The 94146-nt window shown below is 37.1% G+C and carries 94 protein-coding genes, 1 tRNA gene and 1 riboswitch; of the genes, 13 read left to right on the top strand and 82 right to left on the bottom strand.

The window, feature by feature from the left end:
- Positions 1–166: 166 nt before the first annotated feature.
- The 4 genes from zupT to secG all read right to left on the bottom strand — a co-directional run bounded on the left by zupT (position 167) and on the right by secG (position 4608).
- Positions 167–976, bottom strand: a complete 810-nt coding sequence (gene zupT, locus BMX40_RS07840) for a zinc transporter ZupT (RefSeq protein WP_090868550.1) — start codon at positions 974–976, stop codon at positions 167–169.
- Between the two features lie 291 nt (positions 977–1267).
- Complete coding sequence (gene rnr, locus BMX40_RS07835; RefSeq protein ID WP_425287846.1) at positions 1268–3454, bottom strand: ribonuclease R; 2187 nt, start codon at positions 3452–3454, stop codon at positions 1268–1270.
- A 63-nt stretch (positions 3455–3517) separates the two neighbouring features.
- Entirely contained in the window at positions 3518–4264 is a 747-nt protein-coding gene (locus BMX40_RS07830) for an alpha/beta hydrolase (protein ID WP_090868546.1), read from the bottom strand.
- A gap of 110 nt (positions 4265–4374) precedes the next feature.
- Positions 4375–4608, bottom strand: coding sequence for a preprotein translocase subunit SecG (secG, locus tag BMX40_RS07825; protein ID WP_090868544.1), 234 nt, complete (start codon positions 4606–4608; stop codon positions 4375–4377).
- Positions 4609–4835: 227 nt separating this feature from the next.
- Here secG and BMX40_RS07820 point away from each other — a divergent pair, with 227 nt between their 5' ends.
- Together BMX40_RS07820 and ptsP are read left to right on the top strand one after the other, a co-directional pair.
- On the top strand, positions 4836–5741 hold the full coding sequence (locus BMX40_RS07820; protein WP_090868542.1) for an alpha/beta hydrolase: 906 nt from the start codon (positions 4836–4838) through the stop codon (positions 5739–5741).
- A 141-nt stretch (positions 5742–5882) separates the two neighbouring features.
- Positions 5883–7595: a phosphoenolpyruvate--protein phosphotransferase gene (gene ptsP, locus BMX40_RS07815; protein ID WP_090868540.1), complete on the top strand. Its 1713-nt coding sequence runs from the start codon at positions 5883–5885 to the stop codon at positions 7593–7595.
- Between the two features lie 209 nt (positions 7596–7804).
- Here ptsP and BMX40_RS07810 read toward each other — a convergent pair whose 3' ends face one another.
- Complete coding sequence (locus BMX40_RS07810; RefSeq protein WP_244513427.1) at positions 7805–8392, bottom strand: nitroreductase family protein; 588 nt, start codon at positions 8390–8392, stop codon at positions 7805–7807.
- Positions 8393–8579: 187 nt separating this feature from the next.
- Positions 8580–9545 carry a nucleoside hydrolase gene (locus tag BMX40_RS07805; RefSeq protein WP_090868538.1) on the bottom strand — a complete coding sequence of 322 codons (966 nt, stop codon included), beginning with the start codon at positions 9543–9545 and terminating at the stop codon, positions 8580–8582.
- A 393-nt stretch (positions 9546–9938) separates the two neighbouring features.
- On the opposite strand from BMX40_RS07805, the gene BMX40_RS07800 reads away from it, so the two are divergent.
- From BMX40_RS07800 to BMX40_RS07790, 3 genes are all read left to right on the top strand, one after another.
- Positions 9939–10472: a hypothetical protein gene (locus BMX40_RS07800; RefSeq protein WP_090868536.1), complete on the top strand. Its 534-nt coding sequence runs from the start codon at positions 9939–9941 to the stop codon at positions 10470–10472.
- 609 nt (positions 10473–11081) lie between these two features.
- Entirely contained in the window at positions 11082–11354 is a 273-nt protein-coding gene (locus BMX40_RS07795; RefSeq protein ID WP_090868534.1) for a hypothetical protein, read from the top strand.
- A gap of 181 nt (positions 11355–11535) precedes the next feature.
- Positions 11536–12300 carry a hypothetical protein gene (locus BMX40_RS07790; RefSeq protein ID WP_090868532.1) on the top strand — a complete coding sequence of 255 codons (765 nt, stop codon included), beginning with the start codon at positions 11536–11538 and terminating at the stop codon, positions 12298–12300.
- A 344-nt stretch (positions 12301–12644) separates the two neighbouring features.
- Here the strand turns inward: BMX40_RS07790 and eno are convergent, their stop codons facing one another.
- The 8 genes from eno to rpoN all read right to left on the bottom strand — a co-directional run bounded on the left by eno (position 12645) and on the right by rpoN (position 21338).
- Complete coding sequence (gene eno / locus BMX40_RS07785; RefSeq protein WP_090868530.1) at positions 12645–13931, bottom strand: phosphopyruvate hydratase; 1287 nt, start codon at positions 13929–13931, stop codon at positions 12645–12647.
- 30 nt (positions 13932–13961) lie between these two features.
- Complete coding sequence (gene gpmI, locus BMX40_RS07780; protein ID WP_090868529.1) at positions 13962–15500, bottom strand: 2,3-bisphosphoglycerate-independent phosphoglycerate mutase; 1539 nt, start codon at positions 15498–15500, stop codon at positions 13962–13964.
- Positions 15497–16255, bottom strand: coding sequence for a triose-phosphate isomerase (gene tpiA / locus BMX40_RS07775; RefSeq protein WP_090868527.1), 759 nt, complete (start codon positions 16253–16255; stop codon positions 15497–15499). Before tpiA ends, gpmI begins: the two co-directional genes overlap by 4 nt.
- A gap of 16 nt (positions 16256–16271) precedes the next feature.
- The gene (locus BMX40_RS07770; RefSeq protein ID WP_090868525.1) at positions 16272–17453 is read right to left on the bottom strand and encodes a phosphoglycerate kinase; all 1182 of its coding nucleotides are present in this window, start codon (positions 17451–17453) and stop codon (positions 16272–16274) included.
- Between the two features lie 111 nt (positions 17454–17564).
- Positions 17565–18572 carry a type I glyceraldehyde-3-phosphate dehydrogenase gene (gene gap / locus BMX40_RS07765; RefSeq protein ID WP_090868523.1) on the bottom strand — a complete coding sequence of 336 codons (1008 nt, stop codon included), beginning with the start codon at positions 18570–18572 and terminating at the stop codon, positions 17565–17567.
- A gap of 37 nt (positions 18573–18609) precedes the next feature.
- A complete protein-coding gene (locus tag BMX40_RS07760) occupies positions 18610–19638 on the bottom strand; it encodes a sugar-binding transcriptional regulator (protein WP_090868521.1) in 1029 nt (342 codons plus the stop codon).
- A 163-nt stretch (positions 19639–19801) separates the two neighbouring features.
- A complete protein-coding gene (locus BMX40_RS07755) occupies positions 19802–20044 on the bottom strand; it encodes a glutaredoxin family protein (protein WP_090868519.1) in 243 nt (80 codons plus the stop codon).
- A 1-nt stretch (position 20045) separates the two neighbouring features.
- Positions 20046–21338 carry an RNA polymerase factor sigma-54 gene (gene rpoN / locus BMX40_RS07750; RefSeq protein WP_090868517.1) on the bottom strand — a complete coding sequence of 431 codons (1293 nt, stop codon included), beginning with the start codon at positions 21336–21338 and terminating at the stop codon, positions 20046–20048.
- Positions 21339–21476: 138 nt separating this feature from the next.
- Here rpoN and BMX40_RS07745 point away from each other — a divergent pair, with 138 nt between their 5' ends.
- A complete protein-coding gene (locus BMX40_RS07745) occupies positions 21477–21701 on the top strand; it encodes a hypothetical protein (RefSeq protein WP_090868515.1) in 225 nt (74 codons plus the stop codon).
- 234 nt (positions 21702–21935) lie between these two features.
- On the opposite strand, the gene clpP is transcribed toward BMX40_RS07745, so the two are convergent.
- Positions 21936–22526: an ATP-dependent Clp endopeptidase proteolytic subunit ClpP gene (gene clpP / locus BMX40_RS07740; RefSeq protein ID WP_090868513.1), complete on the bottom strand. Its 591-nt coding sequence runs from the start codon at positions 22524–22526 to the stop codon at positions 21936–21938.
- 248 nt (positions 22527–22774) lie between these two features.
- On the opposite strand from clpP, the gene BMX40_RS07735 reads away from it, so the two are divergent.
- Positions 22775–22850, top strand: a tRNA-Arg gene (locus tag BMX40_RS07735).
- Between the two features lie 208 nt (positions 22851–23058).
- On the opposite strand, the gene BMX40_RS07730 is transcribed toward BMX40_RS07735, so the two are convergent.
- The 22 genes from BMX40_RS07730 to BMX40_RS07625 all read right to left on the bottom strand — a co-directional run bounded on the left by BMX40_RS07730 (position 23059) and on the right by BMX40_RS07625 (position 47861).
- Positions 23059–23313, bottom strand: a complete 255-nt coding sequence (locus BMX40_RS07730) for an HPr family phosphocarrier protein (protein WP_090868511.1) — start codon at positions 23311–23313, stop codon at positions 23059–23061.
- Between the two features lie 220 nt (positions 23314–23533).
- A complete protein-coding gene (whiA, locus tag BMX40_RS07725; protein ID WP_090868509.1) occupies positions 23534–24484 on the bottom strand; it encodes a DNA-binding protein WhiA in 951 nt (316 codons plus the stop codon).
- 30 nt (positions 24485–24514) lie between these two features.
- Positions 24515–25468 carry a gluconeogenesis factor YvcK family protein gene (locus BMX40_RS07720; RefSeq protein WP_090868507.1) on the bottom strand — a complete coding sequence of 318 codons (954 nt, stop codon included), beginning with the start codon at positions 25466–25468 and terminating at the stop codon, positions 24515–24517.
- Between the two features lie 2 nt (positions 25469–25470).
- Positions 25471–26358 carry an RNase adapter RapZ gene (gene rapZ / locus BMX40_RS07715; RefSeq protein WP_090868505.1) on the bottom strand — a complete coding sequence of 296 codons (888 nt, stop codon included), beginning with the start codon at positions 26356–26358 and terminating at the stop codon, positions 25471–25473.
- A gap of 27 nt (positions 26359–26385) precedes the next feature.
- A complete protein-coding gene (locus BMX40_RS07710; RefSeq protein WP_090868503.1) occupies positions 26386–26847 on the bottom strand; it encodes an 8-oxo-dGTP diphosphatase in 462 nt (153 codons plus the stop codon).
- 369 nt (positions 26848–27216) lie between these two features.
- The gene (trxB, locus tag BMX40_RS07705) at positions 27217–28170 is read right to left on the bottom strand and encodes a thioredoxin-disulfide reductase (RefSeq protein ID WP_090868501.1); all 954 of its coding nucleotides are present in this window, start codon (positions 28168–28170) and stop codon (positions 27217–27219) included.
- 76 nt (positions 28171–28246) lie between these two features.
- Complete coding sequence (locus BMX40_RS07700) at positions 28247–29260, bottom strand: tetratricopeptide repeat protein (protein ID WP_170840704.1); 1014 nt, start codon at positions 29258–29260, stop codon at positions 28247–28249.
- 201 nt (positions 29261–29461) lie between these two features.
- Positions 29462–31123 carry a glycerol-3-phosphate dehydrogenase/oxidase gene (locus BMX40_RS07695; protein ID WP_090868499.1) on the bottom strand — a complete coding sequence of 554 codons (1662 nt, stop codon included), beginning with the start codon at positions 31121–31123 and terminating at the stop codon, positions 29462–29464.
- A 212-nt stretch (positions 31124–31335) separates the two neighbouring features.
- Positions 31336–32829 (bottom strand): glycerol kinase GlpK, encoded by a 1494-nt coding sequence (gene glpK / locus BMX40_RS07690; RefSeq protein WP_090868498.1) that lies wholly within the window; start codon positions 32827–32829, stop codon positions 31336–31338.
- A gap of 1014 nt (positions 32830–33843) precedes the next feature.
- Positions 33844–34380: a glycerol-3-phosphate responsive antiterminator gene (locus BMX40_RS07685; RefSeq protein ID WP_139177920.1), complete on the bottom strand. Its 537-nt coding sequence runs from the start codon at positions 34378–34380 to the stop codon at positions 33844–33846.
- A gap of 16 nt (positions 34381–34396) precedes the next feature.
- On the bottom strand, positions 34397–34915 hold the full coding sequence (locus BMX40_RS07680) for an acyltransferase (RefSeq protein WP_090868494.1): 519 nt from the start codon (positions 34913–34915) through the stop codon (positions 34397–34399).
- 45 nt (positions 34916–34960) lie between these two features.
- Entirely contained in the window at positions 34961–35593 is a 633-nt protein-coding gene (ppaX, locus tag BMX40_RS07675) for a pyrophosphatase PpaX (RefSeq protein ID WP_090868492.1), read from the bottom strand.
- On the bottom strand, positions 35568–36527 hold the full coding sequence (locus BMX40_RS07670; RefSeq protein WP_090868490.1) for a nucleoside recognition domain-containing protein: 960 nt from the start codon (positions 36525–36527) through the stop codon (positions 35568–35570). The genes ppaX and BMX40_RS07670 overlap by 26 nt, the downstream gene beginning before the upstream one ends.
- A gap of 31 nt (positions 36528–36558) precedes the next feature.
- A complete protein-coding gene (gene lgt, locus BMX40_RS07665) occupies positions 36559–37422 on the bottom strand; it encodes a prolipoprotein diacylglyceryl transferase (protein ID WP_090868488.1) in 864 nt (287 codons plus the stop codon).
- A gap of 17 nt (positions 37423–37439) precedes the next feature.
- On the bottom strand, positions 37440–38378 hold the full coding sequence (gene hprK / locus BMX40_RS07660) for an HPr(Ser) kinase/phosphatase (protein ID WP_090868486.1): 939 nt from the start codon (positions 38376–38378) through the stop codon (positions 37440–37442).
- Positions 38379–38654: 276 nt separating this feature from the next.
- Entirely contained in the window at positions 38655–39014 is a 360-nt protein-coding gene (locus BMX40_RS07655; RefSeq protein WP_090868484.1) for a phage holin family protein, read from the bottom strand.
- Positions 39015–39209 carry a PspC domain-containing protein gene (locus BMX40_RS07650; protein ID WP_090868482.1) on the bottom strand — a complete coding sequence of 65 codons (195 nt, stop codon included), beginning with the start codon at positions 39207–39209 and terminating at the stop codon, positions 39015–39017. It abuts the gene before it with no gap.
- 33 nt (positions 39210–39242) lie between these two features.
- The gene (bshB2, locus tag BMX40_RS07645; RefSeq protein ID WP_090868480.1) at positions 39243–39911 is read right to left on the bottom strand and encodes a bacillithiol biosynthesis deacetylase BshB2; all 669 of its coding nucleotides are present in this window, start codon (positions 39909–39911) and stop codon (positions 39243–39245) included.
- A 40-nt stretch (positions 39912–39951) separates the two neighbouring features.
- The gene (locus BMX40_RS07640) at positions 39952–40305 is read right to left on the bottom strand and encodes a YojF family protein (protein ID WP_090868478.1); all 354 of its coding nucleotides are present in this window, start codon (positions 40303–40305) and stop codon (positions 39952–39954) included.
- A 638-nt stretch (positions 40306–40943) separates the two neighbouring features.
- Entirely contained in the window at positions 40944–43820 is a 2877-nt protein-coding gene (gene uvrA / locus BMX40_RS07635) for an excinuclease ABC subunit UvrA (RefSeq protein ID WP_090868476.1), read from the bottom strand.
- Positions 43821–43827: 7 nt separating this feature from the next.
- The gene (gene uvrB, locus BMX40_RS07630) at positions 43828–45810 is read right to left on the bottom strand and encodes an excinuclease ABC subunit UvrB (RefSeq protein ID WP_090868475.1); all 1983 of its coding nucleotides are present in this window, start codon (positions 45808–45810) and stop codon (positions 43828–43830) included.
- 923 nt (positions 45811–46733) lie between these two features.
- Entirely contained in the window at positions 46734–47861 is a 1128-nt protein-coding gene (locus BMX40_RS07625) for an MGDG synthase family glycosyltransferase (protein ID WP_244513425.1), read from the bottom strand.
- A gap of 90 nt (positions 47862–47951) precedes the next feature.
- Here BMX40_RS07625 and BMX40_RS07620 point away from each other — a divergent pair, with 90 nt between their 5' ends.
- Positions 47952–48785, top strand: a complete 834-nt coding sequence (locus tag BMX40_RS07620; RefSeq protein WP_090868472.1) for a metallophosphoesterase — start codon at positions 47952–47954, stop codon at positions 48783–48785.
- On the opposite strand, the gene BMX40_RS07615 is transcribed toward BMX40_RS07620, so the two are convergent.
- From BMX40_RS07615 to BMX40_RS07490, 26 genes are all read right to left on the bottom strand, one after another.
- Entirely contained in the window at positions 48782–49327 is a 546-nt protein-coding gene (locus BMX40_RS07615) for a YkoP family protein (RefSeq protein ID WP_090868470.1), read from the bottom strand. The genes BMX40_RS07620 and BMX40_RS07615 overlap by 4 nt on opposite strands.
- 119 nt (positions 49328–49446) lie before the next feature.
- Positions 49447–50526, bottom strand: a complete 1080-nt coding sequence (locus tag BMX40_RS07610; RefSeq protein WP_244513423.1) for a multicopper oxidase domain-containing protein — start codon at positions 50524–50526, stop codon at positions 49447–49449.
- A 983-nt stretch (positions 50527–51509) separates the two neighbouring features.
- Positions 51510–52670 carry a PDZ domain-containing protein gene (locus BMX40_RS07605; RefSeq protein ID WP_244513421.1) on the bottom strand — a complete coding sequence of 387 codons (1161 nt, stop codon included), beginning with the start codon at positions 52668–52670 and terminating at the stop codon, positions 51510–51512.
- A 163-nt stretch (positions 52671–52833) separates the two neighbouring features.
- On the bottom strand, positions 52834–54303 hold the full coding sequence (locus BMX40_RS07600) for a S41 family peptidase (protein ID WP_090868465.1): 1470 nt from the start codon (positions 54301–54303) through the stop codon (positions 52834–52836).
- A gap of 151 nt (positions 54304–54454) precedes the next feature.
- The gene (locus BMX40_RS07595; RefSeq protein ID WP_090868463.1) at positions 54455–55771 is read right to left on the bottom strand and encodes a murein hydrolase activator EnvC family protein; all 1317 of its coding nucleotides are present in this window, start codon (positions 55769–55771) and stop codon (positions 54455–54457) included.
- Positions 55772–55822: 51 nt separating this feature from the next.
- Entirely contained in the window at positions 55823–56716 is an 894-nt protein-coding gene (ftsX, locus tag BMX40_RS07590) for a permease-like cell division protein FtsX (protein WP_090868461.1), read from the bottom strand.
- Positions 56706–57392: a cell division ATP-binding protein FtsE gene (gene ftsE / locus BMX40_RS07585; protein WP_090868460.1), complete on the bottom strand. Its 687-nt coding sequence runs from the start codon at positions 57390–57392 to the stop codon at positions 56706–56708. The genes ftsX and ftsE overlap by 11 nt, the downstream gene beginning before the upstream one ends.
- Before the next feature lie 293 nt (positions 57393–57685).
- Complete coding sequence (gene cccB / locus BMX40_RS07580; RefSeq protein WP_090868458.1) at positions 57686–58021, bottom strand: cytochrome c551; 336 nt, start codon at positions 58019–58021, stop codon at positions 57686–57688.
- A 234-nt stretch (positions 58022–58255) separates the two neighbouring features.
- Positions 58256–59354, bottom strand: a protein-coding gene (gene prfB / locus BMX40_RS07575; protein WP_139177919.1) for a peptide chain release factor 2 whose coding sequence is annotated in 2 segments (ribosomal slippage) — positions 58256–59281 and positions 59283–59354 — 1098 coding nt in all. Because the reading frame shifts where the segments join, the coding sequence is not laid out codon by codon here.
- Positions 59355–59512: 158 nt separating this feature from the next.
- Entirely contained in the window at positions 59513–62035 is a 2523-nt protein-coding gene (gene secA / locus BMX40_RS07570; protein ID WP_090868457.1) for a preprotein translocase subunit SecA, read from the bottom strand.
- A 218-nt stretch (positions 62036–62253) separates the two neighbouring features.
- Entirely contained in the window at positions 62254–62811 is a 558-nt protein-coding gene (gene hpf, locus BMX40_RS07565; protein WP_090868454.1) for a ribosome hibernation-promoting factor, HPF/YfiA family, read from the bottom strand.
- A gap of 196 nt (positions 62812–63007) precedes the next feature.
- Positions 63008–63361, bottom strand: coding sequence for a flagellar protein FliT (fliT, locus tag BMX40_RS07560; protein ID WP_090868452.1), 354 nt, complete (start codon positions 63359–63361; stop codon positions 63008–63010).
- Positions 63361–63762 (bottom strand): flagellar export chaperone FliS, encoded by a 402-nt coding sequence (fliS, locus tag BMX40_RS07555; RefSeq protein WP_090868449.1) that lies wholly within the window; start codon positions 63760–63762, stop codon positions 63361–63363. Before fliS ends, fliT begins: the two co-directional genes overlap by 1 nt.
- Positions 63763–63799: 37 nt before the next feature.
- Positions 63800–65296, bottom strand: coding sequence for a flagellar hook-associated protein 2 (locus BMX40_RS07550; protein WP_090868447.1), 1497 nt, complete (start codon positions 65294–65296; stop codon positions 63800–63802).
- A gap of 12 nt (positions 65297–65308) precedes the next feature.
- Positions 65309–65671 carry a flagellar protein FlaG gene (flaG, locus tag BMX40_RS07545; RefSeq protein WP_090868445.1) on the bottom strand — a complete coding sequence of 121 codons (363 nt, stop codon included), beginning with the start codon at positions 65669–65671 and terminating at the stop codon, positions 65309–65311.
- Positions 65672–65742: 71 nt separating this feature from the next.
- Positions 65743–65964 (bottom strand): carbon storage regulator CsrA, encoded by a 222-nt coding sequence (gene csrA, locus BMX40_RS07540; protein ID WP_090868443.1) that lies wholly within the window; start codon positions 65962–65964, stop codon positions 65743–65745.
- A 2-nt stretch (positions 65965–65966) separates the two neighbouring features.
- Complete coding sequence (fliW, locus tag BMX40_RS07535; RefSeq protein WP_090868441.1) at positions 65967–66416, bottom strand: flagellar assembly protein FliW; 450 nt, start codon at positions 66414–66416, stop codon at positions 65967–65969.
- A 24-nt stretch (positions 66417–66440) separates the two neighbouring features.
- Positions 66441–67013 carry a DUF6470 family protein gene (locus BMX40_RS07530; protein ID WP_090868438.1) on the bottom strand — a complete coding sequence of 191 codons (573 nt, stop codon included), beginning with the start codon at positions 67011–67013 and terminating at the stop codon, positions 66441–66443.
- Between the two features lie 253 nt (positions 67014–67266).
- Positions 67267–68157, bottom strand: a complete 891-nt coding sequence (flgL, locus tag BMX40_RS07525; RefSeq protein ID WP_090868436.1) for a flagellar hook-associated protein FlgL — start codon at positions 68155–68157, stop codon at positions 67267–67269.
- Between the two features lie 9 nt (positions 68158–68166).
- Positions 68167–69693: a flagellar hook-associated protein FlgK gene (flgK, locus tag BMX40_RS07520; RefSeq protein WP_090868434.1), complete on the bottom strand. Its 1527-nt coding sequence runs from the start codon at positions 69691–69693 to the stop codon at positions 68167–68169.
- 41 nt (positions 69694–69734) lie between these two features.
- On the bottom strand, positions 69735–70223 hold the full coding sequence (locus BMX40_RS07515; RefSeq protein ID WP_090868432.1) for a flagellar protein FlgN: 489 nt from the start codon (positions 70221–70223) through the stop codon (positions 69735–69737).
- 18 nt (positions 70224–70241) lie between these two features.
- Entirely contained in the window at positions 70242–70502 is a 261-nt protein-coding gene (flgM, locus tag BMX40_RS07510; RefSeq protein WP_090868430.1) for a flagellar biosynthesis anti-sigma factor FlgM, read from the bottom strand.
- A gap of 79 nt (positions 70503–70581) precedes the next feature.
- Positions 70582–71001: a TIGR03826 family flagellar region protein gene (locus tag BMX40_RS07505; RefSeq protein WP_090868428.1), complete on the bottom strand. Its 420-nt coding sequence runs from the start codon at positions 70999–71001 to the stop codon at positions 70582–70584.
- Positions 71002–71031: 30 nt separating this feature from the next.
- Complete coding sequence (locus tag BMX40_RS07500) at positions 71032–71709, bottom strand: ComF family protein (RefSeq protein WP_090868426.1); 678 nt, start codon at positions 71707–71709, stop codon at positions 71032–71034.
- 3 nt (positions 71710–71712) lie between these two features.
- Complete coding sequence (locus BMX40_RS07495) at positions 71713–72855, bottom strand: ATP-dependent helicase ComFA (RefSeq protein ID WP_244513418.1); 1143 nt, start codon at positions 72853–72855, stop codon at positions 71713–71715.
- Between the two features lie 342 nt (positions 72856–73197).
- Complete coding sequence (locus BMX40_RS07490; protein ID WP_090868422.1) at positions 73198–74037, bottom strand: DegV family protein; 840 nt, start codon at positions 74035–74037, stop codon at positions 73198–73200.
- A gap of 62 nt (positions 74038–74099) precedes the next feature.
- On the opposite strand from BMX40_RS07490, the gene BMX40_RS20170 reads away from it, so the two are divergent.
- Positions 74100–74669: a hypothetical protein gene (locus BMX40_RS20170; protein WP_170840703.1), complete on the top strand. Its 570-nt coding sequence runs from the start codon at positions 74100–74102 to the stop codon at positions 74667–74669.
- A 114-nt stretch (positions 74670–74783) separates the two neighbouring features.
- Here the strand turns inward: BMX40_RS20170 and BMX40_RS07485 are convergent, their stop codons facing one another.
- Entirely contained in the window at positions 74784–75476 is a 693-nt protein-coding gene (locus BMX40_RS07485) for a response regulator (protein ID WP_090868419.1), read from the bottom strand.
- 96 nt (positions 75477–75572) lie between these two features.
- Positions 75573–76712, bottom strand: coding sequence for a sensor histidine kinase (locus BMX40_RS07480; protein ID WP_090868417.1), 1140 nt, complete (start codon positions 76710–76712; stop codon positions 75573–75575).
- A 177-nt stretch (positions 76713–76889) separates the two neighbouring features.
- Between BMX40_RS07480 and BMX40_RS07475 the strand changes: the two genes are divergently transcribed.
- Positions 76890–77531, top strand: a complete 642-nt coding sequence (locus tag BMX40_RS07475; protein ID WP_090868415.1) for a YigZ family protein — start codon at positions 76890–76892, stop codon at positions 77529–77531.
- Positions 77532–77579: 48 nt separating this feature from the next.
- Here the strand turns inward: BMX40_RS07475 and nagB are convergent, their stop codons facing one another.
- From nagB to BMX40_RS07430, 10 genes are all read right to left on the bottom strand, one after another.
- Positions 77580–78305: a glucosamine-6-phosphate deaminase gene (nagB, locus tag BMX40_RS07470; RefSeq protein WP_090868413.1), complete on the bottom strand. Its 726-nt coding sequence runs from the start codon at positions 78303–78305 to the stop codon at positions 77580–77582.
- On the bottom strand, positions 78292–79491 hold the full coding sequence (gene nagA / locus BMX40_RS07465; protein ID WP_090868411.1) for an N-acetylglucosamine-6-phosphate deacetylase: 1200 nt from the start codon (positions 79489–79491) through the stop codon (positions 78292–78294). The genes nagB and nagA overlap by 14 nt, the downstream gene beginning before the upstream one ends.
- A gap of 36 nt (positions 79492–79527) precedes the next feature.
- Entirely contained in the window at positions 79528–80445 is a 918-nt protein-coding gene (locus tag BMX40_RS07460) for a DUF7916 family protein (RefSeq protein WP_090868410.1), read from the bottom strand.
- A gap of 132 nt (positions 80446–80577) precedes the next feature.
- A complete protein-coding gene (locus BMX40_RS20165; protein WP_170840702.1) occupies positions 80578–80724 on the bottom strand; it encodes a hypothetical protein in 147 nt (48 codons plus the stop codon).
- Positions 80725–80911: 187 nt separating this feature from the next.
- Complete coding sequence (locus BMX40_RS07455; protein WP_090868408.1) at positions 80912–81238, bottom strand: helix-turn-helix domain-containing protein; 327 nt, start codon at positions 81236–81238, stop codon at positions 80912–80914.
- Positions 81239–81319: 81 nt separating this feature from the next.
- Positions 81320–81448, bottom strand: a complete 129-nt coding sequence (locus BMX40_RS07450; protein ID WP_090868406.1) for an anti-repressor SinI family protein — start codon at positions 81446–81448, stop codon at positions 81320–81322.
- 22 nt (positions 81449–81470) lie between these two features.
- A riboswitch (cyclic di-GMP riboswitch) is annotated at positions 81471–81554 on the bottom strand.
- Positions 81555–81642: 88 nt separating this feature from the next.
- Complete coding sequence (locus BMX40_RS07445) at positions 81643–82323, bottom strand: TasA family protein (protein WP_244513417.1); 681 nt, start codon at positions 82321–82323, stop codon at positions 81643–81645.
- Positions 82324–82360: 37 nt separating this feature from the next.
- The gene (gene sipW / locus BMX40_RS07440; RefSeq protein ID WP_090868404.1) at positions 82361–82948 is read right to left on the bottom strand and encodes a signal peptidase I SipW; all 588 of its coding nucleotides are present in this window, start codon (positions 82946–82948) and stop codon (positions 82361–82363) included.
- Positions 82932–83762 carry an amyloid fiber anchoring/assembly protein TapA gene (gene tapA, locus BMX40_RS07435; RefSeq protein WP_090868402.1) on the bottom strand — a complete coding sequence of 277 codons (831 nt, stop codon included), beginning with the start codon at positions 83760–83762 and terminating at the stop codon, positions 82932–82934. The genes sipW and tapA overlap by 17 nt, the downstream gene beginning before the upstream one ends.
- A gap of 150 nt (positions 83763–83912) precedes the next feature.
- Positions 83913–84548 (bottom strand): TasA family protein, encoded by a 636-nt coding sequence (locus BMX40_RS07430; RefSeq protein WP_090868400.1) that lies wholly within the window; start codon positions 84546–84548, stop codon positions 83913–83915.
- Positions 84549–85056: 508 nt separating this feature from the next.
- Between BMX40_RS07430 and BMX40_RS07425 the strand changes: the two genes are divergently transcribed.
- Positions 85057–85674: a class D sortase gene (locus tag BMX40_RS07425; protein ID WP_425287845.1), complete on the top strand. Its 618-nt coding sequence runs from the start codon at positions 85057–85059 to the stop codon at positions 85672–85674.
- A gap of 112 nt (positions 85675–85786) precedes the next feature.
- Positions 85787–86728: an LCP family glycopolymer transferase gene (locus BMX40_RS07420; protein WP_090868396.1), complete on the top strand. Its 942-nt coding sequence runs from the start codon at positions 85787–85789 to the stop codon at positions 86726–86728.
- Between the two features lie 37 nt (positions 86729–86765).
- Here the strand turns inward: BMX40_RS07420 and lepB are convergent, their stop codons facing one another.
- From lepB to BMX40_RS07400, 4 genes are all read right to left on the bottom strand, one after another.
- Positions 86766–87314 (bottom strand): signal peptidase I, encoded by a 549-nt coding sequence (gene lepB / locus BMX40_RS07415; RefSeq protein ID WP_090868394.1) that lies wholly within the window; start codon positions 87312–87314, stop codon positions 86766–86768.
- Positions 87315–87330: 16 nt separating this feature from the next.
- A complete protein-coding gene (locus tag BMX40_RS07410; protein ID WP_090868392.1) occupies positions 87331–88032 on the bottom strand; it encodes a hypothetical protein in 702 nt (233 codons plus the stop codon).
- A gap of 63 nt (positions 88033–88095) precedes the next feature.
- Positions 88096–88878 carry a hypothetical protein gene (locus tag BMX40_RS07405; RefSeq protein WP_090868390.1) on the bottom strand — a complete coding sequence of 261 codons (783 nt, stop codon included), beginning with the start codon at positions 88876–88878 and terminating at the stop codon, positions 88096–88098.
- A 27-nt stretch (positions 88879–88905) separates the two neighbouring features.
- Positions 88906–89337: a hypothetical protein gene (locus tag BMX40_RS07400; RefSeq protein WP_090868388.1), complete on the bottom strand. Its 432-nt coding sequence runs from the start codon at positions 89335–89337 to the stop codon at positions 88906–88908.
- 337 nt (positions 89338–89674) lie between these two features.
- On the opposite strand from BMX40_RS07400, the gene BMX40_RS07395 reads away from it, so the two are divergent.
- Positions 89675–91696, top strand: coding sequence for a penicillin-binding transpeptidase domain-containing protein (locus tag BMX40_RS07395; RefSeq protein WP_090868386.1), 2022 nt, complete (start codon positions 89675–89677; stop codon positions 91694–91696).
- Positions 91697–91752: 56 nt separating this feature from the next.
- On the opposite strand, the gene BMX40_RS07390 is transcribed toward BMX40_RS07395, so the two are convergent.
- The 3 genes from BMX40_RS07390 to BMX40_RS07380 all read right to left on the bottom strand — a co-directional run bounded on the left by BMX40_RS07390 (position 91753) and on the right by BMX40_RS07380 (position 93958).
- A complete protein-coding gene (locus BMX40_RS07390) occupies positions 91753–92196 on the bottom strand; it encodes an IDEAL domain-containing protein (protein ID WP_090868384.1) in 444 nt (147 codons plus the stop codon).
- Between the two features lie 146 nt (positions 92197–92342).
- Positions 92343–92783 carry an IDEAL domain-containing protein gene (locus tag BMX40_RS07385; RefSeq protein ID WP_090868383.1) on the bottom strand — a complete coding sequence of 147 codons (441 nt, stop codon included), beginning with the start codon at positions 92781–92783 and terminating at the stop codon, positions 92343–92345.
- A 119-nt stretch (positions 92784–92902) separates the two neighbouring features.
- On the bottom strand, positions 92903–93958 hold the full coding sequence (locus BMX40_RS07380; RefSeq protein ID WP_244513415.1) for a hypothetical protein: 1056 nt from the start codon (positions 93956–93958) through the stop codon (positions 92903–92905).
- Positions 93959–94146 lie beyond the last annotated feature (188 nt).

Here is a 94146-nt window from a genome sequence, read left to right as displayed (position 1 = left end):
AACGTTGATTCTGCCTAACGAATTGTTGATTTCTCGGACTGAACGTTGATTCTGGCTAAATTAATGGTTGATTTCTCCGATTGAACGTTGATTCTCTCGGACCACCCAACCCTTAAAAAAACTGCGGTCCACATAAAGTAGACCACAGATCTATCCGCTCTCTCTATTACATTAACATCAATAAACTTATTGCCATCACAGCCATACCACTGATTAGGCCGTAAATGGATAGATGGGCTTCATCGTATTTTTTGGCTGCAGGTAGCAATTCGTCTAGTGAAATAAACACCATGATTCCAGCTACAGCTGCGAAAATTACACCAAACATGATTTCTGATAAGAATGGCATGAGAATTAAAAATGCCACAATTGCTCCGATTGGCTCAGCCAATCCAGACAAGAAGGAGAGCTTAAAGGCTTTCTTTTTACTTCCAGTTGCATAATAAACTGGAACAGAAACAGCTATTCCTTCTGGGATATTATGAATTGCAATAGCGATAGCAATGGCAAAACCAACTGTTGGGTCCTGGATGGTAGATACAAAGGTTGCAATCCCTTCTGGAAAGTTATGAATCCCAATTGCTAGTGCTGTAAATACACCCATTTTTAATAAATCTGGATCATTTGCTAATGTCCCATTTTTCTTCATATCTTCTACTTTTTTAGGTTCGTGAGGATTGGAGCTTTTCGGTACAAAGCGATCTATTAACGCAATTAATAGCATCCCAGCAAAAAAAGATCCAACGGTTAGCCAATTTCCGCCTGGCTCTCCTAATTCACTCACTAGAGATTCTTGTGCTTTAAAGAATATTTCAACCATGGAAACGTAAATCATAACTCCTGCGGAAAAGCCTAATGCAAAAGATAGGAATCGTGTATTTGTTGTTTTAGCAAAAAATGCCAACAAACTTCCAATACCAGTAGCTAAACCAGCAAATAACGTAAACAGAAACGCTAATAGTATTTCATGTGACATTTTACGATACTCCTTTTTGTTGTACATGTTAATTAGTTTTTACCTAAGGAAACTTTTTAAGTTAGATCCATTTTATTCTATTCATCTAAAAAATGCAACAAAAATAATTAGAAAATAATTAATTTATTGGTTCTTTCCGATTTACTAATGGTAATCTTGTTGTTTTTTCATTTTGACCTGATTGGTTACTACTTCTTCTCTGTGCCATACTCTCAAACAAGCCATAAAAAAAGACTAATTCTGCTTTAAAAAACACAGAATTAGTCTATGCAAGATCTAGATGACGTGCGCCTATCTTTTCTTCTTTGCTTTTATTTTTTTACCTGGTTTCTTCTTCCCTTTTCTCTCACTGGGGACTCCACCACTAACCATCTCAAAATCGATGGCGTGTTCATCCATATTTACTGCTGTAACCTTTACCTTAACCTCTTGGCCAATCTTGTAAACCTTTCCTGTCCGCTCTCCAATCATTGCATAATGCTGTTCATCAAAATGATAGTAATCATCCGTTAGATAGCTGACATGGACAAGACCCTCAATCGTATTTTCTAATTCTACAAAAAGTCCAAAGCTTGTTACAGAACTGATGACACCCGTATATTCCTCACCGATGCGTTCAGCCATGTATTCCGCTTTTTTCAAGTCATCTGTATCTCGTTCCGCGTCCACAGCAGTACGTTCACGTCCTGAAGTATGGCGTGCAATTTCAGGCAATTTATCCTTCCAGCTTCCAATCGTCTTCTTATCCATCGTTTTTTCGATTAAATACGTACGGATCAACCGGTGTACGATTAAATCTGGATAACGACGTATTGGAGATGTGAAATGTGTGTAAAACTCTGTTGCTAAACCAAAATGCCCGATACCTTGTGGATCATATTTGGCTTGTTTCATCGAACGAAGCATTAGCTTAGATATAATCATCTCTTCTGGTTTCCCGGCAGCTTCTTCTAGCACTTTTTGTAATGCCTGTGGATGAATTTCATTTGCCGTTCCTTTCACACGATAACCTAGCCCACCTAAGAACTCAAAGAAATGCTGAAGTTTTCCATCGTCTGGATCCTCATGGATACGATGGATAAATGGTACATCCATCCAATGGAAATGTTCGGCTACCGTCTCGTTTGCAGCAAGCATAAACTCTTCAATTAAGCGTTCAGCTACAGAACGTTCTCGGATCACAACATCCTCCGCTTTCCCCTCATCATCAACAAGTACTTGTGCTTCCTTAAAGTCAAAGTCGATCGCTCCACGTCCGAACCGTTTATTACGCAGGATCTCTGCTAGTTTTTCCATATCCTCAAACATTGGAACGAGTGCTTCATATCGTGCACGTACTTCTTCGTCTTTATCCACTAATATTCGGTTAACGTCCTTATACGTCATACGCTCCGTTGTTTTAATTACACTTTGAAAAATTTCGTGATTAACAACTTTTCCTGAGGTATCTATTTCCATTTCACATCCTAGTGTTAACCGATCTACTTGTGGATTTAAAGAACAAATTCCGTTGGATAATCGATGCGGAATCATCGGAATAACACGGTCCACTAAATAAACACTTGTTCCGCGTTCAAATGCTTCCTTATCGATCGGAGAGCCTTCCTTCACGTAATAACTTACATCGGCAATATAGACACCTAATTTATAATTTCCATTCTCTAATTTTTTCACCGTTACGGCATCATCCAAGTCTTTCGCATCTGCACCATCAATCGTCACGATCGTTTCATCTCGTAGATCTCTGCGGTTGGATATTTCATCTTCACGAATGGTTTCTGGAGTTTGTGCCGCTTGATCCAACACTTCGTCAGGAAAATCAATCTTGATACCATGTTTATAAATGATGGAAAGTATATCAATTCCAGGATCATTTTTATGGCCAAGGATTTCTGTAACTTCTCCTTCTGCACTCATGCGTCCTTCCGGATATTTGGTAATTCTCGCTAACACTTTATGGCCACTTACTGCACCATTGTTTTGATTTTTGGGGATAAATATATCATTCGGAATTCGTTTATCATCCGCAATTACAAATCCAAAAGCTTTATTATCCTCATACGTACCAACTACTTCTGTTACTGCACGTTCTAAAATGCGAATAACGGTACCCTCTGGCCGGCTTCCAGATCCATCGCCCTTTTCAATTCGGACGAGAACAAGATCATTATTCATCGCAGATGCTAAGTCATTTGGATGAATATACACATCGGTTTGATTTTCATCATCAGGTATCAAAAAGGCAAATCCTTTGGCATGCATCTGAATCTTTCCACGTACTAGATTCATCTTTTCTGGAAGGCCAAAACGATTTTTACGAGTCCGTACTAATTCCCCTTGGTGTTCCAGTTCATTTAATGCTTTCACCAATTCTTTAAAATCAACTGCATCTTCAATTTCTAGTTCTTCCTCTAACTCATGAACTGCTAATGGCTTTGTTCCATTCTCTTTAAAATAATCTTTAATTTTGGTCATCATTTCATTCATCGTTTACACCTTCTTTCTTCTACTATATATTGTTAACATTTTTTGCTAAGATAATCATTCTTTCCAATCCAACGACTCTAGGAAAGCATACATATCCTCATGGAGTTTGTCCTTTTCTTTATCCAAGGTGATCACATGTCCAGATTCTTCATACCATTTTATTTCTTTTTCGTCCGCCTCGACATTTTCATAAATATATGTAGCGCTCTCTGTGTTAATCATTTTGTCTTGGCGAGCTTGTACAACCATTGTCGGTGTATAGATTGTGTCAACATTACGTTTTACATTCGTTATAAAGTTCCCAAGTTCCGTAAACATTGGTTTGGAATGATCCATAAGCGTTTCTAATTCTTGATTGATTGTCGTTTCATCTTTTCCTTCCAGTTGCTTATATTCTTTTGAAAAAGCTTTGAAACCAATCGTTAATTGTGTTTCATTATCAAAAAACATCGGAGAACACATCGTAATAATTGCTTTTATATTTTCCGAATATGCCAGTTTTAAACCCAATACCCCACCTAAAGATAATCCAGCAACTGCAATTTCTTCGTAACCAAGGTCTTTTAAGTGTTGAAAGGCTTGTTGTACATCTTCCCACCATTGGTCAGGGTTAGACTTAATCAATTCTTCTGGCGGTTGGCCATGTCCACGATAAATTGGCGCATGACTAGTATACCCTTTTTTCTCTAAGAACCTTCCCAACATACGCACATCTGCAGAATGTCCCGTAAAACCATGTAATAACAACACCGCTCTTGGACCAGCTTCAAAAGTAAACGGTTTTGGTTGTTTAATTTTCATAACATAAATCTCCTTCATTTTCCCCTAGTATCTACTCTTCCTTTTATACAATATACTAGTAGTTTTTAACAGTAAAAAACCCTTACCACCTGATGGTAAGGGTTTGAATCCTATTGTAAAACGTATGCACTTAAAAATGCTAGCACAAAAAATAGCACACCGGTAATTATTGTTCCGCGATGTAATACGAGATCAATGCCTCGAGCTTTTTGCTTCCCGAATAATTGTTCAGCTCCACCAGAAATTGCTCCAGATAGACCTGCACTTGCTCCACTTTGCAATAATACTAAAACAATCATAATAATTGCATCAATCACTAATAATACATTTACTAAACCAGCCATGTTACCATGACACCTCCTGCGCAGACAAATAGCTACTACTAACTTTAGCATAGATAGAGATAAAATATCAAGCTAATTTTTTGAAAATAAGAAAGCATTCTATCAATACAATGTATTTACTGTCCAAGTTGTCGGAACTTATTTATAATAGAAACTATAATTCAATCTTTCCATAGATAAATTCAAATATACGATATGATAATCTTGTTGATCGGGGGTAAAAATAAATGAAAGCTAATTTTTGGTTAACGATGTCAGACGAAACAGAAGTATATGTTCAAAAATGGTATGATGCTAAAAATTCTCCCAAAGCCATTGTTCAGCTCGCTCATGGAATGGTCGAACATATTGAACGGTACGATGAATTCGCAAATTTTTTACAAGAGCAAGGGATATTTGTTTATGGGAACGATCACCGGGGACATGGAAAAACAGGCAATAAACAGGGGATAATGGGTTTTTTTGCTGAGGAAGATGGTTTTTCAAAGACGATGAATGACCTCGTTGAAATAACAAATCATATCAAACAAGAATATCCTTCTACACCACTCTATTTATTCGGTCATAGTATGGGATCGTTTTTGGCTCGCATGTATATTCAACAATACAGTGATAAACTTGACGGATTAATCTTATCTGGAACAGGGTATTACAATAAAGCAAGCACACTAGCCGGAAAAAATATAGCCCTGAAATTAGCTCCTAAAGAGAAATCACCCTTCATGAATAAACTTGCCTTTGGTGGCTTTAATCGAAAAATAAACAATCCTAAAACAAATTTTGATTGGCTAACCCGAGATCAAGATAAAGTGAAGGAATACATGCAGGATGAATATAACGGCTTCATTCCAACTGGTCGATTTTTTTATGATTTAATGACTGGGCTTGATACGATCCATAACCAAAAGAACAACAAAACGATTCGCGCCGACCTACCTGTATTCATTATTAGTGGAGATGCAGACCCTGTAGGTAATTACGGAAAAGGAGTATGGAAGGTAGCTCATTTATTAACAGATGCTGGTTTAACAAATGTTACCACCATGTTGTTTGATGGGGCACGACATGAGGTATTGAACGAAGTAAATCGTAAAGAAGTTTATGATACAATTTTGGAGTGGATAGGCCATTAGTCACAAAATGTTCACATTCAAACGTTTACATATTTGCCACTTCGATTAACACCTCATCTATTACTTGAATCAACAGAAACAAACGGTTTAAAATAAAAAATAGGTCGAAATTTGAACTTTGATAGAAGGGTTGGTCGAAAGATGACGAATATCCAAGGAATTGCAGCATCATCTGGTATTGCAATCGCAAAAGCCTACCAGCTTGTAACACCAGATTTATCATATGAGAAAAAAGCAATTGAAAGTCCCGAGCAAGAGATTGAACGCTTAGAAAGTGCACTAGCAATTTCCAAACAAGAATTAGAAAAAATTAAAGCTCATACACAAAAGGAAATTGGTGATGAGCATGCGGAGATTTTCTCAGCTCACTTGCTTGTATTAGGTGACCCAGAGTTAATTAACCCCATTAAAGACAAAATTACTAACGAAAATACCATGGCAGAGGTTGCTTTAGAAGAAACAGCTAATATGTTTATTAGCATGTTTGAAGGCATGGACAATGAGTACATGCGTGAACGTGCTGCTGATATTAAAGACGTAACGAAACGCGTCATGGCTCATTTGTTAGGAGTAAGTTTTCCTAACCCAGCATTAATCGATGAAGAGGTTGTTGTCATCGCAAATGATTTAACCCCTTCCGACACAGCACAATTAAACCGTCAATTTGTAAAAGGTTTTGCTACAGATATTGGTGGACGTACTTCACACTCAGCAATCATGGCACGTTCTCTAGAAATCCCTGCGATTGTTGGTACAAAAGAAGTAACCAAAACCATTTCACAAGGAGATCTCGTTATTGTCGATGGAATCGATGGTAATGTGGTTGTTAATCCAAGTGAAGATGAAGTAGCAACCTATCGCAAAAAACAAGAAGAATTCGCCAAACAAAAAGAAATTTGGGCTGAACTAAAAGATGAACCTACGTTCACTTCAGAGGGAGAACAGGTTGAATTAGTTGCTAACATCGGTACACCGGATGATGTAGCAGGTGTGATTAATAATGGTGGTGAAGGTGTTGGCCTATATCGTACCGAATTCTTGTACATGGGTAAAAATGAACTTCCAACCGAAGAGGAGCAATATGAAGCATATAAATCGGTTCTAGAACAAATGGAAGACAAACCAGTTGTCGTACGCACATTAGATATCGGTGGAGATAAAGAATTACCATACTTAGATCTACCAGAAGAACTGAATCCATTTTTAGGCTTCCGTGCGATTCGTTTCTGTTTGGAAAATGAACATGTATTCCGTCCGCAATTACGTGCATTATTACGAGCAAGTGTGTACGGTAACTTAAAGATCATGTTCCCAATGATCGCTACAGTTGAAGAATTCCGACAAGCAAAAGCCATCTTACTTGATGAAAAAGAAAATCTAACAAACGAAGGAATTAATGTATCGGATTCCATTGAAGTAGGGATTATGGTTGAAATTCCATCAACGGCCGTCATCGCAAAACAATTTGCTAAAGAAGTTGACTTCTTCAGTATCGGTACAAATGATTTAATTCAATATACAATGGCTGCTGACCGTATGAATGAACAAGTTTCTTACTTATATCAACCATACCATCCAGCTATTCTGAATTTAGTAAATAATGTAATTGAAGCTGCTCACAGTGAAGGCAAGTGGGCTGGAATGTGCGGAGAAATGGCTGGTGATTCCATTGCCATCCCAATTCTACTGGGACTTGGATTAGATGAGTTTAGCATGAGCGCAACATCCATCCTACCAGCACGTACACAAATTAAGGGACTTTCTAAAAAAGAATTGGCTTCCTATAAAGATAAGCTATTATCCATGGCAACAGCAGATGAAGTTGTCGCGTTTATTAAAGAAAAAACCGAATAGATATTGTAAACACGTTAGGTATTTGGCCTAACGTGTTTTTTCGTTTGGGGATTGAACGGGCTTGTGTGTGTGATTAGGGTGGTCGGGCATTACGGGAAATCTGGCTTTCGGGATTTACATTATTAATTCAGGACCACACTAATTCGGGACTTGTGCAATTATTTCACTACTTCCTTTCTCCCCCTAATCTAATCTAGCTTCTTCATAACTTATGTACGAATTACTTCAAGCTTTTCCTCAATTGGTGTTCTGCCTTTATTTCGTGGAATAGATTTTGGATAACCAATTTGCAAAACTGCTGCTATTTTATCCTTTTCTGGGTCTAGCCCTATTGCCCGACTAAATTCTGGATCATGCATATATGGTGTTATTGTCCAAAGCATCCCTACTCCTTGCTCCCATGCAGCTAATTGCGAGTTTTGGATAAATGCGCACACTGCAGCATACTCTTCTTCATAACGAACTAAATCTTGCTCTTTCGGAAAGTAGATCAGGGCATGGTGAGGTATCGCTAAGAGAAATTCCTTCATTGAATTGATCATTTTTATTGTTTTAGGATCCTCATTCTTATTCAGCATTCCTATCCGCTGATAACTTTCAATGATAGAATTTACAAAGTTAACTTTTCCATTTTCCTGGTATAATTTTATATTCCATGGTTCCTTCATGTAATGTGATGGCGCATAGGTACCATAAGTGAAAATTTCATTCAACGTTTCTAAATCTACTTCCTTTTGCTCAAACGCGTGCACTGACCGTCGTTCTTTAATTGTATGTAAAATAGAAATTTCATTCACCTCTCTCTTTTTATCTATTGGTCGTAATCAATCCTCTGAAATTGCAGGGATCTGATAAAGTGACACTCCATTCAGTGGGCATTTCTTTTCTTCGCCTCTATGAATGTTAGTTAACTTAAAAGGAACTTAAGTAATTACACTATACTATTATACGTTCCTAAACATTGTTTGGAAAAGAAAAACCATATCATACCATTTGGGTCATCGTTGCCATGAAGTCTTGGTAAAACTTCTGATAATCAAAGTTAAATGCAATCCGATGTCGTTTTATTTCTTTTTCCGTTTCCTCTTCCAAATCTCCGAACGGTCTGATATCCGCAATGCTTTGCCCCCGTTCTGTACCTTCTGTTGCTTGCACAATCGTAATCGGTAGGTCTTGAAAACCAAACATATCCGGTCTGTTGACAGCCATTAATGTAAGGACGTCATGTAATGGACTACCTTGTATTTGTGGATTTCTCTGCTTGTAATAATTATAATAGTAATCTAATAATGGCTTTACAAGATCGATTTGTCCTACATGATCTATATAATCGACCATTTGTGGTGTAGCAATCGCATACTCTGTCACATTCAAAGGAATAATTGTTACATTTTCAGCGTAGGTCATAACTAATTGAGCCGCTACGGGATCTCCATGAAAATTTGCCTCGGAAACTGCGGTAACATTGCCTGGCACCCAAAAAGCTCCCCCCATAATGTAATAGGCTTTGATATTTTGCATCGTCTCTCGATATAGCAAAAACATTGTAGCAAGAGAGGTTAAGCGCCCAATATTCACTATGATTAGCTCATCACTATATGCTTCGATAAGGCTGACAATTTCAAAAAAGTTTTCAAACGTAAGATCAATTCCTGCAGTATCCGGTGTAATAGGACCAAGCCCATATTCTCCATGTATTTCTGGAACAAATTCAGGAATTTCCGAAGTCATTGGTATTTCTGCTCCTGCAATAACTTTGGTATCTTTCACCTTTTCCGAATCAAATAAGCTACGGACATATTCAATATTTGCCAGTGCATTCTCTCGTGAAATATTTCCATAATCTGCAACAATACCAACAATATCAATTGAGTTATTTAAATATCCATACAATAAAGCGATCGTATCATCTATTCCAACATCGGCAAAAATTAAAACCTTTTGTGCCATCAGATTACCTCCAATATTATCTATTGCTTTATTTTATTAGTTCCAGTCTTCGTCCTATGAATTTTAATATGCATGCAACCTCTTCATTCCTGCAATCAATATATAAAGTAAAACTTCATTCAGTGGGGGGGCTTTCTTCCACCAATGAATGTTAGTTGAACAGAATCGAACATTTACAGGCAGTTGTACAACAGGGGGATGACCGATCCTTCCCAACTTATTCTCTTTATCTTCCCCCAATAGTATCGAAATGGGGTATTACTGCCCGTGACATCCGGGATTAAATAGAAAGTGGCATTATGCCCTAATAAGTATACCCGAGTATACTAGTCACCTTCCTTGTCCAACAAATATAATAACAGGCGTTAGAAAAAAGGTTTGGAGGATAAGTTAATGACAAAAAACAGTGTATTTACGTTTATGGGATTCGTAATGTTCATCCTAGTATTAAGTGGTTGCTTTGGAAACGATGGGATTACAATTCCCGTTGGAGAGAATGGAGAAAGTATTACAATTGGTGGGGATGAGGAAGAAGGGATAAGTATTGAGGCAGAAGATGAAGCTGGAGATCGTTTTACACTAAGTTCTTCTACAGAGTTACCCGAGGATTTTCCTGAAAATATTCCATTCCCAAGCGACTATCAAATTGTAAGTACGATGAAGGTATCAGAAAATGGGGAGGAAGGAATTAATGTATCTTATATAACGGAATCTGCTCGAGTGGAAGAGGTATGGAATATGTACAAAACGTTTATGGACGATAATGGGTATGAAAATAGTTACGAAATGACTACCGATGGCTTTCATTCATTGAATATGCAAAAAGGACAGGAATCTATCAATTTAACAATTACGACGGATGGTGAAGAAAATACCGTGACCGCAAATATATCTTATTTTAAATCTCAAGAAGCAGCTGAAGAATAGAATAAAAATAGGGAAAGTAATATTAGAGCCTAAACGAAATTCGTCTTTGGAAGTAACTTTCTAAACAGGTTTTACAGGAGAGGATAATTCAACCAGATAGTTCCAGAGTATGTGAGTGATACACGTAAGGTGTATGCGAACGCGAAAATATGCTTCTAATTATGTTTTCAGTAACTAACGAAAAGAGAATTTACTTCGTTTTTCGGAGTGGATTCTCTTTTCTCTATACACCGATCATATATAGTTCTCCTTTCTTTTAATTTTTCATTTCTACCCTTCTTTTTAGTTAACACACCTTAATTGCTAAAATCAAGACTATTACTCATTACTAATACTTACGAAAAATCCACATATTATGAAGTATACATTTAGATAGAAAAATAAGGGAATCTACAATCAGTTAACGTATTACTGCCAGTTATACGCGAGATAAAACGGTACTAAAGTCACGATTTTTCTATGTTAGAATGGATATATAATTTGATTTGGAGGGTGGATACACTGAATATAAAAAAAGGGATATTTTTATGCATCGTTCTCTCTGTAATTTTACTTTCTTGTTCAGATCAAAAGAGAATTTCTTTTTATGGGGAATAAGACAATTGGAAGGTGGAATACATTGTCTATATAAATAGTAGTACCAGTGAGGAAGGCGAGCTAAGTATTAAATACACAGGTGAAGAACAAGTGCCGAATACCATTAATTATAAAGTAGGAGCCTATTCAGGCGAAGGTCGTCCTTTAGGTGATGATAATTCTCCAACATCTATTACGCGTAGTACTGGTTGCTCCGGTTGTTCTGTGACAGAAGAAAATGATGAAATTGATGTTGAAATAGAATGGAACGGAAATTCTGAGACATTTACACTTACCTCAGAGTAATTAATTGTTGGGACCATTCAAAAAGGGAGTTATAAGAACTTTCTTTTTGAAATTATGATTACTTCTACAATAAAAACTGTTGGCCATCATTGAAACGTTCCCTCCCCAAAGAGGGATAAATTCTGATAAAAAACTTTATGTTACATAAAAGAAACTACCAAATTTTTAGGGGAGTGAAGACTTGAAGCTACTAGAAAATCACAATGCATTCGACTGGATCCATGAGGAAACGAAAAGGGTTAACTTTAAAGAATGGGATAGCTATGGGTGTAGGGTATTAAATTTGCTCCCTAACCGATTTACACATTATTGTAAAATAATGCACCCTTTTTATCGTGACTTAACAGTTAAAGATGAAACGTTGCTGTGGAGGGATTGTGATCCAGATGAATTAGTAGATCTGGCCAATAGTGAGAGCGTAACGTTTAAAGAAATTGCTAAAAAGTACAATATTCCATGTACAAAAGAGATAAACAGTTCAACGATTAGTCACCAACTAGGTGGATATCCACGATATTTAATTCTGCCCGATGAAGGAACAATCGACCGAGAAACGCTACATGAACTGCTTCCCGTTCTTACGACTTTTACGAGAGAACTTCCATGTTATTTCCATTATGATTTCTTAAAACTTATTCACGTCCTTCCTTTCGAAGATGATGTTACGGACAATCACTTATATTATGGGAACCTAGAAGACGTTTTCTCGCTGTATGAAAAAGGGAAAGACAAACTTGAGTTAGGTTCACCAACCTACTGGTGGCCCAAAGATAGAAGTTGGTGCATCCATACAGATTATGATCTTGATTTTTCCTTGTTCGGAGGCACGAAAGAAATGGTCAATCAACTTTTATCGAAGCCTAATCTCGAATGCATTGAAGTAGACAGAAACACAAGAATTGATCCCGACGCAGACAAAGAACAAAAGCGCAAGCGCCCTGTTTAGAGACGTACGGACTGGACTGAGCCGTAGGAGATAAAGGAAACACGGCGACCGAAGGAAGCCGATGTTGACTTATCGTACGAAGGCGAGGGAAGTCTTGTGCCTGCGTTACCTCGGCACAAAGGCGGTGAAGTTTACTCGTTGAAGTTCCTTCGCTAGTCTCTGGGCGCTGGTCGATGAAAACGCCACGTCCTGTGGCGTCATCGACACTAGGACGTCCTGTCCGTCGAAGCTAGACGTAGCTGTTGCTGTAAGTAAGCTTAACATAGCCAAATTGTTATACTTTCTTACCTAATAATCGAAAAGAGCTTGGAAAGTCATTTTTCCAAGCTCTTCTACATCAATCATTATTTTTTCAAGTTATAGAATGATTCTAAACCACCATACACACCCATGCCAGCTAATTCATCTTCAATACGTAATAATTGATTGTATTTAGCTACACGGTCCGTACGTGATGGTGCACCTGTTTTAATTTGTCCAGCATTTGTTGCAACAGCGATATCAGCGATGGTTGCATCCTCTGTTTCACCAGAACGGTGAGAAATTACTGCTGTATAACCAGCACGTTTTGCCATTTCAATAGCTTCAAATGTTTCGGTAAGGGTACCAATTTGGTTTACTTTAATTAAGATTGAGTTACCTACACCTTGATCAATACCTTGAGAAAGTTTTGCTGTGTTTGTTACGAATAAATCGTCCCCAACAAGCTGTACACGATCACCGATACGTTCTGTTAATAGTTTGAAGCCTTCCCAGTCATTTTCATCAAGCCCATCCTCAATAGAAATGATTGGATATTTATTAATCATTTCTTCATACCAGTTAACCATTTCTTCGGATGTGCGTACAACACCTTCACCTTTTAGGTTGTACTTGCCATCTTCATAAATTTCAGAAGCTGCAACATCCATTGCTAATTTAATTTCTTCGCCTGGCTTATATCCTGCTGCTTCAATAGCCTCCACGATGGTTTGTAGTGCTTCTTCGTTAGATCCTAGGTTTGGTGCAAATCCTCCTTCATCACCAACACCAGTATTGTATCCTTTAGACTTCAATACGCTCTTCAGTGAGTGGAAAATCTCTGCACCTGTACGTAGAGCTTCTTTGAACGTAGGAGCTGCTACAGGCATGATCATGAATTCTTGAATATCTACATTATTATCCGCATGCTCTCCACCGTTTAGAATGTTCATCATTGGAGTTGGTAGCGTTTTTGCATTGAATCCACCTAAATAATTATATAAAGGAAGTTCTAGGAAGCTAGATGCTGCATGAGCAACCGCCATTGATACACCAAGAATTGCATTTGCACCTAATTTCCCTTTATTATCTGTACCGTCTAGGTCAATCATTAATGCATCAATGATATTTTGACGTGTAACATCGATACCAATTAGTTCTGGAGCAATAACTTCATTTACATTGTTAACTGCTTTTTCTACCCCTTTACCTAAGTAACGGCCTTTGTCTCCGTCACGTAACTCAACCGCTTCATATTCACCAGTTGATGCACCACTTGGAACTAGCGCAGAACCAAATGCACCTGACTCTGTAAATACTTCAACCTCAACAGTTGGGTTCCCACGGGAATCTAATACTTCACGAGCATAAACATCTGTAATATATGGCATGTAAATTCTCTCCTTTAATTATAATTAAATTTATTTTTTAAGTAATGATTTTCCTGTCATCTCTTCCGGTTGTTCGACACCTAGTAGATCCAATAGTGTCGGTGATAGATCCGCTAAAATACCGCCATCTCTCAATTCTGTATCCTCTTTCGTGACGATGACTGGAACTGGGTTTGTGGTGTGTGCTGTCATTGGATTTCCGTCCGTTGTTATAACCTCATCGGAATTTCCATGGTCAGCAGTAATGATTGCATTTCCGCCCAATTCTAAAATCTTATCTACTACTTTTCCAAGACATTCATCAACAGCTTCAATTGCATCAATTGTTGGCTGTAACATTCCAGAATGTCCAACCATATCCGGGTTTGCAAAATTTAAGATAATGGCATTATGTTCTCCAGAATCAAGTTCTTGAAGTAAAGCATCTGTAACTTCATACGCACTCATTTCTGGTTTTAAATCATACGTTGCAACTTTTGGTGAATCAATTAGCACACGTTTTTCACCAGGAAACTCCGCTTCACGACCACCACTCATAAAGAATGTAACATGTGGATATTTTTCAGTCTCAGCAATTCGAAGTTGTTTTAAATTGTTCTGTGAAAGAACTTCTCCAATAGTGTTATCCAGATTTACTGGCTCATACGCAACATATCCATCAACTGACTCACTAAAATTAGTAAGCATAACAAAGTCTAGGTTCTTTGGTGGATTTTGACCACGATCAAAGTCACGAAAATCTTCATTTGCAAACGTACGAGAAATTTGAATCGCTCGGTCAGGACGGAAGTTATAAAAGATTACCGAATCCTCATCTTCCACTTTTCCTACAGGATTCCCATTCTCATCCGTAACAACAGATGGAATAACGAACTCATCATAGATTTCATTTTCATAGGATTCATCAACAACTTCCATTGCACTAAGATAAGCTGGGCCTTCTCCATAAACCATGGCGTCGTAGGATTTCTTCACACGATCCCAACGTTTGTCACGGTCCATGGAATAATACCGTCCAGAAACTGTGGCTATCTTTCCTACACCAAGTTCTTTCATCTTTTCTTCTGTTTGTTCAATATAAGTCTTCGCTGTTTTAGGACCAACGTCTCTACCATCTAAGAAAGCATGCACATAAACTTCCTCTAAGTTTTGTTCTTTTGCGAGCTTTAGTAAAGCAAACAGATGATTAATATGGCTATGAACGCCGCCATCCGATAGTAATCCAAATATGTGTAATGCTTTTCCTTTTTCTTTAGCTTTATTGATGGATTTTAGAAAGGCTTCTTTTTCAAAGAATTTCCCTTCTTCAATCGATAAATTAACACGTGTTAAACTTTGGTATACAATTCGACCTGCACCAATATTTAAGTGTCCTACTTCAGAATTCCCCATTTGTCCTTCAGGAAGTCCAACAGCATTTCCACTTGCACGTAATTGATTGGTTGCGAATTTTTCCCAATACCGATCAAAATTCGGCTTTTTTGCTTGTTTTACAGCATTCCCAATCGTTTCATCACGAATTGCAAAACCATCAAGAATGATTAATGCAGCTAATTTATTGTTACTCATTTTGCTCCTGCCTCCACAAGCTGTATAAAGGAATCTGCTTCTAGACTTGCTCCTCCAACTAACGCACCATCAATATCGGATTGTGATAATAACTCATCCACATTCGCAGGTTTTACACTACCACCATATTGAATGACTACTTTTTCAGCTACAGCATCAGATGCAACATCTTTAACTACGTTACGAATATGGGCACACACTTCATTCGCATCTTCACTTGATGCAGTTTTTCCAGTTCCAATCGCCCATACTGGTTCATAAGCAATAATGGTTTTTGTGATTTGTTCATCTGAAAGACCATCTAATGCTTTTTTTACCTGCATTTCAACTAAACCTTTTGTTTCGTTTGCTTCACGCTGTTCAAGTGTCTCACCTACACAAACGATCGGAGTTAGTCCATGGTTAAAAGCTGCTTTTGTTTTTTTATTGACGGTTTCATCCGTTTCTGCAAAATACTCACGGCGCTCGGAATGACCTAAAACGACATGGGTTACCCCTAAGTCCTTAAGCATAACCGGGCTTACCTCTCCAGTAAATGCACCATTATCTTCAAAATGCATGTTTTGGGCACTTACTTTCAGGTTTGTACCCTTTGTTTTTTCAACAAGTGACGTTAGAAATGGAAATGGCGCACAAACAATTGCTTCGACATTGTCATTAGCAGGAACTTTGTTTACAACATCATCTACAAACTGATTCGCTTCAGTAAGTACTTTATTCATCTTCCAATTTCCTGCAATTACTTTTTTTCGCATCGTTTCACCTCAAATTTTATTTATCGTTTAAAGCTTCTACACCAGGAAGAGCTTTCCCTTCCATGAATTCTAGCGATGCTCCACCGCCTGTTGAAACATGATCCATATCTTCAGCAAAGCCAAACTTCTCAACAGCTGCTGCAGAATCTCCTCCACCAATTACCGTATAGCCTTCAGTATTTGCTAATGCTTCTGCAACCTCTCTCGTTCCACCTGCGAAAGCATTAAGTTCAAACACTCCCATTGGTCCATTCCAAATGACTAATTTAGAATCTGCAACGATTTGGCCATATTTTTCACGGGTCTTCGGTCCAATATCCAATGCTTCCCAATCAGCAGGGATTTGATCAATATCAACTACCTTTGTATTAGCATCTTCTGAGAAATCATCTGCAACGACAACATCTACAGGTAATACGAAATGAACACCTTTTTCTTCAGCCTTTTTCATGAAGTCTTTGGCTAAATCTATTTTATCTTCTTCTAACAAGGATTTTCCAATTTCATGACCTTGTGACTTAACAAAAGTATATGCCAATCCACCACCAACGATTAAGTTATCAACTTTATCTAATAGGTTATCGATGACATTAATTTTATCCTTTACCTTTGCTCCACCAATAATCGCAGTAAACGGGCGGTCAGGGTTTTCAAGTGCTTTGCCTAATACGGCAATCTCTTTCTCCATTAAATATCCCGCAGCTGCTGGTAATTTCTCCGCAACACCAGTTGTTGAAGCATGTGCACGGTGTGCTGCACCAAAGGCATCATTTACATAGAAGTCTGCCATATCTGCGAATGCTTGAGCTAATTCTGGATCATTTTTTGTTTCTCCTGCTTCAAAACGTACATTTTCGATAAGAAGAATGTCTCCATCCGAAAGCTGAGATACTGCTTCGTTCACTTCACTTCCATAAACTACGTCCGTTTTTACAACATCCTTACCAATTAAATCACTTAAACGTTTCGCAACTGGATCTAGACGTAGTTCTTCCACTACTTCACCTTTCGGACGTCCTAAATGACTTGCTAAAATAACGATTGCACCTTGCTCTGTCAAATAGTTAATGGTAGGCAATGCAGCTTTAATTCTTGTGTCATCGGTTACTTCGCCATTTTTCATTGGAACATTAAAATCAACACGGCAAAAAACTTTCTTTCCTTTGACATTCAGGTCTTTCAATGTTTTCTTATTCATCCTGATTCCTCCCAAATAATATGTAAAATATGTCATTTAGGCTTCCCAAAAACTTTCTCATTAAACAAGAGAAGGAGGAGGAATACCCCTCCTCCTTCAACTGACTACGACTTATAGTCCTTGTTTTGCCATGTATGCAGCTAGGTCAACACAACGAGTGGAGTAACCCATTTCGTTGTCGTACCAAGAAACAACTTTAACCATATTACCTTCTAAAAGCATAGTAGAAAGACCATCTAAAATAGAAGAATGTGGATTTCCAACAATATCTCTAGATACTAATGGTGCTTCACTGTATTCAAGAACACCTTTTAAATCGCCTTCTGCAGCAGTTTTGAATGCTTGGTTTACTTCTTCAACAGATACATCTTTATCAAGCTCTGCAACTAAGTCAACTAGTGAACCGTCTGGAACTGGTACACGAGCAGCCATTCCGTTTAATTTACCTTCAAGTTCAGGTAATACAAGAGAAACTGCTTTTGCAGCACCAGTAGTTGTCGGAATGATGTTCTCTGCAGCTGCACGAGCACGACGATAATCTTTATGTGGTAAATCAAGAATTTGCTGATCGTTTGTGTATGCATGGATCGTTGTCATTAACCCACGCTTAATACCAAAGTTATCGTTAAGTACTTTCGCAAATGGTGCTAAGCAGTTTGTTGTACAAGAAGCATTTGAAACGATATCGTGTTTGCTTGCATCGTAATCCTCATGGTTAACACCCATTACAACGGTAATATCTTCGTTCTTAGCAGGAGCTGAAATAATAACTTTTTTCGCACCAGCATCGATGTGTTTTTGAGAAGAATCACGATCTACAAAACGTCCAGTAGACTCGATTACAACTTCTACTCCTAGATCGCCCCATCCAAGATTAGCTGGGTCACGCTCTGCCATTACTTTAATTTCTTTTCCTCCAACAACTAGGTTAGAACCATTTACAGTTACTTCTTCTTCCAATACACCATGTACGGAATCATATTTTAATAAGTGTGCTAGCATGTTCGCATCTGTTAAATCATTAACAGCTACAACTTCTACCTCATTATTTTTAAGCGCTTGACGAAATACATTACGTCCAATACGGCCAAATCCATTAATACCTACTTTTACTGCCATGTTATATTCCTCCTAAAATTTATTGAAAATATCTATATTAAAGGGAATATTCCCTTAATAGCTGCTTTGCCGCTGCTTCATCTGTGACTAATACATTTGTTTTCCCTTGCTTAAAGTAAGAAGCAATCGCCTGTCCTTTGGATGTCCCACCAGCAATCGTGACTACATGGTTAATATTTACCAAATCTTCTAATTGAATACCAACTGTTCGCACCTTATGAACAATATTCCCATCTCCATCAAAATAATAACCGAATGCTTCACTAACCGCATTTTGTGAGGTTAATTCACTCAAAATTTTGTCAGACGTTTTTCTTCTTTCCGCCATTTTTAATGCATCTCCAATTCCATGCATGACGATATTTGCACCCTTTATTTGTTGCAAAATTTCATTGATGGACGGTTCATTTATGATCGTTTGATAAGTGGATTCACTTAGTGGATCTGGTACATATAATAAACGGTATTCTCCGTTTGTTTTACGTGCCATCTCGGAAACAATCGTGTTGGCTTGATTTTCCACTTTCTCCCCAATTCCACCGCGGGCGGGTACAAATAGATAACTGCCATCCTTTTCTAATGGCTTCATTACTTCTGCTACAGCAGCCATTGTTGTACCACCAGTAACAGCAATTGTGAAATCAGATTGAACAACGTTCTTTAGGTATGCTACACAAGCCTTTCCCATTTCCTGTTTGACCCAATCCTGTTGATCACTATCTCCAGGAACAATAATTACATTGTCTATATGTAATTTTTCCCGAATTTGTTTCTCTAAAACACTTAATCCCATCACTTCACTCATAAAACTAGCTAATTGATCAAGGAGTATTTTACCCTCTTTTGTACTATGCATTCCTTTAGAAGTGATATGGATGAGTCCCTGCTTATGTAAAAAGTCAATCTCACTACGGACAATTCGCTCCGTTAAATTCGTATGTTCCGCAAGTCCTCTTCTTCCGATCGGTTGAAAGAGGTCTACGCTGTGCAGAACGGAATAACGTTGTTGCATAACATCCAACAAATCTGGGTATAGTTTTTTTTGTAAGTCTATTAGGCTTCTCATGAAAGATACTCCATTTCATCCAGTTGGTCTTTTATAGTCCCGTGTGGTGTTATTATGTCCCGCATATGAGAAAAAAATACGTAATAAAAATCGACGAATTTTTTATTACACGTTCATTATAGCATAACGTGAAAAATAAACAATAAAAAAGAACGAATTTATATTACGATTTTTCCTTGATTGCTTGCTCCAATACTTCCATATCCATATGCTCACAATCAATACCTATATCTTTAATTTGGACATAAGGGATTAGAAGTTGATATTCCTCCAACCACTTATCATTTGTATAAATATCTCGCTCCTCAATTTCAAATTCATAATCATTCTGCAGCATATGCAATAAAGCCATGGCATCATCACATAATGAACAAATTTCTTTTGTATAGAAAATTACCTTTAACATTTTAATTCCCTCCAACTTTTCGTTTCATCGATGATGGAATTCCTAATTGCTCCCGATATTTCATGACAGTTCTACGAGCAATTTTAATCCCAAATTCATTATCTATCTTCATTCGGATTACTTCATCTGATAAAGGATTATGTTTGTCTTCGAATTCAACCAACTCGGTGATGACTTTTTTTATCGTGAATGCTGCAACAAACTTCCCATCGCGTTGTTTGATGCCTGGTTGTAAAAAGAATTTCAACGGTAGAACGCCATAGTTTGTTTGAACGTATTTGCCTCGTATTGCACGACTGACAGTAGAGACATGGACACCGAGCTCATCTGCTATTTTTTGTAGGGTAAATGGTTGTAACATAAAGTACCCATGCTCAAAAAAACTTGCTTGTTTTTCTACTATTTTATATATGACTCGTTCCAATGTATTTTTTCGATAGGTTAAAACATATTGCAACCAATCCACCTGATTATACTTTTCTTTTAAATACGATTCGGCTTCTTGACCTACGTCATGCACATCTTTATATGTCTCATCCATTGTTATGGTTGGATTACTCCATGAATAGAAAGAAATCCTCCATTCCCCGGCTTCCTTTCGAACAACCGCTTCTGGTATGATAAATTCGGATTTTTTCTCCACTAACAGAGTACCTGGCTTGGGGTGACAGCCCTGTATCGCTTGAATTGCTTTTCGAGCATCGGCTCTCGTAATTTGATACTCATTAGCGATCGCATCCAAATTTTCCTCTGCAACCCATGCTAATTTATTATCTAATAAATCCTCCATATAAAACTGAAAAAGATTCATCTGTTTCAATTGTAATATAATACATTCCCTTAATGAGCGAGCACCAATACCTGTAGGGTCTAATGATTGAATATACGTTAGCGCTTGTTCAACCTTATCTAGGCTTGTTTCACACTGAGTTGCCCATTCATCTAAAGTTATATCTAGATACCCAGAGTCATCAAGCGAATCGATCCCAAAGTTAACAATCGGTTTATATTCTGGGTTTATGTTGATCGTATATAATTGTTCTTTTAATTGATCTGACATGGATAACGTTCGCTCATTCAAGTCCTCAAAAGGCGTACTGGCAGAATTATTGCTTCTATACTCTGCTAACTCATAATCATAGCTTACTTCTTCTATTAATGGATTATCCTTTGTAACTTGTTGAATATATTCCAGCAATTCTGTGCTAGAAAATTGCAGTACATTAATAGCCTGAATAAGAGATTTATTCATTTTTTGCTGTAATAATTGTTCGTGCACAATTTTCTGCTTCATTTCAACACCTCAGGTAAAAAGTCCCTAGTTTAATTATACGAAAAAGGATACTCTTCGTAAATACAAGGAGAATAGTTCTTAACACGATGAAGTAAAATAGATGATTAGAGAACGATATAATAAGAAGGAGACGAATAAATGGATAATCTAGATCAGGAACAAGTAATAAATATGCTAAACACGTTGTTAGGAGAAGATATACGTGAAGAATTTGAAACGCAATTAAAAGAAGCTGGAGAGCATGGCAATCCTAGCTTTATCGTAGCTAATAGCGGAGGTTCAACTGCGGAAGTGTTTGTAGAATGGAATAAGGAAGGGGATTATTTATCGTATTCAATTAATGAGGATTATCAGGCTGAATAAGTGATCGATTTACGGGTATAAGCTATGTAATGCCTCAATTAAATAAGAAGGTTTAGAGCAATGAAAATAGGAGTTAAAGTGGTATATTAACGAGAAAAGTAACTTTATACTTCAATGAAAAGATGAGACCTAAAAAAGTAGTTTAAGCATCCACTAACAAACTTATAATTGAGCAAAATAAAATTCGTCGGTATAGTATATATACCGACGAATCTTTAGCCTAACAAGTAATATTTATTTATCAGCTTTACGTTCTAAAATACGGTCGATCAAGCCATAGTCTACAGCTTTATCTGCAGTCATGAAATTATCACGCTCTGTATCAGCTTCGATTACTTCAATAGGTTGGCCTGTACGTTGAGAAAGAATCTCGTTCATTTTACGCTTCATCTCAACAATACGTTTCGCATGAATTTCAATATCTGTAGCTTGACCTTGAGTACCACCTAATGGTTGGTGAATCATCACTTCACTATTTGGTAGTGCGAAACGTTTGCCTTTTTCACCTGCTGCTAATAGGAATGCACCCATAGATGCCGCCATACCTGTACAGATTGTAGATACATCTGCTTTAATAAACTGCATGGTATCATAAATAGCCATTCCAGCTGTGATGGATCCACCCGGTGAATTGATGTATAGTGAAATATCTTTCTCTGGATCTTCAGCTTCTAGGAAAAGTAATTGTGCAACAATAGAGTTTGCTACATTATCATCTATTGCACTTCCTAGCATAATAATTCGGTCTTTTAATAATCTTGAGTAAATATCATAGGCACGTTCTCCGCGGTTTGTCTGTTCAATAACTGTAGGTATTAAATTCATTATTACTTCCTCCTTAATCATACGTTCATCCATTTATTTTTGGATCTATTTTTATCATAACTAAAAGGTCAATGAAGGTCAAACAAAAACGTTTGACAAATTTCTATATGTATAATGCCTCGCCATTTCGCATTACACTCCCCATCATACCCGTACCAATTGGAAAATAAACCTAGTCATAAGAAAATACTTGTTTATAGAGTTCGAAAACGTTATAATAGCGTATGTGTCCATTTTATTCATAACATGCGCCCATAGCTCAGCTGGATAGAGCACTGGTTTCCGGTACCAGGTTTGTCGGGGGTTCGAATCCCTCTGGGCGCGTACCTAATAGAATCAAGCGTCAGTTCTTAACTTGACGCTTGATTCTTTTGTTTTATTTAGGAAATATAGGAAATTTCAGATATACAAAACACCAACAAAAAACATGTAAAATCATTAAGACTTCACATGCTTGAGTTAATTTTTATCCTTTCATCCGTCCATACACATTTTGATCCTATTGTTATTTCTTTCACAAAATCATATTCAATTAATTCCCTTGTACGAATGATACCAATTGATCAAGTGCTTCTTCTTCATCGGAACCGTCCGCAACTAACGTAATAGACTCTCCAGTTGCTATAGCTAAACTCATTATCCCCATAATACTTTTAGCATTTACCTTCCGTTCATCCTTTTCCAAAAACACATTCGCTGCATACCGATTTGCCTCTTGAACAAATTGCGCAGCTGGTCTTGCCTGTAAACCTGTTTTCAACGTAACCTTCACATTCCTCTCAACCAAATTCCTCATCCCCTCTTTTAGTAAGCGTTCCCATAAGCTGTTTAAAAACAGACATTCGTCCAAGCTTATAGACGAATGCCTTTATAGCAGTTTATCTAAGAAAAATGCAATGACTTTCTAAAAATCTACTATGGTCGTAAGTAAAATGTATAAATATTCAATCTGCTAAATTATCGTTATTATATCATGATTCAATATCCATGAAAACAAAATTTTCCACTTAGCTTAAATTTGCTTCACCCTGTTTAATTTTCTCAGCAAATTCATCAATTTTTTTAAGCCGATGATTTACACCTGACTTTGATATCTTGCCACTAGAAACCAACTCACCTAATTCCTTTAATGAAACATCCTCATGTTTCACGCGTAAGGCAGCTATCTCTTGAAGCTTTTCTGGTAATGCCTCTAGACCAACTGTTCTTTCAATAAAACGAATATTTTCGATTTGACGAAATGCTGCTCCAATCGTTTTATTCAGGTTAGCCGTTTCACAATTAACGAGACGATTCACCGAGTTGCGCATATCTCGAACAATACGGACATCTTCAAACTTAAACAAGGCTTTATTAGCGCCTATAATACTTAAAAACTCGGTAATTTTTTCTGCTTCTTTCATATAAACAATGAATCCTTTTTTCCGCTCCAATTTACGAGCATGGAGGTTAAAAGAATTTAATAAATCACAAAGGGCATCATTATGCTCCTCATGAATATTAAAGATCTCCAAATGGTAAGAAGACGTCTCCGGATTATTGATGGATCCACCTGCTAAAAATGCTCCTCGTAGATACGATCGGTTACAGCAGTCTTTTTTCAAATACTTTTCCGAAATTGTTCGAACAAATGTATACGACCCTTGTAAAATATCTAAATCAGAAAGGATCTCTTCTACATTATTCTTCAACCGTACGATATATACATTATTTTTCTTCAATTTCATTTTTTTACGAACTAACAATTCTACTGGATATGGATAATTTTCTTTTACTAATATATAAATTCGCCTAGCAATCGCTGCATTTTCCGTTTGTACATCAAGTATGTACTTTTGCTGTGAACCTAATGAAATCGTCCCATTCATGCGAATAAGTGCAGCAAGTTCTGCATGCGAACAACAGGAATCCACTTCAATGGCAGTCAATTCCTTTTTAATTTCTGAAGCAAAGGACATGATCTCTCCCCCTTTACCTAACCGGATAGTTTAAATTAACGAATATAATAATTTCGCAATTTTATTGGTATCATGTCGTAACATGGATCTATTATGATCAATAATATCTCCCTCAATAATCTTTAACCCCATGGATAACAACCTCTCCGTATCATAAACCACTGGCTCCGCATTCTCTTCCGCATAAACTTCTCGAATGGAGAGATCAATTGGTTCATTATGCACTACGATAGAACCAACACTACCATCCCCAACATGATCAAAAATCGCTTGTACATGATCTGCAGCTGAAAAACCTGTTGTTTCTCCATACTGAGTCATAACGTTACATACGTAAACCACCTTAGACTTAGCTTGGCGAATTGCAGAATCAATTTGTGGGATAATTAGGTTTGGCATAATACTAGTAAATAAGCTCCCAGGAGATATGACAACCAAATCTGCTTCCTCAATTGCTTTCACAGCATTTGGCAATGGTTGAACATCTTCAGGATTTAGAAAAACTCGTTTTATCCGTTTATTTACAAGCGGAATATTGGATTCACCTGCTACGACCGTTCCATCTTGCATTTCTGCATGGAGCGTCATATTTTCATTGGATATTGGGATAATATCTCCTTTAACATTTAGAACCCGCGAAATTTCTTTAATTCCTGTATAAAAGTCTCCTGTAATTGAGGTCATTGCAGCTAGTAATAGGTTTCCCATCGAGTGTCCAGATAGGTCATTCCCTATAGAAAAACGGTGCTGAAACAATTGAATAAGCATCGGTTCAACTTCAGAAAGAGCAGCAATCACATTACGAATATCACCTGGAGCAGGGATTGCCATCTCATTACGAATTCTTCCGGTGCTTCCCCCATCATCTGCTACTGTCACTAATGCAGTAAGCTCGATAGGTAAATTTTTTAAACCGCGCAATAAAACGGGCATACCGGTTCCTCCACCGATGACTACAATACGCGGTTCTCTATTATTCATCATATTTAATGACCCTTTCTTTTATCAATATCGCGATGACTAACATGTGTAATATAATGGGTCGCTAAATTTTTCGAAAAGTATTCCGCTAGCGCAACCGATCTATGTTGCCCACCGGTACATCCAATCGCAACAACAAGCTGAGATTTCCCCTCTTTTTTGTATTGTGGAAGCATAAATTGCATAAGATCCATTACTTTTTCTTGGAATTTTTGTGTATCGGACCATTTGAAAACATAGGAAGATACATCCGGATTCAAACCAGTTAGTGGTTGTAGGTTTGCTACATAATGAGGATTTGGTAAAAACCGCACATCGAATACTAAATCCGCATCAATCGGCAGGCCGTATTTAAATCCAAATGAAACAAAATGAACAGAGAAAATCTCTTCTTTATCTTCATCAGTATAGGCATTAATAATTTTCTCTCGTAATTCACGGGGCTTAAGATTTGTCGTATCAATAATTCGTTGCGCTCTTCCACGTAATTCATCTAAAAGCTTTCGTTCTTGCTTTATTCCATTTAGAGGTAGATCGTCAACAGCTAATGGATGAGATCTTCTCGTCTCCTTGTACCGGCTAACTAGTTTCTCATCTTTCGCATCTAAAAATAAGATATGCTCTTCTAGCCAACCTTCATCACCGAGAATATCAAGGGCTTCAAACAAGGAATCAAAAAATTCCCGTCCACGTAAATCCATAACTAAAGCAACTTTGTGTATGTTATTCGTTGAATCACGCATTAGTTCCAAGAATTTTGGCAATAACGTTGGCGGTAAATTATCTACACAGTAATATCCTAGGTCTTCAAAGCTTTGAATTGCGACGGTCTTACCTGCACCAGACATTCCTGTTATAATCACTAGTTTTGTTTCTTGATCTTTTCCTGTCATTTGCTCCCGCCCCTCTCTCTCAAAAATTTACACTTCATCGTTCATACGACAATCAATTAGCTCAAATTCATTGGTATAGGAAAAAGCTCCAGAAACGGGTGATGAAGCAGATAAAATATACTCATAAATTTTATGGTCACCTTCTGCCATTGGCAGGGAATGAATATGATCAATTGGTACCCATTCCAGCTCTCCTTCGTCACAGTGTTCCGTTAACTCTCCTTGGTAGGATGTTGCTTTAAATGTAAACATCATCCATTCGGTTTCTAATTGATCGTTATCGTACATGGAAAAAGTAAATACACCAGACAACTTTGGATTTTCAAGTGTTAAAGCCGTTTCTTCCCAATACTCTCGAACAACGGACTCTTGAATCGTTTCACCTGGCTCCATTTTTCCACCGGGTATTGCGTACCATCCACGTCGAGGTTTTTTTAATAATAATATATGATTATTTTCAATAACAATGCAGTTTGTTACTCGTTGCATGACAAACACTTCTTTCATGAACATTCAATTTTAAACACTATTTCTATTATATTAGAAAACCTGACATTTCGCCAAGCCTTTGGAAAGAAAACAAAAGTTGCATTTATACAGAAAAGGAAAGGATTCCTATTGTTACTAATAGATGGTTTAGAATTAGGGTATGTTGGCTTGCCAGTTATATCCTAATCCGACAAAAATGGACAAGATTAAAAGGCTCACAGTGCAAAAAAAGGGCACAGATGGAATCCATCTGTGCAAAATCCTAATCTATTTATTAAAAAGGGGGTCAATTAGTTATTCTTATTGTACCCCATATATATTTCGTGCGTGTTACAGTGAGGTTAAAAAGTATTTACTTTATCAAAAAGTTTATGATTTTGTTGCGTTCAGTTTTTCTGTTAACTCTTCAATATATTTTTGTGCCGCTTCTGCAGCAATACTTCCATCACCAGTAGCTGTCACGATTTGTCGAAGTGTTTTTTCACGAATATCTCCTGCTGCATATACTCCTGGAATGTTGGTTTCCATATGCTCGTTTGTTGGAATATACCCCTCATCATTCGTAATACCAAGTGATTTAAATGGTTCACTCAATGGTACCATTCCAATATAAACGAATACGCCATCAGCAGAGAATTCTTTTTCTTCACCTGTCTTCGTATTTTTCAGCGTTACACTGCTAACTTTTCCATCTGGTCCATTAATCGTTTCTACAACCGTATCCCAGATGAAGTCAATTTTTTCATTATCAAATGCACGATCCTGTAGGATTTTTTGAGCACGTAATTCATCACGACGGTGCACAATTGTTACTTTATCCGCAAAGCGAGTAAGATATACGCCCTCCTCAACAGCAGAGTCACCTCCACCGATAACAACTAATTCCTTCTCTTTAAAGAATGCACCGTCACAAACAGCACAATATGATACACCACGTCCTCCTAGCTCTTCTTCACCAGGGATTCCTAATTTCTTATATTGCGCTCCTGTAGCAATGATTAATGCTCTCGTATTATACTCTTTATTCCCAGCAACTACCGTTTTATAATCACCATGATCGATCACTTCTTTAATATCGCCATAGGCATATTCAGCACCAAATTTTTTCGCATGGTCAAACATTTTATTCGATAGGTCTGGCCCTAATATATGATCAAAACCAGGATAGTTCTCCACATCTTCTGTATTGGCCATTTGTCCACCTGGAATTCCACGCTCAATCATTAACGTATCTAAGTTTGCCCGTGATGTATAAACAGCTGCAGTCATCCCTGCTGGACCTGCACCAGCAATAATCACATCATACATTTTCTCTTCGGACATGATTCACACCTCTTTTTAATCTCTGTCTTACTACTACTAGGGTAGTAAATTCGAACTTATTCGTCTACCTTTTTGCTCACTCCATCCAAGGGGCAGATTCATGAGCTAACACCGGATGCTTCCTGCCCCCCTCCTGCCATATCGAATTCGCTTTGTCTATTTCGCCAAGTTGGAAAGCCGCTAAACTATACCAGCGATAATAAGAAATATGGCTCTTTACAACAGCTTTGGATAGCATTCGGAAACGTGTATAAGCTTCTTCAAAATAGCCTGTCCTAGCTAACGTTGTTGCTATTCTTAACTTTTGCTGTTCGTGTATTGGATATACATTAAGTAACGCACGTATATGCAATTGATACGCTTCTTGGTTTGTTTCATAATAAAAAGTCGCTAAGTTTGTGTGGCTATACAGATTAAACGGATCTTCTTGGATGTTATCTTCTTCCATTTTTATAGCCTCTTCTTTTTCACCATCAAAAAATAACGCATGTGCATATTCGTGTTTTATCGTTTTATGCTCTGGGAATAAGGTTTGCATCTCTTCTAATACAAGTAATGCTTTTTCCCATTCTTTATGCTCTAAATGATAAAATGCAGTTTCCTGATAAATTAAGAGCTCGTCTTCATCCTCTAGTGGCGGACCAAAGTCTTCCTCTTCATCATCGTCTTCAAACTCCATTAATTCAATTAAGCTTTTCGCTTCTTCACTAAAATCACCATTAGGCTCTAAGTCCAAGTATGACTTTGCATACTTCCTGGCATCATTTAGCAAGCCTAAATGCGCATAATTATTTGCTAATAAATAATAACAATCAACATATTGATTTCCACTTGTTTGTAATACATCTGTCAAGATTTGATTTGCTTTATGATAAGAACCAATTTCGGTATATATTATCGACATTTGACACTGATATAAAGGGTCTTTCGGTACAGCTTCAACTGCCTTATTCATCCATTTTAACGCAACCTCAAACTTCTTCTTACGGAAGGCTTCCACACCTTTTGTGAAATAAAAATCACCATCAGGGATAAAAGGGATAAGATTGTTTCGTTTCTGTCCTTCTACACTGTTCTTCACGTCTTGCATACATATCCCCCTACTATTTAACATATCGAACAAAGTATACCACAATTAATAGTAGAATAATATAGTGATATTTTCTATTATATTTTAATAGATAATGTTCCTAGTTGTTCTTTAAATAACTATACCTGTTCAATTATTTTGTTCGACCCCCGTAACGAAAAAGCTTCCACCCTCGGTACGTGAGTGGAAGCATCTTAACCATTATTTAACTGGGGTAACTGCCTCTCTTAATAACTGCTCTAACTCTCTTTTATAAGTATCTTTTTCCTCCGTATCCCAATTCAGTACTCCTTTCATATATTCCATGACCGGCTCTTTATACTTTTTAACCCAATCAATGGAAAAGAATAACGAACCTGTGCGTCGTACAAAAAAATCTACTGGTTTGTATGCGAGTTCATATCGTATTGCGTAATCCAACTCCGCGAATATAAGTGAATCCGTTATTGGCTGATCGTTCTTTTCTATTTTATCCTGGAATATTTCGTATACCTTCTCTACATTAGATCCATAGCGCTGTACAAGTTTTTTTGCATCTGCTTCATGTAATCCAAGAGTAATTCCTTCGCTCACTTTTTCTTGTTTGTATTGTTTAAAACCAATCGAGCCACCTACATCTCCACCAGAAATAGGCAACTTTTCTGTCTCTGATTTTGAAAAAAGGATTCCGTCCTCTTTTTTCAGCTGACGAACAACCGTATTTACTGCCTGTTCCGCCATTTTCCGATAGCCTGTTAGTTTTCCTCCTGCCATTGTTATTAGACCAGAATCAGAAACAAACACTTCATCCTTGCGAGAGATTTCACTTGGACCTTTACCTTCTTCAGCAATTAATGGTCGTAAGCCAGCCCAACTGGATTCCACATCATCTGCAGTAATGGTTAATGAAGGAAACATATAATGAATAGCTTCTATGATGTAGTCCCTATCTTCTACATTCATTGTTGGATGGGCGATGTCTCCATGATAAGGAGTATCCGTTGTCCCGACATATGTCTTCCCATCACGCGGTATCGCAAATACCATACGTCCATCAGGAGTATCGAAATAAATCGCCTGTTGTAAAGGAAAAACTTCTTTTGAAAAGACCAAATGAACTCCTTTTGTTAACAGCAAATGTTTGCCCTGTTTCGATCCATCCTTGTCGCGTAATTCATCTACCCAAGGACCTGCTGCATTGATTATCTTTCTCGCATAAACTTTATATTTTTCCTTTGATAATTGGTCCTCGATTACAGCACCAATTACTTTACCTTCCTTGTTGTAAATAAATTCAATTACTTTCGTATAATTTAACGCAAATGCTCCTTTTTCTACAGCTTTTTTAATAACCTCTATTGTTAGCCGTGCATCGTCTGTTTTATATTCAACATAATATCCAGCACCTTTCAAACCAACATGCTTGATCAAGGGTTCCCTTTGGAAAGCCTGGTCTGCAGAGAACATTTTTCTTCGCTCCGTTTTCTTAACTCCTGCTAAGAAGTCATAAACACGTAATCCGATATTTGTTGTAAAAGGCCCAAAAGTCCCTCCTTCATGAAAAGGGAGCATCATCCATTCTGGAGTTGTTACATGCGGACCATTTTCATAAACAATGGCACGTTCTTTTCCAACCTCCGCAACTACTTTCACATCCAATTGTTTCAAATATCGTAGCCCACCATGCACTAATTTCGTTGATCTACTCGATGTACCGGCAGCAAAGTCTTGCATTTCAACTACTGCTGTTTTTAGCCCCCGTGTTACAGCATCCAGAGATATTCCTGCTCCAGTAATTCCTCCACCGATCACGAGTAAATCCAAGGTTACCTCCTTTAGTTGAGAAATCATTTGCTCCCGTTTCAAACTAGAAAATTCGTTCATGCTATCCACTCCCAAGTAAATAACGTTGTGATAGAACTGGTCACTAGGTACTTTACCCTTGAAAAGGTCACTTTACCTAATAAAAAAACCGCAAAACTAACTAATGCTATTCTTAACATTAGCTGTTTTGCGGTTCTCCAATTCTCCATGCTTTCTATTAACTTAATTTTACTTTATCACATTCTACCGAGGTTCTCAATGCTTTTGTTTCTTTATTTAAATGTCTGCGCAGCCGAAACAGCTTTTTTCCATCCATTATATAGCCGTTCCTTTTCTTCCTCAGGCATCTTATATTCGTATGTTTTATCAATCTTCCATTGCTTTGCGATCTCTTCTTTACTCCCCCAGTATCCAACAGCCAAGCCTGCCAAATACGCTGCACCTAGTGCCGTCGTCTCATTAACAACTGGACGCTCTACGGCTGTGCCTAATACATCACTTTGAAATTGCATCAGGAAGTCATTTTTGACTGCGCCTCCATCAACGCGTAATTTTTTTAACTCAATATTCGAATCTGAAATCATTGCCTCGACAACATCACGAGTTTGATAAGCCAATGACTCTAACGTCGCCCGTACAAAATGTTCTTTAGAGGTACCACGGGTCAATCCAAAAACAGCACCACGAACTTCACTATCCCAGTATGGAGTTCCTAATCCAACAAAAGCAGGTACAACATATACCCCATCTGTTGAATCAACCAACTTAGCCAGTCCTTCACTTTCTGGAGATTCATCGATCAATCGCAACCCATCACGAAGCCATTGTACGGCAGAACCAGCCACAAATATACTTCCCTCCAAGGCATACTCTACCTTCCCATCGACACCCCATGCTAAGGTTGTTAGTAAACCGTGCTCGGAATGAGCAGGATTTTCGCCCGTATTCATTAATAAGAAGCATCCGGTACCATATGTATTTTTTGCCATTCCTTCCTCATAGCAGGCCTGCCCAAATAGAGCTGCTTGTTGATCCCCAGCAATTCCTGCTATTGGTATTTCCTCCCCAAAGAAATGATAATCAACCGTGTGACCGTAAACTTCTGAGGACTGTTTCACCTCTGGCAACATACTTTTCGGGACCTCAAAAATATTCAGAAGTTCCTCATCCCATTGTAAGTCATATATATTATAGAGTAATGTTCGAGAAGCATTGGAATAATCGGTAACATGCTCTTTACCGCCAGTTAATTTATACACGAGCCACGAATCAATCGTACCAAATAGTAAATCCCCATTTTCAGCTTTTTCCTTGGCACCTTCCACATGTTCAAGAATCCATTTCACCTTCGTCCCTGAAAAATAAGGGTCTATTAACAAACCGGTTTTCTTCTTTATCTTATCTTCATGCCCGGTACGCTTTAATTCTTCACAGATTTCAGTAGTTTGTCTTGATTGCCAAACAATTGCCCTGTAGATTGGTTTGCCGGTATGCCGATCCCATACTACCGTTGTTTCGCGCTGATTTGTAATTCCAATTCCAGCGATTTGTTCAGGTGCTACGTCACTTGTACGTAAAACATTAGCAATACAAGCCAAAACAGAAGTCCATATTTCATTTGCATCATGTTCCACCCAGCCGGGATGTGGGAAGTGTTGTTCAAACTCCTGTTGGGACGAGCCGACAATTTCACCTTCGTGATTCATAATAATTGCTCGCGAGCTAGTTGTTCCCTGGTCAATCGCCAATATAAATTTCTCTTGCATACCTATCCTCCTCATTCTCATTCAATCTATTTCTACTATATATATTCTTGATCACACCAAACTTTCCCTGCTTAAGATATTTTACTATGATGTAACCATAGTTGGTAAGAGATGTATGATGCGACATAAAAAATGTATTCATAAATGAAGCTGATGGTGGAATACTTAATCCGCAAATGGGGGAAGTAGGATTCATCTAACCGTCATTGGATCCAAATAGCGGAAGAACGATCTTCAGCGATGACGAGGTGGATCCTCATTCCGTTAAATGGTCGAAATAAGTCCTTTGAGCATGGTTTTGGTTCCTCATTCCTTTATTCACCATTTTCCAGTGTAATTTTCACTGATTTATGACTAATAGCGGAATGAGGATCATCATACTCCTTGTTTGGGCTGTGTTTTTGTCATTTAACGGAACCACGATCCTCATCAATGACGAGGTGGTTCCTCATTCCGTTAAATGGTAGAAATAAGTCGTCTGGAGCATGGTTTTGGTTCCTCATTCCTTTATTCACCATTTTCCAGTGTAATTTTCACTGATTTATGACTAATAGCGGAATGAGGATCATCATACTCCTTGTTTAGGTTGTGTTTTTGTCATTTAACGGAACCACGATCCTCATCAAAAACGAGGTGGTTCCTCATTCCGTTAAATGGTCGAAATAAGTCCTTTGAGCATGGTTTTGGTTCCTCATTCCTTTATTCACCATTTTCCAGTGTAATTTTCACTGATTTATGACTAATAGCGTAATGAGGATCATCATACTCCTTGTTTAGGTTGTGTTTTTGTCTTTTAACGGAACCACGATCCTCATCAATGACGAGGTGGTTCCTCATTCCTTTATATATAGGCTCAGGCAATCCGCGGAAAGCGAAGCGTTCTGCCGTAGCGGCTATCTAACAATATTTCCATTAGGTGAAATCAAAAGTTACGTCGCATTATATCCATTATCTGCAACATTCAAGACGGGTTACTTTAAAACCCCCATCCTAGGTAGATGGAGGTTGCATTTATTACCATAGTGTTTTATCTGAGGTTGTGATTGCAACAGCTCCCGCTTCAAGGGCAGCTGTTACATCGGTTTCTTCTTTGATTAACCCACCTGCTATGATGGGTAAACCAGAGTCTTGATGAACTTTTTCAATCATTCGTGGGATAATCCCTGGTAACACTTCAATACAGTCTGGCTTGGATTTTCGAATGAGCGTTAAATTATTATCTAGTGCACTACTGTCTAGCAAGAACAAACGTTGAATTGCTAACAGATTATGTTTTTTTGCTAAACCGATTACCTTCCCTCGTGTAGAAAGTATTCCATCTGGTTTAACCTCACGTATAAGAAATTCCATACCGTAATCATCAGCTTTTAACCCTTGAATTAGGTCAAAATGGAGAAATACTTTTTTATTCTTGCGCTTGGCATAGGCTACCATGTCCTTTAATTGAGCTAGTCGCGTTTCGAGCAGTACAATCGCCTTATGCGATGTTTCTAATACTTCATCAAAATCCTTCATATTACGAATTGCAGGTATGATACCTGTTGGAATCATTGGATGCACCTACCTATTAAATATCACCTTTATTCATTCGGTTTTCCATTTCCTCTTTTGTATAAATCACTTTCATTGGATTTCCTCCAACAAACGCTCCTGCTGGAACATCTTTATGAACAAGTGTTGCTGCAGAAACAACTGCTCCATCTCCAATTGTAACCCCTGGCAGTATGGTTGTATTGGCACCAATTAATACTTCATCTCCAATAACAACCTCCCCAATTCGGTATTCCTTGATTAAATATTCATGAGCCAAAATCGTTGTATTATAGCCAATAACACTATTCGTTCCAACTGTTATTTTTTCTGGAAACATCGTATCCGGCATTACCATCAATGCAAAAGAAGTCTCTTTGCCTACCTTCATCCGAAGAAAAGTTCGATACAACCAATTTTTAATTGGCAAAAAAGGCGTATATCGTGCAAGTTGAATAATAATAAAGTTTTTTACTACTTTCCAAAAGGAGACCGTCTTATAGATATGCCATAATGAATTAGCTGATTCCACCTGAAATCGCTCTGTTTTACGCATCTATTCCACTCCTACCCATTTACCAAACGAGTGTTACTTAAATAATCACTTTACTAATTGCAATAAATCGCGCATGTCTTCTAACATATATGTTGGTTTATATTCTTCTAAAAATTCTTTTCCCTTATGGGACCATGCAACACCAGCAGTACGTACTCCAGCATGATGACCTGCTTCAATATCATGAGAATTATCTCCTACCATTAATGTTGTTTCACGGTCTCCGCCAAGTTCTTTCAATCCCATGAACACTGGTTCTGGGTGTGGCTTTGCGTGCGTAACATCATCAAGGGTTACAATCGATTGAAAAAATCCTTCTAATCCAGTTATTTTCAAACCTAGTTCCACACTATTTCTCATTTTAGTTGTTACAATACCAAGCTGTACTCCTTGATCACGTAATGCGGATAGTGTTTCTAGTACATTAGGAAATATTTTCACGTATTGTTCGTGGTGGGATAGGTTATGTTCTCGGTAAACGTCAACCATCTCATCCACCTTCGTCTTATCAATTTTTTCAAACGTGTCTCGTAATGGTGGTCCGTTAAAGGAACGAATTTCTTCCTTCGTAAAATCCAGTCCATAATGTTTAAATGTGTGCATAAAAGATTGGTTGATTAATTCATTTGTATCAATTAATGTTCCATCTAAATCAAAGAGTATTGTATGAATGTTCACTGGTGATTTCCTTCCCTTTCCGCTGATCTGCACGTCTCCAAATAAATGCAATCGTCATCGTTAAAAGTATGGCAGTTACTAAACGGATAATAAGTAGCGGCCAAACCGGTATCCCTAAAGGAATAAATACGAGTGTATCTTCAACAACCGCGTGACAAGATACGAGAAAAATCAATGCCAGTGTCATATCTCGTCTAGATACTCCGTCTTCCTTTACTGCTTGAATCATTAAACCAGCACCATAAGCAAGACCAATGGTTAAGCCTGCCACAAGTGTCATGGATGTGTTTTTTTCCATTCCAAGTACCCTTGTAAACGGAGCAAAACTATTTGATAATTTCGTCAGCCATCCTTTTTCACGTAAATACTGCATAATGATCATTAACGGAATAACGATTAGGGCTAATTGCAATACAGCTAAAAACGCTGTTTGAATGCCTTGAAGTCCAATTTCTCCCCAATTGTTTAATACAACCTCACTAGAAGAAATGAGTCCATATTGTGCTAACTCGGCTCCACCATTCCAAATCAAATTAATGATTACTGCTGCGAGTAAAGCAAGACCGACACGGACCCCAACAATAATCCACCACTTCACTCCAACCTTAGAAGCAACAGCTGATTCAATAAATAAATTATGGGAAAAGGATAGCATAATCGCAAGAATGAATACTTCCTTCACCGTAAAATCAAATGAAACAATTGCAGCAATCCCAGCATACAAATTTAATGCATTCCCAAGTACTAATGGAACAGCAGCTTCCCCTGATAAGCCAAGCAAACTCATTATCGGACTAATTTTATCAATAATCCACGGCAAAACAGGGGTATGCTGTAGGATCGTAACTAGTAACGTAATTGGAAAGATTACTTTCCCCAATGTCCATGTTGTTTTTAATCCTTCTTTAAGCCCCCGGAATAATATTCCTGACATTTCCCCACTCCACCTTTGTTGTTATTCTATATTACTTCTTCTTTTTCGTATTCTTTTTAGTTCCCTTCTTATTACTGGAAGGCTCTGAATCATTATAGCGTGCTTTTATTGTTCTACGGCGATAAATAATAAGGATGATCCCAGCAACAATAATCAGTATCGAAATTACTTGAGCTGCTCTCAATCCACCACCATATAAGCTATCGGTCCGCATTCCTTCAATAAAGAAACGCCCTACACTGTATGACATTAAGTACGTTATAAACAATTCACCACGTAATAGGTTTTTGCGGCGAAGGACTAGTAATAAAATTAATACGAAGATATTCCAAACGGATTCGTATAAAAATGTAGGATGGTACAATACACCATCAATACACATTTGATTCATGATGAAATCAGGTAGATATTGATGAAAGCTATTATAAGTAGACTCCGAAATTGGCCCACCGTGTGCTTCCTGGTTCATAAAATTACCCCAGCGTCCAATTGCCTGCCCTAAAATCAAGCCTGGTGCTGCTACATCTGCTAATTTCCAGAATGACACTTTCTTCACCCGTGCAAAAATAACAGCTGTTAATACAGCTCCGATTAATGCTCCGTGAATGGCTATTCCACCTTCCCATATGGCAATAACTCTCCATAACGGGCCATTTGCATAATTCTCCCATTCAAATACAACATAATAGATTCGAGCACAAATAATCGATATTGGAATCGCAAATACAACTAAATCCACCATAATATCTTTTTTCATGCCCAAGCGATTTGCTTCTCTTGTCACTAACCAAAGTGCTAGAAATGCCCCGGTAGCAATTATTACTCCATACCAATAAATAGGTAAAGAGCCTATCTGTAAAAATACCCGATCTAGTGCTGGTGCATCACAGCTCACAACACATTCCCCCTATCCTAATCCATTTCATCTTTATCATGATCCATCATGGTTGTTAAACGCTCGGAAAATTCTTCTGCAGCATTAACACCCATACGTTTTAAACGGAAGTTCATTGCTGCAACCTCTATTATAACGGCAAGGTTTCTACCTGGTCGTACAGGAATGGTTGCTTTTGGAAGCTTTACATCCATAATTTTCATGGTGTCTTCATCTAAACCTAATCGATCATATTGCTTTTTCTGGTCCCACAGCTCTAGATTAATAATTAAAGAAATCTTTTTATAGCTCCGTACAGATCCCGCCCCAAATAATGTCATGACATTAATGATGCCAAGACCACGGATCTCTAAAAGATGTTCTATTAAAGGTGGTGAATTTCCAATCAAAGTATCATAATCTTCCTGGCGTATTTCCACACTGTCGTCTGCAACTAGACGATGTCCACGCTTCACTAATTCCAAAGCCGTCTCACTTTTTCCGACACCACTTTGCCCTGTAATCAGTACACCCACACCATAAATATCAACAAGGACACCATGGATAGCAGTAAAAGGGGCAAATTTAGCCTCTAAGTAATTCGTGAGTCGACTGATCACACGCGTGGTTTTACGTGGGGAATGTAAAATTGGCACCCCCGATTTATTGGCAGCCTCGACTAAGATTTCTGGCACTTCCATTCCCCGAGATACAACGATCCCCGGCGTAACATCGGTACATAACTTTTCCGCACGGTCACGTTTTTCTGCATCACTTAAATCTAAAAAATAGGTCATTTCTGTTTTTCCAAGTAACTGTAATCGTTCCTTTGGATAATATTTAAAATAACCCGTCATTTCAATTCCAGGACGAGAAATATCACTCGTCACAATTTCTCTATGTATTCCGTCTTCCCCTGCAACTAATGTTAAATTAAAATTCTCAAGTAGATCCTTTGTTCTGACAGTTGATTTCATTTTAATTGCCTCCATTAAGGTCATAACTGTATCTCATTGTAGCATATTTTATCGTGTGGAAGGAATCAAGCAGACCCCAATTTTTATAATACATAATTTTATCCTTCGATAATGAAGGACAAGTTTTGTATTTTATTGATATTCACGAATATTAGTTGCTAGTTACAAATTGCAAAATTCACCAACAAAATGATTTATATACAAAAACGTAGACTCGATGGTACAAACCCCAAAAGTTAGTGTAAAAAAACTAACTTTTGGGGTAACCACCGATGCCTACGTTTTCATCGTGTCTTTCATTAATTGATTGAGTAATAAGTTTAATATTGAAATAACAATTGCTGCTATAATTGCAGTTCCAAACCCTTCAATTACAAAAGTAGAACCCATTAAAGCTTGTGTGATCATTAATGTGATCGCATTTATCACAAACAAAAATAAACCAAGTGAAACTACTGTAATTGGCAGTGTTAAGATAATTAGGATTGGCTTTAACAAAACATTTAAAATGCCTAATATAAAACTAGCAAGTAATGCTGCACCAAAACCATCCAAATGAAAAGCATCAAATAATTGCGCCACAGCTATTAATGCAACTGCATTTAGAAAAATGGATAACAAGGCTCTTTTTAGCATTTAGCGCAACCCACTTTCATTTGGAATGATAAATATTGCAATTACATAGGCAACTAGAAGAAATATATTCGTAACAAAAAATAGCACTACAAATAACAATCGGACGATGGTTGGATCGATATTAAAATACTCGGCAATCCCCGCTAAAACTCCTCCTAGCATCCGGTCCTTTTCTGACCTATAAAGGCGTTTCATCGGCTCACCTCACTTTATATGATTATCCTATTTTCACTCATATTTCCAAATGTAAAAACGCTCTTTTCCTAAACGTTTCTTCGCTTCCTCTTTCAAATCTTCAGAGATGTTGCCATCCTGATTAAAGGTTTTTAACATTCCACTCGCTTGCGATTTATGGGCTAAGATAGCTTCCATTTTTTTATCAAAAATACCTTTTACATCATTTATAACATCTGGTTTTCCTAAGTCTTCATAGTGGGTATTCGTTATTGCTTGGGCCCAAACTGTTGGCCTTTTAGTTGGGTCCATAAGACGGACTGCTTCAACCGCAGCAGCACCTAATGCATTATGGTCAGGGTGAATCGCGTGCTCTGGGTAGTGCGTAATCACTAAACTAGGTTCGATATCTTCTATGAATCCTTTTAAATGGTTCGCAACCTGTTGTCGATCCTCAAATTCGATCGTCTTATCACGATACCCTAGCATATGTAAATCCATATCTAGTACGCGGCAGGCATCGATTAATTCTTTTTTGCGTATTTCTGGTAAAGACTCACGGTTTGCAAAAGTCGGGGAGCCCATGTTTCTTCCCATTTCCCCAAGAGTACCGCATAAATACGTTACTGGTACACCTTGTTCACGGAATTTTGCGATCGTGCCAGCTGCACCAAAAGACTCATCATCTGGATGTGGATAAATAACAACGACATGTTTTTCCATACTATTTCACCATTCCCTTTTTTCGGTTGTTCATACGTTTTTAATAACTAAACGGAGTTTCACTTATTTGTAAGGCTACCATTAATCTTCCTTCACGATCATGTCCTGCAAGTAGTAGTTTGGTATCTTCGTAGATCTCCCAATCGGTTAAACCTTCTGCATAAATCCAACCCTTCTCCATTTTCAAGCCGGCACGGTACGAGTTACCATCTCCAACGATTTTCGCCTGAGAAAATGATACGGTTGTATTTCGAATGTATACACCAACATTATATGCTTTATCATTAAAGTGGCTTGCATAAGCACCATTTGTTGTTTCTAAGTGGACGTATACTTCTTTATTCATGAAGCTTTCTAGCATTTCTTGAACTTTATCTATTTCAATTGGTTTCATCAGATTTCCTCCCAACTTTCTTCTCTATTTTACCTTACCGAATTACCGATGGTGCGTCAAAAGTTTGATTCCATAAAAGTTCATCTCGCATCCTATGTTGCGTTTAATGTATATAATGCGACGAAAATTGCAATGGTACTGATGCTATTACACCGCTTCGGAAACACATTTCGCTTTCCGCGGGTGGCTGGTGAGCCTCCTCGTGCTGGCGCACTGTGGGGTCTCACCGATGCCTTTTCTCCCGCTGGAGTCTTCATGTGTTTCCTACGCTAGTTATTGCATTCAGTTTTTAAATAGCACTTTTCTCTAATTAAATACTTGGTATAAAGAACTTCATCAGCGGAGGCAGAATGCGTAGACTCCTGCGGGAACAGCACGAGTCCGAAGACCCCGCAACGGTGGTCTATCCGTGAGGAGGCTGAGGCCGTGCCCGCGGAAAGCGAAGCGTTCTGCCGTAGCGGCTTTCTAACGAATACATCCATTAGGACAGGATAATTTTAAGCAATAAAATAAAGTTACATCACATTATTCATCTACTATTCATTATTAATCCTTGCAGAGGAATATCGAATAGAAACACCTTTGCAGATACCAACAGGGTAGCAAGCTCTCCTGACTTACTACCCCATTGTGATTTGTTATTTAGCTTGAACTTTTTCTTTTTCTAGTAAGGATTCTTCTAGACGCTTTTGATCCCGCTCAAGTATTGGCTTTAAATACCTACCAGTATGTGAGTTGTCTTCGCTAGCTATTTCTTCTGGAGTACCAGTAGCAATAATTTGCCCACCTCTTGAACCACCTTCAGGGCCAAGGTCGATAATATGGTCTGCAGTTTTAATGACATCTAAATTATGCTCAATAATTAAAACGGAATCTCCATTTTCTACTAATCGCTGCAATACTCCCAGCAATCGTTTGATATCGTCCACATGTAGCCCTGTTGTCGGCTCATCCAATATATAAAAGGATTTACCTGTGGAACGGCGATGCAATTCACTAGCTAACTTCACACGCTGTGCCTCTCCACCAGATAATGTTGTAGCAGGCTGACCAAGTTTAATATAGCCTAACCCCACATCATAAATTGTTTGAAGCTTACGTTTGATTTTCGGGATATTTGCAAAGAAATCCAATGCTTCCTCAATTCTCATATCTAATACATCTGCAATATTTTTCCCTTTATATTTCACTTCTAAAGTCTCTCTATTATATCGTTTTCCATGGCATACTTCACACGGCACATACACATCTGGTAAAAAGTGCATTTCAATTTTAATAATACCGTCTCCACGACAAGCTTCACAACGCCCGCCTTTTACGTTAAAACTAAAGCGCCCTTTCTTATACCCTCGTACTTTTGCTTCATTTGTTTGAGCAAAGACATCCCGTACATCATCAAATACACCTGTATAGGTAGCCGGATTGGATCTAGGGGTACGACCGATAGGTGATTGGTCAATATCAATTACTTTATCAATATAATCCAAGCCTTTAATTTCTTTATGCGCTCCTGGTTTCTGTTTGGCACGATTCAACTCTTTTGCCAACGATTTATATAGTATTTCATTTACAAGGGTACTTTTACCTGAGCCAGAAACTCCGGTTACTACTGTCATTAATCCAATTGGAAATTTAGCAGAAGCATCTTTTAAATTGTTTTCCGATGCTCCCACTACTTCAATAAAACGTCCATCAGTTTCTCGCCGTTTAGTTGGAAGTGGAATGTATTTTTTTCCAGACAGATACTGTCCTGTTAACGACTTCTTGTTTTTCATGACACTATTTGGAGTACCACTTGCAACAATTTGACCGCCATGCTCTCCTGCACCTGGACCGATGTCAATCAGCCAATCTGCTGCTAACATTGTATCCTCATCATGCTCTACGACTAATAATGTATTATCTAAATCTCGCATATTTTTCAACGTATGAATTAGTCTATCGTTATCTCGCTGATGTAATCCAATAGATGGTTCGTCAAGGACATAAAGCACGCCGGTTAGCGCAGAACCAATTTGCGTGGCTAATCGTATCCTTTGTGCTTCTCCACCAGACAATGTTCCCGCGGCACGAGACATCGTTAAATAATCAAGCCCTACATTATTTAAAAATTCTAGACGATTATTTATTTCCTTTAAAATTAACCGAGAGATTTGCTCTTCTTTTTCAGTTAGATCTAATCCAGCAAAGAAGTTTTGCGCTTCCGTTATGGAATAATCCGTAATCATACTAATATGCTTGCCATTTACCAATACTGCTAAAGCTTCCTTTTTCAAGCGGTACCCTTTACATGTAGGACAATGCTTTTGGGCCATGTATTTCTCTAATGTCTCACGAATAAAGTCTGAGGATGTTTCCTTATACCTTCGAGCTATATTATTCATGACCCCTTCAAAATTGATCATGTTATCTCGAACATTACCAAAATCATTCACATAATGAAAATGGATCTTTTCTTCACCGCTTCCAAATAGAATTTTCTCCATTTGGTGTTTTGGGATGTTTTTGACGGGAATATCCATGTCAATGCCAAAATGATCACAAACACTTTTTAATAGCTGTGGGTAATATTTTGAACTTATTGGCTCCCATGCAGCAATTGCATGTTCATTTAACGTTTTCTCCCAATCTGGTATAACCAGATCAATATCTACTTCCAAATTCGTTCCTAAACCATCACAAGTTGGACAAGCACCATAAGGACTATTAAAGGAGAACAATCTTGGTTCTAACTCACTAATGGAAAAACCACAAATGGGACAAGCATGATTTTCACTAAACATTAACTCTTCTTCACCAATGACATCAACAATAATGTTGCCTTCCCCAAGCTTTAAAGCTGTTTCGATAGAATCACTTAAACGCCCTGCTACTCCATCTTTAACGACAATTCGATCAACTACAACCTCGATCGAATGCTTTTTATTTTTGTCCAAGTCAAATTCTTCCGTTACTTCCCGCATTTCCTGATCAACACGGATTCGTACATAACCTTCTTGTTTCAACTTTTCAAATGTTTTAGTATGCTCCCCTTTACGACCAGACACAACAGGAGCAAGAATTTGCAGCTTTGTTCGTTCCGGGTACTCTAATATACGGTCAACCATTTGCTGGACCGTTTGCGAACTAATTTCTACCCCGTGTTTTGGACAAGTTGGACGACCAATACGGGCATATAGTAATCGTAAATAATCATATATTTCTGTTACGGTACCAACCGTCGAACGTGGATTTCTACTCGTAGTTTTTTGGTCAATCGAGATTGCAGGAGATAAACCTTCAATTGCATCTACATCTGGTTTATCCATTTGACCTAAAAACTGCCGGGCATAAGCTGAAAGAGACTCAACATATCTACGTTGTCCTTCTGCATAGATCGTATCAAAGGCCAGAGAGGATTTCCCTGAACCTGATAATCCTGTTAATACGACAAGCTTATTCTTAGGTATTTTTACATCAATATCTTTTAAGTTATGTGCGCGCGCACCTTGAATCATAATTGATTTACTAGGCATGAACAGGTCATCCTTCCACTTTAAGTTCAAGAATTATATCACGAAGCTCAGCTGCTCTTTCAAAATCAAGCGCCTTTGCAGCTTCTCGCATTTCTTTTTCCATATCTTCGATTACTTTTTCTCTTTCTGCTTTGTTTAACTTTGCAATGCTCTTTGTTTTAGAATCATATTCTTCCGTATCTTCTGCTGCAATGGTTGCTCGAATTACTTCACGAACATCTTTTTTAATCGTTTTCGGTGTAATATTATGTTCTTCATTATAAGCCATTTGTTTTTCACGACGGCGAGTGGTTTCATCTATTGCGACTTCCATAGATCGGGTAATCTTATCTGCATACATAATGACTTCTCCATTTTCATTACGTGCCGCTCTTCCCATTGTTTGGATTAGGGAACGTTCGGAGCGTAAGAAGCCTTCCTTATCTGCATCTAAGATTGCTACTAATGAAACCTCAGGGATATCTAACCCTTCACGTAATAGGTTTATTCCAATCAATACGTCATACTTACCTACTCTTAAATCTCGAATTACTTCAATCCGTTCTAGTGTTTTAATTTCAGAATGTAAATAAGCCACTTTGATACCAAGTTCCTTTAGATAATCCGTTAGATCCTCCGACATCTTTTTCGTTAAAGTCGTAACAAGAACACGTTCATTGCGATCTGTTCGTTTGTTGATTTCACCAATTAAGTCATCAATTTGCCCTTCAATTGGACGAACATCAACTTTCGGATCCAATAATCCAGTTGGACGAATAATTTGTTCAGTCATCTTCGGAGAGTGTTCCATTTCATATGGGCCTGGAGTTGCCGAAACATAAATTAATTGGTTTGTCTTTTGTTCAAATTCATCAAATTTAAGTGGACGGTTATCCAAAGCAGACGGCAAGCGAAACCCATGATCCACTAGAACTTGTTTGCGGGCTTGGTCACCGTTATACATTCCTCGTATTTGTGGAAGTGTAACATGAGACTCGTCTACAACAACTAAATAATCTTCTGGAAAGAAATCGAGCAGTGTATACGGTGTTGCACCTTGCTTACGTAATGTTAAATGCCTCGAATAATTTTCAATTCCTGAACAGAATCCCATTTCTTTCATCATTTCAATATCGTAATTGGTTCGCTGTTCGATCCGCTGTGCCTCTAAAAGTTTATTATCGTCACGAAGTTCTTTTACCCGTTCTTCCAATTCTTTTTCGATATTTGCAATAGCTATTTTCATTTTTTCTTCTCTGGTTACGAAGTGAGATGCTGGGAAAATTGCAATATGCTCTCGGTCCCCAATAACCTCTCCTGTTAGTGCATCCACTTCCCGTATACGGTCAATTTCATCACCAAAAAACTCAACCCGAATACAATGCTCTTCTCTTGATGCTGGTATGATCTCTACAGAATCTCCCCGCACGCGAAATGTCCCACGCTGAAAATTCATATCGTTACGAGCATATTGAATGTCTACGAGCTCTCGTAACAATTGATCACGGTCTTTTTCCATTCCCATACGAAGGGAAAGAACTTGGCTACGGTATTCTTCTGGAGAACCTAAGCCATATATACAAGAAACACTTGCGACAATCAGTACATCGTTCCGTTCGAATAGTGCCGATGTAGCAGAGTGTCGCAACTTATCAATTTCATCATTAATACTTGCATCTTTCTCGATAAACGTATCTGTCGATGGTACATAAGCTTCTGGTTGGTAATAGTCATAGTAACTTACAAAGTATTCTACTGCGTTATTTGGAAAGAACTCTTTGAATTCGCTATACAGCTGACCGGCCAATGTCTTATTATGAGCAATCACTAAGGTTGGTCGATTGATTTCTTTTACGACATTTGAGACGGTGAACGTCTTCCCTGTCCCTGTTGCACCAAGCAATGTTTGATGTCGTTGACCAGCTAATACTTTTTCAACAAGTTCCTTTATTGCTTTCGGTTGATCTCCACGTGGCTCATAATTTGCCACTAGTTCAAACGTATTTTCCACGTACCTTCCTCCGTTCCTACATTTACCAACTAGTTTACCAAATTTTATTCCATTTTAACATAAATACGAACGAATATTCGATTTTTTTGTTTGTACTTTATTAAAAAGTTCTTTTTCATGATTTATTGCAGATAACGTATATAATGCGACGTAACATTATGTTGGAAATTGGTACTACTTTACCTATTAGCGGTAAAAACCGCTATCGGTAGAATACTTCGCTTTCCGCGGATTACCTGAGCCAATATATAAAGGAATGAGGAACCACCTCGTTTTTGATGAGGATCGTGGTTCCGCTAAATCACAAAAATACCGCAATAACTAGGTGTATGAGGATCCTCATTCCTCTATGAGCCATAAATCAGTGTGAATTTTACTAAAAATAGGTGAATAAAGGAATGAGGAACCAAAACCATGCTCCAAATGAATGATATCGGCCATTTAGCGGAATGAGGAACCACCTCGTTATTTAGGAGGATCGTAGTTCCGCTAAATCACAAAAATACCGCCAAAACTAGGTTAATGAGGATTCTCTTTCCTCTATCAGTCATAAATCAGTGTGAATGTTACTAAATATAGGTGGATAAAAGAATGAGGAACCAAAACCATGCTCCAAATGAATGATATCAACCATTTAGCGGAATGAGGTTCCACTTCGTCATTGATGAGGATCGTGATTCCGCTATTTCGACCCAATGGTGGTCAAATGAATCCTGCTTTCCCATTGACGGATTACGTATTCCACCATCAACTTCATTTTTGAATACATTTTTTATGTTGCATAATACATCTACTACGCATTTAAATAAGCAACTTTCCTAGACATTCTTATCCAAAGTCCTTTATCCCCATTCTACCCTTTTATGTGTTTGCGAAATCAACGTTTTTGAACAGAAGAAAAAACAACTACATATTTGTAGTTGCTATGCAAAAGGGAATATTTCTTCTAGTATTTCGACCATTGACCTGTTTTCGAGTTGCTGATGATAATGGTCCACGGTACGATGATATCCTTTTTGTTTATCCACATCAGAGAAAAATGCTTTGATTTCGTCTTTCGCCGATTCACACGTTACAGGTTGTACAACACCCAACCGCTTTAACTGTTGTTCATTAATTTTTTCTTGACCAGGTAATGCATTACATACAAATATAGGCTTCCGCTTTATCAGACATTCACTGATGGTTACCCCACCAGGCTTTGTAATTACAGCATCTACCTGATTATAATAGGCATTCATTTCCTGTTTTCGCTCGATATATGGAATTGGTGTTACATCCATACGATTCGTTGCCTTTAATTGCTTGTAAAGTGATGTATTCTTCCCACACAAAACATAATAGTGCATCGCTTCGGAGGGTTCACTTAATATCTTCTCTAATCCTCCAACCCCTAAGCTTCCGCCTGTTACCAAAACCTGTAACTCGTTAGGATTCTTCTCTTTCATTTGAGTTGTATTGTTAAATTCCCGATGTACGGGTATCCCTGTAACATAAATACGTTTTTCGTCGACACCGAGCTTTTGGAGAAATTTCTTCACCTCAACAGATGGGACGAAATGATAATCAACTCCTTCTATACCCCATACTCGATTTACAAAGTAATCCGTGTATACATTTACAATGGTAGCCTGTAATTTTCCTTTTTGTTTTAACACGCTAGCAATATTAGATGGTAATGCATGTGTACAAAATAGAATTCTTGGCTCATGCTCTTTTAAAAGCCGTTTAAAAAAATTAATAAATAGTAGTTCATAAAGATAGTTACGATTTCTTTTATCTGCTTTTTTATACGCCATTTGATCGTAAATCCAATGGTATGCATTAGGAAGATTCTTTATCCAACGTAAATAAGTGCTTGAAACAACGGTTTCCATTTTGCCATAACTATAAGACAGAATATCAATTTTATTACACCGAACAGTATCCATGTAACTCATTAAATCTTCCATTAGTGCATCCGCAACATGATGGTGTCCTGTGGGGATTTGCATAAATGGCAAAAATAACGCATCTTGCTTTAGCTGTTGTTCCATGATGTTCAACTCCATCTTGCTGTTAGGCAATATTACTCCCTTCATTTACCAATGATATCGATGAATAAACCATGTTATAATCCGTTTTGGGGAGGAGATACAAAAATGTATATTTTATACACTATACTCGTTATCCTTTTAGGATATTTGATATATAAAGCAAACAAAAATACAAAAGATATTAAGATAACTAAAATTAAAATAGAATCAAATACTTCATCATCACCATCAAATCCATCATTTTCAATTCTTCAACTATCTGACTTACATTTAGAAAACATCTCAATTACGCCAACTGAACTAGCAAATAAAATTAAAAATGAAAAACCTGATATGATTGCTTTAACAGGCGACTTTTTAGACCGAAAGCGTACACTGCCCAAGCTTGTAGCTTATTTAGAAGTGTTACAAGCGTTAAAACCACCTCATGGAATTTATGCTGTCCTAGGTAACCATGATTATGTGTTAAAAAATGATGACTTAAATACACTTAAAAACCTATTAACAAAATATGATTGTCATGTACTCCAGAATGCTAGTGAAACAATTGAGATCAATGGACAAGTTATTAATATTATTGGCATCGATGACTATAGCACGAATCGAAGCAATTTACCTTTGTCATACCAAAACGTACAGGAAGGTATGAATATCGTACTAACACATGATCCAAACGTAGTACTAGAGATGAATGATTATCATTTTGATTATTTACTCGCAGGACATTTCCATGGTGGCCAAATCTGTTATCCAAAAGCATATCACCTCGTAAAGATGGGGAAACTTGCTCGCAACAACATTATTAAAGGATTACACATGCATAACAATTCACCATTTTATATTAGTGAAGGCCTTGGTCAAACTGGCGTAAATATTCGTATAGGAAGTCGTCCGGAAATTACATTCCATGACGTTGCCATCCAATCGAAAAGTGCTTAATTATTCGTTGCATACTTTTTGATTAAGTCATTTTTAGACATGAATAGATAAGCAGGCTCACCATGTTGGGAAGTACTTGCTAGAAGGTTTATTGGTGTAAAAGTTAGTTTTTTATACAAGCGATAATATTGATTTTTTATTCCAAACACTTCGAACCCTAAATGCTCTACACCTTTATGCAAGGTAGTAATCCCTATCACACCTTTTATATCCTCATTCTTAGGGTGTAAGTGGACATATTGAGCTAAAGTAGGGAGCGAACGCTTTACCATATGATAGATAAATACTGCTCGTCTTACTTCACTGTTAACGGACTGTATTTCATTTAAGATGCGAACATTGTGTAAATGTATTTTTAGCAAAAGATCATTTTTATGAATGGTTGTACCATCTTCCAATGTAACCGTCGATCCTTTATAGCGTGTTAATCGCACTCGAAAAACACAAGGTTTCTCATCGGAGTTTGGAAGATAGTTTAATCTTGTTAATGTATAATAAATGGGATCAATTGTATTCCACACACCTAATAGATAGCTCTTCATTGTCATTTCCTTTCACGAGTTTATCCATTAGTAGTTTGGTTAAATTGATACAAAAATATTTACAAAATAAGTTAAAAAGCGTGCTCTGATTCATAAAAAGAATCAAAGTACGCTTTTGATTATTGCCCACCAACTTCTGAGCCATCGTCTTTTCCATCTGCGGTTACTTTAATATATCCTACTGCACCTTTTGTAGCATGATTAAATTGATGGGTAACAAATGGATAAACTCCTTCTTCTTTTACCGTAAACTCAACAACTGCTCCACCACTTGCAGGTAGCATGACCGTTTGCATTCCTTCCATATGATTTGCGGGGTTTCCATCAATATAAACATCATCAAATATCGTTCCAACAACATGAAAACTGCTTACTTCATTTGGTCCCACATTGTTAACGAATAAACGAACCTTATCACCAACTTTTGCTAAAAGTGGTTCATTTTTCACTGCGGTAACTGTTCCATTCGTATTTGGTTGCCCTTCATCTAAAGCTTTTGTTGAGAAAACTACTTGGGAAGGTACACCATTTGTCATATCGTCTAGATCATTATAACGATACCACTCGTTTTGAATGATAGCATACTCTCTATCTACTTCATCATCTGTCGGGTATCCATCGTTTGGTTGAACGATGATCACTCCATGCATTCCGTTAGCAATATGCGATAAAACGGGATCAGTTCCACAATGATACATAAATACTCCTGGCTTGGAAGCTTGATACGTAAAAGTTCCTTCCTCATTCGGCATAACATCCGCAAATCCTTTATCTGGAGCAGTGTGTACTGCATGAAAGTCCATACTGTGAGGAATAGCCGGGTCTAAATTTTCAAGTGTAAAATGAATGGTATCCCCCTCATTTACGACCACTAACGGACCGGGAGCTTCCCCATTAAAGGTCCACGCCTTATAGTTATAACCTTTCTCGATTTCGATGTCTGTAATTTGGGAGGTCATTTTAATATAAACATCTGAACCTTTCCGTTCCATCTCTAAAGGAACTGCTGCATCATTTAAATTCTTATGTGCTCCAATTACCTCAGGGTCTTTCTCTTCTGCACTTACTGTTTCCACTGCATCTTCTTTTGGTGATATCTCTTGCTTAGATTCTTCTGTTTCATCAGCACATGCTGCTAATAATAAAACTGTTCCACTTAAACCTACTAATACCATTCGTGAGAGAAACTTGTTAAACATAACACTCACCTCATCAATTTATTAGATAAGTTTTATCGAATCCACTCTTTTAACATACCACTTATCTTTAATTCAATTTTAAGTTGATACCGCTTTCGCACCCGTGATTTGGCTCACTTAATTCATGTGCAATTATGAACAATCTTTGACACACAATATACACATTTTTATCAAGGTTATTACGGTATTAATAGTGGAAATAACTGGTTTGCAGAACTTGTTTTTTCTCATAATTATGTGAAATGTTCACATTTTGAGTTGCGATCCATTCTAAAGACACTGACTTACATAGTTAACCTTCAATCAATTGGGCTTACTGATAGGTACGTGCAGGTTTAAAATTAAAAATGGCTAGATGATTCATATTTAATCGATGATGCGACGTAAACTTTTAGTAAAACCTCCTTCCTTTTCCATCTTTCGAGAGTGCTAAAAATTTCGCTACGACAGAATACTCCGCTGTTGTAGTGGTTCATATTTCAGAGGAAGAAAAATCATGAACTCTATGACTTTATGATAATTACCAAGCCGCTATAGCGAAGGAAATACATGGAGACTCCTTGAAAAAGAAGACACTTTTTCTACGTGCGATGTGTCGCTGACGAAGCTTTCTTTGTCCTGTGGGAAAGCGAAGACGATGAGTCCCCACAGTGAGCGAGGGTACTACTTGAATAAACTTCTTTGTTCCCTTGCGCTGAGGAAGCCTGCTACAAAGAGTTACTGGAAGACACAGGCGCACTTGTTTTGCGAACGAGGAGGCTCAGCGCAAGCCCACGGAAAGCGTAGTGTATTTCCGTAGCGGTGTTAATAGCCACGTTACCTCATAAATTTTGAACAATAGAATTTGATAAATTACGTCGCATTATATATTATCTACACCACCTACGTAAAACAAAAAATCCCGAACTAATTCAATCCTAAGTAAGGATAAAACATAGTTCGGATTATTCTTTGATAATATACTATCGTCCTTGCAAAAAGTACTATTTATTACGATACGGTTTCGTAATAAAGATAAGGCCTAACTCATGATGATCTCCTTCATACAAGGCACTCTGTACAAAACGCACTTCACCAGCATCATCAATTACTTCCATTTTAAAAAACGCACCCGTTTCTTGTAATGCTTCATAAAACTGTTTTTCTGTAGATACTTTTTGTCCATTTACTTTGGTTATCATTTCTCCAATTAATATATTTAAGCGATCTGCAGGTGAACCAGGGATAATGGAAAGAATTTGTAATCCATTATCCACTTGACGAAAATAAGGTTGATTGCCATTGTCTTGAATACGATGTCGATAATTAATTATTTCTCTACCGATGATTCCAACAACGATGGCTACAATAGATAACCAGGAAATAAAAACACTTCCTATTGCAATAGCTGTGACAAGCAATGCTAGTACAAATACCGCTTTTGCAATCCTAACCCCAGCTTCATGTGGCAGGCTCCCCTTCACCAAGTGTTCAAAACCGATGAGAAATGGGATTAAGATTAAACTATATGCTTCTCCCCCAATAGTAATATATGGCCAGTAGGGAGCAAAAGGTGTAATCAATCCAGCGGGTACTAAAGTAAAAAATGGAATTACGGAAAGCTTTTTAATCCGATGTTGGCCTATCCAAGCACCGCGGCTACTTCGTATTAGTTCCGGAAAAGTTTCATTTCGATCCGTTTTCCGAAGTTGTTGCGCTTCAAAAATTAAAAACAGTCCCATTAAAATACTCAAGCCTGTAAAATTTGCTTCGGAAAATAAACCTTTATTAATTAAGGTTTGATACTCCATTACTGTTGGCATTAACAGTAATAATAGATAGGTAATACCAATTGAATAACTAGCTGATAATAATCCAAACCGTAAAAAAAGGCTTAACAAGATTACGACTACACTTAGTAAAATTAACGTTTCATAGGAAAAGACAAAACCAACTCCAACCATGAGGAGGGATATAAATAAACCAAACAACATGGAGGCAAGCCATGTATCCTTCCACTCCGAAAACAAATTAAATACCTTAACGCCAAAATTTAATCTGTCTCGTTTAATTCTTCGATATCCAACCAAGGTCATCAACAAGAATACCCAATATAATAAAGGGTTTAAAAATACCCTACCAATACCTTTTACAACTTCTATCAACCAAGATTCCACCATTACGATCACACTCCACCACGTTGCAGCTATTCTTTATCTAATTATCCATATCCATATATATTCGTTATGTGACTATATTTCTCCTGCCTATCTATGTAAAAACAGTGAAAAATCCGTGAGTTACGAACTCACGGATTTACATCGATTATTAATAAAGGACTTCTAACGCTTTTTCTAACTGCAAGTCATCCTTACCTTCACGAATGGTTTCAACTACTTGATATTCAATCATACTAGCTGTTTCTTGGTCAACCTCACCCGTATCAGTTAAATCATTTTCTTGCTGAAACTTGCTTACAGCATCCTCTGTTGACTTATCAAAATAACCGTCTGTTCTTTCCAGATTATAGCCTAATCCATCCAACATCTTCTGAATGTTTTCTATTTTATTATCGGATTGGTCATAACCTAAGGTTTCACCATCATCTAATTGAACTGGATTTGTATAGAAATAATCCGGCTGCTCTGTCTCCACTGTAGGTTCAACCCCTTCTTCGTGAATCCAGTTTCCTTCAGGTGATAACCACTTGAAAAATGTAAGTTTTACAGTACTACCATCTCCTAGAGGAACTGCTTGCTGGACGGTTCCTTTACCGAAAGAAGTAGTCCCTATGACATCATAGCCAGCTTCTTTCATCGCAACTGCTAAAATTTCCGATGCAGAAGCACTGCCCTCATTGACAATAACATTTATTGGATAATCTTTTTTCTTATCTAAATTAGAATGATATGGAGACTTATTTCCATCTCTATCTTCTATTTGCACATATGGAATATCTTTTGGCACAAAAAGACCTAGAATTTCTTCAACTGAATTTAACAATCCCCCTGGATTACCACGCACATCAATTACTAATCCTTCCATTCCATCATCCTCTAATTGCTGTAGTTGTTCAGCAAACTCAGCAGATGTGTTCTCAGAAAAATTCGTAATTTCAATAATTCCCGTTTCTTTACCATCTACCGTTTTCATTTCTGAATAAACCGTATCAACTGGAATCGTATCACGAATAATTGGAATATCAAATGCTTCCGATGCACCTGGTCGCATGATCGTAATGATTACCTCTGACCCTTTTTCGCCACGTATTTTAGCTACAGCTTCATTTAAATCTAAACCTTCTAATGATTCGCCGTCAACTTCTAATATCTGATCATTTGGCCTTAATCCAGCTGTCTCTGCAGGGGAATCTTTAATCGGAGCAACGATCGTTACATTTCCATTAACCATACTAACCTCTGCACCTATACCTTCAAAGGAAGATTCAATTTGTTCATCAAATTCCTTCATCATTTCAACGTCCATATAAGTACTATATGGGTCTTCTAATGTCGCCAGCATTCCCTGAATCGCACCTTCAATTAGTTGTTGGTCTTCCACTTCTTCCAAATAATTTTCTTGGATAATGTTAAATGCTTGGACTACCTTAGACATATGCTGTGGTGACTCGTTTGAAATTTCAACCTCAGCGTTCTCCTCATCTTCAACAGGAGATTCTGTTTCATTTGGTTCATCCTGATTAGAAGCAGCCATTTGAACACCTGTATACCCACCGGCAAAACCCAAAGCTAAGGCCGCAACTAGAATAAGGATAATATGTGCTAATTTTAATTTCATGTTTTCACCCCAAAAATTATGTTTAGTACATTTTATGTAATATAAAAAAGCATACCACTATATGCTTAAGTTGACTATGGATTTAACTTATTTATTTATACATAAGTATGAAAAAAGGCATCACACCCAGTGAAGGGGATGCCTTTTCAACTTAACGCAAATATTTCATCGGATCTACTGGATTACCATATCCTCCAATATGTACCTCAAAATGAAGGTGTGGTCCAGTTGAATTTCCTGTATTACCTGTTCTTCCAATGACTTGTCCTTGTTTCACTTCTTGTCCAGGTGAAACTGACATACTGCTCAGATGTGCCGATACGGTCGTATAGCTTTGACCATCAATGTAATGTGAAATGAAAATGGCATTTCCAAAACCACCGACCCACGCTGCACGACTAACTACTCCATCAGCAGGAGCTTTCAACGCAGTTCCTGTTCCTACAGCAAAATCAGTTCCTGAGTGTAATTTGTTTACATGTTTAATTGGGTGATATCTCATTCCAAATTGAGATGAAATTCTACCATTTGCTGGGTGAATAAAAATTCCATTTGGATTTCCTGAACTAGCTTGTTCATTATCATTTTTGTTCAATTGTTCTAACTCACGTTCTGCCATTGCAATTGCTTTTTGCTTTGCAGAAGCTTCTGCTCGTAGAATTTCTTGTTCCTCTTCTAGTGTAAGTTCAATTTCTTCTAAGTGCTCATGCTCTTCTTCTAGCTGAGCCATTAGTGATTCTTTTTCAGCCATTTGTTGATCAAGTTGTCCCTGTAGCGCCACTAGTTCTTCTTTTTGATTCTCTAATGCAAGCTTTTTATCTTCTACTTCTACTTTCTTTGCTTCTACTTCTGTTTTATTATCTTCGACCTGAGTTTTTTTATTTTCAACTGTGATACGATCTTCATTTAATGATTCCATGATTGCTTTATCTTGGTCCATCATCACATTAACAGCCGCAGTTCGACTAATAAAATCTGCAAAACTACTAGAGCCTAGCAATACTTCTATATATCTCATCGTACCACCATTTTTTTGGATCGCACGTAAGCGGTCCTTGAGTAAAGCTTCCCGCTTCTCTATCTTTTCTTCTAATTCCTTAATCTCTTCTTTTAACTCTTCAATTTCTTCCTTAAGCTCTTCGATTTTATTTCCTAAATCATCAATTTCCTTATTTGTATCATCAATTTCACTTTGTTTTGATTGAATAGAAGCCTGTGTGTCCGCTAATTGCTGATCCAGCGAGTTAATATCACTTTGAACCGAATTTTGCTTTTCTTTATTTTCTTCTAGCTTCTTTTCCGTATCGCTTTTTTCACTTTCTAAGTCTTTCTGTTTTTTTTCAATTTCCGACTTCTCTTTTTTAAGCTCATCTAAGTTTTTTGATTCAGCCGAAACAAGATCACCATGAATATTTGATGCAGACAATACTAATGCTGCAATAAGCAAAAAAGGTAATAATTTCTTCATCCCATCATTCCCCTCTCAACGAATCAACTTTGACTCTGTTCTAATTCATTACTAAACTTTTAAGAATTTACGTACACTCATGACACTTCCCCAAATTCCGATCAACGCTCCAATTCCTAGAATAATGAAGGAAAGCTGCCATGCAAATGGATTATATTGTAGTAAATCTACGAATCCTATAGCGCTAATTTCTGATATACTATTTTCAAAGAATTTATAGCCAGTCAGAATACCTACTATTGGAATAATCGACCCTAATACTCCCAGTAACATTCCTTCAATGAAGAATGGCCAACGAATAAACCCGTTTGTTGCTCCTACCAACTTCATAATTCCAATTTCTTTACTACGGGCCATTATTGTAAGCTTGATCGTGTTTGATATAAGGAAAGCAGCCGTTAATACTAGCCCTACAATTAATACAAATCCAATCGTTCTCGCATAGTTATTAAACGTGAAAAGATTACGGACGACTTCTTGTCCATAAGAAACTTCCTCGACATGATTAAACGCACTAATTTGATCGGCAATAATTTCTGTGTCCTGTGGATCAATAGCTCGAATAATGTACGCATGACTTAATGGATTTTCTTGTTCGAATAATTCCCACGACTCTCCACTTTCACCCATACCTTCAATTAAGCTTTTTAATTCCTCATCTTTAGAAGAAAATATAACCGTATCTACTTTTTGTAAGTCCTCAATTTCTTCTTTTAACGTTTTAATTTGTTCATCATCAGCTGTTGTGTCGATCATAGCCTTGATCACTACATCGTCTTCAATTTTAGTAGCCATATGGTTTAGGTTTAACATAATTGCCAAGAATGCTCCTACCAAAACCAATGTGACTGTAACAGCTCCTGCAGATGCAACCGTCATCCATCCGTTACGGAATAGGTTTTTTATACTTTCACGTAGATGTCTTTTTAATGTTCTAGCTTTCATAACCGTATTCACCTCGGTGTTGGTCTCTTACAATCAAACCATCTTCAATTGCAATAACGCGCTTTTTTATGGAGTTAACAATTTCTTTAGAATGTGTAGCCATCAAAATTGTTGTACCTCTAGCATTAATCTCTTCAAACACTTTCATTATTTCCCATGACGTCTCTGGATCTAAGTTTCCAGTAGGCTCGTCCGCAATAACAATCTTTGGATGGTTAACGATTGCACGGGCAATGGACACACGCTGTTGTTCACCACCAGATAACTCATCAGGTAAAAAACGGGCTTTATTTTTCAATCCAACTAAATCCAATACATCCATAACACGCTTACGAATATTTTTAGGGGATTCTTCGATTACTTCTAAAGCAAAAGCAATATTTTCATAGACTGATAGCTTGGAAAGTAATTTAAAGTCCTGAAAGATAACGCCTATTTCTCGACGAAAATGAGGGACATTCTTTTCTTTTAAATCACTTAAATCCATATTATTAATCATGAGTTGTCCACGGGTAGGTTCGACTTCGCGATACATTAATTTAACAAAAGTCGATTTTCCTGCTCCACTTGGACCAACTATATATACAAATTCACCTTGATTTATATCAACTGAAATTCCATTTAAAGCCGTTACCCCATTGGGATACGTTTTATATACATCTTTCATTATTATCATGTAAACTCACCTTTATTATTTGATATGTTTATTCATGCAGAGACTAAGTAGTACTTTAGCCCATATAAAAAAGTTCTTTTACATTATAACATTTTTCAGCAATATTTTTAGACATAAAATTATTACAATTATATTTCATCGGAGTTAACATTGGGTTGTTTTGTAATATTACGTCAATATTAAGTAGAATTTGTACTTGTATAGTACTTCGTATATTCTTTCAAAAATAAGGGGGATCACCTGAATAGAAAAAAAAAGCTTGATCCGTGTGAGATCAAACTTTTTCTAAAACTTTATTTCTTTTCTGCTAACCAATTTGCAAGTGTTTCAGCATCTTCAGGATCAACGTTTTGCGGCTGCATTGTACCAATACCTTCGTGGATAATCTCTTCAATTTCTTCTGCAGAATATTTTGATCCAATTGCAGTTAAGTCTTTACCAGCTCCACCGGATAAGTCTGCGCCATGACATGCGGAACAGTTTTGTTGATAAACCTCTTCAGCAGCAGAAGCTTCGGTTGTTTCTCCACCATCTCCATTACCACCTGAGTCTGCTCCATCATCATCTCCACCACATGCCCCAAGCACGAGGGCAGAACCAAATAAAATTGCAAACAGCCATTTTTTCATGTTAAATCCCCCTAACAAAATTTGTATAAATCATCTATCATGTTTATTATAACCCATTAAAAAAATAATAAAACCACGTGTTAAGCAACTATTTTGCTGTTGAGAATGCTAAAACCAGGCGTGCCAATGATTTTAGCAAATTGTGGCAAATTCATGAAATTATCTCAAACACAAAAAAACGCTGAATCCCTTGTTACGCAAGGAATCCAACGTTTTTTAAAAGCGTGACATTAATCACATTTTCAATCGTAAATAAGCATCGATAAATGGATCTAAATCTCCATCCATTACCCCTTGTGTATTCCCAATTTCCATATTTGTGCGATGATCTTTAACCATAGAGTACGGATGGAATACATAGGAACGAATTTGACTTCCCCAACCAATTTCTTTTTGCTCTCCACGAATATCAGCTAGCTCTTGCTGTTGCCTTTCAATTTCGAGCTGATATAACTTTGCTTTTAACATTTTCATGGCTGCTTCTCTATTTTTAATCTGGGAGCGTTCATTTTGACATGTAACAACTGTATTTGTTGGAAGGTGGGTAATACGAACAGCAGAATCTGTTGTATTAACATGCTGCCCACCTGCTCCACTAGCCCGATACGTATCAACCTTAATATCTTCCGTTCTCACTTCAATGTCTACATCATCTGAAAGCTCAGGCATCACTTCACAAGATGCAAATGATGTATGGCGCCGTCCCGAAGAATCAAAAGGTGAAATGCGTACCAAGCGATGGACCCCTTTTTCTGCTTTCAAATATCCATACGCATTATGCCCTTTAATAAGCAACGTAACACTTTTAACTCCTGCTTCATCGCCTGGTAAATAATCTAAGGTTTCCACAGAAAATCCTTTTGAATCCGCCCATCTTTGATACATACGAAGGAGCATACTAGCCCAATCTTGTGACTCTGTTCCACCTGCACCGGGATGAAGTTCCAAAATAGCATTATTTGCATCGTATGGTTCACTTAATAGCATTTGCAATTCAAAATTATTAATTTCTTGCCGAACAGCTGTAACTTCGTTATTTAGCTCTTCATATAACTCTTCATCATTTTCTTCTTTTACCAATTCATAGTTGACCTCTAAATCGTCAATCCGTTCCGCTATTTCATCAAATTTATTTACATAACTTTTTAATCCATTGGCTTCGTCAATTACTTTTTGTGCCGTATTTTGGTCATCCCAAAAACCCGGTTCGGTCATTTCTAATTCCAGCTCTTGAATACGTGCATTTTTTGAATCTAAGTCAAAGAGACCCCCTAAATTCCGCTACACGCGTATTCATTTTATCTAATTCATTTCTAATTTCTGCAAGTTCCATAAATAGTCACCTCAACGTTAAATTCTGTTTAAAGGAAATACATTACTTCTATGCTTCATACCTAGACACGTGACATGGTCAGCATTCTAGGTGAACACACTTCAACTGTCATTGAAAACACCCCCAAGATTTTGGGAGTGTCCAATATGTCATTACGGCTAATTACTACCATGACAGTTTTTAAATTTCTTACCACTTCCACACGGACAAGGATCATTTCGACCTACATCCTGTTTCTTCACATAAGGCTTCTTCGTCTTTTTCTTCTCTTCTTGTCCACCACCGGAAACTGCTTGCGTATTTTTCACAACTGCTTGGCGTTTCAGATTGTCACGAATTTGTGCTTTCATAATGTACTTCGCAACTTCTTCTTCAATACTTGCAACCATTTCTTCGAACATCGAGAAGCCTTCTAATTGATACTCACGCAATGGATCGTTTTGTCCATATGCACGTAAATGAATTCCTTGTCGTAATTGATCCATTTGATCAATGTGATCCATCCACTTCGTATCAACCGTACGCAATAGAATAACTTTTTCAAACTCACGCATTTGCTCCTCATCAAGTTCTTCCGCTTTTTGATCATATCGGGTACGAACCTTATCCATGATTAATCCAATCATTTCCTCTGGTTCTTTACCTTTTAGATCTGACTCAGCAATATCTTCTTGTTCCAGCAGATTTCCATGTAGGTATTCCACGATTGCTTGAATATCCCATTTCTCGTCATCTTCGTCCTGAGTATGCGTTTCTATCACTCGTTGTAAACTAGACTCGATCATATTTTCAATAATCTCACGGAGTTCATTGCCTTCTGCGTCAATAACTTCAAAGCGTTGTTTATAAATGATCTCACGCTGCTCACGTAATACGTCATCATAAGAAAGTACGGTTTTACGGGCATCAAAGTTGTTTCCTTCTACACGTTTTTGCGCAGATTCAACGGCACGTGAAACCATCTTACTTTCTATTGGTTGCGTATCGTCCATACCTAACTTATCCATCATATTACGTAAATTATCAGAGCCAAACCGACGCATTAACTCATCTTCCATGGAGAGGTAGAATTGCGATAAACCTGGATCTCCTTGACGTCCAGAACGTCCCCGCAACTGATTATCAATACGTCTTGACTCATGACGTTCAGTACCAATAACAGCGAGACCACCCAATTCCTTAACACCTTCACCAAGTTTAATATCTGTACCACGACCAGCCATGTTGGTCGCAATTGTAACAGCACCCTTTTGGCCAGCATTTTCAATGATTTCGGCTTCGCGATAGTGGTTCTTCGCATTAAGAACATTATGCTTCACACCAGCTTTTTTCAATAGCTGGGAAATAACCTCTGATGTTTCAACAGCTACCGTACCCACAAGTACAGGTTGACCAGCTTGATGGCGGTCTTTAATATAGTCTACCGCTGCATGGAATTTTCCTTCCATTGTTTTATAGATCATATCAGCTTTGTCATCACGAACTACTGGTTTATTCGTTGGAATGGCAATAACATCCATGTTATAAATATTGCGGAATTCTTCTTCCTCTGTTTTTGCTGTACCTGTCATACCGGATAGCTTATTATACATACGGAAAAAGTTTTGGAATGTAATGGATGCCAATGTCATGCTTTCATTTTGAATCTTCAAGCCTTCCTTCGCTTCAATCGCCTGATGAAGTCCGTCACTATAGCGACGTCCTTTCATTAATCGTCCAGTAAATTGGTCGACAATCACAACTTCTTCATCTTGCACAACATAATCCGTGTCTCGATGCATGGATACGTGCGCTTTTAGTGCTTGGTTAATATGGTGTGTTAATGATACATGATTTAAATCGAATAGGTTTTCAATATTAAAATAACGTTCTGCTTTATTGATGCCTTCCTCGGAAAGCTGTACTCCTTTTGTCTTTTCATCAAACGTATAATCCTCTTCATGTTTCAAGGTTGCGACAAAAGCATTTGCTTGAGTATATAAAGAAGCCGATTTTTGTGCAGAACCAGAAATAATTAATGGGGTACGTGCTTCATCGATTAAAATGGAGTCAACCTCATCAATAATCGCAAAATTTAGTGGCCGTTGTACCATTTGTTCTTTGTATAGCACCATATTGTCACGTAAATAATCAAAACCAAATTCATTATTGGTTCCGTACGTAATATCAGCATAATATGCTTCTCTTTTTTCTTCCTTAGATAGTCCATTTCCATTTAGGCCCACCGTAAGTCCAAGAAATTCGTATAACTCACCCATTTCTTTTGCATCACGATCAGCTAAGTATTCGTTAACCGTTATAATGTGAACGCCTTGTCCAGACAAAGCATTTAAATATGCTGGCATTGTGGAGGCAAGTGTTTTACCTTCCCCTGTTTTCATTTCAGCTATATTTCCATGATGTAAGGCGATTGCCCCCATTAACTGTACTGGGAATGGACGCATATTTAATACACGCTTGGAAGCTTCACGTACGACTGCATATGCTTCAACAAGTAAATCGTCCAAGCTTTCCCCATTATTATAACGCTCTTTAAATTCATCCGTTTTTTGTTTTAGCTGATCATCGGATAGCTTTTCCATTTCAGGTTCTCGCAACTCTATCTGATCAACTACTTTTTGTATTCGTTTAAGTTCTTTTTGATTTGGATCCCCAAATATTTTTTTTAATATTCCTGCCATACATGAACGCTCCTCATAATAGAAAAACTTATCATTTTTTATACTACTTTACCTTGTTATGTAAGTACATTTATCCATATTTTATAATAACACTACTTCATCAAATATGACAACACTTGCCCTATGCTGCAACTTTTAATATATACAGCTTCACCCACATCAATTCAACGAAACAGAAAAAGACGATCCCTTAAGTTGGGACCGTCCATTCCGTAAATTTAGCTATGCGGTTCAATTAGACCATATCTACCGTCTTTTCTGCGATAGACAACATTTGTATCTCCTGTTACAGCATCTTTATAGACATAGAAAGTATGTCCAAGCATATCCATTTGTAAAATGGCTTCTTCTGAATCCATTGGTTTCAAATCAAAACGTTTTGTACGTACAATTTCTAATTCATCTGATTCTGTCTCTTCGTTTTCTAGTGCAACTTCTTTTTCTAATTCCGCAAAAACATGTTTTGGAGCACCATTTTGACGGAATTTACGATTTACTTTCGTTTTATATTTTCGAATTTGTCTTTCAAGCTTATCTACTACTAAGTCAATTGCGGCATAAAGATCTTTGTGTTGAACTTCTCCCCGTAATAACAATTCAGTCATCGGGATCGTAACTTCTATCCGTTGTTCATCATTATAGACACTTAAATTCACATGTACATCTGAGGTTGGTGTTGTATCAAAATATCTTTCTAGCTTGCTGATTTTCTTTTCTACGTACTCACGTATTGCATCAGTCACCTCAATATTTTCGCCACGAATGTTGAATTTCATAAAAGTGTCCTCCTTTGTATCTTTATATATATATTATACTATATTTCCCAATAAAATTCCTGCATAAACTAATAATCTTTTTATGTCATAGTAATAGTTTCCCGAACAATGCTTCTATTAAACGGTTTTCGTTAATAGCTTCACAAAAGATTCATGTTTTGAGTATAAAAAATCCCACTTTATTAGTGGGATTTAATTATTTTTTACGATCCATAAACATACCGTCTGCGGTCTGAACCTTGTCATATGGATTAATATATGTTTTGTTTGACTTCTTTTGTTTTTTCGACTGCTTCATTTCCTGTTTCAAATCATCAAAGATAACGCGCATTTTCGCTTCAATATCTTTGTTGAGTGGAATAAGCTTTTCACCGATTAACTTTTCCTCAGCAGAAAATGGAGGCTTCGCTTCATGCATTGCATTTCCACGTTTGTCAATCAACTGATTGATTTGTTCAATTACAGCTTGTCGGTTTTTGGCTGTAATGTCTTGATTGACTATTTCGTTTAACTGAAGCGTGATGTCATAAATATCTTTCATGCGATTCATTATACATGTGCACCCTGAGCAAATTTTTGTTGACGCGTTTTTTGAATAACTTGTTTCCATGTGTCACGGAATTCAATAACAAATCCTAAAACTTCTTCTAACTTTGAAACGTCATTTTTAATATTCGCTTCTTTAAGTTGATAATGCATATATTCGTAGAGTGGTAGAATTTGTTTTGAGATCTCGACCTCTTGATCCAAAGTTAACATCAACTCTTGAATAATGTTTTGTGCTTTTTGGATATTCGTATTTTTTGCCTCGTACTTGTTTTCGTTCATGTCTTTCATCGCTTGTTTAATAAACTTAATGCAACCGTTGTATAACATTAATGTTAGTTCGCCACCTGAGGCCGTGTTAACGGAATTATTTTGATAGGTTTGATAACCTTTATTAAGTGCCATTTTAATACTCCTTTGTTCAGAAATTGGAGAATGACGATTACATCATTCCTCCACCAAATTGTCCCATTAACTGCGCAGATTGTTGGTTCATTCTAGAAATTGCTTGTTCCATTTGACTAAATTGTTTCCAATAACGATTCTCGACCTGCATCATACGTTGTTCAAAATCATACATCCTAGTACTCAATTCCTTCAACCGTTTACCTAGAGAATAGTTTTCCAATGTACTTGTTGATTTTCCAGCTTTATTTTCTATTCCAGCCATTGCTCGATCGAGGGAATCTTCCAAACGATTTACCAATCCCCTACTTGGATCTTCTTTATCTTCCGTACTATTGGAGAACAGTTTCATTACACCTTCTGGATCTTCGCGTAATGCATCTTTTAATTCTTTTTCATTAATTTCTAATTTACCACCATCTAAATAGTTAGCCGATGTATTGATGCCAACTTGCGTTAAGGAAGTTATATTTCCACCAGTCTCAACCTTGGAGTACCAATCATTTCGCATGGAATAAAGTCCACTTGTTAGAGCTGTTTCTCCTCTAAGTATCCCACTCTTTGCTTTCTCTTCCCAAAGTTCTATTTCCTCTTCAGACATTTCTTCTTTTTGTTCAGAAGTTAGTGGTTTATAGTCATAGTTCTTTTTCTCTTGTTGAGATCCGTTTATTGCTTCAACAATTTCATTGTACTTATCAACAAATCCTTTAATTTTATCATAAGCTGCGTCTACGTTGTTATCGACGGTTAAGCTGGCACTTCCCGTATTCTTGAAGTCTAATGTGATGCCGTTTAGGTTATATGAGTTTGTTTTGGATTCCATGACAACATCACTATTGTTATACCTAAAAGTAGCGTTCGTTCCACCAGATTCGCCTTCTAAACCTAATCCTATATTATCAAAAAATGAACCTGTTCCAGTTTCGAAACCAATTTCATTACCACTGAATTCAGTAGTTGAGTTATAATCCCCTGTTCTAGTAGTCTCCATAATTACTCTTCGTGATGTACTATCAAAAAAAGCTTTTACATTGTTATCTTCATCTGTTATTTTTTTTAAAATATCGTTCAAGCTATCATCTGTAGTTACGTCTATTTCACTTTCAGTCATTTCCCCTAAACTTTCATCATAAGTGAAAATTGAGATTTGACTTCCGTTATAATTGAATGCTGCATCTGGGTCTACGTCATCTGCTAATTTATCTCCAATATTAATTGCAGAACTCGCTAAACTATCCACCTGAATATTATAGGAACCATTCTGCGCACTCGTACTGGCTGTACCTGTAATTGCACCTTCATTCGTTGAACTAACTGCCTTTGACTTATATGTAGGACTCATCTTCATATCGAATATCAGTTTATCGAATTCGTCCATTTTTTGATAGATTTCGCGATACCCATCACGTTTCCACTCTAGTAATGACTGATCCTGTTCCATTTTTTCTAATGGTTTTCTTTCCGCTGCCATTAGCTGACTTACTAAAGAATCAATATCCATTCCTGATGCTAGTCCACCAACTCGCATTGACATATACATACACTCCTAAATTTTTTCATCAATTATAAATCCCATAAGTTCCGCCATCTCAGCATACATATCCAACATTTTTTTGGATGGTATTTCCTTAATTACTTCATCTGTGTTTTTATCAATCAATGTTACATAATACTCTTGTAATTTCTCATGGTATTCAAATTTGATATTTGCTTGCAGTGGTTCGATAAATTCATTCATTTTATCAACAACTGTATCAATTTTTTTTGTGTTATTATTAAACTTATCTTTAAATAAATCCTCTTGACGGCTTCGTTCCTGCTCGACAGTTTTTGATTTACTTGCTATCTCTTTGTTGTGGTTACTGTTCTGCAAGGGTTTAGAAGCAGTTGAAATTGAATCTAATCGCATCCCCCAGCAACTCCCTTTGTTTTTTATATTATCGGTTCAATACATTGAAATGTTTAACTCTAAAAGAAAATCTATTCCTTATTTTCTAAAAGCCTTAATAAATCAGATGATATATTCGCAGCTTCACTATTTTGTTCCGTAATTGCCATATATATCTCTTTTCGATGTATATCAACTGATTTAGGAGCGTTTATCCCTAACTTAATTTGATCCCCATCAACGGAGAGTACTTTAATTTCAATATCTTCACCTATTTGAATCGACTCATTGCGTTTTCGAGTTAGGACAAGCATCATTACTCTCCTTTCCTATTCGAAGATCCAACCGGTGTAATGGAAGCATTTGTTGGATAATGATCCATATTTAATATGTACTGCTTTCCTAGTTTATTGGTACTATTCAATATTAGTGGTGCTTTAAGGTTCATTGTACTATTTGCAAATGGCTCCTTCAATGTGACAATCGAATACACAACTACCTCTTGTTTGTGTTTAATATCTATGCTTTCCAATAGGTTATCGTCCAATTCAAATTCATAGTCCTTATAAAAATGATATGGATTTGTTACTACAAACGCTATGTTTATAGAAGTAATTGATTGCAAAATTTGAAATACCGAATTACCAGGTAGATCAAGTAAAATAAATTTAGTTTGATCCACAAATCCAGGTAAACCCGAGGGGAATTGGATAACATTTGAATCATCTATTTCCAATTCACCTAAATACTTAGTTTGTATTTTCATTATTTCAACACCTTTTTTAATTAATTAAACGGTTTCACTAAAAAGATTCACAAAATTGATTTCCAAGTTAGCATGCTGTTTGATACTCGTTTCTATAGAACCTGGTTCATACTGTACTATAGGTTCATTTTTTTTCGCTTCTACTATAGGATTGTTCGTTTTTACATCAATATTCACTTCAGCTGGTTGATAATTAGTTTTTACAGCAAATGTCGATGGAATAAATTTGATTCCTAATGATTTCATCGAATCATGGCCATTCGTAACCGCTTGGCTAACTAATGGATCTCCTTCATTCTCAATTTTCATTAGTTCTTTACCTTGTTGCGCACGACGCTCCATTCCTTGTAACGCCCCATTACGACCTTCCTGAGCAAACCTTTGGATACGTTTTGAAATATTCATTAAATTCATATCTTCAAATGCTTTTGTCTGATCAATCGTTAATTTAGAAGGGGTAGTACGCATTTTAATTTCAGCACGAGGTTGTTGGATACTTAAATCCGCTTTTGGTTGTTCGATTGTTTGTCTTGCATTTCTTTTTGTTAACTGAATCTGAGCCAATTGAGATTCCATACGTATTTGCGGTAGTTTCAAAATCTATCCCTCCTTCAAAATAAAGTGAATTTTCTTCATCCCACTAATTCTTAGATGAACAAATCGGACAATTGACTTTCAGTTGATTCCACTTAACCTCTATAAATTTTACCTCGAGGGGGTTAAATAGAGGTCTTGTAACGCACAGGTCATGCTAGTGTTTAAAATGCAACAGGACGTCGCGTATATACCAGCTTACGAGTTTTTCGCGAGATTAAAAAACCCTAACCCTTTTATGGGTCAGGGTTCATTATTAACGTAGAAAATCTAATAGTGTTGGTTGAATGATCCTTGAACCAGCAGATAATGCGGCACGGTGGACGCTTTCTTGAGTAATTAAATTCGTAATTACTTCTTCATAATCTATATCTTCATTCTCAGACATCATTTTAGTAGCAATTACCTCTTGCTCTGCTAAACGATTCTCTACTAGTTCTAGACGATTCATACGCGCTCCTAAATCAGCACGAGTATTAATCGTATTATTTATATTTTCATCTAAGCTCTCAATACTTTGATTTATACCCTCTTGATTATTATCATTTAGCGCATTTATAAATTTATCAATATCCCCAAAAACACTGCCAGACGCACCAAAAGCTTTAACAGGATCAATATTTGCTTTCAATTTTGTACCGTTTGCAACTTCTATGTTAACGTCACTTGTATCAAAATCTATTGTATTAATTTCTCCATCTGCACCAAAGGTAATTGGAGCGTTCTTTGTATTGTCTCCGTTAAAAATATATTTGCCGTTAACTTTCGTGTTTGCTATGTCTGCTAAATGTTCTTTAAGCTGTTCTGCTTCTTCCATAATGCTTTTTCTTTCATCCGTATCGTATGTGTCACTACTAGCCTGAACAGCTAACTCACGTAATTTCTGCAATGCTTGTGTCGCCTTATCCAATGCAGCATCAGAGTTATCCATCCAATTATGAACTTCCCCTATATTCCTCTGAAATTGTTCCACTTCAATTACCTGACTCCGATAGTTCATTCCCTTCATCGCTACAACTGGATCATCTGAAGGACGATTAATTTTCTTTCCCGTACTCAATTGATCCATATATTTCCCTAAGTTGGAATAACTATTGTCTAGGTTTTTTAACATATTATTTGAAAGCATGCTTTGTGTTACTCGCATTTTGTTTCCCTACCTTCCAACTAATCCCATATTATTAATAATACGGTCAATCATCTCATCTACAGTAGTCATACTTCTTGCTGCAGCATTATACGCATGTTGAAATTTAATCATATTAGACATTTCCTCATCCAATGAAACAGAACTTACGGATTGACGGTTCTCTTCAACTTGTGTCCGAAGTGTATTCGTATTTTCTGACATACGATTTGCTTCTTGCGCTGTAACTCCTAAACTACCGATTAGAGATTCATAGAAACTTGTAACAGAAGTCTTTTCTCCTAATACAAATTCACCTTCATCATTTTTTATTTCACTATCAGATACAGCTGCTAGATTTAAAGCATTTTCACCATTACCGGCTGCACCTTCTTTACTACTAGCAGCGACAAGGTCAGGGTCATCAATGATAGATTGTAATACGTTGATTGATCCAGCATTTAATGCATCACTATCTTCTGGACCAAAGAAATTATTATCAGTAGTATCCCCTAAGCCATATCCCTCACTGTGGACTTTATTAAACTCTTCTGCAAAAGCTTTTGCCATTGTATCTAAATCATTTAACATTCTTGTAAATGACAATTGATTCTCCGATTGACCTTCATAACCATGAGCATTGATTAATGCATGTAATGAACCATTTGATTGTGAGATTGCTGGTATCTCTTTGTCACCTACCATTAAATCATCAACCGAACCACTTTCACCTAAATGAATTTCTTGCGTTTGTTGATCAGCCTCAGGATTTACTAGATAAATTGGTGGTTTGCTAATTGATTGGCCATCATCCCCTACCAATTCAATTTTAGACAATCCAGCAGCGTTATCAGGGGCACTATCTGAACTTTCCACCCGGTGTACTTTGACATTGACAATCCCAGATAATTCATCAATTAAACGATCACGCTCATCATATAAATCATTTGCTTGGTAACCATGAGGCTCTACTTCTTTTATCTGATTATTAATACTGTTAATCTTTCGAACAATGGAATTAGCATCCTCAATGGTAACATTGATTTCACTTTCCAAATCAGATTTCATTGTATTTAATGAATCAGATAAGTAATTAAACGTATCTGAAACAGCAATACCACGTTGCACAACTACAGATCTCGCTCCTGAATCTTCAGGGTTAACCGATAGATCTTGCAAAGATTGCCAAAACTTGTCCATCGTGTTGTCTAAACCGCTTTCTGAAGGCTCATTCATAACTTCTTCCATACGACTAATAGCACCTGACATCGTATCCCAGTATCCTTGCTTACTATTTTCCGCACGGTACTGTGCATCTAAAAATTGATCTCGAATTCTTTCTACAGAACCAGCTTTAACCCCCGTACCCATTTGACCAGGTATTTCTGGACGGTTTCGAGAGCCAGTTGGAAAGGCTGAAGTTGTTTCAAAGTTAACACGTTGACGAGTATACCCCTCCGTATTCGCATTCGATATATTATGTCCCGTCGTATAGATAGCTGATTGTTGTGTGAAAAGGGCCCGTTTCGCCATTTCCAACCCATTAAAAGTACTCATGTAAATACTCCTTTTCTTAAAACTTATCCGATTTTAGGAGTCTAAGCTCTCGAATCAAACATAGAGCGATTCGAGGATGACTGATCCTTTTCATTTCCATAGTTCATATTTTTTAAAGAAGGACTCATTAAATCTAATGACACTTGAACAAATTGCATTGATTGTTGGATTAGCGCCAAATTCAATTGTTCTTGCTGTTTTAGTTTTAACATTAGCTCCGTAAGCTCAACCGTATGATTCTCTAATTCCTTCTTTTCTTTTTCATTCGTTAACGATTCTAGTATTTTTGAAATTGTTGTATCCTCAGTAGGAAATCCGTTTTGTAAAAACCATTCATCTACTTTTTTCTTTCTAGAATCTTCCTCTTTATCTAAAAGTTGAACTAACTTTCTCTCTTTAATTAAAACAGTTTGTAGTTTATCGACCGATCCCGCTTTCACTACCTCTGTTTTTTCTTCAGAGATTTTCAACAGGTTCTCATGTACTTTAACAAGATTTTTTATCGATTGAATAATTGATTCAACGGACAATGTTATGTCCTCCTTCTATTACTTCGACCAAAAATCGATCATTTTTTGTGCTGTTTTTTCATGGTCAATCTTATATTCCCCTGATTCTACAGCGTTCTTAATTTCCTGTACATAAGCTTCACGTTTAGGGTGAACCTTTTCACTTTCTTGAAGTTGTTTCGCCGCACTAGAAATTTCTAATTGATCTTTTTGATTAACATTTTTCTCATATGCTGATTGTTTTTGAAGTTGATTTTTATATGGGTTAAAATTCGTTGAATTAGGTCCATAAATTTTCATCAAATCACCTCGTTTCAAATTCTAATCCGAATTATATTCTATATATTTATATATCGGCACATTCGGTAAATATTAAAGCTTATTTTTTATGTTTATCTATTGTATAATATATACTCTTACTTTTTTCTGCTACTTTACTCTGCTTTTCATGTTCTTCTTTTTCAAATTTTTCAAGATCACTTAGAAATCCTTGTGAGCAATTCGAACACAGCTTCCCAGATACTATATTCGCACCACAATTTTCACATGGATATGCTAGCTTAGGAAATTGTGTTGTATGCAATCTTCTTTCTTTGATAAACTTTATTATTAACTTTTCTTCTACACCTGTAGCTTCAACTACTTCCATTAGTGTTGCTTCTCTGTTGACTTGCTTTTTTAAAAACCGATAGACCGTTTGAAAATCTTTTTCCTCTTGTTTATAACATTCCTGACAAATATCTCGTATCGTTTTCACAAAAACTTTATCACAGCGAGTACAATTTGCTAACTCAGCCATTTCAATTCCCCTTAATTTATAATATTCTTTTTAACCTCTAATTAATGTATAGGAATACACCATTGGGCAACCATGTTCTTTTAACAAAGCTGCTGCGTGGCGTAATGTTGCGCCTGTTGTATATATATCATCGACAAGAATAACCGGTTTGTTAATAGGTTCTTCCAGTTTAAATGGATTTATTGATGAAATTCGTTCTTGTCTTGTTTTCTTAGACTGTTTTTCACCATGAATACGGGACAATGCATTTACGCTTTTGATAGGCAAGAACTGTGCCAGCATCTCTGCTTGATTAAAGCTTCTTTCATATAACCGCTCTGGGCTCAGTGGAATTGGAACAACAATTTGTTGTTTGGTTTGGATAATCTTAGGAAAACAATCTTGAAAGGTCGTTTGAAAAACATAACCTATCTGGTAATCCCCTCGATATTTCCATTTTGTAATCATTTCTTGCATCCGATCATTATAAGCAAAAACGGAATAATTCTTGTCTAACACATCATTTCCATTCATAAATTGCTTCCACCATGTACAATCTGAACAAACAGAATCTACTGTGATTCTACTACAATGCGAACATCGCTGTCCATGTAATGTATGAAGCTCAGCTTCACAGGCTTGACATAATCGGTTTGGTTTTGGTGGAAGGAATACGTTTATCCATGATGTTTCTACCATTATAACATCGTGACACCAAATGCAGTTCAATTTCTAAAACCCTCCCCGGCTATTCATTTGTTTAATGGACCGTATCGCATGTACGATCGCATCTGTTTTACCATCATGAAAAAAGATAACTTCCCCGGTTGGATCATCGGAACTTCTTCCTGCTCTACCAGCAATTTGGACTAATGCAGCCTCATCAAAAACCGTATGTCCAGCATCTAGCACAGCAACATCAACCGAAGGAAATGTTACCCCACGTTCAAGAATGGTAGTTGTAAGTAAAACACGCAAATGCTTCTTTCGAAAAGACTTGATTTTCGCTTCACGATTGGGATCCTCGGAATGAACAGAAGTAACCTCTGATTGCTGGGTAACAATACCAAAAGATAGGAGCAAATTGGCAATTATTGGTGTCATTTCTTCTGCTAAACCAATAGTGGGGACAAAAATTAGCATTTGACGAGCAGGGTTTCCTCTTTTGGATATCCATCTCACAAATCGAGCTGGTGGATTTTTCTTTTTTAAATCCTTTCTAAGTGAAAAGCACATAGATAATGTTGGAATCGGGAGTGGGTGACCATGATAACGTGTAGGGACAAATACATGTGGGAGCTTATTTCGGTCAATTTGCACACGATGTTCTTGTCGTGGAGTGGCAGTTAGGTATATCGTTGTATGGAGTTTTTTTCTCGCTCGTTTGGAAGCGAATAGTAAGGAAGGGTCGTTGTGAAATGGGAAAGCATCTATTTCATCAATAATTAGTACATCAAACGCTTCTTGAAAACGAAGCAGCTGATGGGTTGTCGCAATCAATAGTTGTGCGGTCCCATCCTTGTTCTCAGCGCCGCCATATAACCCTTGTATCGTTATATCGGAAAAAGCCTGCTTCATTCTAGGTAGCAACTCTCTCACTACGTCTGCTCTCGGCGTTGCAATACAAATTCTTTTCCCAAGTTGGAGCGCTTTTGTAATTCCTGCAAAGAGCATCTCTGTTTTCCCAGCTCCACAAACAGCCCATACAAGTAGCTCTGGTTGCGCGGTTAAAACCGCTTGTACTATTTTGTAAGATGCATGCTGTTGTACTTCTGTTAAGGTCCCGGTCCATGAGCAAGGTCTTTGATGTTGAGGCCAATTTGGACTCTCTCCGGACCAAAAATATAACGGGGTACATTCCATAACTCTCCCCATTTCAATACAATTCCTGCAATATAAATGCGTCTGATGACAGGATTGACATGGGATCTTAGCAAATAGCGAGCGTTTTTGATTTCCACATCGTTGGCAAATGAAGAGAAAATTTCGGCGGATAATGGATGGGATTGGAGAAAAGTTAGATCGTTGAAAGTTGTCGTCATCAAGGTCAATTTCACTGCGGAGAAGGAGTTTACCTGTATAGCGAAGGGCTAAATCTTGTTGAGTAAGTGGATGTTGTTGATTTGTGGAAGGAGTTGTCATGTTATCTTCCTTTCTTATTGAGGATGGACTACCAGAGCAATAGGCACCTGGTAGTCAAATATAATAATATGAGTTCTATTTACGATACCAACCTACACCAATTGCACCTTCACCTAAATGGGTACCAATAACAGGTCCAAAATAGCTAATAGATGCTTCCGAGGATGGGAATTTTTCTATGAAATTGTCTTTTAATTCGGTTGCAGCTTGTTCATCATTTGCATGAATAAATACGACTCGGAGATCGTTTTGTTGTGCCTCTTCTTCTAGAATTCCAATAATACGATTTAAAGCTTTCTTCCTTGTGCGTATTTTTTCAAATGGAACAATTACTTTATCTTCAAAATGTAGTACTGGTTTAACCTGTAACAGGCTTCCAACTAATGCTTGGGCTCCATTTAATCTTCCGCCACGATGTAAATTTGTCAGATCGTCAACCATAAAATACGCTTTGACACTCTGCTTCATTTCATCAAGACGCTCAATAATTTGCTCTGGGGTTTTATTCTCCTTTGCCATTTCTGCTGCTTCCAATACATAAAAACCTTGAACCATACAACTAATTTCGGAATCAAATGCATACATTTTAATTCCATCAACCATTTCACCAGCACTTAGAACTGCTTGATATGTTCCACTAATTCCACTTGAGAGATGGATCGAAATAACTGCGTCATAGTCTTTTGCTAACTCTTCCAATTTCTCGGTTACATACCCGATAGATGGTTGGGACGTTGTTGGTAACTCTTTGACCTCTTTTATTTTCTGATAAAATTCTCCAGTCGTGATGTCAACTTCCTCCTGGTAGGTTTCATTACCAAAAACAACACTAAGTGGGACCATATGTATATCATGTTCATCCCGAATCTCTTTTGGGATATAAGCAGTGCTGTCAGTCATTACAGCAACTTTCATTTATTCCCTTCCTCTCCACTTGTAAATTATACTTTATCTTAGGCATTTGCCTTATATTTTACATGAATACTAGAAAAAATGCATTCGTAATGCAGAAAAATACGGATAGATCATTGGGGTTTATCAACTTTCAGGTGGGGAGATCAACTTTTAAGTGGGGGAATCAACTTTTATTTGGGAATATCAACCTTTGGTCTGGGCTTATCGACGTTTATTTTGATATATCAACCTTTGAACCGGACTTATCAACGTTTATTCTGGGATATCAACCATTTGTCTGGGCTTATCAACGTTTATTTTGGGATATCAACCATTTGTCTGGGCTTATCGACGTTTATTTGGGAATATCAACCTTTGGTCTGGGCTTATCGACGTTTATTTGGGAATATCAACCTTTGGTCTGGGGTTATCGACGTTTATTTTGGGATATCAACCATTTGTCTGAGGTTATCGACGTTTATTTTGGGATATCAACCATTGGGCTGGGCTTATCGACGTTTATTTTGATATATCAACCTTCACACCAAGTTATCAACGTTCATCCCCGACTTATCAACCTTCATCCCAAATTATCAACGCTCATCCCCGAAATATCACCCTTACCTCGAATTTACCGACATTTTCCCCTATAGATCCATCGTAATCACCTAGTTATCCTCTCCACAATCTATACTCCCACCACGTTCAACTTAAAAAAGCTCTGGCACGATTTACGTTACCAGAGCTTGATTGATTGCACAATCTATTTATACAACCTCTACCCAACCTTTACGGATTGCTGTTACAACGGCTTGAGTTCTGTCATTAACATTCATTTTTTGCAGAATGTTACTCACATGGTTTTTAACTGTTTTTTCACTAATGAATAACGTTTCCGCCACCGAACGATTACTCTTTCCATCAGCCAAAAGCTGTAGTACTTCACATTCACGTTTTGTCAAAATGTGCAGTGGACGGTGATACTCAATAGCATTATCTGTACTTCTACTAGCACTTTCCTTGGATAAGCGACGGTACTCTTGGACCAAATTATGGGTCACTTTTGGATGCAGATACGATCCACCTTCACTTACAACTTTTATTGCATCTATCAACGCATTCGAATCCATCTCTTTTAATAGATAACCTTGTGCACCGGTTTTTAACGCATGAGTCACATAACTTTCATCATCATGGATGGATAAAATAATGACATTTGTTGTAGGGAAAAGTCTAATTAAATCGGCAGTAGCTTGGACACCATTCATGTTCGGCATGTTTATATCCATTAATACAACATCAGGATTATGCTCTTTAACTAGTTTGGTAGCCATTGCTCCGTCGTCACCTTCTGCTACTACGTTAAAAGAAGGTTCAAAATCTAAAATTCGTCTTACTCCCTCACGAAACAACTTATGATCATCGATTAATACTATATTTATTTGTTTGTCGCTATTCATCCTTTTGCTCCTCCTACGTTTTTATCTATTTTCCCTATTCCATAATTTATGATAGATTTATCAATCTTCTATTCTATATCGTAAAATCACTTCTGTTTAGTATGCTTCATATGGAACTTGCATAATGATCTTTGTGCCGTTTCCAGGTGATGATTTAAGTTTCATTACTCCATTAAACATTTCCACACGTTCTCGCATTCCGATGATTCCAAACGATTTATCCTTTTTTTCGCTCGGATCAAATCCTTTTCCATCATCCGTTATAACTAATGTCACATATTGCTTATAAATCTCCAGCTTGACATTGATGACAGTAGCGTCAGCATGTTTAATCGCATTTTGAATAGACTCCTGTGCTAGCCTAAATAGCGCAATTTCATACTTTTGATTTAGTCTTTCATCCTTGCCAATGGATGTAAACTCTATCTTAACATTATTATACTCAGCTGTGGTGGCAATGTACTTTTTTATAGTTGGGATTAAACCTAAATCATCAAGTGCCATTGGCCGTAAATCGTAAATAATTCTTCTTACTTCATATAATGAAGTCCGAACCATCTTACGCACACTTTTGATTTCATTAAGTGCGTCGTCAGAGCTTCCTTCTCGAAAGATTCGATCTACCAATTCGGAACGCAGTAAGATATTGGCAAGCATTTGTGCGGGTCCATCATGAATTTCTCTTGAGATTTTCTTACGTTCTTCCTCTTGTGCCTCAATAATTTTCAAACCAAATTCTTGTTTTTCCTTGGCTTCTTCTAGCATATCATTGACTTGTTTAAAATCATCCGTTAAATATGTAAGGATAACCGTTATTTTACTTGCTAGCCCTTCAGCTCGTTTGATCGTTTGGTCTAGATTTAATAGTCTTCTCTCTAACTCGTCACGCTTTTGACGAAGAATTTCTTCTTCCTGTCTCATAACAGCTAGCTGGGTTTGTAAGGCGTGGGTACTTTCATATACCTCACGAATTTCATCTTCACCATATCGGTCGAAATGTTTGCTCACTTCGGATAGGCGCTTCCTAGAATAGCTTACATTTTGTTCCAGCTGATCTCCATCTTCAATATAATCAATGACTTTTGTCTTTGTTTCCTCTAATTCGCGAGATAATTGTTCATATTCAGACCGTGCTTCTTCACTGATATGGAAAATTTCATCTTTGCTGTTCTCAACTACATTAACCATTTCATCGAGTATAATTTCCAATGTTTTCTCCTCAGTTTTAACAGTCATAATTTATCCACCAACCTATGATATAATTATACGTATCTCTGGTACATTTTTATAGGGGTCTATTCGCTCATTTTGTTTACATGCAATAATCATTTTTTTCAAACCTTTATGATAATTATTTTATCATGAACGAGCCTTATTATATACTATTATTACTATAAAAAGGGGGATTTCTGTGTGTTACCAAGTTATTTCACTGTAAAAGAACAAGGATCTGACGAGATTATAGTTCAAAAGTCCCGTTTTATCGGATATGTCCGTCGAGTGGAAACTGAAGAAGCCGCACAGGCATTTATTCAAGAGATTAAAAAGAAGCATCATGATGCAACCCATAATTGCTCTGCGTATATTATTGGTGAACATGATCATATTCAAAAAGCAAACGATGATGGTGAGCCTAGTGGAACTGCAGGTGTTCCAATGTTAGAAGTTTTAAAGAAACAAAATCTTAAAGATACCGCTGTTGTCGTAACCCGTTACTTCGGAGGAATTAAACTTGGGGGTGGTGGCTTAATCCGTGCATACGGTAGTACTACTTCCCAAGCAATCGCTACTACAGGTATTGTGAAAAGACAACTTATGCAAGGGCATTCGATTACGGTAGACTACACACTCTTAGGGAAGTTAGAAAATGTACTTCGAAATTCAGAGTATATAGTAGATGCCATTAACTATTTAGAAAATGTAGAGATTATTGTTTACGCCAAAAACGGTGAAGAAGAAACATTTAAAGAGTGGATTGTAGACCTAACGAACGACCAAGCACAAATACAAGAAACCGACGTCAAATATATTGAAATCGACGTGAATAAACAATAAACAAATGGGTGCCAGGCACTTGCCGAATAGTCGGCAAGTGCCTGGCACCTATAATTTAGTGCTTGCTGCTTTGTCAGCAATAATTGTTACGTTCTTATGCTTTTGGAGAATGGAGGCAGGGAAGTCTTCGGTTATTTCACCGTGAACCAACTGTTTGAGAGCTTCTGCTTTATTCTCTCCTGAAACGAGCAATACGATTTCTTTACTTTCCATGATCGTATCAATCCCCATGGTAATCGCCTGTGTTGGCACTTCTTCTAGCGATTCAAAAAAGCGGGCATTTGCCTTTCTCGTAGACTCATCTAATTCAACCACATGGGTTCGACTGCTAAACGAAGTCCCTGGTTCATTAAAACCGATATGTCCATTTAACCCAAGACCAAGTACCTGAACATCAACCCGATCAGCATTTTGAATAGCTTGTTCATATTCCTTACATTCAACTTCCGAATTTTCCGCCACACCATTTGGAACATGAGTGTTTTCTAACGGTATATCAATATGATTAAATAACTTCTCATTCATGAAATAACGGTAACTGTTGGAATCATTTGCATCAAGCCCTACATACTCATCCAAATTGAATGTTGTCGTATTTTGAAAAGAAACTACCTTCTCCTTGTTTTTAGCGATTAATTGCTCATATAAACCCTCTGGTGTAGAACCTGTTGCAAGTCCTAGTACTGGATGTTCATTGTTCTCAATCACATCTAATAGTAGGGAACTCGCCTTTTCACTCATATCATGATAGTCTTTTACGTTAATAATTCTCATTGATGTTTTCCTCCTCAAATGCAATAACTCCTTGACAAATCGTATAGGATAGATTTAATTCATCATCTACTAAGAGTAGATCTGCGTCTTTTCCAACAGCTATACTTCCTTTTTTGTCAAATATATTCAATTGTTTAGCTGGATTTATCGATGCCATCTCTATAACTTGTTGCAATGATACATCCTTTATCATTAACATACGCTGTGCACCATGCTGCAATTTCAAAATACTTCCAGCTAATGTCCCGTCCTCTAATACAGCACGGTCTTCTGTCACGGTTACGGGTTGTCCGCCAAGCTCATAATCTCCTGCCTGTAAACATTTGGCTCGCATCGCATCGGTTATTAAGATTAATCTTTCACTGCCGACGTTACGATAAATTAATTCAAGCATGTCGGGAACAACATGTATTCCATCTGCAATTAATTCCGCCCGTAGTTCTTCCAACGAGAATGCCGCTCCTACTACGCCAATATCGCGATGGTGGATCCCATTCATGGCATTACATAAATGGGTGATTTGACGTACACCATGAGATACAGCTTTCTTCATCCCTTCAAATCCCGTGGCTGTATGTCCAGCAGATACATTCACACCTGATTCAAATAGGTGACGAATAAAAGAACCATCTTCATCATGTTCTGGTGCCATCGTAATTGTCTTAATTTTATTCCCAGACAGTTTCTGCCATTTATCAAATTGAGCAATATCTGGCTTCATTATATATTCCAGTGGTTGCGCACCTTTTTTACTTGCTTCAATAAATGGACCTTCTAGATGCACCCCTAATACTTCTGCTTGTCCAGGTTTATTCGGATACTTGGCAATATTCTGTAGTGCCTTCTCTATATTTTCCGGGGATTGCGTAATAGTAGTCGCTAAAAAGCTAGTAGTCCCTTCCATTGGTAAAACCGATGCCATGGCATCCATTGCTTTTTCTGTTGCATCCATGACATCTGCACCATTTGCTCCATGGATGTGACCATCGATAAACCCTGGAATTAGGTTTAAGTTAGAACCGTCCAAGATTTTAAAACGGTTGGGGTAACTTGTAGGCTTTTCATTTTCTGAAAATATAGCGTTGATTTTTCCGTCCTCTACAAGCACACTTCCATTTGAAATTATTTCATTTTCTGTGTAAATCGTAACATTTCTAATATAAATAGAGTTTGATCCGCTTTCCATATTCTCCATCCTTTCTATCGGTGTGATCCGTCATCGTTAGCGGCGAATGGATGCTGCCATTCTTGTATAGGTATGTCTTTTCCCGCGAATCGTAATGGAGTATTGCATAATGTTGTCTGGTACTGCGATTCCATGTAAGCCCGCATCCCCAATATGATGAACATCAGCACCAGCCATTTTATTATGTAACGCCATTTGTTGAATGGTTTCCTTCTCTGCACCTTCTTGGCTTGTCCCAATAGAAGTTAGAGCTAGTGCCCCTTCTCCGTGTGCTGCATGAATTAGCTTCTCCGTTTTTTCGGCCGATGCCCCTGGAACCGTACCTACGCCAGGTACTAAAATAATATCTGCACCAGCTTGGACATATTGCTTTATGGTATCCGTATCAGCAAGTCCATCTGCTGTATCTGTTCGAACACCGGCGCCATGCATTTTTCCTGCTATGATCACAACTTTATCGCCTGCAACTTCGCTCGCCACCTTAACAGACTGTTGTATCGCTTTATTCGAAACACCGGTTTTTGGATTCCCAGTAAGGCAAATAATATCCGCCCCAAGTTCCTTTGCCTTTTGTATAGAATCTTTAGTGGCTCTTCTTCCTTCTGGCAATTGGTCTAGTTTTTCTAAGTTATCTGCTTCCGGATCTACTGGCTCCAGATTAATTCCAACCGGACGTCCAAGTAATTTTTTGAGTTCTTGAATAACATTCCTAGATTCCTTTGTTTCGATTCCTTCAATATATGGTTCATTCACATCAAATAAATTTAATAAAATAATATCAGCTCCAAATGCAGCTGCATATTCCGCATTTGTTAAACCAGGATATAATGGAGTCGTTGTGCAAACAACCTCCGAAATTAATGTTCTCCCCTCCGATGCTTGAATGGACTGAACAAATTCATGCTTATTCATATGTAGAAAATCAGAAGCCGTACAATTTAATAGACGTTTCATAAAGATTCCTCCATTGTTATGCCCGTTTTGTGCATGATTTTAAGCTAGTGCAAAAATATACACTAGCTATCCTTCATACTATACTATTTCAGAAAAAAATTCACTAGTTCAAGAAAGAAGCTTTCCTATTCATTACTCACAATGAACTTTTTTACCAAGCTTCCCAGAAAGGTGATCAATTAACCTTTGGACTACTTCATCCGATGTTTTTATTTGATCGTTCTCCGTATCCTCGATAACCTTCTTCATCATTTGTTTAAGATCTTCCCGTTCTCTCATCCAACAATCGCCCTCAATAAATAAATTTTAAACTATCATAGCACAAATTTTTGGATATGAATATCAAAATTTTCCAAATGGAAGTACATTTATCCTGCATATTCAATCACAGAGAAAAGTATAAAAATAAAAACCGTCAGAACAACTAGACGGTTAGGTGGCTCTTTTAGCATTATATGTAAAAAAATTAATCTTGTTTCTTTCGCCATTTATTAAATTCAAGGTATTCTTTAAATTGTTCCTTTGATACCCCTGATTCCATCGCTTCTTGAACAATTTTCAACCATTCATCATCTAAATCTTGCAACTGCTTCGATCTATCTGCATTAATTATTTCATTAACAGATACACCAAGAACCGAGCTAATCTTCTCGATAAACTGGATCGATGGGTTCGATTGGAGGTTCCGTTCAATAGAACTCAAGTAAGATTTTGCTACATTTGCTTTTTCGGCTAACTCTGAAATAGACATCTTTTTCTCTAGTCGTAATTGCTTTATTTTTTCACCGATCAAGTTCTCTCACCTCTTTCATAGCGAAATTATACCATAGAATAGGTGAGCAGTTCTATTTAAAGCACATATTTTTTCAAAAATTTATACATTACGCTGTGCTTCCTTGATAAAAAGGCGAACCTCCTCAACCGTCATCCCAATCGATCTTGCTTCATTAATCAATTCAACCCACTCACAATCCAGTTTGGCTTTATCTACGACTTTTTCCAAAATCCTTTCCCCCATCACTTTTCCAGGTAATCCAGCCGTCCTAGCATCTTGCGTTAGACCTGTGACTTTGCGTCCTCATTTTTCAATGAGTTTGCCTTTCTCTAGAATATTAGTATTGTTCTAAGACTATTATACTGCATTAGCAAGGCATATTGGATGTCTTCTTTTGTCAGAAGTTAACTAGTTTTGTAAATTTATACAGTTCGTTCATCTATGTTTTTCCTCTTCAAGATATGAACTCCACCAAGAACTATTCCACTAGCTAGTAAAATACTACCTATTAGTAAAAAATTAAACATACCCGATGCTGTATCAGGTAAAACGGATCCTATTCCACCTGAATCTCCATCTGTTCCTACATTACTTCCTACACTCTCTTCGTCTTCTTCATCTGTATCCGCTTCTTCGGTTCCTTCAGCTGTAAATATAAACCGAAAATGTACCTCTAATCCTTGGTATTCATTCCCTAAATGCTCAGGAAATTTCACGGTTATGTCTAATTCTTCCTCGTTAGATGCCGCGAGTTCTCTTACGTCTAGCTGGTCAAAATCAGCTAGTTTACCAGAGTATAGTTCATTCGTTGAATCATTTATTTCCAAAACCAACTCATTGAACAATTTGTCTGTTCCTTCATTACTTACAGTCATTGAATAGTTAAAATCCATTTTTCCATCGTTTTTTACTGTAATTGTTCGTGGAGCCCAATCCCCTGGTTTTATGTTATCAACATTAAATAAAACATCGCTTGGGTTAAGGCTAATATCTATTTCTGAATCTTGATTCGAATTTGACTCATCTGCTATGGTCGATATTGGAGTACCAATGATAAGGAACACTATCATTATACTAGCACATAATATTAATACCCGTTTCAATTCATCGCCCCCTTTTACAAGCAAATTTTCTACGTAACTAAACGACTTCCTCTTCCTCCGAAGCTTCCTTCTTATTGGCAAGATCCAATTCCCGAATTGCCTGCCATATAGCAAATCCTGCATAACCAATCAAAATAAACCCTGGAATTAACAACATAAATGCACCATTTTGTGATTGAGCAAAATTTACTAAGTACCCTACATATGGAATTGTAAATCCAGTATATTCTGCCACGACATTTTCTGATAGAACTGGATTAATATCTTCTGCATCATTATTGTCTCCTTTTGTTCGGTATAACACTTCTTCTCCACTATGAATCACTTCTGTTATCCGGTGAGTTACTAACCGTTCGTCTTCCTGCATAAATGTTATCACATCATTTTCTTTAAACCGTTCCATATCTCCACCAGGTTCTACCGCTATGATGGACCCAGTTTTAATATCTGGCTCCATCGATCCGGATAGTACAGTTTTGAATTGATATCCAAATACTTCAGGCTCTCCACCAGAAGCCTTGGATGAAATGACAATGAATAACATGCCTATTAAGAACAGAAACAACAAAGCAGTAGTTAAGTGATTGAAAAATTTAAATACCTTGGACTTAGTCAACTTTTTCATCATCTTTTCCTCCTTCTTCCGGATCATCTATATTCGTGTTATTGGATTCCTCACCAGATCCATCTTCTTCAGATTCCTTTTCTACTGGATCATCCTCTTCTGTTTCTTCCTCTTTTACACCTTCATTTTTTTTGCTATTTTTATCACCCTTATCGACATCTTTATCATTTTTTCCTATTTCCTCATTATTTTGATTTTCTTGTTCATCAGCATTATCTTCGTCTGACTCATTTTCATCTTCTTCATTTTCGTTTGTTTCTTCAACTGAATCATCCTGTTTATCGGATTCTTCTTCCTCTTTATCATTTTCTTTACATTTAACCATTACTTTCTCACTCCATATTTCACTTTCGGAATCTCCTTCATAACCAGGTCGCTGGCTTACTTGGAAACTATATACCCCTTCAGCATCTATAACATGTGTTAGGTTGAAATATTCTCCCGCTTCTATTGGATTTAATGTACCATTTTTAATTTCCTCGCCATTTTGTTTCGGGTTTCCATTTTCAACATAATAAAGTTTATAATCACTAGGTCCAATCATGCTAAAGCCATTATTAATTAGTTGAACAGAAATTTCTATCTCAGGACAAGCTTTAACATTTTGATTTGGCACACCTGTAAATTCTAAATCACTTCCATCCCACCAAGTACCTGCTTGAATTGAAAATTTATCATTATTGATCGTGTTAAAATAGGCCCCCGTACCAGACGAAATGTAACTAAACCCAAAAACAACTATGTAAGTAAAAACAATTAGTTTAATTATGAAAACAAGCTTTTTTTTCTTTTTAAATTTCTGAAGCCGACTCATTCTCAAGGCCCCTCCCTCCTTATTACTCTTTATTTTGCTTTATTAAAGATACAAACCAATTTAGTAGTCCTTAATAAAACAAAATAACCTACTTCTTATATATGTTATGTAGGGAAGAAAGGTGGGAGACCCACCTTTCTATAAATTTAATTATCTTTGTTCGCCTTCTTCTTGCTGAGCATCAAATGTCCAAGTTAAGTTCAATGCGTCTCCTTGGAATTCATTTTGGTCTTGACCGTTATCAACAAATTCAAATGCAACGTACATTTGATCGTTATCTCCAGCAGCTAAACCACTATCTTCACCATTACCACCAAATAGCCAAGTCCAGAAGCTTTCTAGGTCTTCAACTGCATCAGGTGTTTGATTTTGAAGGTCATATAATGTTGTCTCACTAACAATATCGTTATAATCCCAACCTTCAATTGGATTCCAATCTGTCTTATCTCCATTTTCTAGGAATAATACTTTGATATGTTTACCCATATCATCCGTATTGTCACCTTGTGCATCGTCTACTGAATAATCCGTAAGTAAATCAACACTTGAAATTCCTAAGCTACCCTGGTTTATTAGTTCAAATTCACGGAAAATAACATCCCCTGGTTTTAAATTATCAACATCAACAATTGTTGTTGGATCCACGGATAAATCTAATGTACCTGCAGCAAACGTATTATTTGTTTCTTCTGCATCACTAAAATACGCAAATGTTCCTCCCCCTACTAATGAAATTCCTAGTGCAGCTGTTGCGATTCCCATTCCTAATTTTTTCTTAATACCCATTTTGTTTCCTCCTTAAATTTTTTGATTTTTTATTTTGAACCCTATGTAGAGTCAAAAATAACTTCATTCGTTCTTTTTAATGAACGATGTGACCTAAATAATATGGAACGATTAAGTGATTCTTGTAAAATGCCGATTTTTCATTTAATTCCCCCTTATGTATTTAAATAAGGATGACTTATTACCTAAGTTGTTCTTAGTAACGAACTATGATTAGAGTATAAAACAAAATGTTCTCAATACAAAACGTTAAAATCAAGTAAAATACTCAATAAAGAACAAAAATGCGATGATTTTCTTTGATTTACTCCTAGTTTCTTATATTTTCTATTTTTTTAAGAACATTTTGTTATTATTAAAGAACAAACAAAGTGAATATATTCCTATAATTCATGATATACCTAGTAATATAGAATTATTAAAAATTAGTATTAAAATGAATTATTTAACTTTTAAGTTATCCATTTATTCCTTATACTAAAGTTAATTAATGGATAAAGGAGAACGTATAATGAAGAAATTCTCAATATTACTTATCATTTTTGGTGTTTTTTTCTTAATATATGGTGGATATCAGTTCGTAAAATCAACAAATGAACAAAATAAAGCCTTAGCCGAGGCGAAGTCACTTGTTGAAGATAAGAATGTAGGTAAGCTTACAAAGGAAAATTTAACTGCATCAGAAGGTCCAACCTTTCCAACAGATTTCAACCCATCTACAGGTGAAACAATTGGTTTGCTACATATACCAAAGCTGGAATCAGATCTCCCAATTGTAGAAGGAACCGATGAGGATGAGCTTGAAAAAGGGGTAGGCCATTTTGCTGGTACTGCTTTTCCATTACAAAACGATCAAATTGTGCTATCTGGACATCGCGACACGGTTTTTAGAAGGATGGGGGAGTTGGAAATAGGGGATATATTAACGGTTAAACTTCCATATGGAGATTTCTCCTACGAAATCATGGATACCAAAATTGTGGACGCGAATGATCGAACGGTAATTGCCTCAACTGCACCAGATGAAGTGTTAACCGTAACAACGTGTTATCCGTTCTCTTATGTGGGGAATGCACCTGATCGATATATTATTACCGCTCTTCCTCAAAAAAATCAAACAGAGTAAACCTCAAGAAATAGAATAGACTAATACTATATTATCCTATATAATTTATCCATGATTTTCTAACTTGTACAATTGAATGTTATAGTGCTTTTCTTAATGGAGGAGAATTGTTGTGGATTCAAGAGTTGAAAAAAGACAAGCAAAAAAGAAGCGAAAATGGCCCTTTTGGGTTGGAGGAATTATCCTAGTATTACTTATTATTGGTGGGGGATTTTTCTTTTATATGTACGATAAGTTGGGAGATACCGTATCATCCATGCATGATCCTTTAGAACGGGATAATGACCCAAATCGTCAAAAAGAAATCACGGAAATCTTTAGCGATAAGAAATCAATGAACATTTTATTACTAGGTGTTGATGAACGTGCTGGTGATAAGGGGCGTTCAGATACGATGATACTCATGTCATTAAATCCGAACACAGATTCCATGGTTATGTTAAGTATCCCTAGAGATACCTACGTAAATATTCCTGGACGTGGAATGGACAAAATAAATCATGCATATGCATATGGGGATGTGGAATTATCCGTACAGACGGTAGAAGAAGCGTTTGACTTACCAATTCACTTCTATTCCAGAGTCAATATGGAAGGCTTCCAGCAGGGAGTCGATGCCGTGGGAGGGGTCACGGTAACAAATGAGCAAGAGTTTTCCCAGGATGGTTCACACTTCTCTAAAGGAGAAATTCAATTAAATGGGGAAGAAGCTTTAAACTATATCCGAATGCGAAAAAATGATCCTCGTGGGGACTTAGGGCGTAACGAACGGCAACGAGATGTTATCACTGCAGCAATTGATGAGGCGGCTAGCTTTTCAAGCATTACTAAAGTAGGAGAAATCCTTGATATCGTCGGTGGTAATGTAAAAACGGATCTCGATATGGGAAACATGCAAAACCTATTTTCCAATTACCTTGGAACACGTAAGAATGTCACAAATCTTGAATTAAATGGGAGTGGACAAACCATTGGTGGCGTTTGGTATTATATCGTTCCAGACTCTGAGTTTGATCGTGTTCAAACGGAAATACAAGAGCACATGGAACAATAAAAAGATCCCCCTTTTAAGTTACGACTAAAAGGGGATTTTATTTTCCACTTGTGGTTACCGATTCAAATGGAAAAACCGAAAAAACTACCTCCCCCTTTATTTTTTCTCGATCAATATTCCCTAGTTCTGTACTTCTGCTATCTAGGCTTTCACCAGGAGTACGATTATCTCCAAGTACAAAATATTCTCCCTCACCTACTGTTGTTTTCTCTAAATCATCTGGTATACCAGAAGTATATTTCTCTTCTATTTGATGCTCATTAACATAGACAACACCATCTTTAATTTCAACGGTTTCATTAGGCAATGCGATCACACGTTTTAAGACATCATATCCATCTTCACTTTCAAAGAGAATAATGTCATTACGATCTGGAGTGTAAAACATATTACTGCTAATGAGGAAATCATTATTCTCAAATGTAGGCGACATGGATTCTCCATTGACAATCGTAAAGCCAATCACAAATCGAAATACAAAAAAGATCCCTGCTAGTAAAAGAATAAAATATAGCCAGCTAAACATTTCTGATTTTTTCTTATAGCCACTTTGATCATCCTTTGTTCCATCATTATATACCATCATGTATCAACACAGTCCTTTACGAATCATTTGAAATACCTTCATTCGATTGTTGCTCGGAATCGTTTTGGTCATTTTCTTGTTGATCGGATTGTTGTTCTTCTGATTTACTCTGTGATTGTTCTTCGGAATTGCTTTGGTCGTTATTAGAATTACCAGATTCTTCTTCGGAATCGTTTTGACCACCTTCTGGTTTATCTGCTACTTCCTCAGAATTGTATTGGTCTTCTTCTGGATTATCTGAATCTTTCGGGTCTTCACCTACATGATTGTTAGATTGATTTTTCTCTGAAACATGATCCATTTTACGTTGAGCTTCTAGCATTATCTGATCTAGCTGACTTTCAATCGCTTTTTTATCTCCCGGTTCACTTGGTTCAAAATTAGCAATTAATTTATCAGCATACGATTGCAATGCTAAAACCCGCTTTTCTTTTTCCTTCATTGTAAATTCATTTATTTCATTTCGAACCCTCTCTATTTCAAATTGAATTTCTTTCCGCAAGCGTTCCGTCTGCTTACCTTGTTCATCAGTAATTGCCTGTTCAATCTCCGTAATAGATTCTGTTTTTTGTTGATTAAACCAGTTATTTAACAATGACTGAATATCCTGTTTTGCAACGACTACATTAAAACTTCCCCCAATAATAATACATACTAAAATAGAAATGAAGACCGCCTTTGACAACCTAGATTTAGGCAATAATTTTCTAAAATTCATTTTTTACCTCCTTAAGTAGAGTTGGTTAAGGTCCTAACACCATAGGACCTTAACCTGCTATAATTATTCACCCAAACCTGCTACAACTTCATCTAAGGCATCAATTGCTTCATTTTCTAGTTCTGCAGCTGCATCCGCAATGATTGATTGTTGTTCTTCAACAAGCTCGTCTAATAAATTATTAACTGCTTCACGAACATCACGCACCGCAAAGTCTACCTGATTTTTGAGATTACGAGCTGTAATTTCTTCCTGATTAGCTAACTCTGACTCGATGGCTCCTTTGGCAGCCTCAATCGCATCTTCCAATTCTTGCACAGCACCATCCCTAGCTGTATTTAACGCATCTGTAACATTCTCCACAGCTTCTTCACCTTTCGCACCAGTGTAATCTGTTAGATCATTGGTTGCGAATTCTTCCGCTTCATTTGCTAAAGCAGTAATTTCAAAGTAACCTGGCAGAAATACATCTTGATAAAATTGCTGCCCCATACCACTTAGGATTTCTTCTTTCGTACTGCCTAGTGATTCCAAATGACTTGCTTTAGCAGCATCAATCGCATCTTCAGCACTAGTTATTTCACTATCCCTTGTTGCATTTATATCTGCAGTTGCATCCTCTTTCATTCCGTTATACTCATCCTCGAGCTCTGGCATTAGCCCTTCTCCGTATTCCGTTACTTCATCCTCAATAGAATCAACTGTGTTTCCAAAAGCTGCATCGTACCACTGTTGTAATTGTTCACCTGCATCCGTATTAGCAAACGCAAATCCAACACTTGAGACAACACCTACTGTAACTGCACCTGCAATAATTTTTCCTTTTACTGTTTTTAATTTGATCATTTCATTCCCTCTCCCTTATTATCATAATTAGTCATTAAGTATTTCTTCTAATATTGATTCCGTTTCTTCTGATATTTCTTGATGAATTTGTTCCTTTTTGACACGTTCAAAATTCTTAAACTCCATATCTAAGAGCATTTTCTGGGTTGATTCTAACAAATTCACTTGGTAATTCTTTTGATAGTTCGCTATCCTTTGTTCTTTTTCCTCTGTTGTTTGTACTTGCAAGTTCCTCAAATCCATTTCCGATTTCTTGTGCTTATCTCTTACTTCCATGTTCCAGCTTTTTTCCCACTGCGATAATTCTTCTAAGATCATGGTGTAAACATGATCAGAATGATGAATAAAAATAGAATTGTACCAAGTAGAAAGAGGTCCTTTCCCTGAAGCTTGTACCGAATAAGACATGATTCCTACTAAAATAACTAGAATACAAACTGTTCGAACTGATTTCTGCATAATCACCACCTATCCCTTCATTTGGTAAGATATATAGAAATTCCTAGATGTTTACAATAAATATTCTTTATAACGTAATTTAAATCTTTATAAAGAACACTTTTGATAAGTATAATACAATTTCACAATTTTGAAAACCCCTATAACGAACGATAATTCATTATATAGAACAAAATTTTCTATTTATCTAGTTATTACTCTATCTTATTTACAAGAACTAAAAATATTACATCTTTATAGACTTTAGTAGTTTGGACTCATTGGAATTTTTAAAAATCATTCGCGAAAAAAAGTGGTATAATAGGATATGTGAACTTACCTATAAGGGGGAATCTAAATGAAAAGAGTCACCTTACTATTATCTGCAGTCCTGTTAATGGTGATGGTTGGTTGCTCTGACGATGATGAAGTGACACCTCACGACCGTTTTGAAACATATGTGGATCATTGGCAAAATCAAGAGTTTGCAAAAATGTATGACATGCTAACATCAGAATCACAGCAGGAATATTCAACAGAAGATATGGTTGATCGATATATAAAAATTTACGAAGATCTAGAGATTACGGATCTTTCTATTTCCTATACTGCACTAACAGATAAAGATCTTGATACTGCCATGGAAGAAGGAAGTGCAACACTCCCATTTACTGTAGAAATGGAAAGTATCGCAGGGAAAATCACCTTTGATTATGAAGCGACCATGAGTCAACAAGGCGAGGAAGAAGAAAAAACATGGTTTATAAATTGGGATCCAGGATTTATTCTCCCAGAGATCAAAGAAGGTGGAGAAATCGGATTAACAACAACAGATCCTACACGTGGTAATATCTTAGACCGAAATCACATGCCTTTAGCACTCAATGATAATGTATGGGAGATTGGACTCGTACCAGGTGAACTAGGAGAAAATGTGGAAGCAGATATAGAAAAAATAGCTTCTTTACTAAATATGTCTGTTGATGCAATCCATAACCAGCTAGATGCTAGCTGGGTTGGAGACGACACATTTGTTCCACTTCGAAAAATCCCAAAAACCAGTACCGAGATAACAGATCAATTATTTGAAATAGATGGTGTTATTGGTAATAATGCAACCGGTCGTATTTATCCATTAGGTGAAGCTGCTGCACATCTTGTTGGTTATATACGTCAAATAACCGCTGAGCAATTAGAAGAAAAAGACCCAAACGTATATGGACCAAACGATATGATTGGTAACACAGGTCTTGAACGAGCCTATGAGGAGCAGCTGAAGGGAGAGAAAGGTGTCAAAATCTATGTCTCCAAAGAAGGCGAAGAGGATATCACTATTGCTGAGAAGGAAGTTAAAAACGGAGAAAACATTATTACGACCATCGATGCCAATATCCAAGAAGCTATTTTTAATTCCTATGAGGGTGAGGCTGGAACTACATCTGCCATCGATCCTAAAACAGGAGAAACGCTTGCTCTTGTAAGTAGTCCAGCTTATGACCCGAATGCTATGATATATGGAATCTCACAAAGTGAATGGGACGAATTACAAAATGATCCAAAAAACCCATTACTTAATCGATTTACTGCCACGTTTGCTCCAGGCTCAGTCATTAAGCCTTTGACTGCAGCAATCGGATTACAAAACGGAACAATTGATCCGGATGAAGGCATCGAAATTAATGGTATGAGCTGGAGTAATGGCGAAAATTGGGGTGAATATGAGGTACGACGTGTATCAGAATCAGATGGCCCCGTTGACTTAAAAGATGCACTTGAACGATCCGATAATATTTATTTCGCTATGCAAGCAGTAAACATGGGAGGCGATTCCTTAGTCAATGGGCTTAAACAATTTGGCTTTGGTGAAAATATCCCATTTGAGTACCCAATTGAAGCTTCAACCGTTTCTAGAAGTGGAGACTTAAATGATGAAGTGCTACTAGCTAATGCAGCTTACGGTCAAGGAGAAATAGAAATGAGTTCCTTACATTTGGCAGCTGCCTATACTACTTTCTTAAATAACGGGAATATGATCAAGCCTACGTTATTAGAAAGTGAGGAAAAAGGTGCCGTATGGGTAGAAAGCCTTGTCTCCGATGAACAAGCAACCATCATGCTAGACGCCTTGCGTAGCGTGGTTACCAATGGAACAGCCCGAGCAGCAAAAGAAGCAAGTTTTCCAATCTCCGGGAAAACAGGTACAGTTGAGTTAAAACTAACCCTTGATGAAGAAGAAGGTGCAACCAATGGTTGGTTTGTTGGATACCCAACAGAAGATCAGGATATCCTTATCGCCATGATGGTTGAACAAGTACAAGAATTAGGCGGAAGCTCTATCGCAGTAGAAAAAGTCACAGACATCTTAGAACAATTTCAATAATTTAAAGGTGCCAGGCACTTGTCGAATCTTCGACAAGTGCCTGGCACCTTATTTTTCTACAGTAATTTTAATAGTTTATGAAATTGTTCTTCGTCTCGTTCGTCTAGCGCTTTATCGATTAGACGCTTCACATTTTGCTGTTCCAATTCATCAATGATGATTTCAACGTCATCATTCACATTTGTTTCTTCAAATTCAACATTATCATCAAAGTATGGCTTCGTAATAAAGTACAGCTTTATTAAAAAATCTGGTATATTAATGAGTTCTTCCATCGTAATATAAACCGTATTGTGTTCATTTTGAAAGGCAAATGCTGCATCAACATCTTGGATTTTTTTTGTTTCTCGATCTATTTTAATTTGATTTGCTTTAACAGGTACAAAATCATATGCTTCATCTTCAATTGAAATGGAAAAGCAGTGCTTTTCTAATTGTACATATAAATATTCCGCATCTTTATTTATTGAATAGGGCTCTAACAGATTCACAATGACCATGTAACTTTCCTCCCGATTCCTGTCTTAACAAACTATTCGAGTATTGTTATCTATTTAGATACCCTATTCACCAAAAATTAAACTACTTTTTTGAAAAATAGTAAAAAAGAAGTATGTCTTCCTTCATCAGGACATACTTCTTACTTTTATAATAATTTTACCAATGAATGAAAAGCTTCTTCATCACGATCATCCAATGCTTTATCAATCAACCTTTTAATATTCATTTGCTCTAACTCATCTAGAATTATAGCGTTTTCATTTTCATTCACTTTCGAGTCTTCTTCCAATGGATCATAATATGGTTTAGCAATGGTGTGTAATTGAAATAAAAAGTCTGGTAAGGAAAGCAGTTCGCTCATTGTCATATAAACAATATCTTTCCCTTTTTGAAAAGCAAAACGAGCACCGACATTTTCTACCTTTCTTGTTCTTCGGTTCACCCTAATTTCCTTTGCTTCTACAGGGATAAACTGATAAACCTTTTTGTTAATTACTACTGCGAAGTATTGGTAAGCTAAAATTATTCGAACATAGTCGTCCGTTGATTTAATATAATACGGCTTTAGCATTTTAACAGATATCAACGATTACACCCCCATTGTTTTTATACTCTCAATTTTCAGTTAATTAATTTTAACTTATTTTTTGCGAAAACACAAGGTTAATTGCAAGGATGGCCCTGCGACTATACAAGGCCACACCCTTACTGAACAATTTTATCTAAAATAAAACCTGCCATTCGTTCCACTTCCTGTTCGTGAAATACATAATGCTGCTCTAATTGCTCCAAATAAGATCCCGCTTCTTTTAAATGAACAATTCCTTTTTTCATATACGATTTATACGAATTATTGAGGTGATCAATTTCGCTTGCGTAGGTTTCATCAGTACCTGGAGTAACAAGCTCTTCATAAAGGTCTAACGTCTCATCTCCATCACGTTCAGGGAAAAATTCGTGTGGATCTGTACTATCAAAGATACAGAAGTTCAAATCCCTAACAAGGACCATATCCACACTATTTGGGTCAAAACTACAATGGTACAATTCTACATCGAACCCATGCTTCGCACATGCATCTTTAATTTTTTTCATGAATGTGGACTTTCCTGTTCCCGCACGACCTTTAATAAACACATTTCTTGATTGATTCTTTAGAAGGTCTGGTACGACATTGACTACCCCATTCTTTGTGTTTGTACCAAACAATCTCGTATATACTTTTGCTTCCCTGTCTATTTTTGGGATCCCTTGTAATAACTCTTCAATAAATTCTTCTGCAAGCTCATTCGCTCGACTTACGTTCATTTCATTTATATAAATTTCCTCGAGGTCGTCATGAATCCTTAATCCGGTCTCAAAGTTTTGATACGCTTTTTCCGTTTCATTTTCAAATTTAGCTTTCGTTTGTACATACTTTTCATTCTCGGGTATCTCTTCCGCTGAAAATAAATTTAAATCCATTTCAATGGCACCAGCCAAATCATTGGTTGAAAGTGTATCCACAACAATTGCTATTGATTTATCACGAATAATTACACCATCAAGAAATTCACTTCCTAATGGACTTAAAAGAATCTCCAGCTGACTTTTGTCTTCGTATTTGGAAATTACACTTTTTAGAACATGCGTTTTTAACGTTTGGGATGGATGATTTAAAAGGATAACATGATTAAAATTGCTTACATTCGATGGTAAAAAGTTCACAAACCCTTCCGCCGTATTTCCAGCAACATAATAGGAGATTAATTTATTTTTCAAGGAGACACTTCCTTTTAAATAGTTTTATTTAATTTATGTATAGTGCGGATACATGGTGATTTATTCGTTAAAAATTTTGATTACGATATTGTGGTTCATAATCCCCGGCGCTCCGGTTAAAGTCTTAGAAAAGTTTGATTGATTTAACTCCGTGAACGTCGATAACTTGGGATAATGGTTGATAAGTC

It is taken from the genome of Oceanobacillus limi (genome assembly GCF_900111445.1).
GTDB lineage: Bacteria > Bacillota > Bacilli > Bacillales > Amphibacillaceae > Ornithinibacillus > Ornithinibacillus limi.
This window is presented reverse-complemented; position numbering and strand designations above follow the sequence as displayed.

What these genes read in the sequence shown, in the direction of transcription:
- zupT (WP_090868550.1), bottom strand. Translation starts at nt 976, where the DNA reads ATGTCACATGAAATACTATTAGCGTTTCTGTTTACGTTATTTGCTGGT.
- rnr (WP_425287846.1), bottom strand. Translation starts at nt 3,454, where the DNA reads ATGATGACCAAAATTAAAGATTATTTTAAAGAGAATGGAACAAAGCCA.
- BMX40_RS07830 (WP_090868546.1), bottom strand. Translation starts at nt 4,264, where the DNA reads ATGAAAATTAAACAACCAAAACCGTTTACTTTTGAAGCTGGTCCAAGA.
- secG (WP_090868544.1), bottom strand. Translation starts at nt 4,608, where the DNA reads ATGGCTGGTTTAGTAAATGTATTATTAGTGATTGATGCAATTATTATG.
- BMX40_RS07820 (WP_090868542.1), top strand. Translation starts at nt 4,836, where the DNA reads ATGAAAGCTAATTTTTGGTTAACGATGTCAGACGAAACAGAAGTATAT.
- ptsP (WP_090868540.1), top strand. Translation starts at nt 5,883, where the DNA reads ATGACGAATATCCAAGGAATTGCAGCATCATCTGGTATTGCAATCGCA.
- BMX40_RS07805 (WP_090868538.1), bottom strand. Translation starts at nt 9,545, where the DNA reads ATGGCACAAAAGGTTTTAATTTTTGCCGATGTTGGAATAGATGATACG.
- BMX40_RS07800 (WP_090868536.1), top strand. Translation starts at nt 9,939, where the DNA reads ATGACAAAAAACAGTGTATTTACGTTTATGGGATTCGTAATGTTCATC.
- eno (WP_090868530.1), bottom strand. Translation starts at nt 13,931, where the DNA reads ATGCCATATATTACAGATGTTTATGCTCGTGAAGTATTAGATTCCCGT.
- gpmI (WP_090868529.1), bottom strand. Translation starts at nt 15,500, where the DNA reads ATGAGTAACAATAAATTAGCTGCATTAATCATTCTTGATGGTTTTGCA.
- tpiA (WP_090868527.1), bottom strand. Translation starts at nt 16,255, where the DNA reads ATGCGAAAAAAAGTAATTGCAGGAAATTGGAAGATGAATAAAGTACTT.
- BMX40_RS07770 (WP_090868525.1), bottom strand. Translation starts at nt 17,453, where the DNA reads ATGAATAAGAAAACATTGAAAGACCTGAATGTCAAAGGAAAGAAAGTT.
- gap (WP_090868523.1), bottom strand. Translation starts at nt 18,572, where the DNA reads ATGGCAGTAAAAGTAGGTATTAATGGATTTGGCCGTATTGGACGTAAT.
- BMX40_RS07760 (WP_090868521.1), bottom strand. Translation starts at nt 19,638, where the DNA reads ATGAGAAGCCTAATAGACTTACAAAAAAAACTATACCCAGATTTGTTG.
- BMX40_RS07755 (WP_090868519.1), bottom strand. Translation starts at nt 20,044, where the DNA reads ATGTTAAAGGTAATTTTCTATACAAAAGAAATTTGTTCATTATGTGAT.
- rpoN (WP_090868517.1), bottom strand. Translation starts at nt 21,338, where the DNA reads ATGAAGCAGAAAATTGTGCACGAACAATTATTACAGCAAAAAATGAAT.
- BMX40_RS07745 (WP_090868515.1), top strand. Translation starts at nt 21,477, where the DNA reads ATGGATAATCTAGATCAGGAACAAGTAATAAATATGCTAAACACGTTG.
- clpP (WP_090868513.1), bottom strand. Translation starts at nt 22,526, where the DNA reads ATGAATTTAATACCTACAGTTATTGAACAGACAAACCGCGGAGAACGT.
- whiA (WP_090868509.1), bottom strand. Translation starts at nt 24,484, where the DNA reads ATGTCCTTTGCTTCAGAAATTAAAAAGGAATTGACTGCCATTGAAGTG.
- BMX40_RS07720 (WP_090868507.1), bottom strand. Translation starts at nt 25,468, where the DNA reads ATGATGAATAATAGAGAACCGCGTATTGTAGTCATCGGTGGAGGAACC.
- rapZ (WP_090868505.1), bottom strand. Translation starts at nt 26,358, where the DNA reads ATGACAGGAAAAGATCAAGAAACAAAACTAGTGATTATAACAGGAATG.
- BMX40_RS07710 (WP_090868503.1), bottom strand. Translation starts at nt 26,847, where the DNA reads ATGCAACGAGTAACAAACTGCATTGTTATTGAAAATAATCATATATTA.
- trxB (WP_090868501.1), bottom strand. Translation starts at nt 28,170, where the DNA reads ATGTCCGAAGAGAAAATGTATGATGTGATTATTGCTGGTGCAGGTCCA.
- BMX40_RS07700 (WP_170840704.1), bottom strand. Translation starts at nt 29,260, where the DNA reads ATGCAAGACGTGAAGAACAGTGTAGAAGGACAGAAACGAAACAATCTT.
- BMX40_RS07695 (WP_090868499.1), bottom strand. Translation starts at nt 31,123, where the DNA reads ATGAACGAATTTTCTAGTTTGAAACGGGAGCAAATGATTTCTCAACTA.
- glpK (WP_090868498.1), bottom strand. Translation starts at nt 32,829, where the DNA reads ATGCAAGAGAAATTTATATTGGCGATTGACCAGGGAACAACTAGCTCG.
- BMX40_RS07685 (WP_139177920.1), bottom strand. Translation starts at nt 34,380, where the DNA reads ATGATTCCAACAGGTATCATACCTGCAATTCGTAATATGAAGGATTTT.
- BMX40_RS07680 (WP_090868494.1), bottom strand. Translation starts at nt 34,915, where the DNA reads ATGCGTAAAACAGAGCGATTTCAGGTGGAATCAGCTAATTCATTATGG.
- BMX40_RS07670 (WP_090868490.1), bottom strand. Translation starts at nt 36,527, where the DNA reads ATGTCAGGAATATTATTCCGGGGGCTTAAAGAAGGATTAAAAACAACA.
- hprK (WP_090868486.1), bottom strand. Translation starts at nt 38,378, where the DNA reads ATGAAATCAACTGTCAGAACAAAGGATCTACTTGAGAATTTTAATTTA.
- BMX40_RS07655 (WP_090868484.1), bottom strand. Translation starts at nt 39,014, where the DNA reads ATGCTAAAAAGAGCCTTGTTATCCATTTTTCTAAATGCAGTTGCATTA.
- BMX40_RS07650 (WP_090868482.1), bottom strand. Translation starts at nt 39,209, where the DNA reads ATGAAACGCCTTTATAGGTCAGAAAAGGACCGGATGCTAGGAGGAGTT.
- bshB2 (WP_090868480.1), bottom strand. Translation starts at nt 39,911, where the DNA reads ATGGAAAAACATGTCGTTGTTATTTATCCACATCCAGATGATGAGTCT.
- BMX40_RS07640 (WP_090868478.1), bottom strand. Translation starts at nt 40,305, where the DNA reads ATGAAACCAATTGAAATAGATAAAGTTCAAGAAATGCTAGAAAGCTTC.
- uvrA (WP_090868476.1), bottom strand. Translation starts at nt 43,820, where the DNA reads ATGCCTAGTAAATCAATTATGATTCAAGGTGCGCGCGCACATAACTTA.
- BMX40_RS07625 (WP_244513425.1), bottom strand. Translation starts at nt 47,861, where the DNA reads ATGGAGTTGAACATCATGGAACAACAGCTAAAGCAAGATGCGTTATTT.
- BMX40_RS07620 (WP_090868472.1), top strand. Translation starts at nt 47,952, where the DNA reads ATGTATATTTTATACACTATACTCGTTATCCTTTTAGGATATTTGATA.
- BMX40_RS07615 (WP_090868470.1), bottom strand. Translation starts at nt 49,327, where the DNA reads ATGAAGAGCTATCTATTAGGTGTGTGGAATACAATTGATCCCATTTAT.
- BMX40_RS07610 (WP_244513423.1), bottom strand. Translation starts at nt 50,526, where the DNA reads ATGTTTAACAAGTTTCTCTCACGAATGGTATTAGTAGGTTTAAGTGGA.
- BMX40_RS07600 (WP_090868465.1), bottom strand. Translation starts at nt 54,303, where the DNA reads ATGAAATTAAAATTAGCACATATTATCCTTATTCTAGTTGCGGCCTTA.
- BMX40_RS07595 (WP_090868463.1), bottom strand. Translation starts at nt 55,771, where the DNA reads ATGAAGAAATTATTACCTTTTTTGCTTATTGCAGCATTAGTATTGTCT.
- ftsX (WP_090868461.1), bottom strand. Translation starts at nt 56,716, where the DNA reads ATGAAAGCTAGAACATTAAAAAGACATCTACGTGAAAGTATAAAAAAC.
- ftsE (WP_090868460.1), bottom strand. Translation starts at nt 57,392, where the DNA reads ATGATAATAATGAAAGATGTATATAAAACGTATCCCAATGGGGTAACG.
- cccB (WP_090868458.1), bottom strand. Translation starts at nt 58,021, where the DNA reads ATGAAAAAATGGCTGTTTGCAATTTTATTTGGTTCTGCCCTCGTGCTT.
- secA (WP_090868457.1), bottom strand. Translation starts at nt 62,035, where the DNA reads ATGGCAGGAATATTAAAAAAAATATTTGGGGATCCAAATCAAAAAGAA.
- hpf (WP_090868454.1), bottom strand. Translation starts at nt 62,811, where the DNA reads ATGAAATTCAACATTCGTGGCGAAAATATTGAGGTGACTGATGCAATA.
- fliT (WP_090868452.1), bottom strand. Translation starts at nt 63,361, where the DNA reads ATGAATCGCATGAAAGATATTTATGACATCACGCTTCAGTTAAACGAA.
- fliS (WP_090868449.1), bottom strand. Translation starts at nt 63,762, where the DNA reads ATGGCACTTAATAAAGGTTATCAAACCTATCAAAATAATTCCGTTAAC.
- BMX40_RS07550 (WP_090868447.1), bottom strand. Translation starts at nt 65,296, where the DNA reads ATGTCAATGCGAGTTGGTGGACTAGCATCAGGAATGGATATTGATTCT.
- flaG (WP_090868445.1), bottom strand. Translation starts at nt 65,671, where the DNA reads ATGCGATTAGATTCAATTTCAACTGCTTCTAAACCCTTGCAGAACAGT.
- csrA (WP_090868443.1), bottom strand. Translation starts at nt 65,964, where the DNA reads ATGCTTGTCCTAACTCGAAAACGCAATGAGTCGATTCAAATAGGTGAA.
- fliW (WP_090868441.1), bottom strand. Translation starts at nt 66,416, where the DNA reads ATGAAAATACAAACTAAGTATTTAGGTGAATTGGAAATAGATGATTCA.
- flgL (WP_090868436.1), bottom strand. Translation starts at nt 68,157, where the DNA reads ATGCGAGTAACACAAAGCATGCTTTCAAATAATATGTTAAAAAACCTA.
- flgK (WP_090868434.1), bottom strand. Translation starts at nt 69,693, where the DNA reads ATGAGTACTTTTAATGGGTTGGAAATGGCGAAACGGGCCCTTTTCACA.
- flgM (WP_090868430.1), bottom strand. Translation starts at nt 70,502, where the DNA reads ATGAAAATTTATGGACCTAATTCAACGAATTTTAACCCATATAAAAAT.
- BMX40_RS07505 (WP_090868428.1), bottom strand. Translation starts at nt 71,001, where the DNA reads ATGGCTGAGTTAGCAAATTGTACTCGCTGTGATAAAGTTTTTGTGAAA.
- BMX40_RS07495 (WP_244513418.1), bottom strand. Translation starts at nt 72,855, where the DNA reads ATGGGGAGAGTTATGGAATGTACCCCGTTATATTTTTGGTCCGGAGAG.
- BMX40_RS07490 (WP_090868422.1), bottom strand. Translation starts at nt 74,037, where the DNA reads ATGAAAGTTGCTGTAATGACTGACAGCACTGCTTATATCCCAAAAGAG.
- BMX40_RS20170 (WP_170840703.1), top strand. Translation starts at nt 74,100, where the DNA reads ATGAATACTAGAAAAAATGCATTCGTAATGCAGAAAAATACGGATAGA.
- BMX40_RS07485 (WP_090868419.1), bottom strand. Translation starts at nt 75,476, where the DNA reads ATGAATAGCGACAAACAAATAAATATAGTATTAATCGATGATCATAAG.
- BMX40_RS07480 (WP_090868417.1), bottom strand. Translation starts at nt 76,712, where the DNA reads ATGACTGTTAAAACTGAGGAGAAAACATTGGAAATTATACTCGATGAA.
- nagB (WP_090868413.1), bottom strand. Translation starts at nt 78,305, where the DNA reads ATGAGAATTATTAACGTAAAAGACTATCATGATATGAGTGAAAAGGCG.
- nagA (WP_090868411.1), bottom strand. Translation starts at nt 79,491, where the DNA reads ATGGAAAGCGGATCAAACTCTATTTATATTAGAAATGTTACGATTTAC.
- BMX40_RS07460 (WP_090868410.1), bottom strand. Translation starts at nt 80,445, where the DNA reads ATGAAACGTCTATTAAATTGTACGGCTTCTGATTTTCTACATATGAAT.
- BMX40_RS20165 (WP_170840702.1), bottom strand. Translation starts at nt 80,724, where the DNA reads ATGAGAGAACGGGAAGATCTTAAACAAATGATGAAGAAGGTTATCGAG.
- sipW (WP_090868404.1), bottom strand. Translation starts at nt 82,948, where the DNA reads ATGAAAAAGTTGACTAAGTCCAAGGTATTTAAATTTTTCAATCACTTA.
- tapA (WP_090868402.1), bottom strand. Translation starts at nt 83,762, where the DNA reads ATGAGTCGGCTTCAGAAATTTAAAAAGAAAAAAAAGCTTGTTTTCATA.
- BMX40_RS07430 (WP_090868400.1), bottom strand. Translation starts at nt 84,548, where the DNA reads ATGGGTATTAAGAAAAAATTAGGAATGGGAATCGCAACAGCTGCACTA.
- lepB (WP_090868394.1), bottom strand. Translation starts at nt 87,314, where the DNA reads ATGATGGTATATAATGATGGAACAAAGGATGATCAAAGTGGCTATAAG.
- BMX40_RS07410 (WP_090868392.1), bottom strand. Translation starts at nt 88,032, where the DNA reads ATGAATTTTAGAAAATTATTGCCTAAATCTAGGTTGTCAAAGGCGGTC.
- BMX40_RS07405 (WP_090868390.1), bottom strand. Translation starts at nt 88,878, where the DNA reads ATGATCAAATTAAAAACAGTAAAAGGAAAAATTATTGCAGGTGCAGTT.
- BMX40_RS07400 (WP_090868388.1), bottom strand. Translation starts at nt 89,337, where the DNA reads ATGCAGAAATCAGTTCGAACAGTTTGTATTCTAGTTATTTTAGTAGGA.
- BMX40_RS07395 (WP_090868386.1), top strand. Translation starts at nt 89,675, where the DNA reads ATGAAAAGAGTCACCTTACTATTATCTGCAGTCCTGTTAATGGTGATG.
- BMX40_RS07390 (WP_090868384.1), bottom strand. Translation starts at nt 92,196, where the DNA reads ATGGTCATTGTGAATCTGTTAGAGCCCTATTCAATAAATAAAGATGCG.